Origin of the sequence: Methylobacterium sp. J-068 (genome assembly GCF_022829445.1) — a bacterium.
Lineage (GTDB): Bacteria > Pseudomonadota > Alphaproteobacteria > Rhizobiales > Beijerinckiaceae > Methylobacterium.
On the sequence record NZ_JAKSXY010000083.1, the window covers coordinates 114197 to 229539 of the forward strand.

Genomic DNA, 115343 nt, shown 5'->3' on the forward strand with positions numbered 1-115343 from the left:
CGCATGCCCCTTTCAGGCGAACGCGATGGCTCTCAAGGACACGCTCCTGCGCATCTTCACCTGGTGGAACGGGCAGACCATGTCGCTCGCCCTCTACACCGCGCGGCGCGGGCAGCTCGTCGGTACGGACGATCTCGGCAACGTCTATTACCGGGCGCAGGGACCGCTGATCGACCGCTCGGTCGGCAGCGAGCGGCGCTGGGTGGTCTACAAGGGCTACGCCGACGCCTCGAAGGTGCCGCCCGGCTGGCGCGCCTGGCTCTGCCACAACGGCGACGTGCCTCCGAGCGAGGGCACCTACGCGCCGCGGGCGTGGCAGAAGCCTCACGTCGAGAACCTGACCGGGACCAGCGGCGCCTACCGGCCGCGGGGGTCTCAGCTCAATGTCGGCCAGCGGCCGGCCGCGACGGGCGACTACGTGCCCTGGAGCCCGGGCAACTGAGCCCGGATAGCGGGGGCCAGCGGCCCTTTTTCCACCAATCTTCTCCGGTCTAATCCGATCCTCGCGCCGCCGCTTCCCCCCGGGAGCGCATTGGAGAGGGGTTCGCCCGTGAGCCGCAGCACAGCAGGATCGTCCCGCCCCGTGGTCAAGCGCCTCCTTCTCGCCGTGATCGCGACCGGCCTGCTCGCCCTTCCGGCTTCCGCCGACAAGATCAAGAACCCCACCGCCGTCTTCTCCGGCCTCGACAAGATCACCGGGCGCATCGTCTCCTTCGAGGTGGCGGTGGACGAGACGGTGCAGTTCGGCGCGCTGCAATTGACGCCCCGCGTCTGCTACAGCCGGCCGCCGACCGAGAGTCCGAAGACCACCGGCTTCCTCGAAGTCGACGAGGTCACCCTCGACAACAAGTACCGCCGCATCTTCACGGGTTGGATGTTCGCCGCGAGCCCCGGCCTGCACGCGATCGAGCATCCGATCTACGACGTCTGGCTGGTCGATTGTAAGGGCGGCAGCGACGTGATCGCCGAGGCGCGCGAGCAGGAGGACATGCCCGCCATGGCCTCCAAGCCCGAGAAGGCGCGCCGGCCCAAGGGCAACGCGGACGCCACGCGGACCGCCCAGCAGGTCAACCCGAACGGGCAGGTGGATGTCGAGGCGCCACGCGGCGTCCCCGTCCAGCCGAAGCAGAAACCCTCGCGAAAGTTCTTCCCGTCCAACGAGGGCCCGGCTCCGGCACCACCGCCGCAACAGCCGCAATCACTCTTCGACGCCCTGTTTCGCTGACGGTTGGGCCGGAGTTTCAGGTTACGCCGAGGGCCGCGAGCACGTCGCGCCCGGACAGGGAGCCGTCACCCGGCCAGACAGCCCAGTTTGCCGGCAAGGCGATCGCCTCGGCGAGCCGGCGCTTGTAGATGTGTCTCGGAACCTCCTCGGCACCGAACTGGCTCAGATGATCGGTGACGAATTGGGTGTCGGCGAGGCGATAGCCGCCGGCGCGCAGCCGCGCGACGAGGTGGACGAGCGCCACCTTCGAGGCATCCCGCGCGGTGTGGAACATGCTCTCGCCGAAGAACGCGGCCCCGAGGGAGACGCCGTAGAGGCCCCCCACGCGCTGGCCCTCCGAGAAGACTTCGACCGTGTGCGCGTGACCGGCGTCGAACAGGGCGCCGTAGAGGTCATGGATGCGCCGGTTGATCCAGGTCCGCTCCGCATTGGCGCGCGGTGCCGCGCAGCCGGCGATCACGGCATCGAAATCCTGGTCGATGCGAACCTCGAACACGTCGGACCGGACGGTGCGGGCCAAGCGCTTCGACACGTGGAACCCGTCGAGAGGCAGAACGCCGCGCGCGCGCGGCTCGACCCAGTAGATCGCGGGATCGTCGGCATCTTCCGCCATCGGGAAGATCCCGGCCGCATACGCCTTCAGCAGAATCTCGGGCGTGATCTCAACGCGGTCGCCATCATACATGGCGGGATTTTGATGCGGGGCGCGGCGGAAGGCCAGGGCGCACCGGCCGCAAACCGGTTTTCGGACACGAAAAAGGGCGGGGCCCATCGGCCCCGCCCGCGATCCGTCGCCTGAGCGCGGCGATCAGTAGTTCGGGCCACCCGCCGTCGTGCCAAGGTTCGGCACGGTGCGATTCGGCTGCTCGGCGTTTCCGCCCTTGGCGGAATCCTCGAAGATCGCCTCACGGTTCGAGCCGAAGGGCGCCTCCGTCACGGTGCCGGTGACGTCCATGTCGACGAAACCATCGGCATTGCGGTAGGCGCCGTAGACCGACGGGTTGTCGATGGGGCCGCGCGTGGTGCTGCCCGCCTGGGGAACGAAGCGCTCGGGTTGACCGACATTGCCCGACGGCGACTGGGCGAGGGCAGCGGTGGCCATGAGGGAGGCCGCGGCGAGGGTGAGGCTAAAGATGCGCATCGTAGGTCGAACGTCCATTGTTTAGGAAAATCCAGTCGCTTGGCGGGACGCTCGCCGCCGGGCAGGTGATGCCCGGGTCGTCCCCGCCTGACCGGCGTGGGATGAGAAGTCCTGCCGGAGCAACACGTTCCACCAGTTCGTTCGCCGGCAACGGTCAGCCCGCGGGGCGTGGCAGAGAAAGAGGATATTTTTCCTTGCCGAACGGCTCAATTTGCATTGAAACAGATCTTTCACGCACGAAAATGCCGAGAAATCCAGACCAAAAGAACTCATAAGGCTCATTTTGCAAGAAAGTAGCGCGCAACACGATTGTGCGCAATCGCACACCGATGGTCGCTGGGTAAGGGGCCTCCTGAAATAATAAGAAGCCGGCCCCTCGCGGGGCCGGCTTCGTAATCTCATCGGGTCCTGCGTCGATGACCGGTCAGCGGGCCGGACCGCCCGAGGTCCCACCTGTGTTCGGGACCGGGCGGTTGGTCTCGTTCGCGTTTCCGCCCTTGGCGGAATCCACCGCACCCACGCCCGGGCTCATGCCGTTCTCGCCGGCAGGCGCGACGGCGGTGCCGCCCGTGGGGGCCATGTCTCGGGTCGACGGCTTGTTGATCGGGCCGTTGCTGGTGCTCCCGGCCTGCGGGACGCTCCGCTCGGGCTGGCTCACATTGCCGGACGGCGACTGAGCGAGGGCAGGGGTGGCGAGCAGCAGGCTCGTGAGGAGGCAGGTAGTCAGGCGCACGGTCGATCGTTCTCCGGTATCGGGCGCCGCCTCATCCGGACCGTGAGGCGCAAGCCGCAGAAGACGAGCGGAAACGAGCGTCGGGCGCACTCGTTCCCGTCACGCTCGCGACGGCGGATCCGGGCGCGACATCCTACGCGTCGGCGAGCCCACCTTCGGCCAGGAACTTCTCCAGCCAGTGGATGTCGTAGGCACCGTTCAGGACATCGGCGTTCCGCACCAGGGCCCGGAACAGCGGCAGGGTCGTGTCCACGCCGTCGACCACGAACTCGTCGAGCGCCCGGCGCAGCCGCATCAGGCACTCGTTGCGAGTGCGCCCGTGCACGATCAGCTTGCCGATCAGCGAATCGTAGTGCGGCGGGATGCGGTAGCCCTGGAACGCCGCCGAATCGACCCGGACACCGAGCCCGCCCGGCGGATGGAAGTAGGTGATCAGGCCGGGGGAGGGCCGGAAGGTCGCCGGGTGCTCGGCGTTGATCCGGCACTCGATGGCATGGCCCTCGACGCGGATCTCGTCCTGGGTCACGGAGAGGGGCAGGCCGGCCGCAACCCGGATCTGCTCGTTCACGAGGTCGATCCCGGTGATCATCTCGGTGACCGGGTGCTCGACCTGGATGCGGGTGTTCATCTCGATGAAGTAGAACCGCCCGTCCTCGTAAAGGAACTCCACCGTGCCGGCGCCGAGATACTGAAGTTCCTGCATCGCGCGGGCGCAGATGCCGCCGATCTCGGCGCGCATCTCGGCGTTCAGCACGGGCGAGCCGCCTTCCTCCCAGACCTTCTGGTGCCGGCGCTGGAGCGAGCAGTCGCGCTCGGCGAGGTGAACCGCGTTGCCGCGCCCGTCACCGAGAACCTGAACTTCGATGTGGCGCGGCTTCTCCAGATACTTCTCCAGATAGACTGCGTCGTCGCCGAAGGCGGCCTTGGCCTCGGTGCGGGCCATGCCCAGCGCCTGCTCCAGGTCCGCCTCGGTGCGGGCCACCTTCATGCCGCGACCGCCGCCCCCGGAGGCGGCCTTCACCAGCACGGGATAGCCGATCTCGGCCGCGATCCGCTTGGCCTCTTCCGGATCCTCGACGCCGCCCTCCGAACCGGGCACGCAGGGGATGCCGAGGCGCTTGGCCGTGCGCTTGGCCTCGATCTTGTCGCCCATGATGCGGATGTGCTCCGCCTTGGGGCCGATGAAGCCGATATTGTGGTGGGCGAGCACCTCGGCGAAGCGGGCGTTCTCGGACAGGAAGCCATAGCCCGGATGCACGGCATCCGCGCCCGTGATCTCGCAGGCCGCGATGATCGAGGGAATGTTGAGGTAGCTGTCCCGGGCGGAGGGCGGGCCGATGCAGACGCTCTCGTCGGCGAGGCGCACGTGCATGGCATCGGCGTCGGCGGTGGAGTGGACCGCCACCGTGGCGATCCCGAGTTCCTTGGCCGCGCGCAGGATGCGCAGGGCGATCTCGCCCCGGTTGGCGATCAGGATCTTGTCAAACATCGGCGCGGCCCCGCTCACTCGATGACGAGGAGGGGTTCGCCGAACTCGACGGGCTGGCCGTCCTCGACGAAGACGGCGGTGACGGTGCCGGCGCGCGGCGCCACGATCTCGTTGAAGGTCTTCATCGCCTCGATGAGGAGGAGCTTCTCACCAACCTGGACCGTGGAGCCCACATCGACGAACAGCTTGGCGTCCGGCGAGGGACGGCGATAGGCGGTGCCGACCATCGGCGAGGGCACCGCGCCGGGATGACCCGCGCCGGCCTTGCCGCGCTCGACCGACCCGCCGGGCCCCGAGACGGGGGCAGGGGTCGGCGCGGCGACGGCGGCCATCGCGGGGGCGGGGGCCGCCACCTGCACCTGGACCGTCTCGACGCGGCGGGCGACGCGGATGCGCAGATCCCCCTTCTCGACCTCGATCTCGCTGAGATCGGTTTCGTTGATGAGCTTGGCGAGCTCGCGCACGAGCTCGGGATCGAAGGGGTCGTTCTTGGACATCGGCTCCTTGGGCATCGGCTCGGTCGTCTTCAGGGTCGGTCGCAGGTTGCGGTCGCGTGGTTTCAGGGTGTCGGCGGCCGGGCGGACGTGGCGCGGCCTACCGGGTCATGGGGCGGAGGCGGTCAGCAGGTGGCGTGGCCGCACTGACGCACGTCGGTGATGATCTTGCGGATCGGCTCGGCGCCGACGGCGCCGGGGATCACCTCGTCGCCGATGATGAAGGCGGGCGTGCCCGAGAGGCCGAGCTTGTCGCCGAGGCCCACATTCTCCGAGAGGGCCGCCTTCACCTCGGGGCCCTGCGCGTCCTTCGTCAGGCGGGCCACGTCGAGCCCCATCTCCTTGCCGACGGCCAGGGCGCGCTCGCCGTTCACCCGGCCCTTCGATTCGAGGAGCTTGGTGTGGAACTCGAAGAGCTTGTCGCCCTTCAACTGCTGCTTGGCCGCCAGGGCGACCTTGCTGGCCTCGAGCGATTCGGCGCCGAGCACGGGGAAGTCCTTGAGGACGACGCGCAGCTTCGGATCACCCTTGATCAGCGCCTGGATGTCGGCGAGCGCCTTGCGGCAGTAGCCGCAATTGTAATCGAAGAATTCGACCATCGTGACGTCGCCGCTCGGATTGCCGACGACCACGCCGTGGGGCGAGTTGACCAGGGCCTCGCGGGCCTCCTTCAGGGCCGCCGACTGGGCGAGCTTCTGGGTCTCCTGCTGCCGGCGCTCGCCCTCGGCGATCGCCTCCTGCAGGACGTCGGGGTTCTTGACGAGGTAATCCTTGATGATGCCCTCGATCGCCTGGCGCTGCGCATCCGTGAAGGCGGCGGCGGCCGGAGCGGTCTGGCTCGGTGTGACCTGGCTCGGCGTGGTCTGGGCATGCGCGGCCCCCAGGGTGCCGGCGAGGATCGTTGCGCAGATCAGGGAACGGAAGAGGGGCATACGTCCTCGCGGGGCGGGACCGGTCAAGCGTAGGCCGGCCATCGGGGAGTCGTCTTTCACAGATCGCGGTTCGCACATCGCGATCGGCAGGGCGTGCGAATAGCCGCCGGGTTAGGCGTTTTCGCGGCGGCCGGTCAATTGCCGATTCGCGGTTTGGCCTCGAACACGGGCTGCGGCTATGACGAAGCGGATGACCCAGTCCCCGATCCTGACCGTGAATCAATCCTCCCGGCGGGCGGCGCGCGTCGCCCCCTTCCTCGCCATGGACGTGATGTCGGCCGCCGCCGCCCGCGAAGCGCGCGGCGAGGGAGTCGTCCACATGGAAGTGGGGCAACCCTCCGCGCCGGCGCCCCGGGCGGTGATCGCGGCCGCGCAATCCGCGCTGGCGAGCGGCGCGCTGCCCTACACCCAGGCGCTCGGCCTGCCGTCCTTGCGCGAGCGCATCGCGCGCCATTATGCCGAGACCTATGGCGTCTCGGTATCCCCGAGCCGGATCGTCGTGACCACGGGCTCGTCGGCGGGATTCGTCCTCGCCTTCCTCGCCCTGTTCGATGCCGGCGCCCGCATCGCGGTTCCGCAGCCGGGCTACCCGGCCTATCGCAGCCTCCTCAACGCCCTCGACCTCATCCCGGCGCCGCTCACGTTGCGCGATGCCGACCGATTCGCGCCGACCGGCGCGGCCCTGCGGGCACTGCACGCGCGAGCGGCTTTGTCCGGCCTCCTGGTGATGAGCCCGGCCAACCCGTCCGGCACGGTGATCGAGCCCGAGCGCCTCGCCGATCTCTGCGCCACGGCCCGCGAGCTCGGACTGCGCTTCATCTCCGACGAGATCTATCATGGGCTCGCCTACGGCATGCCGACCGACACGGCCTTGCGCTACGACGACGAGGCGATCGTCATCAATTCGTTCTCGAAGACCTGGTGCATGACCGGCTGGCGCATCGGCTGGATGGTGGTGCCGGACTGGCTCGCCCGGCCGGTGGAGCGCCTGGCCCAGAACCTCTACATCTCGGCGCCCTACCTCTCGCAGGTGGCGGCACTGGCGGCCTTCGATGCGGTGGAGGAGGTCGAGGCGGTGCGCGCCGGCTACGCGGCGAACCGCGCCCTGCTCCTCGATGCCTTCCCGGGCCTCGGCCTCGGACGCACGCACCCGGCGGACGGCGCCTTCTATCTCTATGCCGACGTCTCGAACCTGACCGACGACGCCAGCGCCTTCTGCCGGCGCATGCTCGACGAGGCCGGCGTCGCGGCGACGCCGGGCCTCGATTTCGACGCGGTGGATGGCGGCCACCACGTGCGCTTCTCCTTCGCCGGATCGCAGGCCGACTGCGTCGACGCGGTGCGCCGCCTGAAGGGTTGGCTTCGCTGAGCCGGATCGTCCGAAACGAGAACGGGGCGGACCCTTGAGATCCGCCCCGCCGCCTTGCATCGAATGAACCGGTCGATCACTCGCCGGTGAGGGCCGCCTTGGTGCGCGACCACCAGCCCGCGCGCTTCGGACGGTCCGGGTCGGCGGGCGTGAGCACCACCGCAACCGGCTCCGGCGTAGGCACCGCAGCGGGGGCGGGCTCGGCCGCCGGGGTCGCTTCGGCGGAAGCCGCCTCCGGCGCGGGCGCGACCGGCAGATCCTCGGACACGGCGGCGGGCGCCTCGACCGACGAAGCGTCGGGGTGATTGTCCTGCGCGACCGGCGCATCGGTGTGGGACGAGGCCGCGGCGACCGCGTCCGCGCTCACCGGCTCCTCGCCGCCGAGGAAAGCGGACGGCGCATCCGCCGCCCCCTCGTCGCCCGAGACGGAACCGACCGACTCCACATCGGCGTCCCGGCCCTCGTCGCCCTGGTTGCCGGCCTCGCCGTCGCGGGAACGTCCCTCGCGGTCGCGGCCACGACCGCCCCGGCGGCCGCGACGACGGCGGCGCCCGCTGCCGTCATCCTCGCCTGCGGTGGGCGCCTCGACCGTCGAGACGGCCTCGTCGCCCTCGGCCTGGGCGGCGACCTCGTCGGTCTCCTCGCCCTCACCGTCATCCTCGCCGTCGGACTGGGAGGTTTCACCGGACGATTCGCCGGTCTCGTGGCGTCCGCCCCGGCGGCGGCGGCGGCGGCGGCGACCGCCACGGCCCTCACCGCCCTCGGACGACTTCTCGCGCGCTTCCTCAGACGCCTCGGTCTCGGTCTCCTCGGCCTCGGCCTCGGCGACCTCCTCCTCGATCTCCGGATCGAAATCCTCCTCGGGGGCCAGCGCCGAGCTGATCGCAACGGCGCGCACGCCCGTCACCGGCCCCTCGGCGCGGGATGCCGGCTCGCCCCGTTCGAGCTGGAACGCGGAGGTGGCCGCCAGGCGCTCGTCGGCCGCGATGGTGACGGAGACGGCGAAGCGCACCTCCAGCTCACGCAGGTGGGCGCGCTTCTGGTTGAGGATGTAGAGCGCCACCTCGGTGCGCGTGCGCAGGACGAGGTTGTGGCTGACGCTCTTGAGGAGCGATTCCTCGATGGCGCGCAGGATCTGCAACGCCACCGACGCGGTCGCCCGGACGTAGCCCGAGCCGCCGCAATGCACGCAGGGGAGGGAGGAGCTCTCCAGCATGCCGGTGCGGATGCGCTGGCGGCTCATCTCCAGCAGGCCGAAGGGCGAGATGCGGCCGACCTGGATGCGGGCGCGGTCGTTCTTCAAGCACTCGTTGAGTTTCTTCTCGACGGCGCGGTTGTTGCGCTTCTCCTCCATGTCGATGAAGTCGATCACGACGAGGCCGGCGAGATCGCGCAGGCGCAGCTGGCGCGCGACCTCCTCGGCCGCCTCCAGGTTGGTGCGCAACGCCGTGTCCTCGATGTCGTGCTCGCGGGTCGAGCGGCCCGAGTTCACGTCGATGGAGACCAGCGCCTCCGTCGGGTTGATGACGAGGTAGCCGCCGGATTTCAGCGTGACGTGCGTGGAGAACATCGCGTCGAGCTGCTGCTCCACCCCGTAGCGGGCGAAGATCGGCGTCGAATCGCGGTAGGGCTGCACGACCTTGGACTGGCCCGGCATCAGCATGCGCATGAAGTCGCGCGCCTCGCGATAGGCCTCGTCGCCCGCCACGAGGATGTCGTCGATGTCCTTGTTGTAGAGGTCGCGGATGGCGCGCTTGATGAGCGAGCCTTCCTCGTAGACCAGCGCCGGAGCGGAGGAGGACAGCGTCAGTTCGCGCACGCTCTCCCACAGGCGCATCAGGTACTCGAAGTCGCGCTTGATCTCGGGCTTGGTCCGCGAGGCGCCCGCCGTGCGCAGGATGACGCCCATGCCGTCCGGCACCTCCAGGTCCTGCGCGACTTCCTTGAGACGCTTGCGATCGGCCGCGCTGGTGATCTTGCGGGAGATGCCGCCGCCACGACCGGTATTGGGCATCAGCACGGAATAGCGTCCGGCCAGCGAGAGGTAGGTGGTGAGGGCCGCGCCCTTGGTGCCGCGCTCTTCCTTGACGACCTGCACCAGGATGATCTGGCGGCGCTTGATCACCTCCTGGATCTTGTAGTGCCGGCGATAGGTGCGCGGCCGCTCGGGGATCTCGGCCAGCGCATCGCCGCCGACCTGGGCGATCTTCTGCCGACGCTCACCGTCCTCGCCCTCGGATTCTTCGTCGTCCTCGTCCTCATCGTCGTCGGAATCGTCGTCGTCCTCGGACTCGTCGTCCGAATCCTCGTCGTCCTCGTCCGAATCGTCGTCCTCGTCGGACTCGTCCTCGGATGCGGGCTCCGCGACGGCGCTCTCGCCCATCGGGGCGGCTTCGAGCGCGAGCTCGGCGGCCGGCGCGACCGGCGCCTCGGCGGTGGCTCCCTCGATGGCCAAGGGCTCGCCGGCCTCGACATCCGACGCGGGCGCCTCGTCGGCACCCCCATCGGTCGCCCGGCCCTCGGCGGCATGCGCCTCGGAATCCTGCGTTTCGGCGGTGTCACCCCCGTCCAGGGTGGCCTGCGGCAGGTCGGCCGAGGCGTCGCCGCCCGGAACGATCGCCTGCGAGGACGCGTCGAGGCCGCCTTCCAGGAGCGCGTCCGAGGCGCCGATGGCCGGCTCGTTCTCGGGCACCGAGGTGGCGAGATCGGAGACGTCTTCGCTGCTCACGCTCTCGGAGGTGCGCGCCGTCTTGGCCGCGTTGCCGTCACGGCGGCCGCGCGAGCGGCGGCGGGGCTTGCGCTCCTCGCGCTCGCGATGCTCCTCCGCCTCGCGGGCCTCGTCCTCGAGCAAGGCCTGACGGTCGGCCAGCGGGATCTGGTAATAGTCGGGGTGGATCTCGCTGAAGGCGAGGAATCCGTGGCGGTTGCCGCCGTACTCGATGAAGGCGGCCTGGAGCGACGGCTCCACCCGCGTCACCTTGGCGAGATAGATGTTCCCGCGAAGCTGGCGCCGGTTGGCCGCTTCGAAGTCGAATTCCTCAACCCGGGATCCGTGAACCGTGACGACCCGGGTCTCCTCCGGGTGCATCGCGTCGATGAGCATCTTGTTGTTGTTGGCCATGACGAACTTTCGACATGGCGGTCGACGTCGTTCTCCTCGAACCGCGCGGTCCCGATGGTGCGCCTCCCGGTCCCGATAGGTCGGTCCGGAGGGTCAGCACGCGTAACGACCCGGCGAGTGGGGTCGCGGAAGCTGTGGGGAAGGGATTGCCGTCAACCGCCGTTGGGCGCCGGATCTCGGCGCGCGTGGGGTTGATCCTGGCCAGGGTCGACGAGAAGGCGGCGCCACGCGAAACGCGCAGGCGTTGAACACGAGCAACGGCAACCGATGCTGTGTGTCCGCTCATTCTCTCCCTGACCTCGCGAAGACTGTGTGGGCTCGACCGAAGGCAAGCCGTGCATTCCAAAGAAACGGTGCGGCGGCCGAAAACGGCCGTCGAATGAACCGACTCCCACCCGGCTTTGAAGCGCCGCATTGTCTGACGCGGGGAACCGACTGCGAAGGCGATCCTGCCGGAAGCCGGACCGCGCCCGCGGGCCGCGGAGCAAACCGCACGACACCGGGAAGGGGACCTTACCATTACAGAGCGTCGCGACGTTTTGGCAAGGTCCTTAATTCCGCCACGCAACGGGGGGGACGCGGTGTCGCCGGGTCCGGCCGGCCGAGGGCCTGTCGCCGCCAGGCCACAAGGTCCGGCGAAGTGGGTGCCGCCACTTGAGGAACGGTTAACCATCCCGTCCGTATCCCTTAGAGGCAGCGCTCACCGAAGCGGGTTCGTGGGCCTGAGCCCCAGGGAAGGGAAGCCGGACCGATGCCGAGACGCTCGCCCCTGCCGCGCTCCCTCGCGCTCATCGTCTGCGGCATCTTGGTCTCCGGCGCCTTGCTCCCGGCGGGAGGTTTGCCGGCCGCGGCCCAGGACGGCGACAAGGCGCGGAGCGTGAATCAGGCCGCCGTCGCCATCGCGGCCGATCTCTCGACCTCCGGCCCCACCACGAAGCTGACGCTCACGCTCTCCAAGGCCATCGAGGCCAGGGCCTTCGTGATGGAGCGGCCCGACCGGGCCGTGATCGACCTCGCCGAGGTGAACTTCCAGCTGGGCGCCGAGACGGGGCGCAAGCGCGACGGACTGGTCTCCTCCTTCCGCTACGGCCTGTTCGCGCCGGGCCGCTCGCGCATCGTGGTCGACCTCGCCCAGCCCGCCAGCGTCGGCCGGATCGAGACCGTGACCCGTCCGCGCGACGGCGCCGTGCTGCTGAGCATCGAGTTCCAGCGCACGGACCGCGAGGGGTTCCGCCGCGCGGCCGTGGCCAGCGATCCGGCCCCGGCCCAGCGCAAGATCGTGGCCGCCCCGGAGGCGACCGACAGCCGTCCCCTGATCATGGTCGATGCGGGCCATGGCGGCACCGATCCGGGCGCCATCGCGGCCACCGGCGTGTTCGAGAAGGACATCGTCTTCGGTTTCGCGCAGTCCCTGGTGTCCCGGCTGGAGGCCGGGGGCCGTTACCGGGTGCGCATGACCCGGGACCGCGACGTCTTCGTGCCGCTCTCCGAGCGCGTCCGCATCGCGCGGGAGGCCAAGGCCGACCTGTTCGTCTCGATCCACGCCGATTCGATCTCGTCGGCTCCGCAGGTGCGCGGCGCCACGATCTACACGGGCTCCGAGAAGGCGACCGACGCCGAATCGGCCAAGCTCGCGGAGCGCGAGAACCGGGCCGACGCGGCGGCCGGCACCGAATCGAACGAGGGGCCGGGACACGTCGCCGACATCCTCCAGGAACTCACCCTGCGTGAGACGCGCACCTTCTCCTCCGGCTTCGCCAAGGGCCTGATGGCGCATCTCGGCCCCGTGATGGAGATGAGCGCCAAGCCGCACCGCGAGGCCGGCTTCATGGTGCTGCGCTCGCCGGACGTGCCGTCCGTGCTCGTGGAGCTCGGCTACCTGTCGAGCAAGCGCGACCTCGACCTGCTCCAGTCGGAAGGCTGGCGGGCGGAGGTCACCGGCGGCATGGCCAAGGCGATCGACGCCTTCTTCGGCAACCGGACCTCCCTGACGCGTCCGCAACCGCCGCGCCGCTCGGCGGCAATCGCCCCAGTTTCACCATAGAATGGTTGTGAAACCGGGGCTCACAGCGCCCCGGCCCGTTCGACGTCGATGAAGTCTCGGCGGGAATCGTCGCGGGGCTCACGAGCGAACGCCGCCACATCAGGGGCTCGCCCGCAAAACGCGCGGCGACGCCCGCGCATTCCGAAAGTCTCTTGCTTTTCGGAATGCGACACGGTCCGAGAGGGCACTTGCCGGTGTGGCACGTGTGTTCGCGGCCGGCCGGCGGCGGTGGATCATCGACGGACGGGACCCGGATGCGCTTCATCCTTCGTTTCTTCGGCTTCCTGTTCAGCATCGGCGCGATGATGTTCGTGCTGGGCGCGGCGGGCGCGGCGTTCTTCTACTGGAAGTTCAGCCAGGACCTGCCGGACCACGCCGCGCTCGCCAATTACGAGCCGCCGGTGATGAGCCGCGTGCATGCGGCCGACGGCTCGCTGCTCGCCGAATATGCCAGCGAACGCCGCCTCTATCTGCCGATCCAGGCCATGCCGAAGATCGTGGTCGCGGCCTTCCTCTCGGCCGAGGACAAGAACTTCTACAAGCATGGCGGCGTCGACCCCGAGGGGCTGGTCCGCGCCGCGCTGACGAACTTCAAGAGCGGCAAGAAGCAGGGCGCCTCCACGATCACCCAGCAGGTCGCCAAGAACTTCCTGCTCTCTCCGGAGCAGACCTTCGAGCGCAAAGCCAAGGAGGCGCTGATCGCCTTCCGGATCGAGGCCGCCTATTCGAAGGACAAGATCCTCGAACTCTACCTCAACGAGATCTTCCTCGGCACCATCGTGCCCGGCCGCAACCTGCACGGGGTCGCGGCGGCCGCGCTCGACTATTTCGGCAAGTCCGTCCACGAGCTGACGATCAACGAGGCGGCCTACCTCGCCGCCCTGCCGAAGGGCCCGAACAACTACCACCCCTATCGCCAGACCCAGAAGGCGCTCGACCGGCGCAACGAGATCATCGGCCTGATGGCCCAGAACGGGTACATCACGAAGGAGGAGGCCGAGGCCGCCCGCAAGATGCCGCTCGGCGTGAACCCGCGCGTCGCCTTCGCCAACGCCGCCAACGCCAACTACTTCACCGAGGAAGTGCGCCGCGAGATCGCCGAGCGCTACGGCGAGAAGAAGCTCTACGAGGGCGGTCTCTCCGTGCGCGCCACCCTCGACCCGAAGATGCAGGCCTGGGCGCGCAAGGCGCTGGTGGACGGTCTGATCCGGTACGACCAGTCGCATGGCTGGCGCGGGGCGCAGGCCAAGGTCGACCTCGTCGGTCGCGACTGGGGGCTCGCGGTGGCGGAGGTCTCCGGCCTCGGCGACGTGGCACCCTGGCGCCTCGCGGTGGTGCTGAGCACCACGGGCGGCGCCGCGCAGATCGGCCTTCAGCCCCGCCGCGAGGCTTCCGGGCACGTCGCCAAGGACCGGGAGACCGGCACCATCGGCGCCGACGGCACGCGCTGGACCGGGCGCTCGCCCGCCGCCGCGCTCAACCCCGGCGACGTGGTCTATGTGGAGGCCATCGACGGTGGGCGCGGCCAGTACCGCCTCCGCCAGCGCCCGGAAATCTCCGGCGCCATCGTGGCGATGGACCCCTATACGGGCCGCGTCCACGCGATGGTGGGCGGCTTCTCCTACGACGAGAGCCAGTTCAACCGCGCCACCCAGGCGATGCGCCAGCCGGGCTCCTCGTTCAAGCCGATCGTCTACTCGGCGGCGCTGGACAACGGCTACACCCCGTCCTCCATCGTGCAGGATTCGCCGATCACCATCGAGGCGGGGCCGGGCCAGGAAGCATGGTCGCCCTCGAACTACGACGGCAAGTCGGGCGGGCCGCATACGCTGCGCTACGGCATCGAGCATTCGAAGAACCTGATGACGGTCCGGCTCGCCAAGGACGTGGGCATGCCGCTGATCGCCGAATACGCCCGCCGCTTCGGCGTCTACGACGACATGCTGCCCGTGCTGCCGATGTCGCTCGGCGCCGGCGAGACCACGGTCATGCGCATGGTCACGGCCTATTCGATGCTCGCCAATGGCGGCCGGCGCATCCGGCCGACCCTGATCGACCGCATCCAGGACCGGGTCGGCGAGACCATCTACAAGCACGACAACCGCAAGTGCCTCGGCTGCGATGCCGAGAAGTGGTCGGGCCAGGACGAACCGAAGCTGGTGGACGATTCCGAGCAGGTGCTCGACCCGCTCACCGCCTACCAGATGGTCTCGATCATGGAGGGCGTGGTCCAGCGCGGCACCGCCACCATCCTGAAGCAGATCGGCAAGCCGCTCGCCGGCAAGACCGGCACGACGAACGACGCCAAGGACGCGTGGTTCGTGGGCTTCTCGCCGGATCTCGCGGTGGGTGTCTATCTCGGCTTCGACAAGCCGCGCTCCCTAGGCGACCGGGCCACCGGCGGCGGTCTCGCCGCGCCCATCGCCCTCGACTTCCTGAAGCAGGCGTTGAAGGACAAGCCGCCCACCCCGTTCCGCGTGCCGCCCGGCATCAAGCTGATCCGCGTCTCGGCCTCCACGGGCATGCGGGCCGGCTCGGGCGACGGCCCCGGCACGATCCTCGAGGCGTTCAAGCCCGGCACCGCACCGCCGGACGCCTATGTCGCGGCGCCCGCCCAGAGCGGCCCCCCCGCCGCCGTGCCGCCCGACGCGGACCGTGCCGCCCAGGCCGGCGGCCTCTACTGAGGCGACACGAACAGCCGGCCGGGACGGATCACGTCCCGGCCGGACGCTCACGCGCGACGGCGTCTCGCGGTTCCGGACAGCCCTTGCCATCGGCCGCGAGGGCACGCGAGGCCGCCTCCAAGCTCAATTGTCCGTCGGCGACGAGATGCGCGAAGCCATGAACGATCGCCCAGGCGCGCAGCGTGTCCGCCCCGATTACATCGGGATCGACCGGGCCGCCCGTCGACGTGGCCCGACCAGCCGCGATCCGGTCCAGAGTCATCAGCGCATCGGTCGCGGCCGCGGCCAGGTCGGGGAAGTCGGCCTTGCAGAGGGTGCTGCCAAACATCAGCAGAAAGCACGGGCGTTCCACGACCGCGAAGGCGAGGTAGGCCGCGCCCAGTGCGGTCAGCTCGTTGCCGGCCGCCACGAGGCGCGCACGAAGGCGATGAAACCCCTCCGCCGCGACACCGGCCAACAGGGCCTCACGGCTGGAAAAGTGCCGGTACGGCGCATTGTGCGACACCCCGGCCACGCGGGCGACCTCGCGCAGGCTCACCGCGCCGACCCCCTCCCGACGCAGGATCTCGAGTGCGCCATCCAGGAGTGCGCGGCGAAGGTCGCCATGGTGGTAGGCCGTCCGATCGGATGTTGACACTGCCCACACATCCTTTCATGGTGCTGGCGTCAACATAGCGGGCCCGGCGAGGCGAGTCATGACCCTGGAACCTCTCCTCGTCACTGGCCCGGTCATTCAGGCCCACGCCCTCGCGGCGATCCTCGGTCTCGGGCTCGGAGCGCTTCAATTCGCGTTGCCGAAGGGCACCCGGGCACATCGCGGACTCGGCCGGGTCTGGGTCGGCCTCCTGGCCTTCGTCGCCCTGTCCTCCTTCGGCATCCACGCATCGCGGCAGGTCGGACCCTTCAGTTGGATTCACGGCCTGTCGCTCGTCACCCTCGGCGCGCTCGCCGCCGGGATCGCTTTGGCTCGCGCAGGCCGGATCGAGGCCCATCGCTGGACCATGATCGGGTTGTTCATCGGCGGACTCGTGATCACCGGGCTGTTCACGCTGGTACCGGGCCGGGTGATGCACCGGGTGCTGTTCACCGGCTAGAACGCCGCGCGCAGGCCTCCGAACACGCTGCGCCCGACGCCGGGATAGAAGGCCACCGGGCCTCCGACGATCGCGGCGGCGTTCGTCACCACCGCGATGTCGGAGACGTAGCGGGTGTCCATGAGGTTGCGGGCGTCGACGAAGAGCGAGACGCCGTTGCGGAAGTCGATGCCGGCCTCGACGTTGAACAGCGCGTAGCCCGGCACCTTCAGGGTGTTGGCGTGGTCCGCGAAGGCGCCCCGCGGCACCCAGTCGACGGACGGGCTGAGGCGGAATCCGTCGCGGTTTCGATAGGTCAGCACCGTCCGCAGCACGTCCGTCGGGATGCCGGCGATCCGGTTGTCGGTGAAGACCGGGTCGCTGACGAAGCGGAAGTCGTTGTGGGTCCAGACCTGCGAGACGCCGACCCCGTCGCCCGGGCCCAGGAGGTCCCGCGCCAGATCGAGCGAGACCGCCGCCTCGACGCCCTGGTGGCGGGTCCGTGGCGCGTTGAAGGTTGCGGCCGGGATGTTGAGGCCCGGATTGATCGAGAAGTTGATCAGCTCGTCGCGAATCTCCGAGCGATAGAGCGTCAGGTCCCACGAGAGCCGGTCGATGCGGCCGCGCGTACCGGCCTCGTAGGTCAGCGCGCGCTGCGACCGCAGCGGCACGAAGGTGGTGTTGAGCGCGTTCGTCTGCACGAGGTCCGAGAAGTCCGGCACATCGCGCGAGCGGGTGATGTCGCCGAAGACCTGGATCTCGGGCAGGGGCTGCCAGAGCAGACCGAGCTTCGGGTTGATACCCTCGTAGGTCTCGTTGGCGAAGGACGGGAACTGGTTCGCGCCCGAGAAGCCTCCCTTGTTGCTGTAGGTGCGGTTCGACGAGAACGCCTTGGCGCCGGCCATGAGTGCGACATCCGGCAGGAACCAGAAGCGGTTCTCGCCATAGGCCTCGTAGTTGGACGCGCTCTGGACCGCGCGCAGGGTCTGGGCGCCGCGCTGGCCGGCGACATTGACGAACTGGAGCGCCGAGTTCTGACCGGCGAAGGCCCGCAGGCCGAGGATCGTCTCGTTGCGATACCCGGCGATGTCGAAGCTGCCCGACCAGTGGGGTGCGATCCCGTAGGTCCAGCCGTCCTGGTCGATGACCTGGAAGATCGGGTGGTACAGCGATTTGTGGATCGCCCAGGTGTCGATATCGAGCTTGCCGACATCGAGGGCGAACGAGGTGCGGTTGGCTACCCGTTCGGTCTCGACCTTGCGCGACTGGTTGCCCGAGATCGCGGTGGGATTGGCCAGGGTCGGATTGTTCAGGGCGTTGTAGAGGCTCAGCGTGCCGGGCAGCTTCTGGTCGGTCAGATAGAGGCCCACGTAGAACCGCGTCTCGACGCCGGGCGCGAGCCGGTAGCCGAGATTGGCGTTGAGGTTCTGCGTCCGCTGGGTCTCATGGTCCCGGTAGCCGTCCGAATTCGTGATCGTGCCGTTGATCAGGACGTCGGCCGGGCCGGAGATACGCGAGACCTGGAAGTTCTCCCGGATGGTGTTGAACGATCCGCCGTCGATCCGCAGGATGTTGGGCGCGAACGCGGTGTGGGCCGTGGGCGTGACGAAGTTGATCGCGCCGCCGAGCGTCGTCGCCCCGAAGGTCAGCGCGTTGCCGCCCTTGTAGACCTCGATCGAACGCTGGGCGAGCGGATCGATCTGGTAGAAGTCGCCGCTGCCATCGGCGAGATTCAGCGGAATGCCGTCCTGCAACAGTTCGAGCCCACGCAGGTGGAACCCGCGCGAGATGCCCGAGCCGCGCACCGAGAGGCGCAACTCCTGCCCGTACCGCTCCTGCACGTAGACGCCCGGCACCTCCTTGAGGGTGTCCCGCAGCGTGTTCGCGTAGCGGTCCTGGAACGAACTGGCATCGACGAAGGCCACCGAGCCGACCGTGGCGTTCACGGCCGCGCGCTGCGCCGATACGCTCGGAACGGTGAGCGAACCGGACGCCACCCCCTCGACGCTGAGTTCGGAGAGCGTGGCGGCGGCAACCTCCTGCGCCAGGGCGCGCTGGAGGGGAGACTGGCAGAGGACGAGGATCGAGACGCCGGCCAGGAGGCGTGCGGTGGAGAACGGGCGACGGACGCGCGGGAAATGGGACATCGGGAAGGCTCCGGATCACGGGCCCGCGCTTCGCGGCGACGCGAAGGGGCCGACGTCATCCCGGTGAGAGAACGACGATGGACGCTCGAACGGACGCGCGGCGCTGCGTTGCCGAAAGTCGGGGGCGATCTGACCGGATACGGAGCCGGGCATCCCCCCGCATCGCGTGGAGGGACCGCCCCGCGACGATAACCGGAATCAGTGGTCGTGATGACCCTGCGCCGCCGGACCGGGCATGGCCCCAGCCGGCTTCATCGCGCCGATGGGCGCGACGCTGAAGCTCACCGGCACGGAGCCCGCGCGCTCGAAGGTGAGGGTGCCCTGGATCACGTCACCGGCCTTCGGCGCGCCCGAGAGATCCTCGAACATCAGGTGAAGGCCGCCGGGCTTGAGTTCCACGGTCTCGCCCGGCTTGATGACGAGCCCTCCCTCCACGGCCGCCATCCGCATCACGCCGCCGTCCATGCTCATGGAGTGGATCGCGCTGCGCGCCGCGAGGGGGATCGACGCGCCGGTGAGGCGGTCCGGTTGCGTGCCGGTGTTGGTGACACGGACATAGCCGCCCGCGACCTTGGCGCCGCCGGGCGTCGCGCGCATCCAGGGCGTGTCGATGGTCAGGTCGCCGGCCTTGACGCCGGACGCAGCCGCCGGCGCAGTCTTGGCCGCGGCCGCCACGACCCGGACGCCCGGGGCCGGCGATTTCAAGGCGTGTGCATCCTGGCCCGCCGCCGGGATCTCGCTCCAGCGATACTGGCCCTTGTCGCAATCCTGCTCGATCGGGAAGTAGATCGTGCTGCCGGGCGCGAACGCGTCGGTGACGCGGGCGAGGAAGGTGAACTCGTCCACCTGATCGTCGGGCAGGCTGCCGCCGGTCCAGGTGATGGTCTTCACGCCCTCCCGGATGTCACCGTGGAAGTACGGATAGGCGCGCGCATAGGCCCCCTTCTCCGTGCTCACCGTCCAGCCGGGCTTCGGCATCGGCTTGGCGCCGACGATGCCCTCGGGAATCGTGACGCTGACGCGATTCGTCGGCTGGCCATTGCAGCCATGGGTGATCTGCACGACGCCGCGATAGCTGGCGTTCGGGCTCGCCTCCTTGCGCTCGAGGGTGGCGTGCGCGAAGGCGGCGGTGCTGGAAAGGGCGAGGATGAGGCCGGCGACGCGCTCGGCCCGGACAATTCGGTTCATGGGTCAGGGTCCGTGTCTGAAGGGATCGAGGGAGGGCGATCGGTTCAGACGGTGGGGGGACCCCGCGGATGGGCGATCGTTCCGGGCGGACCCCGGGCCGAGACAGGGGATTGGGTGCGCCAATCCACGACGTTCACCACCCCACGAGGCCACGAGACGGGCTGCGTCACACCTTCGGGGAGAAGCGCGCCGAGCGCGGACGGAACGGTGCAGCAGGCGGCGGGCCCGTGATGCGCGGCGGCCGGGTCGCCCGGATCGGCCGATGCGCCGTCGATCTGCCCGAGGCAGAGCACGCCATGATCGAGGACCGATGGCAGGGGCGCCAGCCCGCCGAGCACGGCGTGCAGAATGAACGCGTAGAGCGCGATCACCGCCGTGACCGCGCGCAGGGGAGCCGTTCGTGCGCGGCCTGCTCGGGTCGCCCGTGACATCATCGCCGATCCGCATAGCCCATCGGCCGCGCCTCCGCCATGCCGATCGCCCGGCATCACACGGTGCTGTGGCACACGGGCCGCAGTCGAGGGGATGTGACAGGGGAAGACGGGGATAAGACACGCCGCGCCACAATGTGGCCGGGTGACCATGAGTTCTTAACCCTACCCCGACACGTTCGCGGCGCGGGGCGTTCGAGATCCCGGCGTGGCGCGTTGGGACGACGGGCGTCACATGTCGCTTCGTAAATCAGATCAGAGTTCACGTCCGATGCTGAAACAGGCTTTCCACACCCGCTCGCTCGGTTTCGCGCTGCTCGCATCGGCGACCGTCCTCGGTTCGTCCGCGATGGCGCGCGAGGCCGGCGGCTTCGCGCAGGCCGAGTGGGCGCAGGACTACGCGTCGCCCGCCACCATGCAGGTGCAGCGCTCCTCGACGCCGATCCTGTCGCCGCAGACCGTGGCGGCCACCGAGCAGATGATCGAGCGCTACCGGGACATCGTGAACCGCGGTGGCTGGAAGCCGGTCTCGGGCGCCGACCGCCTGCGCGTCGGCGCCAAGGGTCCGGCGGTGGCCGCCCTGCGCCAGCGCCTGATCATCACGGGCGACCTCGACCCGGCCTCCGGCGGTTCGGGCGTTTACGATTCCTACGTCGCGGCCGGCGTGAAGCGCTTCCAGGCCCGGCACGGCCTGAGCCAGACCGGCGCCATGAGCCTGACGACGCAGCAGGCCATGAACGTGCCGGCCGACGTCCGCCTGCACCAGCTCGAGATCAACGTGGTGCGCCTGCGCTCCTACGCCGGCAACCTCGGCAACCGCTTCGTCATCACCAACATCCCCGCCGCCCTGGTTCAGACGGTGGAGAACGGTCAGGTCGTGACCCTGCACGCCGCCGGCGTCGGCAAGATCGACCGGCAATCGCCGATCATGAACACCAAGGCGACGCAGATCAATTTCAACCCCTTCTGGACGGTCCCGGCTTCCATTGTGAAGAAGGACCTGATCCCCAAGATGCAGAAGGACCCGACCTACCTCACCGAGAACAAGATCCGCATCTTCTCGGGCGAGACCGAGATCTCCCCGGCCTCGGTGAACTGGAACTCGGACGAGGGCACGCGCTACCGCTACCGCCAGGATTCGGGCGCCGACTTCAACTCGATGGGCATCGTGCGCATCAACATTCCGAATCCCTACGGCGTGTTCATGCACGATACGAACACCAAGGGCGTGTTCGGCGACGACTTCCGCTTCATCTCTTCCGGCTGCGTCCGCGTGCAGAACGTGCGCGAGTACATCACCTGGCTCCTGAAGGACACGCCCGGCTGGGGCCGCGATCAGGTGGAGCAGGCCATCGAGAGCGGCAAGCGCGTCGACGCCACCCTGGCGAGCCCGGTGCCGGTCTACTGGACCTACATCACTGCCTGGTCGACCCCGGACGGCTCGGTGCAATTCCGTGACGATATCTACAAGCGCGACGGCGTGAACGTGCCCTCGACCCTCTCGGCCCCGACTCCGGTCGCCAGCGCCGAGCAGGTCCAGAGCTTCGAGCCGGGCGACGAGGAGAACTGAGACCGCCTTCCGCTTGATCGAAGCGGAAGACGGTCTCACTCAGCCCGCGCGACGCTTGTGCGAAGCTCAAACTCGCCCTCTCGGAGGGATCAAACGGGTTTGATCTGAGACTTAGGTCTTCGGCAAACCGCTCGGCATTCAGGCCCGCGCTTCCCGGCGCGGGCCTTTTGCGTGGTGGATGCGACGCCACGACACGGGTTGCTTCGTGATCGACGCCACGCCGCGGGCTCTGTGCTGAATTTTTTTGACGACACGCAAAAAAATGCCTGCGCTTGGCCTTGGAACCGGCCGCGTGTAGTAATCCAGCCTTCGAACGCCCGCCCGCTTAACGCCAGCGGATTACGGGTGCGTCCGCCCGTTCAACAATCGAGGCCATCCATGAGCGCCGGTACCGCTGCCGACAAGCACTTCTCCAACTCGTTCTTCGCGGCTCCCCTCACGGAGGCGGATCCGGAGATCGCCCAGGCGGTGGCCCAGGAACTCGGCCGCCAGCAGCATGAGATCGAGCTGATCGCCTCCGAGAACATCGTCTCCCGCGCCGTGCTGGAAGCGCAGGGTTCGGTGCTGACCAACAAGTACGCCGAGGGCTATCCGGGCCGGCGCTACTATGGCGGTTGCCAGTTCGTGGACATCGCCGAGAACCTCGCCATCGAGCGCGCCAAGCGCCTGTTCGATTGCGGCTTCGCCAACGTACAGCCGAATTCCGGCTCCCAGGCGAACCAGGGCGTGTTCATGGCCCTCATGCAGCCGGGCGACACCTTCCTCGGCCTCGATCTCGCCGCCGGCGGCCACCTCACCCACGGCGCCCCCCCGAACGTCTCGGGCAAGTGGTTCAAGCCCGTCTCCTACACCGTGCGCCGCGACGACCAGCGCATCGACATGGAGCAGGTCGAGCGTCTCGCCCACGAGCACAAGCCCAAGGTGATCATCGCGGGCGGCTCGGGCTATCCGCGTCACTGGGACTTCGCCAAGTTCCGTGAGATCGCCGATGCCGTCGGCGCCTACTTCTTCGTCGACATGGCCCACTTCGCCGGCCTCGTCGCCGCAGGCGTCCACCCGTCGCCGTTCCCGCACGCGCACGTCGCCACCACCACGACCCACAAGACCCTGCGCGGCCCGCGCGGCGGCATGATCCTCACGAACGACGAGGCGCTGGCCAAGAAGTTCAACTCGGCGATCTTCCCCGGCCTCCAGGGTGGCCCGCTCATGCACGTCATCGCCGGCAAGGCGGTGGCCTTCGGCGAGGCCCTGAAGCCCGAGTTCAAGATCTACGCCCGTCAGGTCATCGAGAACGCCAAGGCGCTGGCCGACACCCTGATCTCGGGCGGCTACGACATCACATCCGGCGGGACCGACAACCACCTCATGCTGGTCGACCTTCAGAAGAAGGGCCTCACGGGCAAGGCGGCGGAAGCCGCGCTCAGCCGCGCCGACATCACCTGCAACAAGAACGGCGTGCCCTTCGACACCCAGAAGCCCACGATCACCTCGGGCATCCGTCTCGGCACCCCGGCCGGCACCTCGCGCGGCTTCGGCGTCGCGGAGTTCAAGCAGATCGGCGGCTTCATCGTCGAGGTGCTCGACGGCCTCGTGGCCAAGGGCGAGGGCGGTGATTCCGAGGTCGAGGCCAGCGTGAAGAGCCGCGTGCACGCACTCACCGACCGGTTCCCCATCTACGGCTGAGGCGCGACGCGCCGCTCGCGGCGCCTCGCGAGGCGCTTGAACGAGCGCCCCTCACCATGCCATGCAGCGGCCGCGGACCCTCGGGTCCGCGGCCGTTCGCTTTTGTCCGGATCCGCATCTCCCGCGGATCTCCGTCCCTCGCAGGTGTCCGTCCGATGCGGTGTCCCTATTGCGGCGGTCCCGACACGCAGGTGAAGGATTCGCGCCCCAGCGACGACGCGGCGGCAATCCGGCGGCGACGCGTCTGCCCGGATTGCGGCGGCCGCTTCACCACCTTCGAGCGGGTGCAGCTGCGCGAACTCACCGTGCTCAAGCGCTCGGGCAAGCGCGTGCCCTTCGACCGGGACAAGCTGCAGCGCTCCATCGACGTCGCCCTGCGCAAGCGCCCAGTCGAACCGGACCGGATCGAGCGGCTGGTCAGCGGCATCACGCGCCAGCTCGAGAGCGGCGGCGAGGCCGAGATCGGGAGCGAGGCCATCGGCGAGCTGGTGATGGAGGGTCTGAAGGGACTCGACGACGTCGCCTACGTGCGCTTCGCCTCGGTCTATAAGAATTTCCGCGAGGCCAGCGACTTCAAGGCGCTGCTCGGTACCCTCGTCGATCCGATCGACCCGGCCCTCGCCGCGTCGGCCCCGGCCGAGGAGGGGCCGGCCGCCAAGGTGACGGCCCTGCGACCGAAGCGGCAGCCCCGGTCCTCCTCATGAGCGGGGCCGACAGCCGGTTCATGGGCCTGGCCCTCGCGCTGGGGCACCGCAACCTGGGGCGGACCTGGCCGAACCCGTCCGTCGGCGCCGTGGTGGTGGCGGGCGAGGCGGGCGCCGAACGGATCGTCGGGCAGGGCGTCACGGCGCCGGGCGGCCGGCCGCACGCGGAACCCCTGGCCCTGGCGATGGCCGGAGCGGCGTCGCACGGCGCCACGCTTCATGTCAGCCTGGAACCCTGCTCGCATCACGGCCGGACGCCGCCCTGCACGGATGCGATCATCGCGTCCGGTGTGACGCGCGTCGTCACCGCGCTGGAGGACCCCGATCCGCGCGTGGCCGGGCGCGGACACCGCCTCCTGCGGGAAGCCGGCATCGCGGTGACCACGGGCGTCCTGGGGGCCGAAGCGGCCCGCGACCATCGCGGGCACGTCACCCGCGTGACGAAAGGGCGGCCGAGCCTGCACCTCAAGCTCGCGCAGACCCGGGACGGTTTCGCCGGAGCGCCCGCGGAGCGCCTGCGCATCACCGGACCGATCGCGGACGGCGCCGTGCATCTCTGGCGCGCCCATGCCGACGCGATCCTCGTCGGGATCGGCACCGCGCGCGCGGACGACCCCGCCTTGACCGTGCGCCTGCCCGGCCTGACGGACCGATCGCCCCTGCGGGTCGTGCTCGATTCCTCGCTGCGCATCCTGCCCTCGACCTATCTGGTGCGCAGTGCCCGGGACATCCCGACCCTCGTCGTCACCACGCGACGGGCGCCGGTCCACGCCAAGCGGATGCTCGCGTCCTTCGGGGTCGAGGTGATCGGCGTCGATTCCGATCGCGCCGGCCGGATCGACCTGTCCGCGGCACTGCGGGCCCTGGCCGAGCGCGGGATCACGCGGGTGTGCTGCGAGGGCGGCCCGCATCTCGCCGACGCGCTCGCGGCCGCGGATCTGGTCGACGTCTTCACCCTGATCACCGGCCCGAACGCGCTGAACGGCGCCGGTGGACTGCCTGCGATCGGCCCCGCCCTTGCGGATCGGCTCGCGAACGGCGACCTGAAGCCGATCGAGACCCATCATCTCGGTCCGGACCAGGCGGTCACCTACGAGCGGAGCGTTTGAGATGTTCACCGGTCTCGTCAGCGATGTCGGAGAGGTGGTGTCCGTCACGGGCGACGACCGCCTGCGCCGGATCCGCATCCGCTCGCACTACGATCCCGCCTCGATCGCACTCGGGGCTTCCATCGCCTGCTCGGGTCCCTGCCTCACGGTGGTGGCGGTGGAGCCGACCGAGGACGGCTGCGTCTTCGCGATCGACGCCGCCGCCGAGACCCTGGCGCGCACCCATGTGGGCGCGTGGCGCGAGGGCCGGCGCCTGAACCTCGAACGCTCCCTCAGGATCGGCGACGAACTCGGCGGCCATCTCGTCAGCGGACACGTGGACGGGCTCGCCGAACTCGTGGCGCGGGAGGCCGTCACGGGCGGCGCGAGCGACCCGCAATGGGCCCCCTCGGACCGCTTCACCCTGCGCGCACCGGCCCATCTCGCCCGCTTCATCGCCGAGAAGGGTTCGGTCTGCCTCGACGGCACCTCCCTGACCGTCAACACCGTCGACGACGACCTGTTCTCGGTGCTCCTGATCCCGCACACGCTCGCGGTGACCACCTGGGGGGAGCGGCGGGTGGGCGACGTCCTCAACCTCGAGATCGACCTGATCGCCCGCTACGCCGCGCGTCTCTCCGAACGCCCCGCCTGAAGAGCCCGGGACCGTCTCCGCTCGATCGAAGCGGAGACGGTCCCGGATGAGGCGCGTTGCGTCCGCTTTCCCGCGCCCTGGTTTCCAGTCCGAATCCGGGCTCCGAATTCCGGCGCCACGGAGACGTGGCGCCGGCCGGTCCGTCATCGGACGAGCCGCTTGCGCGAAGCGCCCTCGATCGCGACTTCCGCCCTCCGTGCGCGAACCGCCATCTCGAGGCGCCCGATCGGTTATCGACGAGTCCGATTGGATGGCGGGCGGACGCGCCGTCCCGAAAGGCCCACCATCTTCGAAAAATGCCCACCCCGTAAGGTGGCCTAGCTTTACGGCAGAATGTCCTTTAATCGAGATATGACATTTGACGGCGATCGAGCGTCTAGGAAACTAAAATGCCGGATATCTCGCAAACACTCATGGAAGATATATCGCCGCGCACTTCGCCGCAGGATCGCGATGCTCCGATTGTGTCGGTTATTATTTCGGTTTCGTCGGAAAAATTGCACTTGGCAGGTTGCCTTCGCTCAGTCGAAGCGCACATTCCGGCAGATTTGGCGTACGAGGTCATCGTCGTTCTCAACGGAGTGTCCGGGGAATATGAGCAACTGATCCGGCCATCGGCGCACAACGCTCGCTTTGTCAGATCTGAAATTCCTCTAGGCTTCGCCGGCGGCCTCAACCGTGGCCGTGCTGAAGCAACCGGTGAATTTCTCATCGTCCTTCGCGATGACAGTGAAGTTACGGATGGATGGCTCGAGCCGCTGATACGTTGCGCACGGACGCATCCCAACGCCGGCGCCGTGATGAGCAAAATCCTCTTCCCCGACGGCGAACTCCAATACGCGGGCTCATTCCTCTTCAGCGATGGAGAGCGACTGCCGCCGTGGGGGGAGGGGCCCGCTCCATCCGCGGCCGATCTCCAGCAGGTGATGGAGATCGATTGCTGCGCGTCGAGCTCCCTGCTGGTACCCGTCTCCGCGTGGGACGCGGTCGGGGGCTTCGACGAGGCCCTGTATCTCGCGTCCTATGTCGACACGGATTTCTCGATCGCCCTGCAACAACAGGGCTACCAGCTGATGTGCGAGCCCGCCTCCGTCGTTCACCGTCGTCGGAGTTCGAGCACGGCCCGGTACGACAAGATCTTCGACGAGCGGAAAAACAAACGGCACTTCGACGCGAAATGGACGTCCGCCCTGTCGACCTACAGCGATCGGCGCGACGGCTCGGCGTCGGAATCGCTCGAGCGTGCAAAGGAGCGCTCTCGCCGGCATGCAGAGACCGCCAAGCCTCGACCGGCCGCAATGGCCGTGCCGGCTTTCGATGCCCAGGCCCAGGCGCAGCGGATCGCACTGGGCACCATCGATTCCCTGACCGAGTTTGCGGCGTTCGTCGCGAAACGTCAGGGTTCCGAGAAAAAATCCATTCCGATCTACACCTTGGGCACGCCGCTGTTCTTCGGGACAGAGGGAAACGGACATCCGTATTCGGCATCGGACTCCTTGTACGAGCCCGAAACCTGGGGGGCTTGGATCAGAGGTCGCCTCACGCTTTTTCTTCCCTTGGCGATGCGAACGCGCGATGCGGCGCCGCTGCTGCTGAAACTCGACTTCAGGGCCAATCACTTCCTGTGCGCGGAACGCCTGAGTTCGAGCTTCGTGGTGCGCGTCAACGGCGGCCGGGCCTACGAGCATCGTGAAACCCGAACCGGCATCCAGTCCTACACCGCGACGATCGATCCCAGTCTCAGCGATACCCTCGTCGTCACCATCGATGTCGACGATCCGCTGGCTCCGGCCGACGCGGGAATGGGTGAGGATCTCAGGCCGATCGGAATGGCTTTGTATGATCTGACGGTCAGACCGGCCTCGCAGGATTGAAAGCGACGGCCTCACGAGGTCGTCACGGCGGGATCGGACGAGGTTGGGCCGGACGATCCGATCCAGCCGGAAACGCCGCTCGATCCCATCGCAAATTCAGGACTCGCGGCGGGACGGATCGACGGCTGATGGGTCGGCGAAGGCGCGAAGCCGGTAAATCCAGGGGCCGCGCTTGTCGCAGCGGCGCCTTCGGTCTATCGCTCCGGCCTGCGATCAAGGGACATGCCCTGCCGGTCGACCCGTGCGCACCGGTCGACGTCGCCTCGTCAGGCCCAACGGCCGAAGCGGGTCGGCGGCCTGCCCCACGCCGATCGCACCCGTGAAGGCCCCCGATGGTATCGATCGCACATATCAGCCGCCCTGCTCCCGCCAACGTCAAGGGCGCCCGCATCCTCGTGGTCGAGGCGCGCTACTACGAAGACCTCGCCGACGAGCTTCTTGCCGGTGCGCGCGGCACCCTGGCGACGGCCGAGGCCGAGACCGTCGTGGTGACCGTGCCGGGCGCGCTGGAAATTCCCGCCGCGATCGCGATCCTGGTCGAGGCCGCGACCCGGGCGGGTCAGCCCTACGACGCGGTGGTGGCGCTCGGCTGCGTCATTCGCGGCGAGACGGGGCATTACGACATCGTCGCCGGCGAGAGCGCGCGCGCCCTGATGGATCTGTCCGTCACCCTGCGCCTTCCGCTCGGCAACGGAATCCTGACGGTCGAGACCGAGGCGCAGGCCCAGGCCCGCGCGCGCGTCGCCGAAATGAACAAGGGCGGCGGTGCCGCCGAGGCCGCGCTCGCGGTGCTGGCGCTCAAGCGCGCCGCATCGGCGATGCCGGTCGGAGAGGATTGATCGAAATGGCCAGCAACGCTGAGGTGAAGAGCTCCGAGCGGAGCGGCGCGCGCCTCGCCGTGGTCCAGGCGCTCTACGACATGGAAATCTCGGGCAAGGGCGTGATCGAGGCCCTGGCCGAGTTCGAATCCTTCTGGATCGGCCGGGAGGTCGACGGGATCGCGCATCCGCAGGCCGAGATCGCGTTCTTCCGCGACCTGCTGCGGGGCGTCGTGGACGAGCAGCGGGCCATCGATCCGCAGCTCGACGGCGCCCTCGCATCGGGCTGGCCGCTGAAGCGCATCGAGACGGTGCTGCGCGCGATCCTGCGGGCGGGCGCCTACGAGCTGATGTACCGGCGCGACGTGCCGGCCCGGGTCGCGATCACGGAATATGTCGATGTCGCCCACAGCTTCTACGACGGCGACGAGCCGGGCCTGATCAACGGCGTCCTCGACAAGGTCGCGCGCGAGGTGCGTGGCAACGAATTCGCCGGCCTGCCGGCCTCCGGCCGAGGCTGATCCGCGTGGCCCGGCCGGACGAGGACGGGCTGATCGCGCGCTACTTCGCGCCGCTCGCCGGCCCCGGCGCGGACGGGCTTCGCGACGACGCCGCGACCCTGACGCCGACGCCCGGCCACGACCTCGTCCTGACCGCCGATGCCATCGTGGCCGGCGTGCATTACTTTCCCGACGACCCGCCGGCATCGATCGCCCGGAAAGCGCTCGGCGTGAACGTCTCGGATCTGGCCGCCAAGGGCGCGGACCCGCGCGGTTATCTGCTCACGCTGGCCCTGCCCGATGACTGGACCGAGGACTGGCTCGCCGCCTTCACGGCGGGCCTGCGCGAAGGGCTGGCGGCGTTCGGCGGCCATCTCCTCGGCGGAGACACCGTACGGGCGGCCGGGCCGGCGGTGATCGGCGTCACAGCGATCGGCGAGGTGCCGCACGGCACCATGCTTCGGCGGATGGGAGCGCGGATCGGCGACCGTCTCTGCGTCAGCGGCACCATCGGCGATGCGGCCCTCGGCCTCATCCTGCGCGGAGCGTCTCCACCGGCCTGGGCCGGCAGGGTCGATGCCGCGGACCGCGCCGCCCTGATCGACCGCTACTGGCATCCGCGCCCGCGCATCGCCCTGGCCGCCATCCTGCGCCGCCACGCCCGGGCCGCGATGGACATCTCGGACGGGCTCGCCGGGGATCTGGCCAAGATGCTGAAGGGGGAGGGCCGCTCGGCGGAGATCGACCTCGCCGCGCTGCCCCTGTCCGAAGCCGCCGCCCGCGTGCTGGCGGCGGCGCCCGAGACGATCATGCCCATTGTCTCCGGCGGCGACGATTACGAGATCCTCTGCGCGGTCGCGCCGGAACGCCTCGACGCGCTCCGGATCGAGGCCGACGCGGCCGGCTGCCCGCTCACCTGCATCGGCATCGTCACGACCGGCGAGACCAGGCCGACCTTTCGCGAGGCCTCGGGCCGGACGCTCGGCATCGGCACCGGTTCGTTCAGCCATTTCTAGAGTCCCGACGGCGACGCGCCGGGGTGTTTCGCCACGTGTCCTGTCCGCGAACGATCCAGGGCCGCCCCTCGTCGAAGGCCCTGGATTGAAGCGTGATGCGGCTCGGGCTGGCCCGGCGGTCAGCTATGCGCCAGCACCGCCAGGAGCAGCAGGGCGATGATGTTGGTGATCTTGATCGCCGGGTTCACGGCCGGGCCGGCGGTGTCCTTGTAGGGATCGCCGACGGTGTCGCCGGTCACCGCCGCCTTGTGCGCGTCGGAACCCTTGCCGCCGTGATGCCCGTCCTCGATGTATTTCTTGGCGTTGTCCCAGGCACCGCCGCCCGAGGTCATCGAGATCGCGACGTAGAGCCCGGTGAGGATGACGCCGAGGAGGGAAGCGCCGACGGTGGCGAAGGCCTGGCTCTTGCCCGCGATGGCCTGGATCACGAAGAACAGCACGATCGGCGACAGCACCGGCAGGAGCGAGGGCAGGATCATCTCCTTGATCGCCGCGCGGGTGAGCATGTCGACGGCCCGGCCGTAATCCGGCCGGTCGGTGCCGGCCATGATGCCGGGCTTCTCGCGGAACTGCCGGCGGACCTCCTCCACGACGGCGCCGGCCGCGCGCCCGACCGCCGTCATCGCCATGCCGCCGAACAGAAAGGGGATCAGGCCGCCGAGCAGCAGGCCGACCACCACGTAGGGGTTGGAGAGCGAAAAATCGACGCTCACGCCCTGGAAGAAGCGGTACTGCGTCGGGCTCGCATTGGCGATGAAGTAGTTCAGATCTGAGGTGTAGGCGGCGAAGAGCACGAGGGCGCCGAGGCCGGCCGAGCCGATGGCGTAGCCCTTCGTGACCGCCTTCGTGGTGTTGCCGACCGCGTCGAGGGCGTCGGTGGACTTGCGCACGTCCGGCGGCAATCCCGCCATCTCGGCGATGCCGCCCGCATTGTCGGTGACGGGACCGAAGGCGTCCAGCGCGACGATGAAGCCGGCCAGCGCCAGCATGGCGGTGACCGCGATGGCGATGCCGAACAGGCCCGCCAGCGCATAGGTGCTGATGATGCCCGCCACGATCACCAGGGCGGGCAGTGCTGTGGATTCCAGCGAGACCGCGAGCCCCTGGATCACGTTCGTGCCGTGGCCGGTCACGGAGGCGTCGGCGATGGACTTCACCGGCCGGAAGTTGGTGCCGGTATAGTACTCGGTGATGACGACGATGAGGGCCGTGATGACGAGGCCGATCACCGCGCAGCCGAGCAGGCCACCGGAGGTGAAGCTGACGCCCGCATTGGTGGTGAAGCGCGTGTCGAAGCCGCCGAACAGCGCGAAGTTGACGAGGGCGATGGCCCCGATCGAGAGGACACCGGCCGTGACGAGGCCCTTGTAGAGCGCCCCCATGATCGACTGGTTGGCGCCGAGCCGCACCGCGTAGGTGCCGGCGATCGAGGTGAGGATGCAGGACGAGCCGATGGCCAGCGGGTAGAGCAGCATGGCTTCGAGCACGTTGCGCCCGGCCACGTCGGTCTGGCCGGAGAAGAAGATCGCGGCGAGCACCATGGTGGCGACCACGGTCACCGCGTAGGTCTCGAACAGGTCGGCCGCCATGCCGGCGCAGTCACCGACATTGTCGCCGACATTGTCCGCGATGGTGGCGGGATTGCGCGGATCATCCTCAGGAATGCCCGCCTCGACCTTGCCGACGAGATCGCCGCCGACATCCGCTCCCTTGGTGAAGATGCCGCCGCCGAGGCGCGCGAAGATCGAGATCAGCGAGGCGCCGAAGCCGAGCGCCACGAGCGCGTCGATGACGTCGCGGCTGGCCGGGGCCAACCCGGCGATGCGGGTGAGATAGCCGTAATAGAGCGCCACGCCGAGGAGCGCTAGGCCGGCCACGAACATGCCGGTGACGGCACCCGACTTGAAGGCCACGTCGAGGCCGGCGCCGAGGGAGGTCGAGGCGGCCTGGGCGGTGCGGACGTTGGCGCGCACCGAGACGTTCATTCCGATGAAGCCGGCGGCACCCGAGAGCACCGCACCGATGAGGAAGCCGATGCCGACCTTGAGACCGAGGAAATAGGCGAGCGCCACGAACAGCACGAGCCCGACGATCGCGATGGTGGCGTATTGGCGCCGCAGATAGGCCTGCGCACCCTCCGCGATGGCACCGGCAATTTCCTGCATGCGCTGGGTGCCGGCGTCCCGCCTCATGACGTCGTTGATCGTGACGATGCCGTAGGCAACGGCGCAGAGCCCGCCCAGGATGATAAGCAACAATGCTGTCATGCGACCGTCCTTGATGTGATGATGGCCCGGTGGGCTCACGGCGCGTTCTTGGACTTGTTGGCCGTAGCGGCTGGTCTCGCGATGATCGGATGGATCGTGCGGCGGGTTCCGGAGCGCCGGTCCCGCCCGTGTTGGCATGGTCTCCCAGGGCGTGCCCGCTCTGAGTGCCAAACTTCGCGGTAGCTTGCAAATGATGCTTAGGTTTTTCATCCGCAAATATTTGTGCAATGCAGCACGAGACTGTCGAGGCAATCCTTCGAGTCTGCGGACGGGCTAGCGATTCGCGCACGGAAGCTGGTTCAGGAGACCGGAAGAGCCGCGCCTGTGTTTCGGACCAATCCGGTCGAGAGGGATCGGTGCGTCTAGAAGATCGCGATGAATATTGATGGAGACCGATCCGGACACCCGTGCCGGTGCCTTCCGATCAGCAGATCAGGATTTTTGTCATGCGCCCATCGCTCCCCGTCCTCACCGCGCATCGCGGAAAATATGTATTAAAATGCACCTTCGCGCATGCGCGCGGCACGTTCGGCATCGCTCTCGGCGATGGGGCCGCCCGGGGATGTCACGCGACACGAATCACGCCGCGACGAGGGCGAAGCCTCGCGGTCTGGTACAGCGTGCCGACGATGGGGGTGTCCGGTCCGGCCTCATCGAGGCACGGAGCGGGCCGGCTCCCTGGATCGGAGACAGGCCCGCCGATCGGGTGCCGTCCTGCCGCGTGCGCGCCCGCACAAGCTTGCCGGGCCGGGGCGCCGGGACGTCTGGCCCTCCCTTCGCGAAGACCCAGATGTCGGCGTGACGGCGCCACTCTCCGAGCGGCTTCCATCCGTTTGTCCTTGAAACAACGCGAGTCCCCACATGCCTTCCCTATCAGACCCTATTCGCATCGGCGCGATCGACGCCAAGAACCGCGTCTTCATGGCTCCGCTGACCCGTGGCCGCGCCACCCGCGAGCACGTGCCGACGCCGATCATGGTGGAGTATTATCGCCAGCGCGCGAGCGCCGGCCTCATCCTCACGGAGGCTACCGGCATCTCCCGGGAGGGTCTCGGCTGGCCCTTCGCGCCGGGCATCTGGTCCGATGAGCAGGTCGAGGCCTGGAAGCCGATCGTGCAGGCCGTGCACGATGCAGGCGGCAGGATAGTCTGCCAGCTCTGGCACATGGGCCGCATCGTCCATCCGGATTTCCTCGGCGGCCAGCCGCCGGTCTCGGCCTCGGCCACCACGGCGCCGGACGCCGCGCACACCTACGAGGGCAAGAAGCCCTACGCGGAAGCCCGCCCGCTCTCGATCGACGAGATGCCCCGGCTCCGGGCCGATTACGAGCGCGCCGCCCGCAACGCCATTCGGGCCGGGTTCGACGGCGTGCAGATCCACGCGGCGAACGGCTACCTCATCGACCAATTCCTGCGCGACGGCTCGAACCTCCGCACCGACGCGTATGGCGGCTCCGTCGAGAACCGCATCCGCCTGCTCACCGAGGTGACCCAGACGGTGGCCGACGCCGTCGGCAAGGATCGGACCGGGGTACGCCTCTCGCCGAACGGCGCGATCCAGGGCGTCGACGATTCGAATCCCGACGCCCTGTTCGGCGCCGCAGCGGCGGCGCTCTCGAAGATCGGCATCGCCTTCCTCGAATTGCGCGAGCCCGGCCCGAACGGAACCTTCGGGACCGCGAACCATGCGCCGGTCGCGCCGACGATGAAGACGGCCTTCGACGGCCCGCTGATCCTCAATTCGGATTACGATGGTGCCAGCGCCCAGAAGGCCCTCGACGCCGGGTACGCCGAAGCGATCGCGTTCGGACGCCCCTTCATCGCGAACCCGGACCTGCCGCAGCGCCTCGTCGATCATGCGCCTCTGAACAAGGACGAGCAGAAGACCTGGTATAGCCAGGGACCGGAAGGCTACATCGACTATCCGACCCGCGATACGGCCAAGGCTGCCTGATCGGCGACGGGCGCCGCCGGGTCCGTAGATCGAGCGAACATGCAGGGCCGCTATTGTATACTTTTGTACAATAGCGGCCACTTTTCTGCCTATGCGCATCGCGCCGATCGAGTGTTCTTTCACGATTACGCGCGTCGCCGCTATCGCCAGCGCAGGAGACGCCTTATGTGTGCCATCCGACGAGGATAGCTGCGTTTGCCTTCGACCACCTCCTGCTCAATCGCACCGACCGGATGGACCGAGGACGAGCGGTTGGCGGAGCTGCGTGGTCTCAACCTCGAGAGGCGGGCGCAGGATACCAGCTACGACGATCTCACGCGTATCGCGGCCCTCGTCTGCGGTGCGCCCATCGCCCTGGTCAGTCTCGTCGAGGCGGATCGGCAATGGTTCAAGGCCCGCGTCGGGTTCGACAGGCCGGAAACGCCGCGCAGCATGTCGATCTGCGCGCATGCGATCGAGGCCGGTGCGCTCCTCGTCATTCCCGACCTGACGCAGGACCCGCGCACGCGCGACAATCCGCTGGTCACGGGTGAACACCGATTGCGCTTCTATGCCGGCGCCGTCATCCGGACAGCGGCGGGGGTGCCGCTCGGCACGCTCTGCGTCCTGGACCACGCGGCGCGGGCGGACGGCCTCACGCCGATCCAGGTCGAGACGCTGGAAGCCCTGGCACGGCAGGTCTCGACGCTGATCGAACTGACCCGCACGCGCAACGAGGTCGATGTCCGGGAGGCGGAGCTGGAAGCGAGCGAGCGCCGCTTCCGGGTGATGACCGGTGCCATGCCGCAGATGGTCTGGACCACGCTGCCCGACGGCTATCACGATTTCTACAACGACCGCTGGTACGCGTTCACGGGCGTGCCCTACGGCTCGACGGATGGCGAGGGCTGGAACGGCATGTTCCATCCCGAGGACCAGGAGCGGGCCTGGACGCGTTGGCGGCACAGCCTCGCGACCGGCGAGCCCTACGAGGTGGAATACCGCCTGCGCCACCATTCCGGCGCCTATCGCTGGACGCTCGGGCGGGCGATGCCGCTCTATGATTCCGAGGGCCGGATCGAGCGCTGGTTCGGCACCTGCACCGACATCGAGGATCTCAAGCAGGCGGAAGCCGAGGCTCGCAAGCTCGCCGCCATCGTGGAGCAGTCGAAGGACTTCATCGGCATGGCCGATCGGCAAGGCTTCGTCCAGCACGTCAACGAGGCCGGGCGCCGCCTCGTCGGGTTACCCGACGTCACGGCGGTCTCCGGCACCCACGTGACGGACTACTTCATGCCGGAGAGTCAGGCCGTGGTGACGGGGACGGTGTTGCCGGCCGTGGAGCGGCTGGGCTGGTGGGAGGGCGAACTCGCCTTTCGCCACTTCGAGACGGGGGAAGGGATCGCGGTCCTCTACAACATCTTTCCCGTGCGCGACGACGACGGCACGTTCGTGGGCTACGCCACCGTGACCCGCGACCTGCGCGAGCGCAAGCGGGCCGAGGAGGCGCGCGACCTGCTCATCAAGGAGCTGTCGCATCGCATCAAGAACATCTTCGCGGTGGTCGGGGGGATCGCCGGGCTCTCGGCGCGCACCGACCCTGCGGCTCGCCCGTTCGTATCGGCGTTCCGCGAGCGGCTCGGCGCCCTGGCTCAGGCCCACGAATACGTGCGCCCGCACTCGCCGGCCAGCGCCCCGGCCGTGAAGGGCCAGACGCTGTTCGGCCTGATGCGGCTGATCATGGCGGCCTACGCGCAGGACGGGCGCGAGCGGATCACCATCACGGGCGACGATGTCGCGGTGGGCGAGCGCACCGCGACGGCGCTCGCCCTGATCATGCACGAGCAGGCCACCAATGCGGTGAAATACGGCGGCCTCTCGACGGAGGCCGGCAGCGTGCGGCTCACCGGAGCGCGGGACGGCGATGCCTACACCCTGACCTGGGCAGAGAGCGGTGGCCCGACGGTGACCGGGCCGCCGACGCGGCAGGGCTTCGGAACGGTGCTGGCTCAGCGCAGCGTGGTGGGCCAGCTCGACGGGACGCTGGAGCAGGATTGGGCGCCGGGCGGCCTCGTGATGCGGCTCGTGGTGCCCGTCGGCAATCTCGGCTCTTGACGCCGCGCCGCTACGGCCTCGTCGTCTTCGACTTCGACGGGACGCTCGCCGACAGCTTCCCCTGGTTCACGTCCGTCATCAACGATGTCGCCGACCGCTATGGCTTCCGCCGCATCGCGCCTCACGAGAGCGAGCGCCTGCGGGGCCTGGATGCGCGCGCGATCGTTCACCATCTCGGTATCCCGGCCTGGAAGCTGCCCTTCATCACCCGGCACATGCACCGCCTCGCGACGCGGGACATCGCCACCATCCCGCTCTTCGCCGGCATGCCGGAGGTGCTGGCGACCCTTCATCGGGAGGGCTCGGCGCTCGGGATCGTGAGTTCGAACCTCGAAGCGAACATCCGGCAGGCCCTGGGACCGGGCAAAGCTGAGGCCGTTCGCCATTATGCCTGCGGGGCATCGTTGTTCGGCAAGGCCAGGCGCCTCGGCGCGCTGATCCGCGCCGCCGGCCACGCACCGGCGGAGACGCTCTATGTCGGCGACGAGATCCGCGATCATGTGGCCGCCACCGAGGTCGGATGTGATTTCGGTGCCGTGAACTGGGGTTACACCACCGGGCATGCACTGGCCGCGCGCGGACCCGCGCACCTGTTCACGCATCCCGCCGCGATCCTCGCGGCCACGACCGGCGTGTCGGCAGTGCCACAGACGGCAGGAAAACCCGGCATGGAGGAGGAGAACGGATTGTTTGACGTTCGCCATCCGCGCAGGATTAATCATTGACTCGCTGCGCGCTGGGTCGGGGTCTTCGGCATGAATGAAACGCTACGACCGCGAACGACAGCCTCGATCGCGTCGCACGACCGGGAGTTTCGGGGCCGTCGATCCTTGCGCGGCGCGCGCCCGCATCCGCTGGTCGCCAGCCTCGCGGGCGGCCTGCAGGCGACCTACGCGACGCAGCCCGAGGATGAGGTCACGGATCTCTTCGCCGGTCTGATCGCGCGCCTCGATCGTGGAGAGGAGGCGCGGTAGCGCCGTCAGACCAAATCTGGTTGCTCCCTTCGGGATAGCGGATCCGGGCTTGGCTCCGGCGCCGCGCGGGCTGAGCGAGACCGTTTCCGCTTCGATCAAGGGTAGACAGGCTCAGAGCGGGCGTCGGCGGCCCCGCCGGCTCCGGGCCACGGCCTTCGTCAGGACGCGCGAGAGCTGCTCCACCGAGTAGGGTTTGTGCAGCAGTTCGAAGCCATGGCTTCCTTCCTCGGCCAGCACGTGGCTGTAGCCGCTGGCGAGCACCACCGGCAGGTCGGGCCGGCGCCTGCCGATCTCCTTTGCGAGTTCGATCCCGTTCATGCCCGGCATGACCACGTCCGAGAACACCACTTCGAAGCGGTAGGGAATTTTCTCGATCTGGCGCAGGGCATCCGCCGCGTTGGTGGCCCAGACCGTGTGATAGCCGAGTTCCGCCAGAGTCTGCGTGGCGAAGCCGCCGACCTCGGGATTGTCCTCCACCACGAGCACGCAGGTGCCGTGCCCTTCCGTCAGCGGCTCGGACTCGTCGATCGGATCCGTGGCCGGAACCGCGTCGGCGACGCGCGGCAGGTAGAGGGTGAAGGTGGCCCCCTGGCCCGGCGGGCTCTGCACCACGATCTCGCCGCCCGATTGCTTGGCGAAGCCGAAGACCTGGCTGAGGCCGAGGCCCGTGCCCTGGCCGACACCCTTGGTGGTGTAGAAGGGCTCGAAGATCCGGTGGAGTTCGGCCGGCGCGATGCCGGCGCCGGTATCCGTGAGGGCCACGGCCACGAAGGCGCCGCCGGGAATGCCGAGCGGCGGGATGCCTTCGACGGACAGGACACGGATCGTCAGACGGCCCTGGCCCTCCATCGCGTCGCGGGCATTGACCGCCATGTTCACCAGGGCGGTGTCGAACTGGCTCGGATCGGCATGCGCGAAGCAGGGCTCGTCCGGGACCTCGACCACGATCTCGATCCGGGCCCCCGTCAGGGTCGCGACCATCTCGCTGATCGCTGCGACGCCGGTGCCGACATTGAAGATCTCGGGCTTGAGCGCCTGACGCCGCGCGAAGGCGAGGAGCTGGCCCGTGAGCTTGGCCGCGCGGCCGACGGTGTCCGAGATCGCATCGACGTAACGCCTGCGACGCTCCTCCGGCAGGCCGGGCCGCTTCAGGAGGTCGGTGGAGGATTTGATGACGGTGAGAAGGTTGTTGAAATCGTGGGCGACGCCGCCGGTGAGCTGGCCCACCGCTTCCATCTTCTGCGCCTGACGCAGGGCCTCCTGGGCCTGGTCGAGGGCGGCCTCCCGCGCCTTGTCCTCGGTGATGTCGCGGCCGCTGCAATAGGCCCGACCACCCTCGGGCACCGCCGTCCAGGACAGCCACCGATAGAGGCCGTCTCGGGTCCGGTATCGGTTCTCGAAGCGGAAGACCGGCCTGTTCTCGGCCAGCGCGGCGATCGCCTCGCGGCTTCGCGCCACGTCGTCCGGATGAATCAGATCGAGGACGGGGCGCCCCGCGATCTCGGATTCCGGCCAGCCGAGAATGATCTCCCAGGCCGGGTTCAGGCGCTCGAAGTAGCCGTCCGGATGAAATACGCCAAGCAGGTCCGGGCTCACCTGCCAGGTCAGGCCGCGCTCGTGCGCCCGCAGGATCACCTGACGCTCGAGATCGGCGTTGAGGAAGCGCAGCTCCGCCTCGTTCCGGCGAAGGGCGATCTCGGCGAGCGCCCGATCCGTGACGTCGACGCCCTCGACGAAGATGCCCGTGACGGTGCCATTGTCGCAGAAGATCGGCTGATAGACGAAGTCGAGATAGAGCTCGGTTTCCGGCCCGTTCGGCTCCGCCTGGAGGGTGAGGCGCGAGGCCGTGGCGGTGAAGGCCTCGCCGGTCCGGTACACGGTGTCGAGGAGGTCGAGGTAGCCCTGGGCGACCGCGTCCGGCAGGGCTTCGGCCACGGTGCGACCCAGCACCGGCCGATTGCCGACGAGGCGCAGGTAAGCCGGGTTGGCGAGTTCGAAGCGGTGCTCGGGTCCGCGCAGAACCGCCATGAAGCTCGGGGCCTGGGCGAAGAGCTGTTCGAGGCGGCGACGCTCGGCACTGGCCTCACGCTCGGCCTGGAGCCGTCCCGTGGTCTCGGCACAGGCGCAGAACATGCCGGCGACCCGGCCGCTCTCGTCGCGTACCGGCGTGTAGCCGAACGAGAAGAACGTTTCCTCCGGATAGCCGTTGCGGTGCATGATGAAGGCGATGCCGTCCATATGCGTCGCCTCGCCCGCATAGGCGCGAGAGAGGATCGGCTCCACCTGATCCCAGATGTCGTGCCAGAGGTCGCGGAACGAGCCGCCCAAAGCGGCGGGATGGCGAGCGCCGCACATCGCCGCGTAGCCGTCGTTGTAGAGGGTGACGTAGTCGGGTCCCCAGACGATCAACATCGGCTGCTGCGAGCCGAGCATGACGCCCACCAGCGTCTTCAGCGCCTGCGGCCAGGTCGCCGGCAGGCCGAGCGGGGAGGTGGACCAATCGTGGACGCGCAGGAGCGCGCCGGTCTCTCCCCCTTCGATCAGGAACGCTTCGCGGAACGGCATCGGCGAGCATCCTGCACGTGGCGCGTCCGAGCGCCAGCGCCCCGGTCACGCGGTAACGTCGATCCCATGATGCGGGTCCTCGGAACGCCCGTCCCGCACCGCGCCAAAGCTTACAGACCGCGATTGGCGCCGGGGACCACGCTCGCGCCCGAACCGCTGCCGAAGGGCTCGTACTTGGTCAGGCCACGGAAGAGCTGGCTGAGGAAGGCGCGATCGGCGCCGCTGGTCGGGGTGGTGCGCTCGATGAAATCGAACACCTTGCCGTCCTGAAGGCCGTACAAGGCGACGCGCTCCACCTTGAACGCTGAGGTGAAGTAGACGGCCGTGACCTTCTGGTCCTCGACCTGCTCACCGAGGAACAGGACGGTGCGGCGCGTGTTCTGGCTGATGTAATACCAGGACTTGTTGCCGACGGTGGACACCGTGGAGGGCGTGCCCAGGATCTGAAGCACCTGCTCGGCGCTCATGCCGGGCTTCACCGTGGCGAGCGCCGCCTGATCGATCTGGTAGCCGTGACGAATATCCTCGCCGATGCATCCGGAGACGCCGGCTCCGATCACGCCGAGGACGGCGAGGCGAGCGAGCGACGAAACGAAACGGCGCGACATCGGCCACCCTTAGCTTACCGTGAGGAACTGAATGCGTGTGCGGCCTCGCTCCAGATCCCGTCGCCGGGGCGACGAAGATTCCCGATGGAGGTTGCACCTTGACCGTTCGCTGCCGTAACGCGGGGTTATGGTTTTGACAAGGCAAGCCCAGCCACACCCGGCGGCCGTCCGCGGGCGGGCCATCCTCTCGCGGCGGGGAGGCGTCGCATGATCGGACATCTCGTGGAGCGCCTGCGCTCCTGGGGGCGGCCGAGCCCACGCGCGCGCCTGATCGAGGCGCTGCACCTGCGGATCAACGAGGCGGCCCGTCAGCCGGATCTCTACACCGGTCTCGGGGTGCCCGACACGCTGGAGGGGCGCTTCGAATGCCTGATCCTGCACGTCATCCTGGTGCTGCGGCGACTCAACCGCCTGCCGGAGCCGGCGGCGGACGTCGCACAGGACCTCGTGAATTCGGTGTTCCTGCAGCTCGATTCGTCGTTGCGCGAGTCCGGCATCGGTGATTTCGGCGTTCCCAAGCGCATGAAGAAGCTCGGCGCCGCCTTCTATGGTCGGGCCGCGGGCTATGACGCGGCCCTCGATGCCGGCGATACGGTTGCGTTGCGGGCGGCGCTGGCCCGCAACGTCCTCGGACTGGATTCGCCCGAGCCCGCACACGATCTCGCGCGCTACGTCGAAGCCGCCGCGATGGCCCTGGCTCGATCCGACCTCGACGGTCTGATCGGCGCGGGCCCGCCATTCCCCTCTCCCAGCTCCTTCGCCGCTCCGCGCGCGGAGCGAGGCGCTTCTCCGGCACGGACCGCACCATGACACGGCACGAAGAGACCGGCCCGCTCTCGCGGATCGTCAGCGTCGATCGCCTCCGGCGCAGCGACGGAAACCTCACCGTGACGGCGAGCCCCGAGGAATGCGCGGCTCTGGCGCGGGCCTTCGCGGTTCCGGGCATCCGCGACCTCGTCGGCACGTTCGAGACCAGCGGGCCGCCCTCGGCCTTCCGGGTGCGGGGCAGCGTGAAGGCCCTCGTGACCCAGGTCTGCACCGTGAGCCTCGACCCGTTCGAGGGGCCGGTCTCGGAGCCCGTCGACCTCCTGTTCACGGATACGGACCCGCTCGCGGGCACGGATGCCGAGGATGCGGACGTCCCGGACCCGATCGTGAATGGCAGGATCGATTTCGGTACCATCACGGCCGAATTCCTGGCGCTGGGGCTCGATCCTTATCCGCGCAAGCCCGGCATCACCTTCGAGCCGCATTTGGAGGACACCGACGAGCCGCCGCTCGCGGCCCTGAGCGCCCTGAAGCCCGCCAAAGACTGATCCGGTCTCCGCTTCGATCCGGCGGATACCGGATCGCAAGCCCGCGCGGCGTGGGCGCGAAGGCCAAATCCGCCATCCCGAAGGGATCGAAGGGAATCGGCCTGAGGCCGGCCGAACGCCGCCGCCGCGAAGGCGTTCGCGGAAAAGCTCAGATTTCGTTTGCCCGGCGGGCACCAATCGTTATTTTCCGCCGCGCCGGGCGCAATCGCGCTGCGCCGGGCTCGGGGCGAGCGGTCCGTCGCGGCCCCGCCCATCTTCGCCCTTCCACGGAAGGGCCGTTCCCATCCGTGATCAGAGGCCATCGGCCACCCGATATGTCCCAGAGAGTGTGCATCTCGCTCGACGCCATGGGCGGCGACCACGGCCCCACGACCGTGGTGCCGGGCGCCGCCATCGCCCGCGAGCGCCATCCCGAGATGACGTTCCTGATGTTCGGGGACGAGGCGATCCTCGCGCCGCTGGTGGCGGCCGAGCCGCGCCTGAAGGGCGCGGTGGAGATCCGGCACACCACGGTGTCGATCGCCATGGACGACAAGCCGAGCCAGGCCGTGCGCTCCGGCCGGGGCAAGTCCTCGATGTGGCGCGCCATCCAGGCGGTGAAGGACGGCGAGGCCGACGCCGCCGTCTCGGCCGGCAATACCGGCGCCCTGATGGCGATGTCGAAGATCTGCCTCAAGACCCTCGCGGGCATCGAGCGACCGGCCATCGCCTGCCTCTGGCCGACCGTGCGCGGCGAGAGCGTGGTGCTCGATGTCGGCGCCACCATCGGCACCGATGCCGAGCACCTCGTCGAGATGGCGGTGATGGGCTCGGCCATGGCGCGGATCGTGTTCGACCTCGACCGTCCGACGGTGGGTCTTCTGAACGTGGGCACCGAGGAGATGAAGGGCAACGAGGCGGTGAAGGAAGCCGCCCGCTACCTGCGCGAGACCGACCTGCCGAACCTCACCTATCACGGCTTCGTCGAGGGCAACGACCTCGGGAAGGGTACGGTCGACGTCGTCGTCACGGAAGGGTTCACCGGCAACATCGCCCTGAAGACGGCGGAAGGCACGGCCAAGCAGATCGGCAGCTACCTGCGGAGCGCCATGAGCCGGACCCTCTCGGCCAAGATCGGCTACCTCTTCGCGCGTCAGGCCTTCAAGGCTTTGCGCGAGAAGATGAACCCGAGCCGCGCCAATGGCGGCGTGTTCCTCGGGCTCGAGGGCATCGTCATCAAGAGCCACGGTTCGGAGGATGCGCACGGCTTCGCCGCCGCCGTCGACCTGGCCCACGACATGGCCCGGCACGACCTGATGCGCACCATCCGCGACATGCTCGACCTGACACCGGCGGCGGTTTCGTCGTGAACAGAAGGACGGCGCCATGACGGTTCGCCCCGAGTCGCCTCTCTCCGGAACGCCGCCACTCCATAAACCCGTCCTGCGCTCCGTCGTGGTCGGCTGTGGCTCCGCCCTGCCGGCCCGGTGCGTCACGAACGAGGAACTCAGCCGCACCGTCGAGACCTCCGACGCGTGGATCGTGCAGCGCACCGGCATCCGCCAGCGCTACCTCGCGGACGCCTCGGAGACGACCTCCGTCCTCGGCGCCCGCGCGGCGCGGGCCGCCCTCGACGACGCGGGCCTGAGCGCCGACGACATCGATCTGATCATCTGCGCCACCTCGACCCCGGACCACACCTTTCCCTCGACCGCCACCGAGATTCAGGCCGCGCTCGGCCTGCGTGGCGGCTTCGCCTTCGACGTCCAGGCCGTCTGTGCCGGCTTCGTCTACGCGGTGACCACCGCCGACAAGTTCCTGAGCACGGGCAGCGCCAGGCGCGCGCTGGTCATCGGCGCCGAGACCTTTTCGCGAATCCTCGATTGGGAGGACCGCACCACCTGCGTGCTGTTCGGCGACGGGGCCGGCGCCATCGTGCTGGAGGCCCGCGAGGGAGAGGGCACCAGCGCCGATCGCGGCGTGCTGACCGCGAGCCTGCGCTCCGACGGCAGCCACCGCGACAAACTCTACGTCGATGGCGGGCCGGGCTCGACCGGAACCACCGGACACCTGCGCATGACCGGCAAGGAGGTGTTCCGCTTCGCGGTCGGCTCAGTGACCGACGTGATCGACGACGCCTTCCGGGCCTCCGGCATGACGGCCGAGGACCTCGCCTGGTTCGTGCCTCACCAGGCCAACCGCCGGATCATCGAGGCGTCCGCCGACAAGCTCGGCATCGCCCGCGAGAAGGTCGTGCTCACCGTGGACAGGCACGGCAACACCTCGGCGGCCTCGATCCCGCTCGCCCTCGACGTCGCCCGCAAGGACGGGCGCATCCGGGACGGCGACCTCGTGATGATCGAGGCGATCGGCGGTGGATTCACCTGGGGCGCCGCACTCATCCGTTGGTAGGCGTGGGTGATCCTATCGGTAATGCCTAAGCAGTGTTGACCCCGGCCTGAACGCCGATTAGCGTGCGCAATCATAGAGATACTAAGAAAACTCGAATCGCCTTGGGGAATGTCGCATGACGGGAAAGACGGTCACACGCGCCGATTTGAGCGAGGCCGTCTACCAGCAGGTCGGCCTCTCGCGGACCGAGTCTTCCGCCCTCGTCGAGACCGTGCTGTCCGAGATCTGCACCTGCCTCGCGAGCGGTGAGACCGTGAAGCTGTCCTCCTTCGGATCGTTCGTGGTGCGCAGCAAGGGCCGCCGCGTCGGCCGCAATCCGAAGACCGGCGTCGAGGTGGCCATCGAGCCGCGGCAGGTCATGGTGTTCAAGCCCTCGAACGTGCTGAAGGCGCGGATCAACGGCCTGAACGGCGCGACCGAACACGACGACGATTGAGGGCCGCGATGTCCCTCGCCGCTCGGGAAGTTGGACCGGCGCTCGATGGCCCCGCCGGGGAGCCGCGCATGCGCGACACGTCTGAGAAAAGCGCCGGGGCGTTCCGAACCATCAAGGAAGCCGCCGACGAACTCGACGTGCCCCAGCACGTCCTGCGGTTCTGGGAGACGCGGTTCGCTCAGATCCGTCCGGTCAAGCGGGCCGGGGGCCGGCGCTACTACCGGCCGGACGATGTCGACCTCCTGAAGGGCATCAAGCGCCTGCTGCACGGGCAGGGTTACACGATCAAGGGCGCGCAGCGCGTGCTGCGTGAGCGGGGCCTGCGCTTCGTGCAATCCGTCGGGCGTGGAGAGGCGGAGGCCGCCGCGCCCACGCTTCAGGAGACCGAGAGCGGTCTCGAAGGCGGCCCGCATCAGGACGAGGGCCTCGCGGCACACGACCGGGCGGCGCTGGAGGAGGCGTTGCGGGATCTGCTGGAATGCCGCGCGGCGATCACCCGCTTGCGCCTGCCGCCCGAGTCCTGATCACCGACCGATCCGCGCCCGCAGGGCCCCACTGCCCGGATCGGGTCGAGCGCGGCGTTCGCCCACTCGACGGCCGCGCTCGCCATCCCCACATCCGGTGAACACGGGTCACCTCCGCCGCGTCCCGCGCGGAGCGCCCGTCGTCATCGGAGTTCGTCCCGCATGCTGCTCGTCCGTTCCGCCATTCTCCTCAGCGCCGGCCTCCTCCTGGCGGGGCCGGCCCTGGCCCAGACAACGGTCACGCGCAGCGAGAGCGCCACCTCCGGCAAGAGCGTGCGCCTCGCCATCGTGCCGAACCTGAAGAAGGATTGCTCCACCGGCCCGATGCCGGAAATCCGGGTCAGCGGCGCGCCGAAGAACGGCTCGCTGATCACCAAGGTCGGCAAGATCAAGACGCCGGCCAAGTATCGCTGCCCCGGCAAGGAGGCGGCCGTGCAGGCGGTGTTCTACCAGAGCAAGGACGGCTTCACCGGCAGTGACGAGGTGACGGTCGACGTCAAGGATTCGGACGGCAACGTCCAGACCCAGAACATCAAGATCACGGTCGGTTCGGCCAAGACCGATGCGGCGCCGAAGAAGGACGGCACCGACCTGTAAGACTGTCTTCCGCTTAATCGAAGCGAAAGACGGTCTCGCTCAGCCCGCGCGGCCCCTGAGCGAAACCCGGATCCGCGACCCGAAGGGATCGACCGGATTCGGTCTGAAACGCGGCGCGGAGCCTCGGCGCAGCCGCCGGGGCTCTCGCTCCCGAACCCGAATGACAGGCCCGGGCAACAGCCCGGCATGGTGCACTGTGGCACGCATCACACGCCCGAATTTCGTCGTCATCGCGCTGCGACAAAACTGGGCCTGTCAGTTGCATCCAAGGCAAGACAGGATGAAGCTGTCGCTGTCGTGAGGGGATCGGAAAGCCTATGCCGTCGACGAACGACCTGTTCCAGAGTTTCGCCCGTGGCTACGAGGCGCGTCGCGATACGGAGATGAGCCTCTCCGAATTTCTCGAGGCCTGCCGCGACGAACCGCTGATGTATGCCTCCGCGGCCGAGCGCATCCTCGAGGCGATCGGCAAGCCGGAATTCGTTGACACCGCCAAGGACGCACGTCTCGGGCGCGTGTTCATGAACCGGACCATCCGGATCTACCCCGCCTTCGCCGAGTTCTACGGCATGGAAGAGACGATCGAGCGCATCGTCTCGTTCTTCCGCCACGCGGCGCAAGGGTTGGAGGAGCGCAAGCAGATCCTCTACCTGCTCGGACCCGTCGGCGGCGGCAAGTCGTCCCTGGCCGAGCGGCTGAAGGCGCTGATGGAGACGCATCCCATCTACGTGCTGAAGGCCGGCAACGAGGTCTCGCCGGTCTTCGAGAGCCCGCTCGGGCTGTTCGATCCCGAGACGATGGGCGCCGAAATCCAGGAGCGCTATGGCATCCCGAGGCGTCGCCTCACCGGCCTGATGAGTCCCTGGGCCCTGAAGCGCCTCGACGAATTCAACGGCGACATCTCGAAGTTCAAGGTGATCAAGGTCCGTCCGTCGCGCCTGCGCCAGATCGGCATCGCCAAGACCGAGCCCGGCGACGAGAACAACCAGGACATCTCCAGCCTCGTCGGCAAAGTCGACATCCGGCGCCTGGAGACTTTGTCCCAGGCGGACCCGGACGCCTACTCCTATTCGGGGGGCCTCAACCGGGCGAACCAGGGCATTCTCGAATTCGTCGAGATGTTCAAGGCGCCGATCAAGATGCTGCATCCCCTGCTCACCGCGACGCAGGAAGGCAATTACGTCGGCACCGAGAATATCGGCGCGATCCCGTTCACGGGGGTGATCCTGGCCCACTCGAACGAATCCGAGTGGCAGACCTTCAAGACCAACAAGAACAACGAAGCCTTCATCGACCGTATCTACGTCATCAAGGTGCCGTACTGCCTCCGGGTCACCGAGGAGCAGCGCATCTACGAGAAGCTGGTCTCGGGCTCCGAGCTGTCCCATGCCGCCTGCGCCCCCGGCACCCTGGAGATGCTGGCCCGCTTCTCGGTGCTCTCGCGCCTGCGCGAGCACGCCAACTCGAACGCCTTCTCCAAGATGCGCGTCTATGATGGCGAGTCCCTCCGCGAGGTCGACCCCCGCGCCCGCTCGATGCAGGAATACAAGGACACCGCCGGCGTCGACGAGGGCATGGACGGGATCTCGACCCGCTTCGCCTTCAAGGTGATGGCGGCGACCTTCAACCACGACACGACGGAGGTCTCGGCCGATCCCGTCCACCTCATGTACGTGCTGGAGCAGGCCCTGCGGCGCGAGCAGCTCCCGCCGGAGACCGAGAAGCGCTACCTGGAATTCATCAAGACCGAGTTGGCGCCGCGCTACGCGGAGTTCATCGGGCACGAGATCCAGAAGGCCTATCTCGAATCCTACCACGATTACGGCCAGAACCTGTTCGACCGTTACATCGACTATGCGGATGCCTGGATCGAGGATCAGGACTTCAAGGATTCGGAGACGGGCCAGCTCCTGAACCGCGAATTGCTGAACCAGGAACTGACCAAGATCGAGAAGCCGGCCGGCATCGCCAATCCGAAGGATTTCCGGAACGAGGTGGTGAAGTTCGCGCTCCGGTCCCGCGCGCAGCACGGTGGCCGCAATCCATCCTGGACATCCTACGAGAAGTTGCGGGAGGTGATCGAGCGGCGGATGTTCTCTCAGGTGGAGGAATTGCTGCCGGTGATCTCCTTCGGCTCGAAGAAGGACGGCGAGACCGAGAAGAAGCATGGCGAGTTCGTCGACCGGATGGTGGCGCGCGGCTACACCGAGCGGCAGGTCCGCCGGCTGGTCGAGTGGTACATGCGGGTGAAGCAGGCGGGGTAGGGCGTCGCGCGGGCCCTGTCCCACGGGTGAAGGGGCGGCGTACCGGAAACGGTGGCCGCCCCGGCTGGTCGATCCCACATTGGTTCCGAGGGCGAAGGCACAGAGTCCGGATGCACATCGTCGACCGCCGACTGAATCCCGGGGGCAAGAGCCTCGCCAACCGCCAGCGCTTCCTGCGCCGCGTGAAGGACGTGGCCCAGCGCGCCGTGCGGGAATCCGCGCGCGAGAAGGACATCAAGGATCTCGGCAAGGACGGCCGGGTCTCGGTGCCCGTCGACGGCGTGCGCGAGCCGCGTTTCGCGCGCCAGCCGGGCACGGGCCTGCACGACCACATCTTGCCGGGCAACAAGACCTACGTGGAGGGCGACCGCATCGAGCGCCCACCCTCCGGCGGCGGCGGCAAGGGCTCGGGCGAGGGCGGCGAGGGCTCGGAGAACAGCGAGGACGCCTTCCGCTTCGTGCTCACCCGCGACGAGTTCCTCGAACTGTTTCTGGAAGACCTCGAACTGCCCGATCTCGCCAAGCGCCGCCTCTCCGTGGTGGAGACGGAAGGACTGCGCCGGGCCGGCTACACGGTCTCGGGCTCGCCGGCCAACCTCGCGCTGACCCGGACGCTGCGCAACTCGATGTCCCGCCGCATCGCGCTCAAGCGGCCGAAACCCGACGAGATCGCCGCGCTCGAAGCACGGATCGCCGAGACGCCGTCGAGCGACCCCGATCTGCCGGACCTGCTCCTCGCGCTCTCGGGCCTGCGGGAGCGCGCGAAACGCATCCCTTACGTCGACCCCCTCGACCTGCGCTACCGGCGCTTCGAGACCTACCCACGCCCGGTGGCGCAGGCGGTGATGTTCTGCCTCATGGACGTCTCGGGCTCGATGACCGAGCATATGAAGGATCTTGCCAAGCGCTTCTACATCCTGCTGCACATCTTCCTGACCCGGCGCTACCGGCACGTGGAGATCGTCTTCATCCGGCACACCGACAAGGCGACGGAGGTGGACGAGGAGACGTTCTTCGGTTCGCGCGAGACCGGCGGTACCCTGGTGTCCTCGGCACTCGTCGAGATGAAGCGCGTCATCGCCGAGCGCTACGACCCGAACGACTGGAACATCTACGCGGCCCAGGCCTCGGACGGCGACAACGTCTCGAGCGACGGCCCGACCTCCACCGAGCTTCTGCGCGCCCACATCCTGCCGGCCTGCCAGCACTTCGCCTATCTGGAGGTCGGCGACGAGAACGGTCCGCGCGCCGGCTTCGTGGAGCATCGCACCACCCTGTGGCGGACCTACGAGGCCCTGGCGAAGACGGGCGCGCCCATCGCCATGCGCAAGGTCAACCATCGGCGCGACATCTACCCGGTGTTCCGCGAGTTGTTCGGGCGCAAGGATGCGCGGGCGGAAGCCGAGGCGTGAGGCAGACGACCCGCCCTCGTCCCCCGAGGGGCGAGGACGGTGTCACGGACCGCTTGGACGGAAGGACGATCAATGGTCGGCAGCATCATCCGCCCGACGCCCCAGCGGATTTCCGGCGGGCCGTCGCCGCTCTTCACCGGGAACGACTGGGACTTCGACACGATCAAGCGCATCCACGATGCCTGCGAGGCCATCGCGGGGCCGGAACTCGGCCTGTCCTGGTATCCGAACCAGATCGAGATCATCACCGCCGAGCAAATGCTCGACGCCTACGCCTCGATCGGCATGCCACTGTTCTACAAGCACTGGTCGTTCGGCAAGCACTTCGCCCAGCACGAGGCCGGCTACCGGCGCGGCATGATGGGGCTCGCCTACGAGATCGTCATCAATTCGGACCCGTGCATCTCCTACATCATGGAGGAGAACACGGCGACGATGCAGACCCTGGTGATCGCCCACGCCGCCTTCGGCCACAATCACTTCTTCAAGAACAACTATCTGTTCAAGCAATGGACCGACGCCGAGGGCATCCTCGACTATCTCGACTTCGCCAAGGGCTTCATCACGCGCTGCGAGGAGCGCTACGGCCACGCCGCCGTGGAGGCGGTGCTGGACGCGGCCCACGCACTGATGAGCCAGGGCGTCCACCGCTACCCCCGCAAGAAGCGGCCGGACCTGGCCTCGGAGCAGCGGCGCGAGCGTGAGCGCGCCGAGCACGGCGAGCAGATCTACAACGACCTCTGGCGGACGCTGCCGCAGAAGGTGGCCGCCGGCCGGCCGGACGCGGCCATCGAGCGGCGGAAGGCCCTGCTCGAACTCCCGCAGGAGAACATCCTCTATTTCCTGGAGAAGGCCGCCCCCCGCCTGCGGCCCTGGCAGCGCGAGATCCTGCGCATCGTCCGCCTCGTGGCGCAGTACTTCTATCCGCAGCGCCAGACCAAGGTGATGAACGAGGGCTGCGCCACCTACTGCCACTACCGGATCATGAATTCGCTGTCCGAGAAGGGGCTGATCGGCGAGGCGGCCTACCTCGAATTCCTGCAATCGCACACCAACGTGGTTCGCCAGCCGAACTACAACGAGCGCGGCTATAACGGCCACAACCCTTATGCCATCGGGTTCGCCATGATGCAGGACATCGCCCGCATCGTGGAACAGCCGACGGCGGAGGACCGGCAGTGGTTCCCCGAGATCGCCGGCACCGGCGACGCGATGGCGACCCTGCGGGACATCTGGGCCAATTATCGCGACGAGAGCTTCATCGCGCAGTTCCTGTCACCGAAGCTGATGCGCGACATGCGCCTGTTCCACGTGGTCGACGACCCGGACGAACCGGAACTGCGGGTCGAGGCCATCCACGACGAGCGCGGCTATCGCAAGATGCGCCGCTCCTTCGCCCGCCAGTACGACGTCGCCTGGCTCGATCCGGACATCGAGGTGGTGGACGTGGATCTCGAGGGCGACCGGCGCCTCATCGTGCATCACCGCGCCCTCAACCGCATCACCCTGCAGAAGGACGATGCGAAGCGCGTGCTGCAGCACCTCGCCGATCTCTGGGGTTACGACGCGGTGCTGAAGGAGGTCGATCCGGCCACGGGCACCGTGCTGGCGGAGCACCATGCCAGCGCGCGGTCAATCTTCTTTTGAAACCCATCGCCCGAAAGCCGGATTGGCGCCGTGCCGATCCGGCGCTAGCCTGAGGCCATGACGAACGACGACCTGCGCGAATCGCGCGCCGCCCTCATCCTTCTGGCCGTCGCGGTCGGGTCCGTGCTGATCTTCGGCGCGGTCACGATCCTGATCCAGCTCTGACGCACAGAGGTCCCGCGATCCGGGGGAGCCTGCGTGTCAGTGCGTCCAGGGCGCGGTGCGGTTGAACTTGAAATTGTCGGAGTAGGACAGACCCTTGCGCAGGATCGGCTTCTGCGGCTCCTCGACCCGGTAGGACAGACCCGCCCGCGTCGCGTAGGCGATGGCCTCGTCCTTGGTGGCGAACTCGAGGTGAACCTGCTGCAACATGTCGGAGGATCCGGTCCAGCCCATCAGCGGATCGGTCTCACGCGGCGCGGTCTGATCGAATTCCAGCACCCAGGCCTTGGCGCGCGCGGTCCCGGACTGGGTGGGATCCTTGGCGGGCTGGTAGATGCGGGCGCTCGACATCGGGTCGTCCAACTCCAGGGAGCCTTCGGGTGCAGAAGATGGTCGGGGCGATAGGATTCGAACCTACGACCCTCTGGTCCCAAACCAGATGCGCTACCAGACTGCGCTACACCCCGACACGCTTGCGCGTAGAGGGGACGTACGGTTTTGGCGCCCGAATGGCAACCGGCGCCGCGCCGGCTCGCGGCACAAATTCCCGCAATCGGTTCGCACCAGACGCTCGTCCGTTCCGGGCTCGCCATGTCCTGCCGGCCGCCGATCTATCATCGTGGCCGGCCCGCATGAGCGGCGAGACGCGACGGCGGCCTTGCCGACGACCGGCCGCGACCCTAAACGCCATCTGTCCCGGAAATTCGCATTCCCCCGGCCGTGGCGTTGATATCCACGGCGACCAGGGAGCAAAGCCGGTTCGAAAGGATGCCCCATCCTCGAGGCGCGGCAGGACGGCCGCCGGGCTCGGGGAGCATTCCGGTCATTCGGGTGATGACGGGGCACGCGACGGGCGATCTCGCCGATCAGGCGACGAAGGTGATGCCGATCTTGCGTCCGCGGCGCCAGATCACCTTGCAGCGCCGTGGTTTGGCGTAGGCGGTCATCGACAGCGTGAACGCGTCCGGCACCGTCGCGGAGGCCTCCACCTCGATCTGCGCGCCGGTCTCGGACTGGTCCCAGACCAGGCAATCGATCTCGGCGGCGCTTGCACCGGATACGAGCGTCCCGATCCGGAAAGCGTCCGTCCGCCGGGCACCCCGACGATTCTCGTCCACGACATCTCTCCTCGGCCCATCCACAGGTGCAGTTGACAGGCACGACGTTAAAGTTTTCCCGCCTCGTTCGACGAAAGCCGGACGTTTCCTGGCTCCTGAAAGCTGATCGGTACGGGGCGCAGGGCGGGGAACGGACCGGATCATCGCAGATCAGGGTCGGGCGGCAGCCCGGAATAGTGATGTCCTAGACGCGCAGGTCGACCACGCGGTGTTGCGCAGGGGTTTCATCCGACATCCTCCCGGCCACCGTAGCGGGCGGCGGATCGAGATCGACGGTCACGGTTTGCGGCGTGGTTTCGTGACGGCGTGCCGCCTCGTTTCACGCGCCGTGCAGGATTTGGGTGGCGCGAATCACGCCGACCTGATTCAGCGAGACGGTCACCGCATGGCGCGCGAATCCTCCGGATTCGGGTCGGCCGGACCCGCACATTGTCCCTCAGGCCAGGATGTCGAGCACCCTGCGCTCGGACTCGAAGGTGGATTTCAGGATGGCCGTGTTCATCCCGATACTCGCCTTGTCCTGAAGGAGTTGCACGGCGGTGGCCGAGAGATCGACCTGCGTGGCGCCCGGCAGGCTGGTGCCGATCGTCGCGATGCCTTCGGCCGCCGTCGTGTATCGTTGCGTCGCAGCCAAAAGGCCGCTCGTACTCGCCGTGATCGCGCTGATCATCCCGTCACCTCATCTCGTCGCCCGAGGCAAGCACGCCACCCCTGAAGCGAGTCTTGTGCGTTTACGCAGCATTCGAGCGAACGGCCGTCGGACGCCCGCACGGCCGAGCTTGACCCCGAGCGGCCGGGGCACCACGTCGGCCCTCGTCACGGCACGATCCGACGAGCCTTCAGGGCTCGCCCCTTCGCCGCGCGTCCCACGGAGATAGCGATGATCGATCTGTATTACTGGCCGACGCCGAACGGCCACAAAGTCACGATGTTCCTCGAGGAGGCCGGGCTCGCCTACACGATCAAGCCCGTGAACATCGGCAAGGGCGATCAGTTCAAACCCGACTTCCTGACGCTCGCCCCGAACAACCGCATGCCGGCGATCGTCGACCACGCCCCGGCCGGCGGCGGCGCGCCGGTCTCCCTGTTCGAATCGGGCGCCATCCTGCTCTACCTCGCCGAGAAGACCGGACGCTTCATCGCCACGGACATCGCCGGCCGCGCCGAGGTCCTGCAATGGCTGTTCTGGCAGATGGGCGGCCTCGGGCCGATGCTCGGGCAGAACCACCACTTCACTCAGTACGCCCCCGAGAAGGTGCCCTACGCCATCGACCGGTACGTCAAGGAGACGAACCGGCTCTACGGCGTCCTCGATCGGCGGCTCGCCGACCGGCCCTACGTCGCCGGCGCGGCGTACTCGATCGCCGACATGGCGTCCTATCCGTGGATCGTCCCTTACGAGAAGCAGGGCCAGAGGCTGGAAGATTTCCCGAACCTCAAGCGCTGGTTCGAGGACATCGCCGAGCGCCCCGCGACGAAGGCGGCCTATGCCCGTGCGCCGGAGATCAACCCGGATTTCGGCAAGACCATGAGCGAGGACGCCAAGAAGGTGATGTTCGGGCAGACCGCCGCGACGCGCGGCTGAGCGGCCTCAGCGCGTCAGCGTCTCGAGCGGGACGGGGGCGGCGTGCGGGCGCGTCGCCAGCATGCCGTCGATGAGGGCCAGCACCTCGGCCCGGCCGCAATTGGCGGCCGGCTCGAAGGGCGTCCAGGTCTGGGTGAAGTCGAGTTGGGCGAAGACGTCGCGGTAGCGCCGCAACTCGTTGGTGGTCAGCGGCACGCCCCGCACGAAGGCCTTGTGCGCCGAGATGGTTCGGGCACGGCGAAAATCCTCCGGGTCGAGCTCGAACTTCAGGGCGTCGCCGCAGAACACGATCTTCCGCGCGCGGTCGAACAGGATCGCATGACCGTCGAAATGGCCCGCCGTCCGGTGCAGTTCGAGGCCGGGGAGGGGCTCCAGGAAATCGTCGTAGGGCCACGAGACTTGAAGCGCCGCGCTCCAGGCGAAGTCCGCCGCCGGCAGGCAGAGTTCCGGATCGAATCGGTCCTGCAACTGCACGAGCGCGCCATAGGCGTGCGGATGGGAAGCCGACAGGACCCGCATCCCCCCGAGCGCGGCGATGTGCTGGAGCGCGGCCTCGCTGAAGACCGGGCAGGCTTCGAAGCCCATGTTCCCCGCGGGCGTCTGGATCAGGTAGGCGCTCGGGCCGATGCCCGAGACGGGATCGTTCCAGAAGCGCCAGACGCCGGGCTCCAATTCCTCCCAGTGACAGGGGAAGCGGTCTTGCGCCTCGCGCTCGCTCCAGAACCGCCAACCCGCCTGCGGCACCACGTGGCGCGCGTCCAGACACATGGGGCAGGCGGCCGGCGTCTCGAAATGGCGCTGCCAGAAGCCGCAATTGTCACAGGTATAGGCGGGCAGGTCGAGGGCGCCGGCGAAGGGCAGATATCCGGGAGACACTGAGCGTTGCTCGCGTTGGCGGCGCTGGCCGCGGGTAGCCTCGGGCTGAAGCGTGCGCATATAGGCGCGCGGCGAACAGCGGCCATACGGGTCCGCGCCTGAACGCATCCGGAGGATCATGCCCGTCACGTCATCGTCGATCCCGAGCCTCGCCTTCGACCTGACCCGCCTGATCACCCGCCTGCGGCACGCGAGCCCGAGCGGGATCGATCGTGTCGATCTCGCCTATGCCCGCCATGTCCTGGGCCAGGACGGCGCCCGGTTCGGCCTCGTCTCCACCGCCTTCGGCCCCCGGGTGCTCGACAGGGCGGAGGCGGCCCGGATCGTCGAGGCGGTGGCGGCCGGCTGGGTCGAGGATCTCGGTGCCTTGCAGGACCCGGTCTACCGACGCCTCGCGGCCGCCCTCGGGTCCGGCGCGGTCGACGCCGCGTCGTCCTCGGCCCCGCGCCGCAACGGCATGGCGGCCCGGCGGCGGATCCAGGCGCAGACCGCGGCGGCGGTTCTCGCCGCGCACGGACCCGAAATCCTGCCGCCCGGCACGGTCTACCAGCACACGTCCCACCTGCGCCTCGACAGGCCCGAGCGCTTCGACTGGCTCTACGACCGGCGCGACATCCGCCCCGTCTTCTTCGTCCACGACCTCATCCCCATCGATTACCCGGAATACGGACGACCGGGAGAGGCGCACCGGCACCGGGTCCGCATGGAGACCATCGCGCGCCACGCCGCGCACGTCCTGGTCAATTCCAGCGATGTCGGCACGCGCTTCCTGCGCCACTGCGCCTCGCGCGGCTTTACCCCGAGGCCCGTCACGGTGGCGCTGCTCGGCGTGGAGCCCGTCTTCGGTGGCGCGGGACCGTCCTTCAGCCCGACCCGGCCGACCTTCGTGGCCTGCGGCACCATCGAGCCGCGCAAGAACCATCTGGCGCTGCTCCATCTCTGGCGCGATCTCGCCGAGCGGCACGGCCCCGCGACGCCACGCCTCGTCGTCGTCGGGCGGCGCGGATGGGAGGCGGAGAACATCATCGACATGCTGGAGCGCTGTCCCGCCGTCGCGGCGCACGTGACAGAGGTCGGCGGCCTGTCCAGCCACGGCCTCGCGGCGCTGCTGCGGTCCGGCACGGCCCTGCTGATGCCCTCCTTCGCCGAAGGTTACGGCCTGCCGGTGGTGGAGGCGGCCGCCTGCGGCCTGCCCGTCATCGCCTCCGACCTCGCGGTCCACCGGGAGATCGGGCGGGACTTCGCCCATTTCCTCGATCCTCTCGACGGGCCGGGCTGGCGCCGGACGGTGGAGGACCTCTCGGTGCCGGACTCCGCCCTGCGGCATCGACTCGCCGAGCGATCGGCCGTCGCGCTCCTGCCGAACTGGACGGATCACTTCGCCACAGTCGACGAGGTCCTGGCACGGGTCGTTTGCGATCGTGACACCTGACGAATAAGAACAGGCGTCAGCGACCGGTCGGGATCAGGATCGGTTCGCGGGATCGGTTTCGAGCGAGGATTGAGCGGATGAAGGTTGTCGACCTGGACCGGGATGCGATCAAGGCCGGCCTGGCCGACCGCTCGATGCTGGTGATCGACGTGCGGGAGCCGCATGAATTCGCGCAGGGGCACATTCCCGGCGCCGTCACGCATCCGCTCTCGACCTTCGACACGGGCGCCATCGCCGAACTCGTGGCGCGGGACGGCCGCCGGCCCGTCTTCTCCTGCATGTCGGGCGTCCGCTCGGTCCACGCACTTGCGGCGGCACAGAACGCCGGCCTGCCGATCGAGGAGCATTACGCCGGAGGCTTCAAGGATTGGGCCTCGTCCGGCGAGCCCGTCGACGTCTGATGTCGTAAAAGTCCCGACGTTCCAAAGATCATGTGTGGCAGCGCACGACATGTCACGCGCCGGACGTCTAGCTGGCGCATCGTAGGGAACAACCATATGCGCATGCGCTCGATCTTACGTCTTCTCCCGGCCATCGGCCTGCTGGCTGGGACCTTCGCCGGACCGGCCGCGGCGCAGGCCCCCGGCGGTCCGCCGCCGAAGGTGACGACCGCCAAGCCGGTGGTCCGCGAGATCGTCGAGACCGACACCTACACCGGCCGCTTCGACCCGGTGGACATCGTCGATGTCCGTGCCCGCGTCACCGGCTACCTGGAGAAGCTCAACTTCACGGATGGCGCCACGGTGAAGAAGGGCGACCTGCTCTTCGTCATCGACCGCCGTCCCTACAAGGCCGCCCTCGACCAGGCCCAGGCGGCCCTGGTCTCGGCCAAGGCCCGCCTGAACTTCTCGCAGACCGACCTCGACCGCGCCCAGACCCTGAGCAAGTCGGGCAACATCTCCGAACAGGTCACCGACCAGCGCCGGCAGGCCTCGCAGACCGCGCAGGCCGATGTCGACAGCGCCGACGCGCAGCTGCGCCAAGCTCAGCTGAACTACGACTTCACCGAGGTGAAGGCGCCGATCTCCGGCCGCATCAGCCGACGCCTCGTCACGGAGGGCAACATCGTCATCACGGACCAGACCCTGCTGACGACGATCGTCTCCCTCGACCCGATCTATTTCGGCTTCACCGTCGATGAGCGCTCGTTCCTGAAGTACCAGGGCAGCCTCGGCATCGGCATGGGCGAGACTCAGAAGGGCAAGGGCGTGCCGATCCGGATCGCGCTCACCGGCGAGGCCAAGCCGACCCGCAAGGGCACGCTCGACTTCGTCGACAACCGCGTCGACAACGCCACCGGCACGGTGCTGCTGCGCGCCACGGTGGAGAACCCGGACGGCTTCATCAAGCCGGGCCTGTTCGGCGTGGTCTCGCTCCCCGCCACCAAGCCCTACCAGGGCATCCTGCTGCCCGACGAGGCGGTCTCGGCCAACCAGGACAAGCGCATCGTCTACGTCGTCGCCGACGACGGCACCGTCGCCCTGCGCGAGGTCAAGCTCGGACCGAAGGTCGACGGCTACAGGGTGATCCGCGAAGGCCTCAAGGGCGACGAGAACGTCGTGGTCAACGGCGTCAGCCGCGTGCGCCCCGGCGCCAAGGTGACGGCCGAAGCCTCGACCCTGCCGCCCAGCAAGACCTGAGCCGGCCCAGCCCCGACAGACGCCCCGGCCGATCGCGGCCGGGGAGCGGCCACCAGACCGCGGACGAAGAAACGGTGCCGCCTCGGAGCCGCGCGAGCGGGCCGATGGGGGCGAGAGGTTCAAGCGATGCGTTTTGCCCACTTCTTCGTCGATCGGCCGATCTTCGCATCGGTCACCTCGATCATCTTCCTGATCCTCGGCTACGTCGCCTACCTGGCCCTTCCGGTGGCGCAGTACCCCGAGATCGTGCCGCCGACGGTGACGGTGCGCGCGAGCTTCCCCGGCGCCAACGCCGAGACGGTGGCGGCGACGATCGCGACGCCCATCGAGCAGGAGGTCAACGGCGTCGACAACATGCTCTACATGACGTCGCTGTCGACCAACGACGGCAACATGCTGCTGACGGTGACCTTCAAGGTCGGCACCAACCTCGATATCGCGAACGTTCTCGTCCAGAACCGGCTCTCTGTCGCGCAGCCGCGCCTTCCTCCGGACGTGCGCAACCTCGGCGTCACCGTGCGCAAGGCCTCTCCGGACCTGATGCTGGTGGTGCACCTGCTCTCGCCTAACAAAACCTACGACCAGAACTACCTCGCCAACTACATCTACCTGAACGTCCGTGACGAGCTGCTGCGCCTCGACGGCGTCGGCGACATCACGATCTTCGGCGGCAACGAGTATGCCGAGCGCGTCTGGCTCGACCCCAACAAGCTCGCCGCCTACGGCCTGACCACCTCCGACGTCATCACGGCCCTGTCCGAGCAGAACGTGCAGGTCGCGGCCGGCGCGCTGAATTCGCCGCCCGCCGCCACGGGGCAGGCCTTCCAGCTCATCGTGCAATCGCAGGGCCGCTTCCAGAGCCCCGAGGAATTCGCCGACGTCATCGTCAAGGCGTCCGACGGCCGGCTCGTGCGCGTGAAGGACATCGCCCGCGTCGAGATGGGGCAGAAGGACTACACGACGAACTCCTTCCTCAACGACACGCCCGCCATCGGCATCGGCGCCTTCCAGCGTCCGGGCACCAACGCCCTCGATGCCGCCGCCTCGGTGCGGAAGGTGATGGACACCCTCAAGAAGAACTTCCCGCCGGATATCGAGTACCGGATCGCCTACAACCCGACGGAGTTCATCGAGGAATCGATCCAGGAGGTCTACAAGACGCTCTTCGAGGCCGTCGGCCTCGTCGTCATCGTGGTGCTGGTGTTCCTCCAGAGCTGGCGCACGGCCCTGATCCCGGTGATCGCGATCCCGGTCTCGCTGGTCGGCACCTTCGCCGCCATGTCGGCCTTCGGCTTCTCGCTCAACAACCTGACCCTGTTCGGGCTCGTGCTCGCCATCGGCATCGTGGTCGACGACGCCATCGTGGTGGTGGAGAACGTCGAGCGCAACATGGCCGAGGGGCTCTCGCCGGGCGATGCCGCGCACAAGACCATGGACGAGGTCGGCGGCGCCGTAGTCGCCATCGCGCTCGTGCTCTCGGCGGTGTTCATTCCCACCGCCTTCATCCCCGGCATCACCGGGCAGTTCTACAAGCAGTTCGCGCTCACCATCGCGGCCTCGACCATCATCTCGATGTTCAATTCGCTGACGCTGTCGCCTGCGCTCTGCAAGCTTCTCCTGAAGCCCCATCACGAGCACGCCAAGCCGAAATTCTTCCTCTTCCGCTTCGTCGCCTGGCTCGCGGACCTGTTCAACAAGGGCTTCGACTGGCTCTCCCACGCGTATTCGCGGGCGATTTACGGGCTGACGACCTACACGATCGGCCTGATCGCCGTCATGCTGGTCTATGCCGGCATCATCGCGGCGACCCTCCACCTCGCCCGGACGACGCCCACGGGCTTCATTCCCGACCAGGACCAGGGCTATCTCATCGGCGTGGTGCAGCTGCCCTCGGGCGCTTCGCTCGACCGCACCACCGAGGTGGTGAACCGGGCGGCGGCCGCCGCGCGCAAGATCGACGGCGTCACCAACACCGTCATCATCGCGGGCTTCGACGGCGCGACCTTCACCAACACGACGAATTCGGGCGTGATGTTCATCACCCTGTCGGGCGCCAAGGAGCGGGCGGCGCACGGCCGCTCCGCCGCCGTGATCACCGGCGACGTCATCAAGGCCACCTCCGACATCCAGGAGGCGCGCGTCATCGTGATTCCGCCGCCGCCGGTGCGTGGTCTCGGCCAGGGCGGCGGCTTCAAGATGCAGATCGAGAGCCGGCAGAGTTCGGCCATCGGCCCGCTGCTCGCGGCGGTCGGCGAGGTGCTGGGCAAGGCCAACCAGAGCAACGACGTGCAGCGGGTGTTCACCACCTTCGGCAACGACACGCCGCAGCTCTACCTCGACATCGACCGGACGGTGGCGCGGATGCTCAACGTCCCGCTCTCCAACGTCTTCTCGACCGTGCAGACGGCTCTGGGCGGCGCCTACGTCAACGACTTCAACACCCTGGGCCGCATCTACCAGGTCCGCGTGCAGGGCGACGCGCCGTTTCGCGTGTCCAAGCAGGACATCGAGCAGTTGAAGGTCCGCTCCTCCACCGGCGCCCTGGTGCCGATGGGAACGCTGGCCACGATCCGGGAGATCACCGGTCCGCAGATCGTCCAGCGCTTCAACCTGTACTACTCCGTCCCCGTTCAGGGTACGGCGAAGCCCGGCATCTCCACGGGTCAGGCGCTGGACGCCATGGAGGCCATCGCCAAGGACGCGCTGCCGGACGGCTACGCCTACGACTGGACCGAGATCGCGTTCCAGCAGAAGGCGGCGGGCAACACCGCGATCTACGTGTTCGCGCTCGGCGTGCTGCTCGTCTTCCTCGTGCTCGCCGCGCAGTACGAATCCTGGGCGCTGCCGCTGGCGATCCTCCTCGTGGTGCCGACCGGTGTGCTCGCCGCCCTGTTCGGCGTGCAGCTCCGGGGGCAGGACAACAACATCCTGACCCAGATCGGCCTGATCGTGCTCATCGGTCTGGCGGCCAAGAACGCCATCCTGATCGTGGAATTCGCGCACCAGTTGGAGGAAACCGAACGGAAGGGCCCCGTCGCCGCCGCGGTCGAAGCCTGCCGCCTGCGCCTGCGCCCGATCCTCATGACGGCCTTCGCCTTCATCCTCGGCACCGTGCCGCTCGTGATCGCCACCGGCCCCGGCGCCGAGATGCGTCAGGCGCTGGGCACCGCCGTCTGCTTCGGCATGATCGGCGCGACCCTGTTCGGCCTGTTCCTGACGCCGGTCTTCTACGTGGTGATCCGGAATTTCCTGATCTGGCTCGCCAGGAAGCGCGGCAAGGACCCGCACAACACCACGCCGGACAAGCACGATCCGCACGCGGAGCCCGCCCGCGCCTGACGACCCCAAAGCCCGGACGCGGAGACCGCGCCCGGGCTTCACGTTTCAAGGGTTGCGCCCCGCAAGCCGGAAAGCCAAAGCCCTCTCAGACACAAACAGACCCTTCTCCCCTGGGGACGACCCGGTCCGGTTCGGACCGATCTGGTTTCGTGCAGTCCGATCCCCTCTGAGCCGGCAAAGCCTACGGGAGACTTCCGGGACGGTTTTGCCATTAGACATCGAGCCCTGGGCGCTACCGAGAGTTCAATCGGGACCGAAGGTCATGGTCGTTGAGCTCCCTCGACACCGTACTTCCGGGCGCGCAGATCGAACGCTTCCAAACCACCCTCCATGATACGGGTCACGGCCTCGCGCACCCTTGGGGTCTCGATGGCGCCATCGACTTCGACGCGAACGTGCGTGGTGCCCGCAGGAAGGCGATCCTCGGCAACAGTCGCGACCATCGAGACGACCTTGTCCGCATCCCCATTGACGACGAGGTTGGCGTTGTGGGTCGAGAAGATGATCTGGCGCGAACTTTTAGATGACCGCAGACGCTCGACGATCCTCATGATGACCCGATTGTCGAGATCGTCTTCCGGCTGATCGACAATTAACGTCCCTGCTTCTTGCCGGAGGAGAAGTTCGAGAAGGGCAGATGCCTGGCCACCGACGTGTCCGACAATCTTCGCCCGCACGCCCATGGCGGCATCGCCTGTACCGAGGAGGAGCTCCCGGCGGTGCGACGGGCTTTGCAGCGCGCAGGAGGCCCGTGGGCTGGCGCCGGCTCCCACTACCAGGTGAAGACCCGGCGCCAGTTCGATCCGGACGGTTGGACCGCCTACAGCGAGCGTAACCTCACCGCCGCACGCAAGGTGGTCGGCCCCAACGTGATTGCCGCGTCCGGCGATCTGAAGGTCGCGGCCAAGGCGTTGCATGGCCGCCTTCGAGATCGAGTGATCGCGGCCGCAGCGTAGCCTTCCAATGTCAGGGCCAAGTCAGTTCCGATGATACAGTTGTCGTACAATTTAATAGTCAATTAATTTTGATTATACTTATTTTATCAAAGTTATTATTTAAATAATAATAGATGGATGCATCGCGATCATTCATAAGATCGTTGCCAACCAAAGCAACATCAAGGGATTGCAAAATGCCGACGCAGATCACCGCCGAGCTTTTCGCCGACATCGCTGAGGCCTCCGACGTGACGCACCGGATCGATCAAGGCATTCAGCGGATGACGATGTGCGGGACGCACCGAGACCTCGGCCCGTGGACGGCCATACAGGACGGCGATCACTTCTGGATCGCCAGCGAGGCCGGTTCAGTCGACGTGGCGCGCTTCCTCTTGGACGAAGCGGATTTCCTCGATGACGACGTCGACAATCGAAACGAGCCGGATTTCATCACCGAGGAGGAAGACAAAAACCCGCCCGGCGCCGATGGGTTTGTGCGTCCCTGACGCCATCCACTACAAAACGCCAACCACAAGCAAACTACAAAGCGGCTTACAAGTGCCCGCTTAAGCCATTGACTGGATTATGAAAAATGGAATGGCGGAGACGGAGGGATTCGAACCCTCGATACCCCTTTCGGGGTATGCTCATTTAGCAAACGAGTGCCTTCAGCCGCTCGGCCACGTCTCCGCAGGCCGTCGATCTAGAATTTCGCGTTTGGCAGGTCAAGCTACGTTTCGCGGCGGAGGGCAAAATGTGCGCGTGGTGTGCGCCGGGCCGGATGGATGCGCTCTCATGCGTCCGCGAGACGCTTGCGTTGCACCTTGCCATTCGGCGTCCGGGGCAGGGCGTCGAGGAAGCGGACCGCGCGTGGACATTTGTAGGCGGCGAGGCGATCGTGGCACCAGGCGATCAGGGACGCTTCGTCCACGGACGCATCCTGGCGCCTGACGACGAAGGCCGCGATAACGGTGAGGTCGGGGCGCACCGCGAGTTCGGTCACGCCGACCTCGGCCACGTCCGGGTGTCCGATGAGCACGCTCTCCACCTCGTTCGGCGACACCCGGTACCCGAGCGCGTTCATCAGATCATCGTTCCGGCCATGAAAGGTGAGGTAGCCCTCGGCGTCGAGGCTCGCGAGATCCCCACCCGCGAACCAGTCGCCGCGCATCACCGCCGCCTCTTCCTCCGGGCGGTTCCAGTACCCCAGCATCAGGCCCGGCTCGGAGCGATGCACCGCGAGCAATCCGACCTCTCCGAGGGGAAGCGGTTCAGGCACGCCCTCGACCGGAAGGATCGCAACCCGCCGGCCGGGCTGGGGCTTGCCGGGAGAGCCGGCCCGCACCGGAATGGTCGGGCCGCTCGACACGAAGGTCGAGATCTCGCTCATCCCGAGCGCCTCGTAGAGCGGCTTGCCGGTGGCCTGGCGCCAGGCGTCCAGCAATTCCGGGGCGAGCGCCTCGCCCGCCGTCACCCCGTGGCGCAGGGCCCCGAGATCATGGGCAGCGAGATCGGAATATTTCAGGATCTGGCGATAGAGGCTCGGGACGGCGGCGAACAACGTCGCGCGGTGCCGGGCGATCAGGGCCGGCCACACCGACGCATCGCGCGGGCCGTCGTAGAGCACGGCCGTCGCGCCGCAGGCCCAGGGATCGGTCAGGCCGACGCCGAGGGTATAGGTCCAGTTCATCGTCCCGGCATGCAGCATCACATCGCTCTCGGAGAGTCCGAGCCAGTGGGCGTGCATCGGGCGTCGTCCGCGAATGGCGCGATGGGCGTGCAGCACGCCCTTCGGACGGTTCGTGGTGCCGGACGTGTAGATCAACGTGGCCGGGTCGTCGGCTCCAGTATCGGCATAATCCGCCACCGGCGGACCCGCCTTCATCGCGGCGACATCGGAGGGTCCGAGCAGCCGGCACGACCCGAGGCTTGCCCGATCGACCGTATGACCCTCACCGACCACCACGGCCGAAACGCCCGCATTCTCCATGAGGAACGCGGCCTCGGACGGGGTGAGTTGCGGCGAGGACGGCAGAGCGATCAGGCCGGCGGCGAGAATGCCGAAATAAACGAGGGCATAATCCGCCTCGTTTCCCATGCGGATCATCACCCGGGCGCCCGGCGCGAGCCCGAGGCGCTCGAGGCCCGCAGCGATGCCCCGCGCCGCTCGATCGGCCTCACGGAACGTCAGGGTGCGTGTCGCCTCGCCCGGGCCCGCCATGACGAGCGCGATCTTGTCCGGTCGCAGCCTGGCGTTCTCGGCGAGGCAGTAACGGGCGCCGTTGAAGCGATCCGATGGGAGATCGAGGTCATGCGCTTGGGACAAGGTGAGGGGCTCCGCGGTTGCTCCTCCCTACGGATGCGCGAACCCGACCGTCACACAAGAGTGCCGCCGACGAAGATCGGCCTCAGCCGACGATTTCCGCGGCGGTGGCGAGCATCTCTTTCATCGCCTCGGCCGAGGCCTGATAGGCTGGCGTTCCGACGTCCCAATTGCCGGCCTTGATCGCCTCGATCATCCGGGCAGCCTCCGCGAGCGCCCGCGTTTCCGCCGCGGCGAACCGGCCGAATGCCGGATGCGTGGCCGGCGCCGTTCCGGTGAGACGGGTGCTCAAACTGTCACCCGCCCGGCCGGAGAGTGTCGCGATGGCGTCGTCGGGCTGGGCCAGTCCGACGAGGACGCGGGCGAGCTTACGCTTCCAGGCGCCGACATCGGCGGGGAGCCGAACGAGCGCGTAGAGCGGCTTTTGATGTGCGCCGGCATCGAGCACGGCTTGGCCCTTCGCCTCGGCCCGAACGAGGCGGCCGGTGATCTTCTCGATCTCCTCGTGGGTCTTGGCGGCCTTGCCGGCGATGCTCTGCACACTCGTCGAGATTTCGCCCGTGGCGGCGCGCTGCTGGCCCAGCATCTGCGAGATGGCTTGGTTCAGGTCGCTCGCATGGGCGATGCGTTCATTGGTGTCTTCGATCCGCCGCTCCAAATGATCGACGATAGAACGGCCCGATGTGACGGCGGTCCGACTCTGAGAGACCGCATTGGAGATGGTGTCCATCTCGGTGGTCAAGGTGCTGAGCAGTCCGCGGATCTCGCCGGTCGATTTCGCGGTCTGCGCCGACAAGGCCTTGACCTCCGCGGCCACCACCGCGAAGCCGCGCCCGGCCTCGCCGGCACGGGCCGCTTCGATCGTTGCATTCAGCGCCAGGAGGTTCGTCTGGGCCGAAATCGCCGCGATGGCCGTGGCCATCGCCTCGATCTGCGCGATGGCGCGCTCCAGAACCACGACCCGCTCCGCGATCTGCCCGGTGCGGGTGTCGATCTCCTGCATGGATGCGCGCGCCTGCTGCGCGTCGCCGATGCAGGTCTGCATGGCGGCCAGCGCATCCTGGGCCACGGTGACGACCGTGTCGGAAGTCTGCGCGACTTCCGCGACCGAGGCGGCCATCTCTTCCGTGGCGCCCGCGATGGTCTGGGTCGCGCGCGCGACTTCCGCGACGTCGTAGGTCATCCAACCGGTGTTGGTCGCCGCCTCGGATGCTTCGCGAGCCAGAGCCGCCGCATTGCCGAGACTGCGCAGGAGCCCGACTTCGTGCCCGGCATGCAGCCCTTCCAGCGCCGCGCGAAGCGCACCGTCCGGCAGATCACCCGTCTTCAGATCCTGATTCGTCATCAGGGCCTCGACCGCTCGCAACAACCGCGCCTCGTCCACCGAGGGGCTTTGATCCGGCGCGACCGCGATCGACGGCTGCTTCTTGTCGGATCGGGCGAACGGAAGTCCGAGCATGGATTATGGTCCCAACCTATGTTCGGTCGGACCTTACATGCCCAAGATTAATGCACCCTTATCGCCCCAGAAATGCTGAAAACGTAGGCCTTCCACGGATTCCCGGCGAGGAAAGGCGGGATGCGGCCAACCGCGGCCGATGTCTCCATCGACATCCCCCGCCTGCAGGAACACGCAAAGACCCACCGACTTCTGGATGCTTCAGCCCCACGCGGGCAAAGTTACATTTGGATACAAAAATACGGCGATTTCTTATTATAAACTTTGATTCAAATGCACGGCAATATCATATCCTGAGCATTGGATGCGGCGAAAACCAAAGATCAATGCCATACTGCATTTTTTGAAAATCTGTATTCGTTGCCAACTCTGCAAAATAAAAACAAAGGCACACATGGATGCCGGATGTCTTCATCGACGCCGACTCCGATGCCGAAGGGTGGCCGCGACCGTCCGTCCGGCACCGGTACGACGGGAAACCTTCGAGCCTGCCCGTGGATACGATAGCGGTCAGGCCGAGTGCGACAGAGGCATTTCCCGAGGCCCGATCATGTCGGCCTTGCGCTCGAGCAGGGTCGGCGGAGGCACGGGCGCCTCGATCGTGCAGACGACGCCCGCGACCGCGAACAGGAGTTGCACCTCGCCGTCGAGTTCGCGCGCGAGACTGCGCTCGATCAGGCGAGAGCCGAACCCGGTTCGGGTCGGCGGAGTGACCGGCGGCCCCCCATCCTCGCTCCACCGCAGCATCAGGCGCGTCTCCGGCTTGCGATCCACCGTCCAGGTGATGGTGACCGTACCGCCCTCCCGGGACAACGCTCCGTACTTGACCGCGTTGGTGCCGAGTTCGTGAAGCGCCATGGCGATGGACAGGGCGAGGCGCGGCGACAGGCGCAACGCGGGGCCCGAGACGCGGAAGCGGGAGTGCTGGCCGTCCACCGTGTCGAGGGGGGCGATGGCGTCGGCCACGACATTGCCGAGTTCGGCGCCGTCCCAGCTCTCGCGGGTGAGCACGTTGTGGACCCGCGCCAAAGCCAGCAGGCGCGCCTCGAAGGCGCCCCGGGCCGCCGAGGCTTCGGGCCCGTCGAGACGGCGCAACGACTGTCCGGCGATGGATTGGACCGTCGCCAGCGTGTTCTTCACCCGGTGATTCAATTCATGAATGAGCAGCTGCTGATGCTCGGCCGCCCGCTTGGCATCGGTGATGTCGACGTTGCATCCGGTATAGCCGAGGAAGTTTCCGGTATCGTCGGTTCGCGGCACACCCTCGCAGCGCAGCCAGCGCACGATCCCGTCGCGGTCGATCACGCGGACATCGGCCTGGAAGGGCATGCGGGATTCGAAGGCCGTCTGGAACAGCGTTGCGAAGGTTTCGACATCGTCCGGAAAGATGATCCGGCGCCAATCCTCGTCCGTCAGCACCGCCGCGGTGTCGACGCCGAACATGTGGTCGAAATGCATGTTGGCGAAGCTGATCCGGGATGTCTCGTCCGTCATCCAGATCAGCGCGGGCGCGGAATCCGCCATGTGCCGGAACCGGGCTTCGCTCTCCCGAAGGGCGCTCAGGCCGCGCTCGGTCTCGGCGAGGGCGCGGTCGCGCTCGTCGCTGCGCGTTCGCAGCCGCAGCGACGCATCGGCGAGAACATCGCCCAGCCGGCGGATCTCGTGGATCGGCGAGGTGATGCGCGGGATGACCTCGCCGCGCGCCAGGGCCGGCCCTGTCGCCGCCAACCGCCGCAGGGGTCGGGAGACGCGTGACCAGAGGTGCACGGCGAGGATGGACGACGTCGCCAGGACGAGGAAGCCGAACCCGCAGAAGGCCCAGATCCAGTTGCGCAGGCGCGCGTCGACCAGGGCCTGCGGGATGATCGCGGTGGCCGTCCAGCCCGTCAGACGGGAGCGAGCCTCGACCGCCGTGATCGGCTTCATGTGACGGTCCTTGCCCTCCCACACGCCGGGCGTCGCGGTCTGGCGCTGGCGCAGGGTCGCGAGGCGATGCGTGCCGACGACGGATTCCAGCAGCGGGACCCTGGCGAGCACGACGCCCTCGCGGTCGGACAGCCCCGTGGTCCAGCCCTGGACGGCTTCGCGGGAGACGAGTTCCTCAAGGCGGCGGATCGGCACGGTGAAGCTGAGAATGTGGCTCACGCCGCCCTCGTTCACCACCGGTACCGCCACGGCGTAGGTCGCGTTCTCGGGCTGCATGCCCTTGATGAAGCCCGAGACCGTCGCGCGCTGCGTTCCGGTCGCGAGATCGCGGTCCTGCGGCAAGGTGCTCTGCGGCAGGGGGGCGCCGCGCGGCACGGCGGTGTTGACGACCTGCTGACCGTCGAGCCTGCGCAGCAGGATATCGAGGCCGACGGCATCGCGCACGAGGCGGGCCTGGGCATCGAAATTGTCGAACTCGTTGTCCTTCAGGCGCGGCGAGGTCGCCAGGGTCTGGAGCACCGAGACGAGGCCGGCCGTATCGCGATCGACCGAGAGCGCGATCCCGCGCACGGTCTCGCGCGCATCCTGCTCGAACCGGGCGCGCTCCGTGGCGGCGTAGCGCACCAGAAGGATGGCCGTGAAGATCAGACCCGGCCCGATCAGCGCGACCACGAGGGCGACGAGGTAGACCTGCGTCGAGAGTCCGCGCTGACGGATGCGGGCGAGGGCGCGCACCAGCGGCGCGTGCCGCCACCACCAGCGCCAGCCATCCGTCTCGCTCGCGGGGTCGTTCCGGCGGCTGTCGCTCATGACCGATCGATATGGCCGAGGTCGCGCTCCGGCGCGAGGCGGTCGCGCACGCGTTGCTTCAGGATCTTCACGTCGGGAAATCCGCCATCCACGGTGCGATCCCAGATCGTGTCCGGCCCGCACAGGATGACGAACACGCCGCCGTGACCAGGGATCAGGGCGACTTCTCCGAGGTCGTCCCGGAACGTCGAGAGGAGTTCCTGCGCCATCCATGCCGCCCGGAGCAGCCACTGACACTGCGTGCAGTAGGTGATGGAAACCCGCGGCTTCCCGGGTGACAGGCGGGCATCGTCGTCCATAGGCCGGTAAAGCGACCGATCCATCGGGGGTTGTCAACCATGCGGTGCGAGGGTTCACGACGGGCGGCGTTCGATGAAGAGGCCAAGCTTTTCCCGACGGCACCTTATCCCGGGGTCGCGAATTGCCTATCTGTCGCAGCGCGGCGCCACCGCGCCGACGCCGCGCGCCGATCGGTCGTTCCCGGGAGTCTCCTCATGCGTTCAAGTGCCGCCATCGCCGGACCCGTGTCCGGACGGGCTTGGTTCGCCAGGGCGAGGAGCGTTGCCGCCGTGCTGGCTCTCGCCGTGGGCCTCGGCGGTTGCGGCGCGATCAACCGGGTTCCGACCCTGGAAGAGCGCGCGAAATCGTCCTGGAGCGAGGTTCAGAACCAGTATCAGCGCCGCGCCGACCTGATTCCGAATCTCGTCGAGACGGTGAAGGGCTACGCCCAGCAGGAGAAGGATGTCCTCATCGGGGTGACCGAGGCGCGGGCGAAGGCCAGCAGCGTCAAGGTCGACGCCTCCACGGTCAGCGATCCCCAGAAGTTCAAGGCGTTTCAGGACGCCCAGAATCAGCTCTCCGGCGCCCTCGGCCGGCTGCTGGTCACCGTGGAGCGCTACCCGGATATCAAGTCCAACCAGAACTTCCTCGCCCTGCAATCGCAGTTGGAGGGAACGGAGAACCGGATCGCCGTCGCACGCCGCGATTACATCGGCGCGGTGCAGGAATATAACACCGAGGTTCGCACCATCCCGGGCCGTTGGATCGCGGCCTGGTTCTATCCCGAGGCCAAGCCGATGGAGACCTTCACGGCGACCCCGAATTCCGAGCGGCCGCCGAACGTCAAGTTCTAGGGCTCCGTGCGGATCTCCGAAGTGTCGCTCCCGTCGATCCGCGCCAGGCGTGCGGCCTCGCTCGGCATCCTGACCGCGTTTCTCCTCGTAGCCGCATCCTGGTGCCTTCGGGCCGAGGCTGCCGAGCGGAGCTTTCCGCCACTCACCGGGCGCGTCGTCGACGCGGCCGGCATCCTCAAGCCCGACGACCGAGCAACCCTCGAGGCGAAACTAAAGGCCTACGAGGAGAAGACCTCCGATCAGGTCGTCGTGGCGACCGTGCCGAGCCTGCAGGACCGGACGGTCGAGGATTACGCCAACCGCCTATTCCGGGCGTGGAAGATCGGGCAGGCCAAGACCAACAACGGGGCTCTGTTGCTCGTCGCTCCGCACGAGCGGAAGGTTCGGATCGAGGTCGGCTACGGACTGGAAGGCGCCCTGACCGACGCCTTGTCGAAGACCATCATCACGACGGCGATCGCTCCGCGCTTCAAGACCGGCGACTACGCGGGCGGGATCAACGCCGGCATCGACGCGATGCTGTCGATCCTGGCCGGCGATGCCGAGGAATGGCAGCGCAAGGGGAAGATCCGCGCCGACGAGGCCGATCCCGGGCAAGTCATCGTCTTCGTCATCCTGTTCCTCGTCATTCTGATCGTCGTCTACCGGATGAATCGGAACCGGCGCGGCGGCGGTTTCGTGATCCTGCCGGGTCCCTCGTCCGGCGGCTGGAGCGGCGGCGTGTCCGGCGGGTTCGACGGCGGCGGGGGCTCGGGTGGGGGATTCTCGGGTGGCGGCGGATCTTCGGGCGGAGGAGGGGCGTCGGGTGACTGGTAACGGGACCGACCTTCTGAGCCGCGGATCGTGCGACCGCATCGCCGAAGCCATCCGGTCCGCCGAGGCCGAGACCTCCGGCGAGATCGTGGTGCTCGTGGCGGCGCGGGCCGGCTTCTACCGATCGGCCCCCTTGCTGGCCGCACTCGCCTGCGGGCTGATCGTGCCCTGGCCGCTCATCCTGCTGACGCCCTGGAGCGCAGCCTCGATCGCGCTCGCGCAGGTGGCCCTGGTCCTGCTGGTCCTGCTCGCCGGTGCGCCTCACCGCGCGCGCCTCGCCCTGGTCCCGCGCAGCGTCCGGCGTGCCCGTGCGCACGAGGCCGCCTTACGGGAATTCAGCGCACGCGGTCTGGCGCGGACCGAGGGGCGCACCGGCGTGCTCATCTATCTGTCCGTCGCGGAGGGGCATGCTGAGATCGTCGCCGATCGCGGCGTGGCGTCCCGGGTTCCCGCGCAGACCTGGAGCCGAACCATCGAGGGACTGCTCGGGGGCCTGCGGCGAGGCGAGATGGAGGCCGGCTTGGTTTCGGCGGTCCGGGAGGTCGGTGCCATTCTGGCGCGTGAACTGCCTCCCGAGGCGGTGCCGGCCGATGCCCTGCCGAACCGGGTGATCCTCGTCGGGTGACGGGATCGCCGCGCGATCAGCGGTAACAAAGTAGAAATTTGTTATTCAAAGGCCGTGGCCTCGCCCCGGCCGGCCCCTGGCTCTTCCGAAAAATTCTTGCCAAAAGGACGCTTGACGATCTGCCATCAAGGACAGGTCGCTGGAGCGAGACGTCATGAGCGCGATAACGAGGCACGGGCCCTGGGCCCTGGTGGGAGCGTTGGGAGCCGCAGCGCTCGCCATCGTCGCGACGACGCGCGGCGAAACCGTGAACGCCCTCTGGATCGTGGTCGCGGCGGTCTGCATCTACCTGATCGCCTACCGGTACTACTCGCTCTTCATTTCCGAAAAGGTCATGCGGCTCGACGACCGGCGCCCGACGCCGGCCCATGTCCACAATGATGGCCTCGACTACGTCCCGACCAACCGCAACGTCCTGTTCGGCCACCACTTCGCCGCCATCGCGGGCGCCGGTCCCCTGGTCGGCCCCGTGCTCGCCGCGCAGATGGGCTACCTGCCGGGCCTGCTCTGGATCCTGGCCGGCGTTGTGCTGGCGGGCGCGGTGCAGGACTTCATGGTCCTCTTCATTTCGATGCGCCGTGACGGCCGCTCGCTCGGCGAGCTGATCCGTTCCGAACTCGGGACCATTCCGGGCGTGATCGCACTGTTCGGCACCTTCATGATCATGGTGATCCTGCTCGCGGTGCTCGCGATGATCGTCGTGAAGGCCCTGGCCGAGAGCCCGTGGGGCACCTTCACCGTCGCGGCGACGATCCCGATCGCGATGCTGATGGGCCTCTATGCCCGCTACATCCGTCCGGGCAAGGTCGGCGAGGTCTCCATCATCGGCTTCGTGCTGCTGATGCTGGCCATCGTCTACGGCGGCAACGTCGCGGCCGACCCGTACTGGGGTCCGTTCTTCACCTTCACCGGCACGCAGCTGTGCTGGCTTCTGATCGGCTACGGCTTCGTCGCCTCCATCCTGCCGGTCTGGCTCCTGCTCGCCCCGCGCGACTATCTCTCGACCTTCCTCAAGATCGGCACGATCGTCGGCCTCGCGCTCGGCATCGCCTACGTCGCCCCGCACATGCGGATGCCGGCCGTGACCAAGTTCGTCGACGGCAGCGGTCCGGTCTGGGCCGGGTCTCTGTTCCCGTTCCTGTTCATCACCATCGCCTGCGGCGCGGTCTCGGGTTTCCACGCCCTGATCTCCTCGGGCACCAGCCCCAAGCTGATCGACCGTGAGTCGGACGCCCGCTTCATCGGCTACGGCGGCATGCTCATGGAGAGCTTCGTGGCCGTGATGGCGCTGGTCTCCGCCAGCGTGATCGAGCCGGGCATCTACTTCACCATGAACTCGCCGGCCGGCCTCGTGGGCACCACGCCCGAGAGCGCCGCCGCCGCGGTGACCAAGCTCGACCCGGCCTTCACGATCACGGCGGCCGAGATCGCCCAGACCGCCGTGGATGTCGGCGAGCACTCGATCATCTCACGCGCCGGCGGCGCGCCGACCCTCGCGGTGGGCATGGCGCACATCATCTCCTCGGCCATCGGCGGCAAGGCGATGATGGCGTTCTGGTACCACTTCGCCATCCTGTTCGAGGCCCTGTTCATCCTGACCGCCGTCGATGCGGGAACCCGAGCCGGGCGCTTCATGCTGCAGGACCTGCTCGGGTTGGTCTCGCCGACGTTCAAGGACACGACGGCCTGGGCGCCCAGCATCCTTGCCACCGCCCTGTGCGTCGGCGCCTGGGGCTACTTCCTCTACCAGGGCGTCACCGATCCGCTGGGCGGCATCTACACCCTCTGGCCGCTGTTCGGCATCTCCAACCAGATGCTGGCCGCCGTCGCCCTGACGCTCGCCACGGTGGTGATCTTCAAGATGAAGCGTGAGCGCTACGCCTTCGTCACGATCATCCCGACCGTGTGGCTGTGCATCTGCACGCTCACCGCCGGCTGGCAGAAGATCTTCTCGGCGGATCCGAAGATCGGCTTCCTCTCGCATGCCGACCGGTTCTCGGCCGCGATCGCCGAGAACAAGGTGCTCGCGCCGGCCAAGAACATGGCCGACATGCACAAGATCGTCTTCAACGACCGGATCGACGCGGCGCTGGCGGTGATGTTCGTCGGCCTCGTCCTGGCCATCGCCACCTTCGGCGTCATGGCCTGCCTCAAGGCCTACCGGGCCGATCGCTGGACCGCCCTCGAGAGCGGCGGCCCGGCCGTGGTTCCGGCGGAGTAAGCACCATGGCGCTGTCGTCGGCGGAATTGCGCGATCGTCTGAAGACTTTCTCGAAATGCGTCTGCGACGGCGCCCGCCTCATGGTGGGGCAGGGCGACTACGAGGTCTACGCCGCCCATATCCGCAAGACCCACGCGGATCAGGAGCCGATGAGCGAGCGGGAGTTCTTCCGGAACCGGGAGAACGCACGTTTCGGCGTCGGCAACCGCAGCGGGTTCCGCTGCTGCTGATCGCGTGACCGTCGTGTTTGGCGCTTCCTGATCGGGGCGCCGTGCCCCTGTGTCGCGCAGGGCTCGCGCGATGCGGCATTCATCCGGAAACAAAACACCTGCATGCAGTATCCATGCGGCGCGGCGCCACGGCTGCGTCGCTCGCTCGCCCGTGCGACCGTGGTCGCGGCGGTCGATCACGGAGACGGCATGGGCCTCGTCCAGTACGCGCTGAAATTCCGCATCACGATCTACGTGCTCGCCGTGCTGATGATGCTCGGCGGAGCGGCGGCGGTCGTGGTCGCGCCGAAGGACGTGCTGCCGACCGTCGACATCCCGGTCGTGGTGGTGGTCTGGACCTATAATGGCCTGTCGACCTCCGAGATGGAGCGTCGCATCACCACCTACGCCGAGTTCTCGCTCTCCAACAACGTCAACAACATCGCCCGGATGGAATCGACCACCCTCCAGGGCACGGCGATCCAGAAGATCTACTTCGACGGCTCGGTGAGCATCGATCTGGCCATCGCCCAGGTCGTCTCGGCCATGAACTCGATCCGGTCGAACATGCCGCCCGGCGTGCAGCCGCCCATCGTCCTGCGCTTCTCGGCCTCCTCGGTGCCGGTGATCCAGCTCGCGCTCTCCTCCGACCGCGAGAGCCTGACGAAGGTCTTCGACTACGCCCAGTACCGCATCCGCCAGCGCCTGACCCAGGTTCCGGGCTCGACGCTGCCCTCGCCCTTCGGCGGCACGCCGCGCCAGATCATGGTCGATCTCGACCTGCACGCCCTCCAGGCCCTCGGCCTCACCGCGCTCGACGTGACCAATGCCGTCACCGCGCAGAACCTCACCGTGCCCTCGGGCCTCGCCAAGATCGGCGAGCAGCAATACCCCGTGCAGCTCAACGCCTCGCCGGAGGCCATCGACGCGCTCAATCAGATCCCCATCAAGGTGGTGGGCGGCCAGCCGATCCTGGTGCGCGACGTGGCCTATGTCCGCGACGGCGGGCCGCCGCAGGTCAACATCGTGCGGGCCGACGGCCTGCACTCGGTGCTGATGCGCATCTTCAAGAACGGCACCGCCTCGACGCTCGACGTGGTGAACAACGTCAAGAAGGCGCTGCCGGACATCCAGGCCGCCGCCCCCGAGGGCATGAGCCTCAAGCCGCTGTTCGACCAGTCGGTCTTCGTCTCGGCGGCGATCGAGGGCGTGATCCACGAGGCTGTCATCGCGGCGGCCCTCACGGGCCTCACCATCCTGCTGTTCCTCGGCTCGTGGCGCTCCACCATCGTGGTGCTGGTCTCGATCCCGCTCTCGATCCTGACCTCCCTGGCGATCCTGGCGGCCCTGGGCGAGACCATCAACGTGATGACGCTCGGCGGGCTGGCGCTGGCGGTCGGCATCCTCGTCGACGACGCCACCGTGGCGATCGAGAACACCTACCGGCTGTTCGAGGAAGGCGAGCCGTTTCGCAAATCCGTGGTGGAGGGGGCCGCCGGCATCGCCAAGCCGGCGCTGATCTCGACGCTCTCGATCTGCGCGGCCTTCGTCTCCGTCTTCGCGCTGACCGACACGCCGAAATACCTGTTCACCCCCCAGGCGCTCGCGGTGGTGTTCGCGATGCTGACCTCCTACGTCCTCTCGCGCACCCTGGTGCCGGTGCTGATCGACGTGCTGGTCGCACGCGAATACGAGGCCAAGCACCACGACTCCGAGCACGGGGCGGGCGCCGCGCCGCGCCGTGGCCGGCTGGCCCGGGCCTTCGGCTGGATCGGCGGGCCGGTGTTCCGCCTCGCGGGGCGGTTCCGCCACGGCTTCGAGGCCCGGTTCACGCGCTTCCACCGGAGCTATCTCGGGCTCCTGCACGTCGTCATCGGCCACCGCGTGGCGACGCTGGGCCTCGTGGCGGCGGTGTTCGCGACCACGGCCGGCCTCTTCCTGTATGTGGGCCAGGACTACTTCCCGCAGGTGGCCTCGAGCCAGATGACCCTGCACCTGCGCACCCGGCCGGGCATGCGCATCGAGACCGCCGAACAGGTCTTCGCGCAGGTCGAGAACGTGGTCCGCGAAGTCGTGCCCGAAGGTGAGATCGATCAGATCCTCGACAATATCGGCCTGCCATCGAACAACTACAATTTCGCGTTCTCGGACGGTTCGTTCGTCGCCTACAACGACGGCCAGATGCTCATCAACCTGAAGGAAGGCCACGGCTCGGTGGCCGACTACACCAAGCGCCTGCGCGAGGTTCTGCGCGAGCGCTTCCCCGACGTGGTCTTCTACTTCCAGCCCTCCGACATCATCACCCAGATCCTCAACTTCGGCACCGTCGCGCAGATCGACATCCAGGTCTCGGGCCGCAACACCGCGAAGGATCTGGAGGTCGCGCAGAACATCGTCCGCCGCCTCAAGGCGACGCGGGGCGCCGTCGACGTGCACCTGCACCAGATCGTCGGCACGCCGCAATTCTTCGTGGACGTGGACCGGCGCCTCGCCTCCGAGCTCGGCCTGACGCAGCAGCAGATCGCGCAAGGGCTGAACGTCTCGCTCTCGGGCTCCTTCCAGGTGACGCCCAACTTCTGGACCGACCCGAAGACCGGCATCCCCTACCAGCTCTGGGTGCAGACGCCGGAATACCGCAACGATTCGCTCACCGCGCTCCAGAACACGCCGCTCCTCGTCAACGGGAACTCCGACGCGCCGGGCGTGCTCACCCTGCTCTCCAGCGTCTCGACCATGCGCCGCGAGGGGTCTCAGACGGTGATCAACCACGTCAACACGCAACCGACCTTCAACATCTACGCGGCGGTGCAGGACAGCGACCTCGGCTCGGTGGCGAGGGAAATCCGGCAGATCGTCGCCGACGAACAGAAGGCCCTGCCGGCGCCCGACAAGATCACGGTGCGCGGCCAGATCGAGAACATGGACTCGGCGTTCTTCCGGCTCCAGGCCGGCCTCGCCATCGCCCTGGTCGCGGTCTACCTGCTGATGGCGGTGAACTTCCAGAGCTGGGGCGACCCCTTCGTGGTGCTGGCCGCGCTGCCGCTGGCCTTCTGCGGCATCGTCGCGAGCCTGTTCATCACCGGCACGACCTTCTCGATTCCCTCGCTGTTCGGCGCCATCATGTCGGTGGGCATCGCATCCGCCAACTCGATCCTGCTCGTGACCTTCGCCAAGGAACACCGCGAGGCGACGGGCTGCGGCGCCGTCGAGGCGGCCCTGCTCGCGGGCGAGACCCGGCTGCGACCCGTGCTGATGACCGCGAGCGCGATGTTCCTCGGCCTGATCCCCATGGCCCTGGGAACGGGCGAGGGGGGCGAGCAGAACGCGGCGCTGGCCCGCGCCGTGATGGGCGGCATCGCGGTGGGCACGCCCGCCACGCTGCTGTTCGTGCCGTTCCTCTACACCCTGCTGCGGCGGGGCGACGTCAAGCCGCTGGAGGATTACGCGTGAGCCGGGACCGGGACTTGGGCGTTGTCACGACGACGGGGCTTCGGCCAGCGCTGGAATTTCGGCCGAGGATGGGACAGCCGTGACACACCCCGTGCGTGATCCCTCCGACATTCCGCCGCCGCCCGGCAAGGCGCCGTTCCTGCTGGCGGCGCTCGCGGCCATCGGCCTGCTGGCCTGGGGCGGCTACGGCCAGATGGAGCGGCGCGCCGCCGCCGCCGAGACGCAGCGCAAGGTCAACGGCTTCGTGCCGAAGCTGCGAACCGCCGCGGCCGAGCGCGCGGACAAGCCGATCGAGATCACCCTGCCGGGTCAGACCGACGCCTTCGCCAAGGCCGCGCTCTATGCCCGCGCCACCGGCTACATCGCCGAGCGCCGGGTCGATATCGGCAGCCGCGTGCACCAGGGCGACATCCTGATGCGCATCGCGGCCCCCGACCTCGACCAGCAGCTCGCGCAGGCCGAGGCCCAGACCGGGCAGCTCGAGGCGGCGCTGCTGCAGGCCAGATCCATGGTCGATCAGGCCAAGGCCAACGTGAACCTCGCCAACGTCACCAACAACCGTACCTCGACACTGGCCGGTCAGGGCTGGGCCTCGAAGCAGAATGCCGACAATTCCCAGGCCAGCGTGCTGAGCCAGGCCGCGACCCTCGCCTCGGCCGAAGCCGGCGTGAAGGTCGCGCAGGCCAACATCAAGGCGCAGGCCGCCACCGTCGAGCGCCTGCGGGCGCTCACCGGGTTCAAGGACATCATCGCGCCCTTCGACGGAGTGATCACCCAGCGCGGCGTCGATGTGGGCGATCTCGTCCATGCGGACGGAACCGGCACGGCCCTGCTCTCGATGGACCGGGACGACATCCTGCGCGTCTCCGTCAACGTGCCGCAGAACGTCGCCGCCGGGGTCAGGCCGGGCGTCGATGCCGCGATCCAGGTGCCGCAGATGGCCGGCCGGGTGTTCACCGGCAAGGTCGAGCGCAGCTCGGTGGCCCTGCTGACCTCCTCGCGCACCCTGACCACGCAGGTGGACGTGCCGAACAGGGACGGCGCCCTGCGCGCCGGGCTCTACGTCTACGTGACGCTGAAGGTGCCGCGCACCGAGGTGAACGTGAAGGTGCCGGCCGAGAGCCTCGTCTTCAACCAGCGCGGCACCCAGGTGGCTCTGGCCCGCGACGACGGCACCGTGCAGTGGCGCAACGTGAAGATCCGCCGAGATCTCGGCACCACGATCGAGGTCGGCGAGGGGCTGGAGGGCGGCGAAGAGATTGTCCTCAGCCCGCCGGCCGACCTGCGCGACGGCCAGACGATCGAGCGCCAGCCGCCGCCGGCCGAGGGAAAGCCGCTGAAGTCGGCCGCCCGCTGATCGGCGCGCGCGGTTGCGCCCGGCGGGCGCACCGTGGACAAGGCGGTCCCGGCGTCGCGCCTGCGACCCGCAACGGACCCCTGCATGTCGGCCCAGACCCACGCCGAGCCCGATGCGGCCGCGCGCTTCGCCTCGATCGCCGCCGCCATCACCTGCGTGGCGGTGGTGGGGATCGGCCTCAGCCTGACGATCCCGCTGCTCTCCATCGAGATGGAGCGCATGGGCGCGTCGAGCACGCTGGTCGGCATCAACACCGCCGTGGCGGGTCTCGCCGCCGTCGTGACGGTGCCCTTCGTGCCCCGTCTCGCGGGCCGGATCGGGGTGGTGCGCCTGCTCGTCCTCGCCATCCTCCTCGGCGCGGCCTGCCTCGTGGCCTTCAAGCTCCTTCAGGGCATGGTCGCGTGGTTCGTGCTCCGCTTCGTGTTCTCCGCGAGCCTCGGCGCGCTGTTCGTGCTCTCGGAATTCTGGATCAACGCGGCGGCGCCGCCCGCCCGGCGCGGTCTCGTGATGGGCATCTACGCCACGGTGCTGGCCATCGGCTTCGCCGTTGGGCCGACGCTGCTCGCGGTTCTGGGCACGCGCGGGTTCGGGCCCTACCTCGCGGGCGCCGGCCTCTTCCTCGTCGGCCTCGTGCCGCTGCTGCTGGCGCGCGGCCTGTCGCCGGTGATCGGGCAGGGCGGGGAACGCTCCTTTGCCGCCTATCTCCGGCTGGCCCCGGCCGCGACCCTGGCCGCCCTCGTCTACGGCGCCGTCGAGACCGGGGGCTTCGCGATCCTGCCGCTCTACGGCCTGCGCCTCGGCTATGACGCGGAGACGGCGGCCGGCCTCGTCAGCGCCCTGGCGCTGGGCAACGTGATGTTCCAGATCCCATTCGGCTGGCTCGCCGACCGGATGGACCGCCGCCTCGTCCTGCTCATGGCGGCTCTCGGGGGGGCCCTCGGTTCGAGCCTGATTCCCCTGGCCTCCGCCTCGTTCCCGGCGCTCGTCGTGCTGCTGTTCCTCTGGGGCGGCATCGCCGGCACGCTCTACACCGTGGGCCTCGCCCATCTGGGCGCCACGATCCGGGGACCGGACCTCGCGGGCGCCAACGCGGCCTTCGTGGTGCTCTACAATGTCGGGCTGATGCTGGGGCCGCCGATCATCGGCGGCGGCATGGACCTCGTGCCGCCGCAGGGCTTCGCCTACAGCCTCTGCCTGCTGTTCCTCGCCTATGCGGGGGTGGTGGCCCTGCGCCTCGCGCAGCGGCCGGGGGCGTGAGACGCCTTGACGAATCCCGGCCGATGGGGCAATCACGCGCCGGTATTCAGCCGGCCATCGCCGGCCCTTTTGCGTTTCGCTGATGCGGAATGCCGCGATCACAGGAGCGCCGCGTCCATGGCCAAGGCCGTCACCGTTAAAGTCAAGCTGATCTCGACCGCCGACACGGGCTACTTCTACGTCACGAAGAAGAACTCCCGCACGCAGACCGAGAAGCTGTCGATGAAGAAGTACGACCCCGTCGTGCGCAAGCACGTCGACTTCAAGGAAACCAAGATCAAGTAAGCCTTACGGCGTCGTCCGACGCCGCATCGGCCTTCAGGCCGCTTCTCCGGAAGGAGGAGCGGCTTTTTTCATGCTTGGCTCGTCCGGTGGCCCGCGCCGGGGGGCGGGGTGGTTGATGCGCCGACGGGTTCGGGCGATGAGGACCGCGACCCGCCCTCGCTCAGGATCTCCCATGGCCGACGCTGCCCCGGACCACACCTACGACGTCGACCTGTTCGTGATCGGCGGCGGCTCCGGCGGCGTGCGCGCGGCGCGGATCGCCGCCGGCCACGGCGCCCGGGTGCAGCTCGCCGAGGAATACCGGGTCGGCGGCACCTGCGTGATCCGGGGCTGCGTTCCCAAGAAGCTGATGGTCTATGCCGGCCGCTTCGCCGACGAGTTCGAGGATGCCGCCGGCTTCGGCTGGAGCGTGTCCGAGCCGCGTTTCGACTGGCGCGTCCTGAAGACCCGGCGCGACGCCGAGGTGGCCCGCCTGGAGGGCATCTACGACGCCAATCTCGGCCGGGCCGGCGTCACCGTGGTGCCCGAGCGCGCCGTGATCGAGGACGCGCACACCGTGCGGCTCGTCGGCTCCGGCCGGCGGGTGACCGCGCGCGTCATCCTCGTCGCGGTGGGTGCCCATCCGGTCAAGGAGCCGGCGATCCCCGGCGCGGACCTCGCCATCACCTCGAACGAGGTGTTCGACCTCGACGCGCTGCCGGAGCGCATCCTGGTCGTCGGCGGCGGCTACATCGCGGTGGAGTTCGCCGGGGTGTTCGCCCATCTCGGCTCGCGGACCACGCTGCTGCACCGGGGCGACAAGCTCCTGCGCGGCTTCGACGAGGAGATGCGCGACGCCCTCGGCGCGGCCTACGCGGCGCGCATGGACCTGCGCCTGAACCGGACGGTGGAGCGCCTCGACCGCGTCGCGGGCGGCATCCTGGCGACCCTCGACGACGGCTCGACCCTGGAGGTCGACCAGGTGCTAACCGCCACCGGCCGGCGCCCGAACATCGCCGGGCTCGGCCTGGACACGGTCGGGATCGAGCCGGACGCGCGCGGCGCGATCCCCGTGGATGCCTTCTCGCAGACGACGGTGTCCTCGATCTACGCGGTGGGCGACGTCACCGACCGCGCGGCCCTCACCCCGATCGCGATCCGGGAGGGCCACGCCTTCGCCGACACGGTGTTCGGGAACAAGCCCTGGTGCGTCGATCACGGCCTCATCCCCACCGCCGTGTTCTCGACGCCCGAGATCGGGGTCGTGGGTCACAACGAGGACGTGGCGCGCAAACTCTACGGTGCCGTCGACGTCTACCGGTCGAGCTTCCGCCCGATGAAGGCCACCCTGTCGGGCCGCGAGGAGCGCGTGCTGATGAAGGTGGTCGTCGATTGCGCCAGCGACCGGGTCGTGGGCGTCCACGTCCTCGGGCACGATGCCGGCGAGATCATCCAGGCGGTGGGCATCGCCGTCACCATGGGCGCCACGAAGGCGGATTTCGACCGCACCATCGCGGTCCACCCCACGGCCGGCGAGGAACTCGTCACCATGCGCAGCCCCGTGGTCACGAAGCACCCCGTCGGCGTCGGGTAGCGGTCGGCACCCGCGCCGTTTGAAAGGGGTGGGCAGGATTGCGGAGATTTCTGTTCAAGCGTCCCGCCGGCCGGCTACATTGCCTCGCATGACGACAGACCCTCGCTTCTCGCTGGCGTCCACCGGGCCCGTCATTCTGTTCGATGCCGAATGCGTCCTGTGCTCCGCCAACGCCCGATTCGTTCTGGAAAAAGACCGCCGGGGGGTGTTTCACCTCGCATCCATGCAAGGTGACGTCGGACAGGCTCTCTACCGCGAGCACGGCATGGATCCGGAGGATCCGGTCAGCCTGCTCGTGCTCGAGGGCGATCGGGTGCGTCGAGACAGCGATGCGGTTCTGAGCATCTACGAGAGGCTCGGATTTCCCTGGAATCTCCTTCGGGCTTTCCGGATCGTCCCCGCCGGGCTGCGCGACCCCGTCTATCGCTTCGTTGCGCGGAACCGCTATCGCCTGTTCGGCCGACGGGACACCTGCTGGGTCGCACCCGAACGATTCCGGGAGCGCATCCTGTGAGCGGTCGGCGAGCGGCGCCGATGCCCCTTCTTGGTGAGGCACCGGTCGATGAAAGTCCTGATCCTCGGTGGGTATGGGGTCTTCGGCGGCCGGCTCGTCGAGCTTCTCCGCGACATCTACGGTCTTGAACTCATCGTCTGCGGTCGAAGCCTGGAACGCGCGCAGGCCTTCTGCGCATCCCATCGCGGCGCGACGCGTGTCGAACCCCTCCGCCTCGACCGGGCGAACGTCCTGGAGGCGCTTCGCACCGTTAAGCCGGATCTCGTGGTGGACGCCTCGGGCCCCTTCCAGGATTACGGTGCCGACCCATACCACGTGATCGCGTGCTGCCTTACGGCCGGCGTCGATTACCTGGACTTCGCGGACGGTGCCGATTTCGTCTTCGGCGTATCGGCGTTCGACGCACGAGCGAAGGCGGCCGGAATCGTCGTTCTGTCCGGCGTCAGCAGCTTTCCCGTGCTGACCGCCGCCGTTCTGCGCAGGATGGCGGCGACGATGGACATTCATGCCGTCGAGGGCGGCATCGCGCCCTCGCCCTATGCCGGGATCGGGCTCAACGTCATGCGCGCGGTGTTGGGATATGCCGGTGGGCCGGTGACGCTGCTGCGCGGCGGCCGGCCGTTCCGGGGACGGGGCCTGACGGAAAGCCGCCGCTTCACGGTCGCGGTGCCAGGTCGTATGCCCTTGCGGAACCTGCGCTTCTCCCTGGTCGACGTGCCGGATCTCCAAGTGATCCCGCCCGAGCACCCCGCGATGACCGACATCTGGATGGGGGCCGGCCCGGTGCCCGAATTCCTGCACCGGGCGCTCAACCTCCTGGCGAGGACAAGGGCCCGCTTCGGACTGCCAGCCCTCACGCCATTCTCGAAGCTGTTCTACGCGGTGCTGAATCGCATGCGGTTCGGCGAGCATCGCGGCGGCATGTTCGTGTCCGCCCGGGGACGCTCCGAGGGGCGGAACGTCGTTCGCAGCTGGCACCTGCTGGCCGAAGGAGACGACGGCCCCCTCATCCCGTCGATGGCGATCGAGGCGCTGATCCGAAAGATGCTGCGCGGCGAGCGGCCGGCGCCGGGAGCCCGGTCGGCGGTCCGCGCTCTGGAACTCGCCGATTACGAGGCCCTGTTCGAAGGCCGCGCGATCGTCTCCGGGTTTCGGGAGGACGATGGCGGTGGCCCGATCTACCGCGCGGTTCTCGGATCGGCACTCGACGGGCTCCCGAGTCCCGTCCGCGACCTGCACGAGGGGGCCGGCATGCGGCGCTGGACGGGATCGGCGACCGTGCGTCGGGGAACCGGACTCCTCGCACGCCTCGTTTGCGCCGTCGTCGGGTTTCCGGAAACGGCCCAGGGCGCCGCGGCGACGATCACGTTCACGCCGGAGCAGGGCGCCGAGCGATGGACACGAACCATTGGCGGGAAGACGTTCACATCGCTGCAATCCGTCGGAACGGGGCGGGACCGACATCTGCTCGTCGAGCGGTTCGGCATCGCGCGCTTCTCCCTCGCCCTGGTCCGGGACGGGGAGCGGCTTCTGTTCGTCCCTCGGCGCTGGTCGATCGGGACGGTTCCCATGCCGGGACGTTTGCTGCCGGTGGGGGAGACCTTCGAGAGCGCGGTCGATGGGCAGTTCGCCTTCGACGTCACGATCCGGGCGCCCCTCGTCGGACTGATCGTCGCCTATCGCGGGACGTTGAGGCCCGAAACCGACCCCCGCCGGATCAGCCCGGCGGCCACTTGAAGTCGTCGGCCCGGCCCGGCTGGGGCAGGGGGGCCGCGCCGCGCACCAGGGCGCGTTCCACCGTGCCGGTGGGGTCGGGATCGCGGGGGCGCCCGCTGATCAGCGTGCCGCCCGGGGTCACCTCGGCGCGCCCGAGGGGCACCACCGGGCCGGCGAGGGGTTTGACCGGCAGCGCGGGAATGCCCGGCGGCTCGGGCAGGCTCGGGAGCATCGCGGTGATCTGGCGGTCGATCGCGCCCGCGTCGTCGAGCTTGGCCGGATCGCCCTGCGGGCCCGGCTGCGGCGCGGTGGCGACCGGGGTAACGGGTGGCGCCGCCACCCCGGTCCCCATCATCCGCTTCAATTCGACATCGGCGAAATGCGCCATCTTGCGCGCGCCGGCCTTGGTGAAATGCACGCCGTCCGCCGTGCGCAGCTTCGCCTCCTGGCCCTCGAGGTCGGGTCCCGTGGCGGCGTAGCGGTTGCGGTCGTCGACGAAGCCCGGCCAGATGTCCACGTAGGTCTGGCCCGCCCGGGCGACGCGCTCGCGATAGATCTCGTTGATCGCCGCGATGTCCTTGGTCAGGGTATCGCTGCGCATCGGCGGCGCGCCGACCCAGATCAGCGGAATCTTCTGGTCGGTGAACACCTTGATCATGGCGTCGACCCGTTCGGCATAGAGCGCGCGCCAGCGGTCGCTCAGGGGCTCCAGGTTTCCGTCGTTCTCGCGGATCGGCTGGCGGTCGTTGGCGCCGAGCATCACCAGGGCATAGCTGGTCTTCGGGTTGGCCTTCAGGAACTCCTCGGCCGCCTTCGGCCAATCCACCACATCCTTGCGCACGAGGCCGCTATCGGGCTTCGAGCGATCGATCACGCCAATCTCGGCATTGTCCTCGAAGACGTTGGCGAGGCCGCTGCCGAGATGCCCCGCGAGCGTATCGCCGAAGACCGCGATCCGGGTCGTCGGCTCCACCTTCGGCACGGCGGCCTTCGGGGTCGCCACCACGGGTGCGGGACGCGGCCGACGCCGCGCGCCACGCCCGTCATCCCGGCTTCCGCGCGGGTCGTCCGCATAGGAGCGCGGGCGCGACGGCGCGGGGCGCGCGCTCGGTACCGGCGCGGGCTGGGCCTGCTGCGGCCGGTCCTCCCAGGGCCAGTAGAATTGCCGGGGCGCCTCCTGCGGCGGCGGCGCGTAGCGCCGGTTCGCCTGTCGGGCGCCGTAGCCGTCGTCGCGGTAATAGTCGCGCGCGCGCCGGCGGGGCGACTCGTAGTCGCCGCCTCGCGGCGCATCGTAGGAATCGCCCCACTGCGCCCGCGCCGGGGGCGTGCCGGCAAGGAGGAGGATGCCGGCCAGAAGACACCAGGCCGCGCGCGCTGCCGGCAAGGTCATGAAACGCCTCACGATTCTGATCGGCATGCCGATCGGTGCCCGATACCTTAGAGGAGGATGAGCCCAAGGTCTAAGGGCGGGCCCTCAGCCGTTCAAGGAGCGCCGGCGTGGCGTAGCCGTCCGCGGGAAGGCCCTCGGCGATCTGGTAGCGGCGCACCGCCTCGCGCAGCTTCGGCCCGGCACGACCGTCGGCCTCGCCCGCGTAGAGGCCTCGCTCGGCCAGTCCCGCCTGGAGGGCCTGGAGCCCGGCCTTGTCGAGGCGCGGAGCCTTGTCCGGCCAGGGGGCGGCGAGGGTGGGGGCTCCACCGAGACGGTCGGCGAGGTGGCCGACCGCGAGGGCGTAGGAATCCGAGGTGTTGTAGGCGCGGATCACCTCGAAGTTGTCGGTGATGAGGAAGACCGGGCCGCCGAGCCCGCCCGGCAGGAACAGGCTGGCGACGCCGGCCTCCGGCAACGCCTTGCCGTCGGTGCGGCGCACGCCGCGCCGGGCGAACGCCGAGAGGTTTTCGCGGTAACGCGCGAGGTCGAAGCCGGCGGGCAGCACGACCTCGTAGCCCCAGGACAGGGCCGGGTTCCACCCGAGCGCCTTGAGATAGCTCGCGATGGAGCCCAGGGCGTCGGGCTCCGAGTTCCAGATGTCGCGATGGCCGTCGCCGTCGAAATCGACCGCGTGGGCAAGGAAGCTCGAGGGCAGGAACTGCACCTGTCCCATGGCGCCGGCCCAGGAGCCGGTCATCCGGGCGGGCGTGATGTCGCCGCGCTCCAGGATCGTCAGCGCGGCGAGGAGTTCGTCGCGAAACAGGGTGCCGCGAAAGCGGGCCTCCGCCAGGGTCGCCAGCGCCCGGACGGTCGGCACGCTGCCGGCGCTGGCGCCGAAATCGGACTCCACGCCCCAGAACGCCAGCACGACCCAGCGGGGAACGCCGTAGCGCGCCTCGATGGCCGAGAGGGTCGCGGCGAGCCGCGCGGCCTTCGCCTGGCCCAGGGCGATCCTACGCGTGGAGACCGCGCCCACGAGGTAGTCCCAGACCGGGCGCGCGAATTCACCTTGCTTGCGCGTCCGGGCCAGGACGTCGGGGTCCGGCCCCGTCACGCCCGCGAAGGCCGCCTCGAAGGTCCTTGGCGCGATTCCCCGCGCCTCGGCATCCGGCCTCAGGGTTTCGAGGAAGGCCGCGAAACGCGCCTTCGCCTCGGGCGCGGTGACCGCCTGGGGCGCCGGACCGGCCGCCAGGGCCGGCGCGCCGAGGCCGATCCAGCCGGCGGCGAAGAGGCCTGCCCAGGGCCTCACGTGCGGTTTCGCCGGGTCAGGGCCTCCTCCCAGGCGAAGGCCTGGGCGACGATGCCGTCGAGATCGTCGTTCTTCGGGGTCCAGCCCAGATCGCGGATGCGCTGCGCCTCGGCGATGATCTGGGCCGGATCGCCCGCCCGGCGCGGCGACAGCCGCACCTCGAAGTCGCGCCCCGAGACGCGCTTGACCACCTCGATGACTTCGAGGACCGAGTAGCCCCGGCCGTAGCCGCAATTCAGGGTCAGGCTCTCGCCCCCCGCGCGCAGATGGTTCAGGGCGACGCGATGGGCTTCGGCGAGGTCCGAGACCTGGATGTAGTCGCGCAGGCACGAGCCGTCGCGGGTCGGATAATCGGTGCCGAACACCTCCAGATGCGTCCGCTGGCCCAGCGCCGCCTGCGTGGCCACCTTGATCAGGTGCGTGGCGTTGGGGGTCGACTGGCCGGTGCGCCCGCGCGGGTCGGCCCCCGCGACGTTGAAGTAGCGCAGGATCACGTAGGAGAAGCCGTGCGCCGCGGCAGCGTCGGCGATCATCCACTCGCTCATCAGCTTGGAGCGGCCGTAGGGATTGATCGGCGCCGGAAGCAGGTTCTCGGGCACCGGCACGGTCTCGGGTTCGCCGTAGACCGCCGCCGTCGACGAGAAGATGACGTGCTTGACTCCGCAGCGGACCGCCGTCTCGATCAGCGCACGGGTCTTCACCGTGTTGGCGAGGTAGTAATGCAGCGGGTCGGCGACCGAATCCGGCACCACGATCCGGGCCGCGAAATGCGCGATGGCGTCGATGCGGTGCTGAAGGATCACTTCCGTGACGAGGGACTGATCGGCCACGTCGCCGATCACCAGCTTGACCTCGGGCGGGAGCGCCCAGTCGAAACCTGTGGACAGGTCGTCGATCACGACCACTTCGTCATGGCCGGCATCCAGAAGGGCCAGAACCATGTGGCTGCCGATATAACCGGCCCCGCCCGTCACCAGAACCGCCATGACATCCACTCCCCGACCGTGTCGTCGCCGATATATCGGAAAACCAGCTTCTCCGTTATGGCCGAGAGGTCGCTGGCGCTGCGTCCGCCTTTAGCGGAGGTTGCATTGAGGCATCGTCAATCCGTTTCGGGTTCTTCTCGCTTTTCCTCGCTACCGGGTCCCGCTCGATGAAACCAATTCGCAAGGCCGTCCTGCCCGTCGCCGGCCTGGGCACGCGCTTCCTCCCGGCCACCAAGGCCGTGCCGAAGGAGATGCTCACCGTCGTGGACCGGCCAGTGGTGCAGCACGTCGTCGACGAGGCGCGCGAGGCGGGGATCGAGCACTTCATCTTCGTCACCGGGCGCGGCAAGGCGGTGATCGAGGACCATTTCGACGTGGCGTTCGAACTCGACCGGATGCTCCAGGAGCGCGGCAAGACGGCGGCCTACGAGGAGCTGAAGCGCGACCTGCCGGCGGCGGGCCAGACCAGCTTCACCCGCCAGCAGGCGCCCCTCGGTCTCGGGCACGCGGTCTGGTGCGCGCGCGAGATCGTCGGCGACGAGCCCTTCGCGGTGCTCCTGCCCGACATGCTGAGCCGGGGCTGCATGCAGCAGATGCTGTCGGCCTACGAGCGGCACGGCGGCAACGTCATCGCCGTCGAGGAGGTGAAGCCCGAGGAGACCCACCAGTACGGAATCGTGAGCGTCGGCCAGACCTTCGGCCAGACCTTCGAGATCAACGGCATGGTGGAGAAGCCCAAGCAGGGCACCGCGCCCTCCAACTTCATCATCTCGGGTCGCTACATCCTCCAGCCCGAGATCTTCGACATCCTGTCCGCCCAGGAGACCGGGGCCGGCGGCGAGATCCAGCTCACCGACGCGATGATCAAGCTCGCCAAGGACCAGAACTTCTTCGGCATGCACTACCAGGGCCGGACCTACGACACCGGCTCCAAGCTCGGCTTCCTCACCGCGAACATCGCCTACGCCCTGCAGCGCAAGGACCTCGCCGATGCCCTGAAGGCCGAGATCGCGCAGCTTCTCGCCGATCACTGAGAGGAAGCCCGCGATCCCGCCGGGCGGCGCCGATCCGGATGCGCCGAACGCGCGGGTGGCATGCCGTGAGGAGCGCGAAAGCCGCGACCGCGCCCTTGTGCTTTGTGCATCGCACGCTACATTGTGCATTGCGGGACCGCGATGGCGTCGCGGTTCGGCAGCCCTTCTTGGGCGTTTCCTCCCTAGACTTCGGGCCGCTCCCTCACCGGGGCGGCCTTTTTTTCTTGAGTCGTCCTCCGGCATCCGGTCGATGGCGTCCGTGCGCGCATCCTGTCGGCGCCCAGGCGCTGCCCGGGGGCGTTCGCGTTCGCGGCACATCCCGGTCGCCTTGGGCGAGACCGAGATCCAGAGCCGCCACGGCATCAGGCAATTCGTCTTTAGGAGGTGTTGCGGATCGCTCGACCTGACATCGGGTCAGGGAGCACAGGGCGGGCCGGGCATCGCCGCGGCACGCACGCGAGCCGGTCGCGCGCTCTGCGACGGCCGGTTCGCGGGAGGAGAGGCGCGGTGGGGCCGCGCCGGTGGGTCGCTCAGTTCAGGTAGGTGCGGATCCAGTTCGGGGACAGCACTTCGCCGTCCTCGGTGATGATCCAGGGTTGCTTGGCCGGGTCCGCGAGGGCACCGGCGGCGGCCTCGATGGCCTCGCGCAGGGTGCGGTAGCGGGCGGGCTGGGCCAGCAGCGCCGGGACCGGAGCGGTCCGCCAGATCGTCAGATCGGCCGGGCGTTCCAGGGCTTGGGTTTCCATGTCTCTCTTTCCTTCAATCGTGAGGGTCGTTCCCCGCGATGCCGGATGTCCGGTCCTCATGTCCGTACGACAACGAACCTGAACATTTGCTGCGGGGCGTGTATCCGGGTGAATGGAAGCATCTCTAAGGCAACTTTGCGGTCGTTTCAGGCACGTCTGAAATCTTCACTCGTGCCTGAAGCGTCGCCCCCTCATACAAAGCGCACCCTTCTTCAAGAGCGCGCGGAATATGGCTGCTTTTGGACGCCCTCTCGGTCTGATTTGTCGTCAAGGCTTACAATCACGGCCCGATGTTTATCTTTGGCCGCCACGGATCTCGGTGTGCTGTCGCACCCATGCCCGTCGCGGTACGAACCCAGTTGATGGGCATTGCGTCACCGAGCCGTTAACGCGAATGCAGTGCGACACGGATTTCCGAGTATGGTGAAGGGGATGCCACATGCGCGATGAGTTCCAGCCCGGCCGGCCGCCGGACCGTGTTCTGCGATGGGCGGCCGGAGCGGCGCTGGTGCTGCTCGCTCTCTATGTGGCACAACCCTACGTCACCGGTTTCCTCTACGCCGCACGGACCCCGCGCGCGGTCACGGCCCGGGGCGACCTCGCCCCCGCCGAGCAGGCGACGATCGCGCTCTTTGCCCGCGCCAGTCCCTCGGTGGTCCACGTCTTCGCGCAGGGCGCCGCTCAAGGGCGGGCCCTGATGGGCGTGGACGGGGAGGGCGCGGAGCAGGGCGGCGCGCAGACCGGCACCGGGTTCGTCTGGGACACGGCCGGGCACATCGTCACGAACAACCACGTGGTCGCGGCGGCCACGCAGAGCGGCGGCTCCATCGCGGTGCGCCTGTCCTCGGGCGAGGTCGTGGCGGCCAGCCTCGTCGGTGCGGCCCCGAGCTACGATCTCGCGGTGATCCGCCTCGGACGCACGGGCTCGGCGCCCCAGCCCCTCGCGATCGGGACCTCGGCCGATCTCAAGGTCGGGCAATCGACCTACGCCATCGGCAATCCCTTCGGCCTCGACCACACGCTGACCACCGGTGTGATCAGCGCGCTTCAGCGCCGCCTGCCGACGAGCGAGGGCCGGGAACTCTCGGGCGTGATCCAGACCGACGCGGCGATCAACCCGGGCAATTCCGGCGGCCCGCTCCTCGATTCCGCCGGGCGCCTGATCGGGGTGAACACCGCGATCTACTCGCCTTCCGGCACCAGCGCGGGCATCGGCTTCGCGATCCCGGTCGACGTGGTGAACCGGGTCGTGCCGGAGCTCATCCGCAACGGCCGGACCCGCAATCCGGGCATCGGCATCATCGCCGGGCAGGAGGCGACCGCCGCCCGCCTCGGCATCGACGGCGTCGTGGTCCTGCGCGTCCTGCGCGGTTCGCCCGCCGCGAGCGCCGGCCTGCGAGGCGTCGATCCGCAGACCGGCGACATCGGCGACATCATCGTCGGCGCCGGGGACCGTCCGGTGCATCGGCTGGCCGACCTGACCGCCGCGATGGAGACGGCGGGTCTCGGCGCCAGCCTCGACCTCGTGGTCGAGCGCGACGGCCGCACGCGCCGGGTTCGGCTCACGACAACGGACGTGGCCGAGTCACGGCTCTGAGGGGGAAGGCCCCGAGGGGCGGGGACGACCCGGACGGGCTCCGAACCTCGGGCCCCGTCAGGCCCGCTGCCGTTTGCGCAGGACGGCCACGTCCAGGTTCCCGATGAATTCCGGGATGATGTCGACCACGTCGAGGTGCCTCGACCAGACGCGGCGCGTGTAATCCACGGTCTGCACCGTGTGACGGTAGTAGGTGGGATCGGAGATCTTGCCGTCGAGCGCGGGATCGACGAGGCGATCGTCGAAGCCGTTGCTGGTCCAGTAGCGCCAGAAATCCGGCGCGCGGAAGACCGACGACCAGGCGACGGAACTCGAACCTCCGAAGGTGATCAGCGCGACCCCGTCGGGCTTCAGGATGCGGGCGATCTCGTCGAGCCACGCCGCCTGCACCTCCGCCGTGAGGTGCGTCATCACCGAGATGCCGAAGATTCCCTGGACGCTCGCATCCTCGTAGGGGGCCGGCGGCATGAGCGGCGTCGTGACGAACCGACCCAACAGGTTCTCCCGGCACCACGAGATGTTCTCGTCGTCGATATCCGTGCCGCACACCGTCGCCCGGCGCCATTGCTGGATGAAGTGGCGGGTCACACGTCCGTGTCCGCAGCCCCAATCCAGGATCGAGACGTCGTCGCGGTCCGCCACGCCGTAGCGGTTGAACAGGGTCTCGATGGCCTTGAAGGCGCAGTGGCCGGTGAAGGTCACGCTCTGGTCGTTCGACCAGGTCTGGACGCGGGTGAGCTGGTCGGCGTCGCGGGGCAGGCCGATTCCCGCCCCGAGATTCGTCGGTACGAAGATCCGCCGTCCCAGGACGTCCCCGACCTGCCGGCCGTCCAACGCCAGCGGATTGCCGTTGTCGTATTCGAATGCGAAAGCGAACGGGTCGGAATCCGGCGCGCATGCGGGCAGGTCGATGGTGACGGTGAAGGCGGAGAGATGCGCGTTCGGCCAGTACCAGAAGTGGTTGCCGAAGGAGAGCGAGGGCAGGGGATACTGAACCTCGTAGGCCACGCCGGGGCCAAAGACGACCCGCAGCGCCCCGGGGTCGCCCGCCGGCGGCAGGTGCTCGCCGGTGATGGTGAGGCGGGCGCCGTCGAAGCGGATCCAGGGCGCGGCCTGGAAGGGCAGGGGATGAACGGCGAGCACCTCACCCGCCGTGAGCCCGAACCCGTTGACGATCGGTTCGCGCGGACCGACCGTGAGACGGGCCAGCAGATCCCGCTCGGACGAACCCCGGATCTCGACGGTGGTGTCCTCGGAAATCCGCTCCGGAGGCAGCTGGCAGGCGAAGGTCGCCGCGCCGTCCGTGGTGGTGACGGGCACCGTCGCCCAGTGCCGCCCGTTGCAGGCGAGCGTGACGCGGGACGCGATCTTCTTGCCGGTGAACCGTCCCGTCAGCATGTGATTCGGACCGAGACCGACTTCGAGATCGTTCGCTTCCAGGAGCGAGAGTGCCGGCGGGATCGCAGCTTTTGCCACCATGGGTCCGATGTGTCCTTCGAGGGGCTTCAGAGGTGCGTGAGGGCGATCCGAGCGGCAGGCCGGGATCGGCGCGAGCGAGCAACCGTCAGATGAGGCCGCCCCGCCGGAAGCAGTCTTCGGCGGCCGGGAATTCGCCGAGGCCGTGATGCGCCATCCCGAGGTGATACCAGGCCGGCGCGTGCGTCGGCGCGACCTCCACGGCGGCCTGGAGGTGCGGTCGGGCCTCCGACGGTCGGCCTCGCTCCATCAGCCATTCGCCCAATTGGAAATGGAGGCGGGCATTGGCGGGCTGGAGCGCCAGGGCCTGCCCGAGACGCAGGATGGCCTCGTCCGGCCGGAGCAGGGCCCAGAGGGCATAGGCCGCCAGGGTCAGCAGGAGCCTGTCCGGGGGCCGGTCGGCGCCCTCGCAGAGCGCCAGGGCACCCGCGCTGTCTCCGGTGCGCAGCCTCGCCTCGGCGAGGTTGTGGAGGAAGTGGCCCTCCGGATCGAGGGCGTTCGCCGCCTCGGCCGCCAAGAGCGCCTCGGCCCATTGGCCCTCCTTCAGGGCCTGCCGGGTCTTGCGGTTGTACTTGCGGCCGGGGTGAAGCCCCTCGGATTCGAGGTAGATCTGCCGCCAGCCACGGATACTCCAATCGACGAGCGCGTCGGGCGGATAGAACAGGGCGCGCTCCGCGACCTGGAGGATGACGAGGTCCGGGGCGATGTCCTCGACGAGATCGACCGGGAGCGCGTTCGACGGCGCCACGTAGGTGGTCTCGGCGAAGGTCCGCGAGAGGAACGGCGCCAGGAACGTCGTGAAGGAATCCCGCACCACCAGCGCACGGCCGCGTCCCGTCCGGCAGACGTGGCGCTGAAAGGCGCATTCGCGATCGTCGAAGGTCTCGATCACGCTCTCGATGTCGTGTCCCACGATCTCGGGCTGCTGCATCGTCCCCTTGCGTTCCGGCCTCATGTGGACGCCGAGATCCCCGAAGGTGGACTTGTCGCGGTACCAGGTGGTCTCCGGTCCGAGCGGCCTGAGGCCCATATGCGCCGGCGCGGCGGCGATCAGCGCCCGATATACCCGGTAGGCCGCGAAGGTGGTCCAGTGCGTGTCGACGTCGTAGTAGAGTGGCACCGCCCCCTTGGCCCCTCGGAGCAGCGTCACGGCGTCGACCGCGCCGATGCCGTCGGCGCGCAGCGCGGCGGTGAGGCGCTCGGCCGCCGTCGGCAGATCCTGCACCACTCCGGCCGGCAGCAGCTCGCCGTGGATGCTCGCCTTCTCGGGCGCCACCACGACCACGAAGCCGATGCCGCGCGCCGCGAGCCGCTCGTGACGGGTGCGGATGATGCTGTGGAGCGGGGGCAGCATCGTCCGCGACCAATCCGTGAGGTCGGCCCCGGATTGCAGCGGCTGGGCGTCCTCGTAGCGCTCCAGGAAAAGCCAGCCTTGCCGGCCTTCGAGGAGGGACAGGTTCGATCCGGCGAGCATCAGGCATCCTCCAGCCCCAGGATCCGTCGGGGCGTTCCCGTTCACGGTGCGGTGCGCACTCCGACGAAGTGGCCTGCGGTTCGCTGCGGGGGATCGGGTGAAAACGAGGGTCTAGAGGTGTTGTCCCGATGCGGTCGGGTCGCCGTCCCGCGCGATGGCCTCGACCGCCGCCACGAGTTCGCCGACCGTCTCGACATTGGCCGCCACGCTCTCGGGAATCCTGATGCCGAAGGCGTTCTGCAGGCGGATCATCAGGATGGTGTGCGAGAGCGAATCCCAGCCATCCACGTCGTCCGCGACGGCACTGTCGCCGAGAATCTCCGGGGATACGTTGAAGGTCTCCGCGATGACGCTGCGGACGGCCCGGCGCATGTCGTTCATGAAATCAGCCTCGAGACGGTTGGTGTTCGGTTCGGTAGCGGGCCAGGTTTTCCGACCGGCTGATCTTCCCGCTGCTCGTCTTCCTGAGCCAGCCGGGTCCGACGAGGTGGACGCTGCGCACCGTGAGTTCGAGGCGATCGAAGATCAGGCGCTTGATCGCGCGTCTCAGTTCCCGCTCTTCGTCGGCCCCGAGACGGCTCTCGGCCAGAACCACCACGTCCTCGCTTCCCACGGCGTCGTTCACGACCCCGACCGCCACGGCGCGCCCGGGGATGACACCCGTGATTCCCGAAACGATCTCCTCGATATCGTGGGCGAAGTAGTTGCGCCCATGGACGATGATCATGTCCTTGATCCGGCCGCTGATGAACAGCTCGCCATCGTCGAGGAATCCGATGTCGCCGGTCCGGTACCAGCCGTCCACGAAGGCTCGTCCGGTGGCGGCGGCATCGCGATGGTATCCGGCGAAGACCACGGGGCCGCGCACGGCGATCTCACCGATGGGAAGGCCCGGGGCCGCGACCTCGTCCGACCGGCCGGCTCCCTGCAGGGCGCTCGGAAGGACGCGGACCTCGACGCCCGCGATCGGCGTCCCGTTCGACACGAGGGCGCGGGCCTCCGGATGGTCCGCCGAGACCGCCAGGGCGCGGGCGCGGGTTGCGAGCGCCTCGGCCGCGTACCAACGGACCGGGTCGTGGCGGGAAGGGTCCGATTGCGACACCGCGAAGCCGGTCTCGGCCATCGCGTAGCAGGCTGTCAGTTGCTCGGGGCGGATGCCGAACCCCGCGAAGGCGCGGGCGAAATTCGCGAGGCTCGCGGCCTTGACGGGCTCCGAGCAGCTGACGAAGGCCCGGACGCCGTCGAGGCGATAGGATTGAGCTTCTTCTTCTCCGTGCGGAACGGTGTTCACAAGGTGCTGGAAGGCGAAGTTCGGCAACCAGCAATGGGTGCCCCCGAAGCGCTCGATGACCTCGAACAGGCTGGCGGGACGGCCGACCCATTCGAACGCATCCATCGACACCACGGTGGCGCCGACCGTCAGGGGGATCAGGAAGGCCGTGAACAGGCCCATGTCGTGATAATACGGCAGCCAGCTGACGACCGTGCTGTCGGGGCCGAGATCGATGCTCGGCGCATAGGCCGTCGCCTGGGCCTCGATCTGCCCGAAGGTCAGCGCGACGCCCTTCTTGAGGCCCGTCGTCCCCGACGAGTGCTGGAGCAGGGCCGTATCCGCTGGGCTCGAGGAGGCCATGGCCGGCGGCGGCTCTCCCTCGGCGAGGTCGTCGATCCGCAGGACGCGCGTCGGGAGCCCGGCGCACAGCGCCTCGAGTTCGCCCGCGATCTCCGGATAGGTGACGACGAGGGCGGGACGGATCCGCGCCACGAGCTCGGCATGCGAGGCCCAGTAATGCGCCGGGTCCTGCTTCGGCGTCGGGAACGCCATGAAGGAGGGAATCCAGCCGGCCATCATGGCGCCGAGATAAGCCGGGAGCTGAAGGGGATGGTGCCGCAGGAACAGGAGCACGACATTCGACCCGTCCTCCGCTCTCCCAGCGGCGGCCGACGAACCACCCAGGGCGCCAGCGATGCGCGACGCGACCTCCTGGACGTCGGCGAAGGTCATGACGAGGTAGCGATCGTGCTGGCAATGGACCAAGCAGGGCTTGTCCGGTGAGCGTTGCGCGTGCCGGGCCAGGTGTCCGATCAAGGTCATGCCGGTCTCGCTTCCGAAATCAGACCGTTGCATCGTCGCATCCTTCATCGATCGCCTTGCGTGGTGAGGAGGATGGAGGGGGGAACGGCATCGCGGGGCGTCAGCGGCGGCGGCGCAGGACGGCCATGTCCTGGTATCCGATCGCGTGCGGGATGACGCCGACGACATCGACGTGTTTCGACCAATGCTCGATCGTGTATTGCGTCGTCTGAACCGTCGTCCGATAGTAATCGTCGTCGCCGATCTTGCCGTCGAGCGCCGGATCGTGCTGCGCATCGTCGAAGCCGCGCGCGACCCAGTCGCGCCACCAGGGATCGGGGCGGAACACGGACGAGAACGCCGCCGCCGCGGCCCCCGCGAAGGTGATCAGCGCGATGCCGTCCGGCTTCAGGAGGCGCGCGATCTCGTCGAGCCAGGCCGCCTGGGCCTCTTCCGTCAGGTGCGTCATCACCGAGATGCCGAAGATCCCGTCGAAGCTGGCATCGGGCAGGTCCGTCGGCGGAAACAGCGGAACCGTCGTGAACCGGCCCCGGAGGTTCTCGCTGCACCAAGCCACGTTCTCGGCATCGATATCGGCGCCCGAGATTCGCGCCTCTCGCCATTGGCCGATGAAGTGACGGGTGACGCGGCCGTGGCCGCAGCCCCAATCGAGGATCTCGACGCCGGGCCCCGGCGTCACGCCGTAATGGGCGAACAGCGCCTCGATGGCCCTGAAGGTGCTGTAGCCCGTGAAGGTGACGCTCTGGTCGTTCGACCAGGTCTGGACCCGCGTCAGCTGCGTCGCGTCGCGCGGAAAGCAGACCGTCAGGGCGAGATCCGAGGGGATCGAGATGCGCTGGCCGATCCTGCGCAGGGGCGCCGGCACGTCCCCCAATCCCTTCTCTTCGCCCGGATAGCGGAACTCGAACCGGAAGGGATCGCAGCCCGGCCGGCTGCCGGCGAGATCGATCGTCAGCACGAAATTCGAGAGGTCCGCGTTCGGCCAGTACCAGAAGTGATTGGCGAATTCCGGCGACCGCAACCCGTGATCGAACGTGTAGCGCACGCCCTCATCGAACTGCACCGACAGGAGATCGGGATTGCCGGCAGGCGGAAGATGCGCCCCCGATACGGTGAGGATGGCGCCGTCGAACTGCATCCAGGGAACCGAGAACAGCGGCCGATCGCAAACCTTGTGCACACTGAGGGCGTCGAGGCCGCCCAGGTTGCGCTTGGGCAGGTTCGTCACCGTCAGGCCGCCGAGCATTCGCCCCGCGTCCCGAACCTCCACCCGGACCTGCGTTGGCGCGGCCACGGGCGGCAGATCGCAGGTGAACGAGGCGCCACTGGCGCCTGCGTGAACGGCGACGGTCGCCAGGACCTGCCCATCGCACGCCACGGCCACGCGCTCCGGATGCGGGACTCCGGGAAGGAAGTCGCCGCGCAGACCGCACGGGGGAGAGAAACTGAGCGTCAGCGGATTCGCGACGGTCTCGCCGGGAGCTTGGGCAGCAGACAAATGAGCCATCGGCCTTCCATCTCGGTTTGAATGGGGCGGCCCTCACGTCCAGGACGGCCGCGCAATCCCGTCTTGTAAGGCGAGCCATTCGGTATTGAAGGTTGCTTTATTCGCTCTTTGATCGCTCAAAGAAAGCTTGCCGCTGCGCAACGACCTGAGAACGTCGACATGCATAGGGTCATGTGACTCCCAATGCAACTCGAAAGGTGTAGCGACGCAAACCGTATTTTGTTTCGTGCTCACGGTTCGTCCACCGCCCCGCGATTCTCTGGCGATGTTCTAACCGTAGCTGCATATTTCACCTAGACCGAGGTCGAAAAGGCGGATAACCCGGTTCCGACGTCGAACCGGAGTTCATGATGCAAGCGGATTGGACCTGCCTCGGAACCGAAACGATGAGCGACAGACCGTCGATCGATGAGAACAAGCGGGCCGGCAATACTTTCAGCGCCGCGGACAAGAACAAAGGTCGATCCGGATCGGCGGTGGATCTCGCGAGTATTCTCTCGACGGACCTGAACGATGCTTTCGCGGAAGGCCGGCGCAACTTTCTCGAACACGGCTTCGGAGGCTGTCGGGACATCCTCGACTGCTTCGATCGTGCGGTCGCCATCCGCCGGCTCGGAGACGTCGCCCTGGATGCCGACCCGATCGACATCTATTTTTCCGATCGAAGCTTCGCCCGTATCAGCCCGAATTTACTCTTCGACGAGCAATGGTATCTCGATACCTACGAAGACGTTCGATATGCGGTCGCGAACGGCAGCATCTATTCCGGCTTCGTGCACTTCGTCATCAATGGCGTGCACGAGGGACGCTGTCCGAATCCGACCCTCGATGTCGAATTCGTGCAAATGGACGAGCCATCCGAACCATCCCAAGTGGATTTCGACGTCGAGGCCTACGTCCAGACCTATCGGATCGTACAGCGTTTCCTGGAATGCTTTCCACTGCTCGACGCGGTGACCTTCTATAACCTGTATGGCCGTCGTCTCGGGCACACGATTTGGGGCGACCACGACGAGCACCGGAAGATTTCTCACGACCTGATTTCGCACGAATTCGATCACGATTATTATTCGTCGCAATACTTGGGCAAGAAAGTCAGCCGCTCGACGGCCCTGCGGCACTACAAGACCCTCGGCATCCGCGAAGGCCACAACCCCAATCCGAAATTCGACGAACTCTGGTATCGGACATTCTATACAGACATCAACCAAGCCGTCACGGCGGGCAAGATCGAGTCCGGCTTCCACCACTATCTGACGAGCGGCCGGCAGGAAGGCCGCAGGCAGGCGCATGATCTGAAATACGCGCTCGAAGCGCGCCTCGCCGGCGTGACGGAGCCGAGGCTCGTGCAACGCGCCGAGGAGATCGCTCAGCGCATGCAATCCTTGCCGCACCGGATCGTCGCGCAGGGCGAGCCGCGCATCTGGTTCTGCCTGCCGATGCTGAACCCGGACATGAGCTTCGGTGGCTACAAGGCCGTGTTCGAGCTGATCAAGGCCACGGCCCGCGCGGGCCGTGCCATCGGCATCTTCATCACCGAGGACGCGACCGACGAACTCAGCTACTTCGCCTATCGTGAGCGCGACCGGGAACTCGTCTCCGTGATCCAGGCGGCGGCTTACGTGAACCGCGTTCGGGGCAAGTACATCCCGATCAGCCCCAACGATATCTTCGTCGTCTACTCGGTCTGGGACGCCTACATCGTTCAGCCGCTCCTGAAGGTGACGAGAGCCAAGCGGTTTCTCCTGCTGGCCCAGGAGTTCGAGCCGATCTTCTACGAGTGCGGAGCGACCCGCGCGCTGACGCAGGATGCCTACCAGTTCCCGCACGTCCCGCTCTACAACAGCCGCTTTCTGCAGACCTACTTCGCCAAGCACGCGGTCGGCCCGTTCGGCGAGCGGAACGCGCCGCGCGAAGGGAGCGACTACTTCGTCTTCGAGCATGTTCCGACGCGCCTGTCGGTCGAGGCGCGAGAGGCGGATACCGGGACGCGGACGCTGGCGTTCTACGCGCGCCCCGAGATGCACGCGGCCCGCAACCTGTTCGAGCTCGGATACCTCGCGTTGCGAAAGCTCTGCAACGAAGGGGTCTTCGACCATCGCTGGCGCTTCGTCGGGCTGGGTGGGTTGCAGGAGGATCACGTCCTGCCGCTGGGCGAAAAGCACCAGATCGACATGGTGCAGAAGATGCCCTTGGACGAATATGCGCGCTTCATGAACAGCATCGACATCGGCCTGAGCCTGATGTGGGCGCCGCATCCGAGCGTCGTCCCGTTCGAATTCGCGGCCACCGGCGCGGTCGTGGTCACCAATACCTACGAGAATCGCTCGGCGGAGGAACTCGAGGCGATCTGCCGGAACATCGTTCCCTGCCCGCCGACGCTCGCCGGAATCGAGGCCGCCCTCAGGAGGGCCGTCGCACGGGCCGAGGATCGGGAGACGCGGCAGCGTCAACGGCTCATCGGTCCGGACCGAACCTGGAAGGAGACCTTCGCGGGCGACGTCCTCGATCCGATCTTCGCCTCGTTGCAAGCATGATGCGAACGGGGCGACGCCGCCGCGCGGCCGTCGTCCCGGCCTGATCGGGCGCTTGGCCTGATCGGGCGTTTGGCCTAATCCGGCGCCCGGGCCGACTTCGCCGCGAGGTCGAAGCGCATGGACGCCTCTTGCCCGTCGGGGCGGCGCTCCAGCAGCAACAGGTTCTCGGGCGCGAACGCGTCGTCCAAGTTGCCCCACTCGTTCCGGAGCCCGATATTCACGCGCCCGGCCTCGTCGACCATCACGCCCCGAACCTCGGCCTTGACGCCCGACCAGTCGAACCGCGCCCTGTCGGACGAGCGGATGATCTCGACCGCATCGCCGATTCGGAACAGGTTGGCCCGGGACACGACATGCGCACTGAGCGGCCGGCTTCTGGTCGTTTCCATCACGTGTCCTCTTGGGCGGGTCCTCTCGAGCGAAGCGCATGCTCCGCCCCTGATCCGCTGACCTGAACTTCGGCTGCGCGCAGACACTCGATCTCGGACCGTGCCTGTCCGGAGACGCGCCCCGGTCCTTAGCACAATTCCATTGCGCGCAATGCAGCAGGACTGCGCAGTCCTCATCCTAGCGCCGAATTCCTACCAGATCGTTCAAGCGCGCGGTCGAGACTCGAGCGCGGCACCGCATGATCGCGGTCGCGCGGGCGGCCGTCCCCCGCCACCCCGAAAACTGTCGCCGATTGAGCACAGGAGGACGGGGATGCGACCCCGATCCGGCCATGTCCCCGCCCACGAGCCACGGAGCTCCGTCATTGTCATCGCGCCGTCACGGGGAAGCATTTCAGGTCTGGGATCACGGCGGGATCGACCCTTCGACGGCGCCACCGTCGACCGATCCGAGACGCCTCCGATCGAAGACGCTTCCCAGGATCCGCACCGATGCCGCAGACGATCCCCTCGGGCACCCAATCGAGCACGTCCACGGTCGCGACGGCGGACACCTACACCCTGGAAGCCGGCGCCACCCGGACCCAGACCGCCGGCACCGCCTTGCAGGCGACGGTCCCGTCCGGCTCGACCACGATCGATATCGAGGGGACCCTGAACGACACGGCGTCGGGCGCGCGCGCCATTCGCGCGGCTCTGGCGAACGGCCAGATCCTCGTCGGCGCGAACGGCTCGGTGCGCGCCCTCGACGGCGACGCGGTTCAGCAGCAAGCCTTCACGGGCGCGAACGCCGCCGTCACCAGCACGGTGAACCTGACCAATCTCGGCCAGATCATCTCCGACACGTCGGTCACGGCGATCACCTCCACGGGCGCGACCCCGCCGAGCGCGGCCTACGCGCTCAACTACAACGCGGCGGTCGGAGCCACGAATGCGCCCGCCAGCGACGTGACCAGCGGCGGCGTCATCACCAACGGCTCGACGACCAACACGACGGCCCTGATCCAGAGCAACAGCGGCGATGCGATTCGTCTCGGGGCCCATCAGACGCTCAACAATTACGGCGTCATCCGGGGCGCCGGCCCCGTCAACGATGCGGCGACGAACAACACCTTCAGCAACACGTCGACGACGCAGCGCTACGACATCTCCCGCGGCGTGCGCATCAACGCCGCGAGCTCGACCAACGACACCATCAACAATTACGGCCTGATCGACGGTGCCCAGCACGGCGTCGACGTCGGCAACACCGCCGCGACGAACATCGTCGTCAACAACCTCGCGGGCGGCCAGATCATCGGGCGCAACGGGTCCGGCGTCGGCGCCGACACGACCGGGACCGATGCGGGCACCGTTCAGGTGACGAATGCGGGTCTGATCCGGGGTGCCTACGCGCCCACCTTCGACCGCGCCGGGCTGGCGACCACCGATGGCGACGGGGACGGCGTCGACATCGACGGAGGCGCCACGATCGTCAATCTCGCGGGCGGGACCATCGAGGGAACGGGGGCGGGCGGCTACGACAGCAACGGGCGCCTCAACAACAGCGAGGGCATCTCCATCGGTGGCGGCACCGTCACCAACAGCGGCACGATCCGGGGCGCCACCTACGGCATCGTCGTCAACAACGACTCGAATGCCGACGGCAGCCGCAGCGGCGTGACCGCGACGCGGATCACCAACGCCTCGACGGGGACGATCACGGGCCAGAACGGCTACGCCATCCGCCTCGAGAACAAGACGGGCACCGCCGCCGACAACGACACCCTCGTCAATGCCGGCACGATCACCGGCACCGGAACGATTCCGTCCGGCACGGTCCTGCGCCAGGACGGCCTCGCCGATCCCGGCACGGTCGGCACGCTGGACGGCGTGACCTACACGGCCGCCAATGCCGGCTCCGCCCGGTTCATCCGGGGCGACGGCTCCGCGATCCAGACCGGCGAGGGCAATGACACGGTCTCGAATTACGGGACGATCACCGGCAACACGGGACGCGCCCTCAATCTGGAGGGCGGGAACGACACGCTGAACCTCTATACCGGCTCCTCGGTGGCCGGGCGCATCGACGGCGGTGCCGGCACGGACACGCTCAACCTGCGCCTCGACGACCGGACGGGCGCCGATGCGGGGCTCGGCCCCAACAGCGGCGTGACGGCGGGCAGCCTCGCCAACGTCGTCAACGTCGAGGCGCTGTCGGTGCAGGGCGGGACCTGGACCGTGCAGGATTCCCAGGCCTACACCTCCGGCATCACGGTCGCGGCGAGTGCCGGCCTCACGGTGGGCACGGGCGGCGCGCTGAGCGGCAACGTGGCCAATACCGGCACGCTGACCTTCGCGCGCACCGGTGATCTGGCGGAGACGGGGACGGTCTCGGGTCAGGGGCGGCTGGTGCAGGCCGGAAGCGGGAACCTCACGCTGTCCGGCGCCAACACCTATTCGGGCGGCACCACGATCCAGGCCGGCAGTACGCTGACGCTCGGCGGCGCGGCCACCTACGATGGCACCGGCGCCTTGCAATCCGCCGCCGCCGGCACGGGCCAGATCGGCTTTTCCAGTTCGGGCGGGGCGACCGGTCGGCTCGTCCTGCCGCTCACCGCCCAGCCGACGAACGGCACATTCTCGAACACGCTGGCGAATTTCGGCGCCGGCAACGAGATCGCGATCGCCGGCCTGACCAACGCCACGGTCAGCTTCAACAGCACGAATTCCAGCATCACCGTGACGGGCGCGCGCACGGGCGCCTCCGTGAGCCAGACCTTCAAACTCACCGACCCGCGGGCGACGGGCTTCACGACGCGCGACGACGGGAACGGCGGCACGGTGGTCCTGGTCTGCTTCACCACGGGCACCGGCATCCGCATCGTGCGGGACGGGATCGCGCAGGACGTGGCCGTCGAGAACCTGATCGTGGGCGACCGGGCGGTGACGGCGACGGGGCATGAACGCCCGATCCGCTGGATCGGCCACCGGGATCTCGTCGGGCGGGATATCGACGGGCGCAGTCGCCTTCTGCCGCCTGACCAGCAGCCGATCCGCATTCGCACCGGCGCCTTCGGCCCTGACGCCAAAGGCCTTGCGCGCCCCGTGCGCGACCTGCGCCTCTCTCCCGGCCATCCCGTTCTGGTGGGTCACGGTCACGGTCACGCGGGCGGCGTGCTCGTGCCGGCGATGTGCCTCGTCAACGGCACCACGATCACCCGGGAATCGGTGACGCGGGTCACCTACTGGCACGTCGAACTCGACGCCCACGACATCCTGCTGGCCGAGGGCCTCGCGGCCGAGAGCTACTTGGACTGGGGCGACCGCCCGTTCTTCGACGAAGCCTCCGACCACGCCCTGCACAACCCGGACTTCGTGGTGCCGGGGCTGGCCGCCCGGTGCCGCCCGGTGGCCTTGGACGGCCCGCTGGTGGAGGCCGAGCGGGCGCGGCTCTCGGCGGTGTTCGCCGGCGAACTCGCCGCCCACTGCGCCTGGGGCGAGGCCTCCGACCTCAGCGCGTGGGCCTGACGCCGGCTTGGGCGGGTACCCATACTTCGGCGGGTCCTACGGACCCTCGCCGGACCTCCGATGCTCCTCCGCCCCCCCGTGCCTCGAATCCGGCCGTGACAGGCTCCTCGTTCTGGCGGCCTTCTCACGCGCGAGGGCTCGCAGCGCCTTCGCGTAGAGTTCGCAGGACGAGCCAGGCACGAAGAAGCCGCTGCCCTGCCGCTCCTCGATGCGCTCGGCCAGGGCGGCCAGACCCGTGGGAGAATGGTCGGGCAGATCCGGAACATAGGGCTTGGGTGGCTTGTACGGGTTGCGATGTCTCGGCACGGCTTGCCCTCTCTGATCCTGCCCGGCGGTGCCGCGCATCCGGCGATCGGCTCGCGGGGCGCGATCCCCAGAAAGGATATAACGCGCTCCGGACGCTTATCGATAGGTGAACATTACAACCGATAAGAAGCGAGAGCGGCGGCTCCCACGCCGATCCGACCGATCCGTGCGTCGTCGGAACCCCGGAGGCACGTTTGGGCTTCGCTCGGGTGCCACGTGGCTGAGCGAGACCGTTTCCGCCTCGATCGAGCGGAGGCAGGATCACTGGATCGGTATTCGCACCGCATCCGGGCCGCCGGCTGCCGTTGCCTTCCCGTCGAAAATTTGATCTGATTTCGAGGGGACGCCTGCCGGAATACTATATCATGAGCGAAAAACTCGGTAACACACCATTCGATCACGTCGAGTTGATTTCCAACATCATCTCTTCTTACGCGTCTAACAATATCCTGCTGATGGACGACTTGACGACCTTGATCGTCGGCCTGCACGCCGTCGTCGGCGGCCTCCTCGTCCGTCGCATGGCCAGCCTTCCCACCACGAAGGCTGTCAGGCCGAGCGCGGCTCAGGTCAGGAAGTCCATCACACCGGACGGCCTCATCAGCTTCGAGGACGGCGCGTGCTACAAGATCCTGCGTCGGCACCTGACGGCCCGAGGCCTCACACCCGAGACCTACCGGGCGAAGTACGGCCTGTCCGACGATTATCCCATGACCGCTCCGAGCTACTCGGCACGACGCTCGGAGCTTGCCCGCACCTTCGAGCCTTGGCGGCACTGCCAGCGCTCGCCGACGTCGACGGCCTCGTCCGCGCAGGGCGAGCGGGAGGCGTCCCCGAAGCCTGAACACGAGATTCCGCCCAGGCGCCGAGGCCGGCCCCGCAAGCTCGTCACGGTGGAATGAGCCAGACGGGTAGCCGGCGCGTCCGCCGTTCATGCCTTCGAAAGCGCGCGGAACGGCAACGCCGATGTCGTCGGTGCGGCTCGGCATTTCTGGCATACCAGAGATGCGCGCGCGTCGGTGGTGTCTCGGCGGGACTCGGATAGACAGGAGGAACGCTTTCCTCCCTAAGCGATCCTTCCCCGCCCGGCGCAAGCCGCGGCGGGTTTTTGTTTCGATCCGGCCTGCTTGTCGCTCGGCCGTCATGCGAAGGCTTTCCGACTGGCATACCACGTGCCAGGGTGAAGCGTTCCTTCCCAGGAACAATGACGCACACCTTCACCCGCCCGGTTTCGACCGTGGCGGGTTTTTCTGTCTCGTCGCGGCGTTAAACATCGATCCGTTGACGGCCGCGCTCGAGCGAATCAGACGAGGGCGAGACGCGGCGTGTGCGCGCCAGACGAAAAACCCCGGCCGCCTGGGCGGGCGACCGGGAATTCGCGGCGGTGGCGGCTCGGCTCGCGAACCTAGAGTCGGGCGGTCTCGCGCCGGTTGAAGCCCAGCGCGCACAGGGTCGCCACGGCGCCGGAGAGCAGGTAGACGCCGACCCAGGACAGGCCGAAGCGGCTCGACACGCTGAGCGCCACCAGGGGCGCGAAACCCGCGCCGACCAGCCAGGCCAGATCCGAGGTCAGGGCCGCGCCGGTGTAGCGGTAGCGCGAACCGAGATTGGCGGTCACCGCCCCCGAGGTCTGGCCGTAGGACAGACCCAGCAGCGCGAAGCCGCCCAGCACGTAGATCGTCTGTCCCAGCTCGCTGTCACCGAACACGATCGGGGCGATGATGCTGGCGATCGCGAACAGCAGAATCAGGGCGGCCGCCACGCCCACCTGCGTGCGCCGGCCGATTCGGTCGGCCATCAGGCCGGAGATCACGATGGTTCCGGCGGCGAGGAACGCACCGGCGCATTGTACCAGCAGGAACTCGCCCGCGCTGCGGCTCGTGAAGAGGTGGATCCAGCTAATGGGGAAGATCGTCACGAGGTGGAAGAGGGCGAAGCTCGCCAGGGGCACGATGGCGCCGATGAGGACGAAGCGGCCGTGCGAGCGCAGCACCTCGAGGACCGGGGTCGGCTCGAGTTCGTCCATCTCCAGCATGCGCGAGAACTCCTCGGTGGCCACGAGGCGCAGGCGCGCGAACAGGGCGACCACGTTGATCGCGAAGGCCACGAAGAACGGGTAGCGCCAGCCCCAGTCGAGGAAGTCCTCGGTGGAGAGGTTGGCGAGGAAGAACGCGAACAGGGCGCTCGCCAGCATGAAGCCGACCGGCGCGCCGAGCTGCGGGATCATCGCGTACCAGCCGCGCTGCTTCTCCGGCGCGTTCAGCGCGAGCAGGGAGGCCAGGCCGTCCCAGGCCCCGCCGAGCGCGATGCCCTGGCCGATGCGGAAGGCGGCGAGCAGCCAGATCGAGACGGCGCCGAGATGCTGGTAGTTCGGCAGGAAGCTGATCGCCATGGTCGAGCCGCCGAGCAGGAACAGCGCGATCGTCAGCTTGACGCCGCGACCGTGCCGGCGGTCGATCTCCATGAACAGCACCGAGCCGATCGGGCGCGCGATGAAGGCCAAGGCAAAGATCGCGAAGGCGTAGAGCGTCCCCGTGAGCGGATCCGCGAAGGGGAAGAACACACCGGGGAAGATCAGCACCGAGGCGATGCCGTAGACGAAAAAGTCGAAATATTCGGCGGCGCGGCCGATGACGACGCCGATGGCGATCTCGCCCGGCGCGACCTTGTGGTCGCTGGAGATCTGATGCGCGTCGCGCTCCAGCGACGTCGAGGATGGCACTGCGTATTCTGCGCTCATCGAGGAAACCGTGCTCGCTTCATCCGTTCGGGGCCGAATCAGGCGCGGCGTGTCCCGCACCATGCCCTTAGATCCAGGGGAACGTTTATGCTGCGCATTTCGTCTGCGGCAAAGCGCAGCGTGAACCGCCCCATGCGGACCACCTAACAGATCCGCCGACGTCTAGCCTATAGGGGAAGGACACCTGTAACGCCTCGCCGGCCCGTCCGGCTATGATCGCAGCGCTGATCAGACGCGACGCATTTCACTTGTCAATTTGATGCGATGCAGCGCAGTGAGACGCGGCGCTTCCCACCCCGAGCGATCGGGGCCTGACGGGAGGCTGCTCCACCGAGATTGCGCCAGACGAGTCCATGCCCGTCAAAATTTTCCGTACGCTCGTGCTCCTCCCGTTGTTCGGCCTGCTCTCGGGCTGCAACATGGTCCTGATGCAGCCCTCCGGCGACATCGCCGTCCGGCAGCGCGACCTGATCCTGGCCTCCACCGGGCTGATGCTGCTCATCATCATCCCGGTCATCGCCTTCACGCTGCTCTTCGCCTGGCGCTACCGGGTCTCCAACAAGGACGCCGCGTACGATCCCGACTGGCACCACTCGACGCAGCTCGAGGTGCTGATCTGGTCGGCGCCGCTGGTGATCGTCATCGCGCTCGGCGCGCTGACCTGGATCAGCACCCACACCCTCGACCCCTACCGCCCCCTGAGCCGCCTCGACGCCGAGCGTCCGCTGCCGCCGGGCGTGAAGCCGCTGAATGTCGAGGTCGTCGCACTCGATTGGAAGTGGCTGTTCTTCTACCCAGATCAGGGCATCGCCACCGTCAACGAGCTCGCGGCCCCCGTCGACGTGCCGATCTCGTTCAAGATCACCTCCGCCACTGTGATGAATTCGTTCTTCGTTCCCGCGCTCGCCGGGCAGATCTACGCCATGGCGGGCATGGAGACGAATCTGCACGCCGTCATCAACAAAGCCGGCACCTACGAGGGGCTTTCGGCCAATTACAGCGGCTCCGGCTTCTCGCGGATGAACTTCAAGTTCCACGGCCTCGACCAGGCCGGGTTCGACCAGTGGGTCGCCAAGGTGAAGGCCGAGGGCAAGCCGCTCGGCCGGCAATCCTATCTCGAGCTGGAGAAGCCGAGCGAGCGCGAGCCCGTGCGCTACTTCTCCTCGGTGGAGGACGGCCTCTACACGTCGGTGCTCAACATGTGCGCGGTTCCGGGCAAGATGTGCATGAACGAGATGATGCACATCGACGCCATGGGCGGGGCCGGCAAGGAGAGCCACGGCAACCGCCAGCGGCTCGAATACGACAACCGCTACGCCGAGGAGGGCGTGGAGGCCCCCGCCGCCACGGTGGGCGGCTCGGGCCGTGAATCGCGCAGCCCCGAGCAGCCGGAAGGCATGAAGCCGAAATCGAACGCGCCCGAGGTCAAGCCGCACGCGGCGCCGGAGCATTCGGGACACGACCATTCGGGCCACCAGGGCCACGGTACCCCGGCCAATGACGGGACGGACTCGAAGGGGTCCGACTCCATCGCGCCGGGCCAACTCAATCGATAACGCGGACGCTTCGCCCGCGACCCCATTCGGCACTCCTCTCACGAGACAGTCCCATGTTCTCCAATCCGGATCTCCAGAAGCTCCTGTTCGGGCGCCTGACGCTCGACGCCGTGCCGCTTCATGAGCCGATCCTCCTCATCACCTTCGCGATGGTCGGTCTCGGCGGCGTCGCGGTGCTCGGCGCGCTCACCTATTTCCGCCTCTGGGGCACCCTCTGGCGCGACTGGTTCACCTCTGTCGATCACAAGAAGATCGGCATCATGTACATCGTGCTGGCGCTCGTCATGCTGCTGCGGGGTTTCGCCGACGCGCTGATGATGCGCGCCCAGCAGGCCATGGCCTTCGGCGACGTCGAGGGCTACCTGCCGCCGCACCACTACGACCAGATCTTCACCGCCCACGGCGTGATCATGATCTTCTTCGTGGCGATGCCGCTGGTCACGGGCCTGATGAACTTCGTCGTGCCGCTCCAGATCGGCGCCCGCGACGTGGCCTTCCCGTTCCTGAACAACTTCAGCTTCTGGATGACGGTGGCGGGCGCCGTGACCGTCATGGCCTCGCTGTTCGTGGGCGAGTTCGCCCGCACCGGCTGGCTCGCCTATCCGCCGCTCTCGGGGCCGGCCATGAGCCCCGGGGTCGGGGTCGATTACTACATCTGGGCGCTGCAGATCGCCGGCATCGGCACGCTGTTGTCGGGCATCAACCTCATCGCCACCATCGTGAAGATGCGGGCGCCCGGCATGAGCATGATGAAGATGCCGGTCTTCACCTGGACCTCGCTCTGCACCAACATCCTCATCGTCGCCGCCTTCCCCATCCTCACGGCCGTTCTCGCGCTGCTGTCGCTCGACCGTTACGTCGGCACGCACTTCTTCTCGAACGACCTCGGCGGCAACCCGATGATGTACGTGAACCTCATCTGGATCTGGGGTCACCCGGAGGTCTACATCCTCATCCTGCCGGCCTTCGGCGTGTTCTCCGAGATCGTCTCGACCTTCTCCAGCAAGCGCCTCTTCGGCTACGCCTCGATGGTCTACGCCACGGTCGTGATCACGATCCTGTCCTACCTCGTGTGGCTGCACCACTTCTTCACGATGGGCTCGGGCGCCAGCGTGAACTCGTTCTTCGGCATCACCACGATGATCATCTCGATCCCCACGGGTGCCAAGATCTTCAACTGGCTGTTCACCATGTACAAGGGCCGCATCCGCTTCGAGGTGCCGATGCTCTGGACGGTCGGCTTCATGGTGACCTTCACCGTCGGCGGCATGACCGGCGTGCTGCTCGCCGTGCCGCCCGCCGACTTCGTGCTGCACAACTCGCTCTTCCTGATCGCCCACTTCCACAACGTGATCATCGGCGGCGTGCTGTTCGGCATGCTGGCGGGCATCACCTACTGGTTCCCCAAGGCCTTCGGTTTCCGGCTCGACGATTTCTGGGGCAAGATGTCGTTCTGGTTCTGGCTCACCGGATTCTGGTTCGCCTTCATGCCGCTCTACGTGCTCGGCCTGATGGGCGTGACCCGCCGCGTCCAGCACTTCGACGATCCCTCGCTGCAGATCTGGTTCGTGATCGCGGCCTTCGGCGCCTTCCTGATCCTGCTCGGCATCGCCTCGTTCGCGATCACCCTGGTGGTCAGCTTCCTCCGGCGCGAGGAATTGCGGGACACGACCGGCGATCCGTGGGGCGGCCGCACCCTGGAATGGGCGACCTCCTCGCCGCCGCCGGACTACAACTTCGCCTTCACGCCGGTGATCCACGACCACGACGCGTGGTGGGACATGAAGAAGCGCGGCTATGCCCGTCCGCTCCAGGGCTTCAAGCCGATCCACATGCCGAAGAACACCGCCACGGGCCTGATCCTCGGCGCCTTAAGCATCGTCTTCGCCTTCGCGATGATCTGGTACATCTGGTGGCTCGCCGCCTTCAGCTTCCTCGCCATCGCGGTGGTCACCATCGGCCACACCTTCAACTACAACCGCGACTTCTACATCCCGGCCGACGAGGTCGTGCGGACGGAAGGTCGGCGGACTGCCCTGCTGGCGGAGCGCGTCTGAGACCATGGCCTCCCACTCCTCCACAGCCATGAACCTGTCGACCGGCGCAGAGCCGGTCGACCCCACGGCCTTCTACGACGCCACCGGCGAGCATCACCCGGAAGGGAGCACGATGCTCGGCTTCTGGCTCTACCTGATGAGCGACTGCCTCATCTTCGCGGCCCTGTTCGCCACCTACGCGGTGGTGGGGCGCAACTACGCGGCCGGCCCGTCCCCGAAGGATCTGTTCGACCTGCCGCTGGTGGCGCTGAACACCTCGATGCTGCTGTTCTCCTCCATCACCTACGGCTTCGCGATGCTGGAGATGGAGCGGGGCTACCTCGCCCGCTGCCAGCTCTGGCTCGCGGTCACGGGCCTGTTCGGCATCGCCTTCGTGGGCCTCGAACTCTACGAGTTCCATCACCTCATCCACGAGGGCGCGACGCCCCAGCGCAGCGCCTTCCTGTCCGCGTTCTTCACGCTCGTGGGCACGCACGGCCTGCACGTCAGCCTCGGCATCGTCTGGCTGGTGATCCTGATGGTGCAGGTGCACCGGCGCGGGCTGGTGGCGGAGAACAAGCGCCGGCTGCTCTGCCTCAGCATGTTCTGGCACTTCCTCGACGTGGTCTGGATCGGCGTGTTCACCTTCGTGTACCTGATGGGAGTCCTGCAATGAGCGCCGCGTCGAACGCGAGGCAGCCGCACGGCCACGGCGCGCATCCCCACGATGCGGCGCATGGCGACCACGGCGGGAGCCACGGCTCGTTCAAGGGCTACATGACGGGCTTCGTCCTGTCGGTGATCCTGACCGCGATCCCCTTCATCCTGGTCATGGGCGACGTGCTGGGGAACGACCGCCTGACCGGCCTCGTGATCATGGGCTTCGCGGTGGTGCAGATCGTGGTCCACATGATCTACTTCCTGCACATGAACACGAAATCCGAGGGCGGCTGGACCATCCTGGCGCTGATCTTCACCCTGACGCTCGTGATCATCACCCTCACGGGCTCGCTCTGGGTGATGTACCACCTCAACACCAACATGATGCCGATGCACATGAACATGCGCTGATGCGCAGGGGCGATCCGGCCCGGAGCCGCTCCGGCGCGGGCCTGTTCGCCCTCTGCGCCGCCGGACTGGTGCTCGTGGCCATCCTGGCGGCGCTGGGCACCTGGCAGGTTCAGCGCCGGACCTGGAAGCACGCGCTCGTCGCGCGGGTCGAGGCCCGCATCCACGCCGAGCCGGTCGAGGCGCCCGGACCGGCGGAGGCGGGCGGCCTGACGCCGGAGGCCGACGCCTATCGGCGCGTGCGGGCGACGGGGCGGTTCCGCCACGACCGTGAGACCCTGGTCCAGGCCGTGACCGACCTCGGCCCCGGCTTCTGGGTGATGACGCCCCTGGAGCGTCCGGACGGCACCACGATCCTGGTCAATCGCGGCTTCGTGCCGACCGGCGGGCGCGATCCCGCGACGCGCCCGCAAACCGCGAATGCCGGGCCCGTCACCGTGACGGGCCTCCTGCGTTTCAGCGAACCCAGCGGTGGATTCCTGCGCGCGAACGATCCGGGGGCCGGGCGCTGGTACTCGCGCGATGTCGCCGCCATCGCGGCCGCCCGCGGCCTCGGCCGGACAGCCTCCGTCTTCATCGACGCCGATGCGACGCCGAATCCCGGTGGCTGGCCGGTGGGCGGCCTCACGATCGTGTCCTTTCCGGACAATCACCTCGTCTACGCGATCACCTGGTACGCGCTCGCCCTGATGGTCGCGGGCGCGCTCGCCTATACGCTCGCGGATGCCCGCCGCACGGCCCGGAGATCGACGCCGTCGCCGGCGAGGCCGGACGTGCGGCGGTGACATCGCTCGCACCGCGCGGGCCGAGCGAGACTGTCTCCGCTTCGATCGCGCGGACGACGGTCTCACCGCGCCGAAAGGCCCTCGATCCAGGCGCCGGCCCGCGTGACATCCGCCTGGGTCAGGCCGTGCCCGGCGGGCAGGGTCTCATGCGTGACCCGCGCGTTCGCGGACCGGAGGCGCTCTGCCAAGCTCTGGACATTGGTGGCCGGAACGATCGGATCGGCGGCGCCCGAGAGCATCAGCACCGGGCGCCCCGCGAGGTCGACCGATGGCGTCCGCGCCAAGGGCAGCATCGGGCGCAGCAGCGCGGCCCCGGCCAGGGCGTCGGGACGCAGCAGCAGGAGGGCCGCGGCGATGTTGGCGCCATTCGAGAAGCCGACCGCGACGGGGGCCGCGAGGCCGTAGGCCACCCGCGCGGCGGCGATGAAATCGGCGAGATCGGAGGCGCGACGCCGCAGGTCGTCTTCGTCGAAGACGCCTTCGGCAAGGCGCCGGAAGAAGCGCGGCATGCCGTTCTCCAGAACCGGCCCACGCGCGGAGAGCAACGCGGCGCCGGGGGCCAGCGTCCGGCCGAGAGGAATCAGGTCGGTCTCGTCGCCCCCGGTGCCGTGCAGAAGCAACAGCGGCGGCAACCCGGCCTGCGTGGCGGGCACGAAGCGATGGACGAAGCCGAGGCCCGTCCCGTTCGCGGCATCGGTGATGTGAGCATCCATCATGGCAACCTCGCGGATATCGGGGGTGAGCGCCCGCCCGCAGGGGGCGGGCGCGGATGTCAGGCGAGTTCCGGTAGCCGATCCTCGATCCGGGCGCGGTGCGGCTCGAGAAAGGCGGGCAGCTTGAGCGCGCGGCCCAGATTTTCCGCCGTCTCGTCCACGGCGAAGCCCGGCCCGTCGGTGGCGATCTCGAACAGAACGCCGCCCGGCTCGCGGAAGTAGACGGAGCGGAAGTATTGGCGGTCGCGCTGCTCGGTGACGGCGAGCCCGTGCGGACCCGTCAGCCGCTCCACCATCGCGGCCTGCGCCGCGTCGTCCGCCGCCCGGAACGCGATGTGATGCACCGACCCGGCGCCCTGCCGACCGCGCGGGAACTCGCCCACCGCCCGCAGGGTCACGAACCCGCCGGCCTCGGCGCCGCCGGCATAGCGGGTCGCGAGGTCCTCGCGCCCGGCCTCGTGGAAACCGAACACGTCCGTCAGGATCGCCGCCGTCGGACCCGCCTCGCGCAGGAGCAGCGTGACGCCGTGGAAGCCGCGAATCGCGTGCTCCGCCGGAACCGTACCGTCGGTCCAGGCCGGATCGCTCTGCGTCTCGGCGGCGGCGACGCCCACGAGGGCCAGCATCATGCCGTCCGGGTCGCGGAAGCGCAGCACCGGCTCACCGAAGACCGGCGTCGGGGCGTCGTGGGTCACGCCCGTCTCGACGAAGCGATGGGTCCACCAGCCGATGGAGGCGCGCGGCACCCGGAACGCCGTCTCCTGGGTCTCGCCGATGCCGACCCGGCCCGGCGCCGCGTGGGCGACGGGAAAGAAGGTCAGGATCGTGCCGGGATTTCCGGCCGCGTCGCCGTAATAGAGATGGTGGGTGCCAGGATCGTCGAAATTCACGGTCCGCTTCACGAGCCGGAGACCGAGGATCCGCGTGTAGAAATCGCGGTTGCGGGCGGCCGCGCCGGAGAAGGCCGTGACGTGGTGGAGACCGTTCCGGGCGGTGCCGTCCTGTGAAGGCATGCGAGACATGGGTTTGGCTCCTGTCGGGCGGCGGGTCGGCTCGACCGTGCCGCGATGACCGGAAGATGCCCCTTGTCCGGCCTCGATAAAATGGAAACGATGGAAACACATCGTTTCGGATATCGACCCATGAAGCTTCCGGATTTCGAGGCCTGGGCCGTCTTCGCCAAGGTGGTGGAGACCGGCTCCTTCGGTCGGGCCGCCCTCGAACTCGGCGTGGGCAAGGGCACCGTGTCGAAGGCCGTCACCCGGCTCGAAGCGCGCATCGGCGCGCGGCTGTTCAACCGGACCTCGCGCAAGCTCGCCCTGACCGAGGCGGGCTTTACGGCGCGGGATGCCGCCGCGCGCATCCTCGCGGAAGGGGAGGCGGCCGAGGCCGTGGCGCAGGATTGCGCCGCGACGCCGCGCGGCAAACTGCGGCTGGCGGCTCCGATGTCCTTCGGTCTCCTGCACGTCGCGCCGCGGCTGCCGGACTTCCTGGCGGCGCATCCCGGCCTCAGCCTCGACCTGCATCTCAGCGACGAGGTCGTCGACCTCGTGGGTGGCGGCTTCGATGTCGGGCTGCGCATCGCCGCGCTGCCGGATTCCTCGCTGCGCGCCCGCCGGCTCTGCACGGTCCACCGCTCCCTGGTGGCGACGCCGGCCTATCTCGACCGGCATGGCAGGCCGGGCCACCCGCACGATCTCGCGGCGCATGCCTGCCTCGGCTACGCCTACCTGCCGACGCCCAACCGCTGGCGCTTCCTCGGGCCGGACGGCAGCGAGGCCCAGGTCGTCCCGTCAGGCCCACTGCGCGCCAACAATGCCGATGCCCTGGCGCCGGCCCTGCGCGCGGGCCTCGGCCTCGCAGTGCAGCCCGATTTCACGGTGTGGGAGGATCTGCGCGCGGGCCGCCTGGTCCGGGTCCTGCCGGACTGGTCGCCCCCGCCCATCGACCTCCATCTCGTGACGCCCCCGGGCGAACCCCGACCGGCCCGCGTCACGGCGCTGATCGCCTTCCTGGCTGAAACCCTGACGGCGGCGCCCTGGGCGCGGCCGAACCCTTAAGTGTCTCTCACAAAACTCCCGCTGCGCTGCCGTGCCCAGAGTGAGGACCGACGGTGGTCGGGCGTTTTGTGAGGCACTCTAAGCCTCCGCGATTTCCAATCGCAGACCGCGCCCCCGCAGCACCTTGTCGATTCGCGTCCGCATCTCGGCGCAGAGCCGGTTGACGCGCATGTGCAGCGTGTCGCCCTGCGGCGTTCCGGTCACCCAGAGCCGATAGCGCAGGCCCTCGTCGCGCAACTGCGCGAGCAGGCGCTCGGAAGCG

Annotated in this window: 95 protein-coding genes, 2 tRNA genes and 1 pseudogene (1 of these 98 cut by a window edge); 58 read left to right on the forward strand and 40 right to left on the reverse strand. The window is 68.2% G+C overall.

What is annotated here, in order from left to right; translation table 11 throughout:
- Positions 1–25 precede the first annotated feature (25 nt).
- Together MKK54_RS13115 and MKK54_RS13120 are read left to right on the forward strand one after the other, a co-directional pair.
- Positions 26–442, forward strand: a complete 417-nt coding sequence (locus tag MKK54_RS13115) for an NADH:ubiquinone oxidoreductase subunit NDUFA12 (protein ID WP_244011404.1) — start codon at positions 26–28, stop codon at positions 440–442.
- 141 nt (positions 443–583) lie between these two features.
- Positions 584–1225: a DUF2155 domain-containing protein gene (locus MKK54_RS13120; protein WP_244011405.1), complete on the forward strand. Its 642-nt coding sequence runs from the start codon at positions 584–586 to the stop codon at positions 1223–1225.
- A 16-nt stretch (positions 1226–1241) separates the two neighbouring features.
- Here MKK54_RS13120 and aat read toward each other — a convergent pair whose 3' ends face one another.
- The 6 genes from aat to MKK54_RS13150 form a co-directional block, all read right to left on the reverse strand.
- The gene (gene aat / locus MKK54_RS13125; RefSeq protein WP_244011406.1) at positions 1242–1910 is read right to left on the reverse strand and encodes a leucyl/phenylalanyl-tRNA--protein transferase; all 669 of its coding nucleotides are present in this window, start codon (positions 1908–1910) and stop codon (positions 1242–1244) included.
- 123 nt (positions 1911–2033) lie between these two features.
- Positions 2034–2366 (reverse strand): hypothetical protein, encoded by a 333-nt coding sequence (locus MKK54_RS13130; RefSeq protein ID WP_244011407.1) that lies wholly within the window; start codon positions 2364–2366, stop codon positions 2034–2036.
- A gap of 424 nt (positions 2367–2790) precedes the next feature.
- Positions 2791–3099, reverse strand: coding sequence for a hypothetical protein (locus tag MKK54_RS13135; RefSeq protein ID WP_244011408.1), 309 nt, complete (start codon positions 3097–3099; stop codon positions 2791–2793).
- A gap of 133 nt (positions 3100–3232) precedes the next feature.
- A complete protein-coding gene (gene accC / locus MKK54_RS13140) occupies positions 3233–4588 on the reverse strand; it encodes an acetyl-CoA carboxylase biotin carboxylase subunit (protein ID WP_244011409.1) in 1356 nt (451 codons plus the stop codon).
- 14 nt (positions 4589–4602) lie between these two features.
- Entirely contained in the window at positions 4603–5085 is a 483-nt protein-coding gene (gene accB / locus MKK54_RS13145) for an acetyl-CoA carboxylase biotin carboxyl carrier protein (protein ID WP_244011410.1), read from the reverse strand.
- 122 nt (positions 5086–5207) lie between these two features.
- The gene (locus MKK54_RS13150; protein ID WP_244011411.1) at positions 5208–6014 is read right to left on the reverse strand and encodes a DsbA family protein; all 807 of its coding nucleotides are present in this window, start codon (positions 6012–6014) and stop codon (positions 5208–5210) included.
- 190 nt (positions 6015–6204) lie between these two features.
- Between MKK54_RS13150 and MKK54_RS13155 the strand changes: the two genes are divergently transcribed.
- The gene (locus MKK54_RS13155) at positions 6205–7383 is read left to right on the forward strand and encodes a pyridoxal phosphate-dependent aminotransferase (RefSeq protein WP_244011412.1); all 1179 of its coding nucleotides are present in this window, start codon (positions 6205–6207) and stop codon (positions 7381–7383) included.
- 76 nt (positions 7384–7459) lie between these two features.
- On the opposite strand, the gene MKK54_RS13160 is transcribed toward MKK54_RS13155, so the two are convergent.
- Positions 7460–10504 (reverse strand): ribonuclease E/G, encoded by a 3045-nt coding sequence (locus MKK54_RS13160; RefSeq protein ID WP_244011413.1) that lies wholly within the window; start codon positions 10502–10504, stop codon positions 7460–7462.
- A 751-nt stretch (positions 10505–11255) separates the two neighbouring features.
- Between MKK54_RS13160 and MKK54_RS13165 the strand changes: the two genes are divergently transcribed.
- Both MKK54_RS13165 and MKK54_RS13170 read left to right on the forward strand, forming a co-directional pair.
- A complete protein-coding gene (locus tag MKK54_RS13165) occupies positions 11256–12548 on the forward strand; it encodes an N-acetylmuramoyl-L-alanine amidase (protein ID WP_244011414.1) in 1293 nt (430 codons plus the stop codon).
- 254 nt (positions 12549–12802) lie between these two features.
- Entirely contained in the window at positions 12803–15232 is a 2430-nt protein-coding gene (locus MKK54_RS13170) for a penicillin-binding protein 1A (protein WP_244011415.1), read from the forward strand.
- 28 nt (positions 15233–15260) lie between these two features.
- On the opposite strand, the gene MKK54_RS13175 is transcribed toward MKK54_RS13170, so the two are convergent.
- The gene (locus MKK54_RS13175; RefSeq protein ID WP_244011416.1) at positions 15261–15869 is read right to left on the reverse strand and encodes a TetR/AcrR family transcriptional regulator; all 609 of its coding nucleotides are present in this window, start codon (positions 15867–15869) and stop codon (positions 15261–15263) included.
- Between the two features lie 58 nt (positions 15870–15927).
- On the opposite strand from MKK54_RS13175, the gene MKK54_RS13180 reads away from it, so the two are divergent.
- The gene (locus tag MKK54_RS13180; protein WP_244011417.1) at positions 15928–16326 is read left to right on the forward strand and encodes a DUF2306 domain-containing protein; all 399 of its coding nucleotides are present in this window, start codon (positions 15928–15930) and stop codon (positions 16324–16326) included.
- On the opposite strand, the gene MKK54_RS13185 is transcribed toward MKK54_RS13180, so the two are convergent.
- The 3 genes from MKK54_RS13185 to MKK54_RS13195 form a co-directional block, all read right to left on the reverse strand.
- Positions 16323–18452, reverse strand: coding sequence for a TonB-dependent receptor family protein (locus MKK54_RS13185; protein ID WP_244011418.1), 2130 nt, complete (start codon positions 18450–18452; stop codon positions 16323–16325). The genes MKK54_RS13180 and MKK54_RS13185 overlap by 4 nt on opposite strands.
- A gap of 198 nt (positions 18453–18650) precedes the next feature.
- Positions 18651–19640 carry a DUF1775 domain-containing protein gene (locus MKK54_RS13190; RefSeq protein WP_244011419.1) on the reverse strand — a complete coding sequence of 330 codons (990 nt, stop codon included), beginning with the start codon at positions 19638–19640 and terminating at the stop codon, positions 18651–18653.
- A gap of 44 nt (positions 19641–19684) precedes the next feature.
- Positions 19685–20074, reverse strand: coding sequence for a hypothetical protein (locus MKK54_RS13195; protein WP_244011420.1), 390 nt, complete (start codon positions 20072–20074; stop codon positions 19685–19687).
- 268 nt (positions 20075–20342) lie between these two features.
- Between MKK54_RS13195 and MKK54_RS13200 the strand changes: the two genes are divergently transcribed.
- From MKK54_RS13200 to thiL, 9 genes are all read left to right on the forward strand, one after another.
- Positions 20343–21641 (forward strand): murein L,D-transpeptidase, encoded by a 1299-nt coding sequence (locus MKK54_RS13200; RefSeq protein ID WP_244011421.1) that lies wholly within the window; start codon positions 20343–20345, stop codon positions 21639–21641.
- 378 nt (positions 21642–22019) lie between these two features.
- Positions 22020–23324 (forward strand): serine hydroxymethyltransferase, encoded by a 1305-nt coding sequence (gene glyA, locus MKK54_RS13205; protein WP_244011422.1) that lies wholly within the window; start codon positions 22020–22022, stop codon positions 23322–23324.
- A gap of 155 nt (positions 23325–23479) precedes the next feature.
- On the forward strand, positions 23480–24028 hold the full coding sequence (nrdR, locus tag MKK54_RS13210; RefSeq protein WP_244011423.1) for a transcriptional regulator NrdR: 549 nt from the start codon (positions 23480–23482) through the stop codon (positions 24026–24028).
- Positions 24025–25137: a bifunctional diaminohydroxyphosphoribosylaminopyrimidine deaminase/5-amino-6-(5-phosphoribosylamino)uracil reductase RibD gene (gene ribD, locus MKK54_RS13215; RefSeq protein WP_244011424.1), complete on the forward strand. Its 1113-nt coding sequence runs from the start codon at positions 24025–24027 to the stop codon at positions 25135–25137. Before nrdR ends, ribD begins: the two co-directional genes overlap by 4 nt.
- A 1-nt stretch (position 25138) precedes the next feature.
- Positions 25139–25771 (forward strand): riboflavin synthase, encoded by a 633-nt coding sequence (locus MKK54_RS13220; protein ID WP_244011425.1) that lies wholly within the window; start codon positions 25139–25141, stop codon positions 25769–25771.
- Between the two features lie 389 nt (positions 25772–26160).
- Positions 26161–27645, forward strand: coding sequence for a glycosyltransferase family 2 protein (locus tag MKK54_RS13225; protein ID WP_244011426.1), 1485 nt, complete (start codon positions 26161–26163; stop codon positions 27643–27645).
- 332 nt (positions 27646–27977) lie between these two features.
- Entirely contained in the window at positions 27978–28484 is a 507-nt protein-coding gene (ribH, locus tag MKK54_RS13230; protein ID WP_244011427.1) for a 6,7-dimethyl-8-ribityllumazine synthase, read from the forward strand.
- Positions 28485–28489: 5 nt separating this feature from the next.
- A complete protein-coding gene (gene nusB, locus MKK54_RS13235; protein ID WP_244011428.1) occupies positions 28490–28984 on the forward strand; it encodes a transcription antitermination factor NusB in 495 nt (164 codons plus the stop codon).
- A 5-nt stretch (positions 28985–28989) separates the two neighbouring features.
- Positions 28990–29979, forward strand: a complete 990-nt coding sequence (thiL, locus tag MKK54_RS13240) for a thiamine-phosphate kinase (RefSeq protein ID WP_244011429.1) — start codon at positions 28990–28992, stop codon at positions 29977–29979.
- 119 nt (positions 29980–30098) lie between these two features.
- Here thiL and MKK54_RS13245 read toward each other — a convergent pair whose 3' ends face one another.
- On the reverse strand, positions 30099–32246 hold the full coding sequence (locus tag MKK54_RS13245) for a sodium-translocating pyrophosphatase (protein WP_244011430.1): 2148 nt from the start codon (positions 32244–32246) through the stop codon (positions 30099–30101).
- Between the two features lie 861 nt (positions 32247–33107).
- Between MKK54_RS13245 and MKK54_RS13250 the strand changes: the two genes are divergently transcribed.
- The 4 genes from MKK54_RS13250 to MKK54_RS13265 all read left to right on the forward strand — a co-directional run bounded on the left by MKK54_RS13250 (position 33108) and on the right by MKK54_RS13265 (position 37267).
- A complete protein-coding gene (locus MKK54_RS13250) occupies positions 33108–34199 on the forward strand; it encodes an alkene reductase (protein WP_244011431.1) in 1092 nt (363 codons plus the stop codon).
- Positions 34200–34451: 252 nt separating this feature from the next.
- The gene (locus tag MKK54_RS13255; RefSeq protein ID WP_244011432.1) at positions 34452–36293 is read left to right on the forward strand and encodes a PAS domain S-box protein; all 1842 of its coding nucleotides are present in this window, start codon (positions 34452–34454) and stop codon (positions 36291–36293) included.
- The gene (locus MKK54_RS13260; protein WP_244011433.1) at positions 36290–37018 is read left to right on the forward strand and encodes an HAD hydrolase-like protein; all 729 of its coding nucleotides are present in this window, start codon (positions 36290–36292) and stop codon (positions 37016–37018) included. Before MKK54_RS13255 ends, MKK54_RS13260 begins: the two co-directional genes overlap by 4 nt.
- Before the next feature lie 105 nt (positions 37019–37123).
- On the forward strand, positions 37124–37267 hold the full coding sequence (locus tag MKK54_RS13265; RefSeq protein ID WP_244011434.1) for a hypothetical protein: 144 nt from the start codon (positions 37124–37126) through the stop codon (positions 37265–37267).
- A gap of 111 nt (positions 37268–37378) precedes the next feature.
- Here MKK54_RS13265 and MKK54_RS13270 read toward each other — a convergent pair whose 3' ends face one another.
- Together MKK54_RS13270 and MKK54_RS13275 are read right to left on the reverse strand one after the other, a co-directional pair.
- Entirely contained in the window at positions 37379–39832 is a 2454-nt protein-coding gene (locus MKK54_RS13270) for a PAS domain-containing protein (RefSeq protein WP_244011435.1), read from the reverse strand.
- A 110-nt stretch (positions 39833–39942) separates the two neighbouring features.
- The gene (locus tag MKK54_RS13275; protein WP_244011436.1) at positions 39943–40440 is read right to left on the reverse strand and encodes an outer membrane protein assembly factor BamE; all 498 of its coding nucleotides are present in this window, start codon (positions 40438–40440) and stop codon (positions 39943–39945) included.
- A 207-nt stretch (positions 40441–40647) separates the two neighbouring features.
- Here MKK54_RS13275 and MKK54_RS13280 point away from each other — a divergent pair, with 207 nt between their 5' ends.
- The 10 genes from MKK54_RS13280 to MKK54_RS13325 all read left to right on the forward strand — a co-directional run bounded on the left by MKK54_RS13280 (position 40648) and on the right by MKK54_RS13325 (position 51027).
- The gene (locus MKK54_RS13280; protein WP_244011437.1) at positions 40648–41250 is read left to right on the forward strand and encodes a ubiquinol-cytochrome C chaperone family protein; all 603 of its coding nucleotides are present in this window, start codon (positions 40648–40650) and stop codon (positions 41248–41250) included.
- Entirely contained in the window at positions 41247–41756 is a 510-nt protein-coding gene (locus tag MKK54_RS13285; protein ID WP_244011438.1) for a YceD family protein, read from the forward strand. Before MKK54_RS13280 ends, MKK54_RS13285 begins: the two co-directional genes overlap by 4 nt.
- Positions 41757–42070: 314 nt before the next feature.
- Entirely contained in the window at positions 42071–43105 is a 1035-nt protein-coding gene (gene plsX / locus MKK54_RS13290) for a phosphate acyltransferase PlsX (RefSeq protein ID WP_244011439.1), read from the forward strand.
- 16 nt (positions 43106–43121) lie between these two features.
- The gene (locus MKK54_RS13295; RefSeq protein ID WP_244011440.1) at positions 43122–44147 is read left to right on the forward strand and encodes a beta-ketoacyl-ACP synthase III; all 1026 of its coding nucleotides are present in this window, start codon (positions 43122–43124) and stop codon (positions 44145–44147) included.
- Between the two features lie 115 nt (positions 44148–44262).
- Positions 44263–44583 carry an integration host factor subunit alpha gene (locus tag MKK54_RS13300; protein WP_244011441.1) on the forward strand — a complete coding sequence of 107 codons (321 nt, stop codon included), beginning with the start codon at positions 44263–44265 and terminating at the stop codon, positions 44581–44583.
- A gap of 68 nt (positions 44584–44651) precedes the next feature.
- A complete protein-coding gene (locus MKK54_RS13305; protein WP_244011442.1) occupies positions 44652–45107 on the forward strand; it encodes a MerR family transcriptional regulator in 456 nt (151 codons plus the stop codon).
- A 162-nt stretch (positions 45108–45269) separates the two neighbouring features.
- Complete coding sequence (locus MKK54_RS13310; RefSeq protein WP_244011443.1) at positions 45270–45704, forward strand: 4-aminobutyrate aminotransferase; 435 nt, start codon at positions 45270–45272, stop codon at positions 45702–45704.
- Between the two features lie 317 nt (positions 45705–46021).
- Positions 46022–47968, forward strand: a complete 1947-nt coding sequence (locus MKK54_RS13315) for a PrkA family serine protein kinase (protein ID WP_244011444.1) — start codon at positions 46022–46024, stop codon at positions 47966–47968.
- A gap of 110 nt (positions 47969–48078) precedes the next feature.
- The gene (locus MKK54_RS13320) at positions 48079–49380 is read left to right on the forward strand and encodes a YeaH/YhbH family protein (RefSeq protein WP_244011445.1); all 1302 of its coding nucleotides are present in this window, start codon (positions 48079–48081) and stop codon (positions 49378–49380) included.
- Between the two features lie 72 nt (positions 49381–49452).
- On the forward strand, positions 49453–51027 hold the full coding sequence (locus MKK54_RS13325; RefSeq protein ID WP_244011446.1) for a SpoVR family protein: 1575 nt from the start codon (positions 49453–49455) through the stop codon (positions 51025–51027).
- Between the two features lie 201 nt (positions 51028–51228).
- Here MKK54_RS13325 and MKK54_RS13330 read toward each other — a convergent pair whose 3' ends face one another.
- The 4 genes from MKK54_RS13330 to MKK54_RS13345 all read right to left on the reverse strand — a co-directional run bounded on the left by MKK54_RS13330 (position 51229) and on the right by MKK54_RS13345 (position 52977).
- Positions 51229–51540, reverse strand: a complete 312-nt coding sequence (locus MKK54_RS13330) for an ETC complex I subunit (RefSeq protein ID WP_244011447.1) — start codon at positions 51538–51540, stop codon at positions 51229–51231.
- Between the two features lie 39 nt (positions 51541–51579).
- Positions 51580–51656, reverse strand: a tRNA-Pro gene (locus MKK54_RS13335).
- Positions 51657–52055: 399 nt separating this feature from the next.
- Positions 52056–52307: a pilus assembly protein PilZ gene (locus MKK54_RS13340; RefSeq protein WP_244011448.1), complete on the reverse strand. Its 252-nt coding sequence runs from the start codon at positions 52305–52307 to the stop codon at positions 52056–52058.
- A gap of 436 nt (positions 52308–52743) precedes the next feature.
- Positions 52744–52977 (reverse strand): hypothetical protein, encoded by a 234-nt coding sequence (locus MKK54_RS13345; RefSeq protein ID WP_244011449.1) that lies wholly within the window; start codon positions 52975–52977, stop codon positions 52744–52746.
- Positions 52978–53187: 210 nt separating this feature from the next.
- Here MKK54_RS13345 and MKK54_RS13350 point away from each other — a divergent pair, with 210 nt between their 5' ends.
- Positions 53188–53892, forward strand: coding sequence for a glutathione binding-like protein (locus tag MKK54_RS13350; protein WP_244011450.1), 705 nt, complete (start codon positions 53188–53190; stop codon positions 53890–53892).
- A 6-nt stretch (positions 53893–53898) separates the two neighbouring features.
- On the opposite strand, the gene MKK54_RS13355 is transcribed toward MKK54_RS13350, so the two are convergent.
- Positions 53899–54768 (reverse strand): MBL fold metallo-hydrolase, encoded by an 870-nt coding sequence (locus MKK54_RS13355; RefSeq protein WP_244011451.1) that lies wholly within the window; start codon positions 54766–54768, stop codon positions 53899–53901.
- Positions 54769–54886: 118 nt separating this feature from the next.
- Here MKK54_RS13355 and MKK54_RS13360 point away from each other — a divergent pair, with 118 nt between their 5' ends.
- The 4 genes from MKK54_RS13360 to MKK54_RS13375 all read left to right on the forward strand — a co-directional run bounded on the left by MKK54_RS13360 (position 54887) and on the right by MKK54_RS13375 (position 61179).
- Positions 54887–56200, forward strand: a complete 1314-nt coding sequence (locus tag MKK54_RS13360; protein ID WP_244011452.1) for a glycosyltransferase family 4 protein — start codon at positions 54887–54889, stop codon at positions 56198–56200.
- Positions 56201–56277: 77 nt separating this feature from the next.
- Entirely contained in the window at positions 56278–56601 is a 324-nt protein-coding gene (locus MKK54_RS13365; RefSeq protein WP_244011453.1) for a rhodanese-like domain-containing protein, read from the forward strand.
- A 102-nt stretch (positions 56602–56703) separates the two neighbouring features.
- A complete protein-coding gene (locus tag MKK54_RS13370) occupies positions 56704–57840 on the forward strand; it encodes an efflux RND transporter periplasmic adaptor subunit (RefSeq protein WP_244011454.1) in 1137 nt (378 codons plus the stop codon).
- 126 nt (positions 57841–57966) lie between these two features.
- Positions 57967–61179: an efflux RND transporter permease subunit gene (locus MKK54_RS13375; RefSeq protein WP_244011455.1), complete on the forward strand. Its 3213-nt coding sequence runs from the start codon at positions 57967–57969 to the stop codon at positions 61177–61179.
- 260 nt (positions 61180–61439) lie between these two features.
- Here the strand turns inward: MKK54_RS13375 and MKK54_RS24750 are convergent.
- Positions 61440–61829, reverse strand: a pseudogene (locus MKK54_RS24750) (AAA family ATPase); the annotation flags it as partial.
- Between the two features lie 482 nt (positions 61830–62311).
- On the opposite strand from MKK54_RS24750, the gene MKK54_RS13385 reads away from it, so the two are divergent.
- On the forward strand, positions 62312–62623 hold the full coding sequence (locus MKK54_RS13385) for a hypothetical protein (protein ID WP_244011457.1): 312 nt from the start codon (positions 62312–62314) through the stop codon (positions 62621–62623).
- Between the two features lie 92 nt (positions 62624–62715).
- Here MKK54_RS13385 and MKK54_RS13390 read toward each other — a convergent pair.
- The 5 genes from MKK54_RS13390 to MKK54_RS13410 all read right to left on the reverse strand — a co-directional run bounded on the left by MKK54_RS13390 (position 62716) and on the right by MKK54_RS13410 (position 68934).
- A tRNA-Ser gene (locus MKK54_RS13390) sits at positions 62716–62807 on the reverse strand.
- Positions 62808–62910: 103 nt separating this feature from the next.
- Positions 62911–64443 (reverse strand): class I adenylate-forming enzyme family protein, encoded by a 1533-nt coding sequence (locus MKK54_RS13395; protein ID WP_244011458.1) that lies wholly within the window; start codon positions 64441–64443, stop codon positions 62911–62913.
- 82 nt (positions 64444–64525) lie between these two features.
- Positions 64526–65824: a methyl-accepting chemotaxis protein gene (locus tag MKK54_RS13400; RefSeq protein ID WP_244011459.1), complete on the reverse strand. Its 1299-nt coding sequence runs from the start codon at positions 65822–65824 to the stop codon at positions 64526–64528.
- A gap of 585 nt (positions 65825–66409) precedes the next feature.
- Positions 66410–68635, reverse strand: a complete 2226-nt coding sequence (locus MKK54_RS13405) for a sensor histidine kinase (RefSeq protein WP_244011460.1) — start codon at positions 68633–68635, stop codon at positions 66410–66412.
- A complete protein-coding gene (locus MKK54_RS13410) occupies positions 68632–68934 on the reverse strand; it encodes a SelT/SelW/SelH family protein (protein ID WP_244011461.1) in 303 nt (100 codons plus the stop codon). Before MKK54_RS13410 ends, MKK54_RS13405 begins: the two co-directional genes overlap by 4 nt.
- 195 nt (positions 68935–69129) lie before the next feature.
- Here MKK54_RS13410 and MKK54_RS13415 point away from each other — a divergent pair, with 195 nt between their 5' ends.
- From MKK54_RS13415 to MKK54_RS13470, 12 genes are all read left to right on the forward strand, one after another.
- Positions 69130–69768 (forward strand): LemA family protein, encoded by a 639-nt coding sequence (locus tag MKK54_RS13415; RefSeq protein ID WP_409564177.1) that lies wholly within the window; start codon positions 69130–69132, stop codon positions 69766–69768.
- Positions 69769–69789: 21 nt separating this feature from the next.
- Positions 69790–70584 carry a TPM domain-containing protein gene (locus tag MKK54_RS13420; RefSeq protein WP_409564178.1) on the forward strand — a complete coding sequence of 265 codons (795 nt, stop codon included), beginning with the start codon at positions 69790–69792 and terminating at the stop codon, positions 70582–70584.
- On the forward strand, positions 70574–71206 hold the full coding sequence (locus MKK54_RS13425; RefSeq protein WP_244011463.1) for a TPM domain-containing protein: 633 nt from the start codon (positions 70574–70576) through the stop codon (positions 71204–71206). The genes MKK54_RS13420 and MKK54_RS13425 overlap by 11 nt, the downstream gene beginning before the upstream one ends.
- 154 nt (positions 71207–71360) lie before the next feature.
- Complete coding sequence (locus MKK54_RS13430) at positions 71361–73427, forward strand: carbon starvation CstA family protein (protein WP_244011464.1); 2067 nt, start codon at positions 71361–71363, stop codon at positions 73425–73427.
- 5 nt (positions 73428–73432) lie between these two features.
- Complete coding sequence (locus tag MKK54_RS13435; protein WP_244011465.1) at positions 73433–73657, forward strand: YbdD/YjiX family protein; 225 nt, start codon at positions 73433–73435, stop codon at positions 73655–73657.
- A 189-nt stretch (positions 73658–73846) separates the two neighbouring features.
- Positions 73847–77086 (forward strand): efflux RND transporter permease subunit, encoded by a 3240-nt coding sequence (locus tag MKK54_RS13440; RefSeq protein ID WP_244011466.1) that lies wholly within the window; start codon positions 73847–73849, stop codon positions 77084–77086.
- A gap of 79 nt (positions 77087–77165) precedes the next feature.
- On the forward strand, positions 77166–78443 hold the full coding sequence (locus MKK54_RS13445) for an efflux RND transporter periplasmic adaptor subunit (RefSeq protein WP_244011468.1): 1278 nt from the start codon (positions 77166–77168) through the stop codon (positions 78441–78443).
- An 84-nt stretch (positions 78444–78527) separates the two neighbouring features.
- Entirely contained in the window at positions 78528–79700 is a 1173-nt protein-coding gene (locus tag MKK54_RS13450; protein WP_244011470.1) for an MFS transporter, read from the forward strand.
- Between the two features lie 117 nt (positions 79701–79817).
- Entirely contained in the window at positions 79818–79985 is a 168-nt protein-coding gene (rpmG, locus tag MKK54_RS13455) for a 50S ribosomal protein L33 (RefSeq protein ID WP_018044575.1), read from the forward strand.
- Positions 79986–80157: 172 nt separating this feature from the next.
- Positions 80158–81558, forward strand: a complete 1401-nt coding sequence (gor, locus tag MKK54_RS13460) for a glutathione-disulfide reductase (protein WP_244011472.1) — start codon at positions 80158–80160, stop codon at positions 81556–81558.
- Positions 81559–81646: 88 nt separating this feature from the next.
- Entirely contained in the window at positions 81647–82072 is a 426-nt protein-coding gene (locus MKK54_RS13465; RefSeq protein WP_244011550.1) for a thiol-disulfide oxidoreductase DCC family protein, read from the forward strand.
- 48 nt (positions 82073–82120) lie between these two features.
- Positions 82121–83809, forward strand: a complete 1689-nt coding sequence (locus MKK54_RS13470) for an SDR family oxidoreductase (protein WP_244011474.1) — start codon at positions 82121–82123, stop codon at positions 83807–83809.
- Here the strand turns inward: MKK54_RS13470 and MKK54_RS13475 are convergent.
- The 3 genes from MKK54_RS13475 to galE form a co-directional block, all read right to left on the reverse strand.
- On the reverse strand, positions 83790–85178 hold the full coding sequence (locus MKK54_RS13475; RefSeq protein ID WP_244011476.1) for a DUF459 domain-containing protein: 1389 nt from the start codon (positions 85176–85178) through the stop codon (positions 83790–83792). The two genes, MKK54_RS13470 and MKK54_RS13475, sit on opposite strands and share 20 nt — an antisense overlap.
- A gap of 70 nt (positions 85179–85248) precedes the next feature.
- Positions 85249–86466 (reverse strand): lytic murein transglycosylase, encoded by a 1218-nt coding sequence (locus MKK54_RS13480; RefSeq protein ID WP_409564179.1) that lies wholly within the window; start codon positions 86464–86466, stop codon positions 85249–85251.
- Positions 86463–87452 (reverse strand): UDP-glucose 4-epimerase GalE, encoded by a 990-nt coding sequence (galE, locus tag MKK54_RS13485; protein WP_244011478.1) that lies wholly within the window; start codon positions 87450–87452, stop codon positions 86463–86465. The genes MKK54_RS13480 and galE overlap by 4 nt, the downstream gene beginning before the upstream one ends.
- A 167-nt stretch (positions 87453–87619) precedes the next feature.
- Here galE and galU point away from each other — a divergent pair, with 167 nt between their 5' ends.
- Positions 87620–88486, forward strand: coding sequence for a UTP--glucose-1-phosphate uridylyltransferase GalU (gene galU, locus MKK54_RS13490; protein ID WP_244011480.1), 867 nt, complete (start codon positions 87620–87622; stop codon positions 88484–88486).
- Positions 88487–89016: 530 nt separating this feature from the next.
- Here the strand turns inward: galU and MKK54_RS13495 are convergent.
- A complete protein-coding gene (locus tag MKK54_RS13495; protein ID WP_244011482.1) occupies positions 89017–89232 on the reverse strand; it encodes a hypothetical protein in 216 nt (71 codons plus the stop codon).
- 439 nt (positions 89233–89671) lie between these two features.
- Between MKK54_RS13495 and MKK54_RS13500 the strand changes: the two genes are divergently transcribed.
- The gene (locus tag MKK54_RS13500; protein ID WP_244011484.1) at positions 89672–90829 is read left to right on the forward strand and encodes a S1C family serine protease; all 1158 of its coding nucleotides are present in this window, start codon (positions 89672–89674) and stop codon (positions 90827–90829) included.
- A 57-nt stretch (positions 90830–90886) separates the two neighbouring features.
- Here MKK54_RS13500 and MKK54_RS13505 read toward each other — a convergent pair whose 3' ends face one another.
- The 5 genes from MKK54_RS13505 to MKK54_RS13525 all read right to left on the reverse strand — a co-directional run bounded on the left by MKK54_RS13505 (position 90887) and on the right by MKK54_RS13525 (position 97258).
- A complete protein-coding gene (locus MKK54_RS13505; protein ID WP_244011486.1) occupies positions 90887–92308 on the reverse strand; it encodes a class I SAM-dependent methyltransferase in 1422 nt (473 codons plus the stop codon).
- A gap of 85 nt (positions 92309–92393) precedes the next feature.
- The gene (locus MKK54_RS13510) at positions 92394–93779 is read right to left on the reverse strand and encodes an alginate O-acetyltransferase AlgX-related protein (RefSeq protein ID WP_244011488.1); all 1386 of its coding nucleotides are present in this window, start codon (positions 93777–93779) and stop codon (positions 92394–92396) included.
- 111 nt (positions 93780–93890) lie between these two features.
- Positions 93891–94160 (reverse strand): acyl carrier protein, encoded by a 270-nt coding sequence (locus MKK54_RS13515; RefSeq protein ID WP_244011490.1) that lies wholly within the window; start codon positions 94158–94160, stop codon positions 93891–93893.
- Between the two features lie 4 nt (positions 94161–94164).
- Positions 94165–95874, reverse strand: a complete 1710-nt coding sequence (locus tag MKK54_RS13520; protein WP_244011492.1) for an AMP-binding protein — start codon at positions 95872–95874, stop codon at positions 94165–94167.
- Positions 95875–95974: 100 nt separating this feature from the next.
- The gene (locus MKK54_RS13525) at positions 95975–97258 is read right to left on the reverse strand and encodes a class I SAM-dependent methyltransferase (protein ID WP_244011494.1); all 1284 of its coding nucleotides are present in this window, start codon (positions 97256–97258) and stop codon (positions 95975–95977) included.
- 509 nt (positions 97259–97767) lie between these two features.
- Between MKK54_RS13525 and MKK54_RS13530 the strand changes: the two genes are divergently transcribed.
- Positions 97768–99918: a hypothetical protein gene (locus tag MKK54_RS13530; RefSeq protein ID WP_244011496.1), complete on the forward strand. Its 2151-nt coding sequence runs from the start codon at positions 97768–97770 to the stop codon at positions 99916–99918.
- A 74-nt stretch (positions 99919–99992) separates the two neighbouring features.
- Here MKK54_RS13530 and MKK54_RS13535 read toward each other — a convergent pair whose 3' ends face one another.
- The gene (locus MKK54_RS13535) at positions 99993–100307 is read right to left on the reverse strand and encodes a hypothetical protein (protein WP_244011498.1); all 315 of its coding nucleotides are present in this window, start codon (positions 100305–100307) and stop codon (positions 99993–99995) included.
- A 492-nt stretch (positions 100308–100799) separates the two neighbouring features.
- Between MKK54_RS13535 and MKK54_RS13540 the strand changes: the two genes are divergently transcribed.
- Positions 100800–103817: a Hint domain-containing protein gene (locus MKK54_RS13540; protein WP_244011500.1), complete on the forward strand. Its 3018-nt coding sequence runs from the start codon at positions 100800–100802 to the stop codon at positions 103815–103817.
- A 36-nt stretch (positions 103818–103853) separates the two neighbouring features.
- On the opposite strand, the gene MKK54_RS13545 is transcribed toward MKK54_RS13540, so the two are convergent.
- Positions 103854–104123 carry a hypothetical protein gene (locus MKK54_RS13545; protein WP_244011502.1) on the reverse strand — a complete coding sequence of 90 codons (270 nt, stop codon included), beginning with the start codon at positions 104121–104123 and terminating at the stop codon, positions 103854–103856.
- Between the two features lie 365 nt (positions 104124–104488).
- Between MKK54_RS13545 and MKK54_RS13550 the strand changes: the two genes are divergently transcribed.
- Positions 104489–105025, forward strand: a complete 537-nt coding sequence (locus MKK54_RS13550) for a MucR family transcriptional regulator (RefSeq protein ID WP_244011504.1) — start codon at positions 104489–104491, stop codon at positions 105023–105025.
- Positions 105026–105528: 503 nt separating this feature from the next.
- Here MKK54_RS13550 and MKK54_RS13555 read toward each other — a convergent pair.
- Entirely contained in the window at positions 105529–106863 is a 1335-nt protein-coding gene (locus MKK54_RS13555) for an MFS transporter (protein ID WP_244011506.1), read from the reverse strand.
- A 353-nt stretch (positions 106864–107216) separates the two neighbouring features.
- On the opposite strand from MKK54_RS13555, the gene cyoA reads away from it, so the two are divergent.
- Genes cyoA through MKK54_RS13580 form a run of 5 tightly spaced genes read left to right on the forward strand, consistent with a single transcriptional unit; the run spans position 107217 to position 112308 of the window.
- Positions 107217–108419: a ubiquinol oxidase subunit II gene (gene cyoA / locus MKK54_RS13560; RefSeq protein ID WP_244011508.1), complete on the forward strand. Its 1203-nt coding sequence runs from the start codon at positions 107217–107219 to the stop codon at positions 108417–108419.
- A 53-nt stretch (positions 108420–108472) separates the two neighbouring features.
- Positions 108473–110476, forward strand: a complete 2004-nt coding sequence (cyoB, locus tag MKK54_RS13565; protein ID WP_244011510.1) for a cytochrome o ubiquinol oxidase subunit I — start codon at positions 108473–108475, stop codon at positions 110474–110476.
- A gap of 28 nt (positions 110477–110504) precedes the next feature.
- Positions 110505–111131, forward strand: a complete 627-nt coding sequence (gene cyoC, locus MKK54_RS13570) for a cytochrome o ubiquinol oxidase subunit III (protein ID WP_244011554.1) — start codon at positions 110505–110507, stop codon at positions 111129–111131.
- Positions 111128–111526: a cytochrome o ubiquinol oxidase subunit IV gene (gene cyoD, locus MKK54_RS13575; RefSeq protein ID WP_244011512.1), complete on the forward strand. Its 399-nt coding sequence runs from the start codon at positions 111128–111130 to the stop codon at positions 111524–111526. Before cyoC ends, cyoD begins: the two co-directional genes overlap by 4 nt.
- Entirely contained in the window at positions 111526–112308 is a 783-nt protein-coding gene (locus MKK54_RS13580; protein ID WP_244011514.1) for an SURF1 family protein, read from the forward strand. The genes cyoD and MKK54_RS13580 overlap by 1 nt, the downstream gene beginning before the upstream one ends.
- A 62-nt stretch (positions 112309–112370) precedes the next feature.
- Here MKK54_RS13580 and MKK54_RS13585 read toward each other — a convergent pair whose 3' ends face one another.
- Positions 112371–113024 carry an alpha/beta hydrolase gene (locus MKK54_RS13585; protein WP_244011516.1) on the reverse strand — a complete coding sequence of 218 codons (654 nt, stop codon included), beginning with the start codon at positions 113022–113024 and terminating at the stop codon, positions 112371–112373.
- 56 nt (positions 113025–113080) lie between these two features.
- Positions 113081–114043: a ring-cleaving dioxygenase gene (locus MKK54_RS13590; RefSeq protein ID WP_244011518.1), complete on the reverse strand. Its 963-nt coding sequence runs from the start codon at positions 114041–114043 to the stop codon at positions 113081–113083.
- A 120-nt stretch (positions 114044–114163) separates the two neighbouring features.
- Here MKK54_RS13590 and MKK54_RS13595 point away from each other — a divergent pair, with 120 nt between their 5' ends.
- A complete protein-coding gene (locus MKK54_RS13595) occupies positions 114164–115081 on the forward strand; it encodes a LysR family transcriptional regulator (protein ID WP_244011520.1) in 918 nt (305 codons plus the stop codon).
- Positions 115082–115159: 78 nt separating this feature from the next.
- On the opposite strand, the gene MKK54_RS13600 is transcribed toward MKK54_RS13595, so the two are convergent.
- Positions 115160–115343, reverse strand: partial view of a hypothetical protein gene (locus MKK54_RS13600; protein ID WP_244011523.1) — the 3' portion only. The gene runs 44 nt beyond the window's last position; 184 of the gene's 228 nt are visible here — the last part of the coding sequence; its start codon lies beyond the right edge, outside the window; it ends in the stop codon at positions 115160–115162.

Excerpts from the sequence above, each read along its gene's own strand:
- MKK54_RS13185 (WP_244011418.1), bottom strand. The coding sequence starts at position 18,452 with ATGTCCCATTTCCCGCGCGTCCGTCGCCCGTTCTCCACCGCACGCCTC.
- MKK54_RS13365 (WP_244011453.1), top strand. The coding sequence starts at position 56,278 with ATGAAGGTTGTCGACCTGGACCGGGATGCGATCAAGGCCGGCCTGGCC.
- MKK54_RS13550 (WP_244011504.1), top strand. The coding sequence starts at position 104,489 with ATGAGCGAAAAACTCGGTAACACACCATTCGATCACGTCGAGTTGATT.
- MKK54_RS13190 (WP_244011419.1), bottom strand. The coding sequence starts at position 19,640 with ATGAACCGAATTGTCCGGGCCGAGCGCGTCGCCGGCCTCATCCTCGCC.
- MKK54_RS13475 (WP_244011476.1), bottom strand. The coding sequence starts at position 85,178 with ATGACCTTGCCGGCAGCGCGCGCGGCCTGGTGTCTTCTGGCCGGCATC.
- cyoA (WP_244011508.1), top strand. The coding sequence starts at position 107,217 with ATGCCCGTCAAAATTTTCCGTACGCTCGTGCTCCTCCCGTTGTTCGGC.
- MKK54_RS13325 (WP_244011446.1), top strand. The coding sequence starts at position 49,453 with ATGGTCGGCAGCATCATCCGCCCGACGCCCCAGCGGATTTCCGGCGGG.
- MKK54_RS13165 (WP_244011414.1), top strand. The coding sequence starts at position 11,256 with ATGCCGAGACGCTCGCCCCTGCCGCGCTCCCTCGCGCTCATCGTCTGC.
- MKK54_RS13505 (WP_244011486.1), bottom strand. The coding sequence starts at position 92,308 with ATGGTGGCAAAAGCTGCGATCCCGCCGGCACTCTCGCTCCTGGAAGCG.
- MKK54_RS13310 (WP_244011443.1), top strand. The coding sequence starts at position 45,270 with ATGCTGCTCGTCCGTTCCGCCATTCTCCTCAGCGCCGGCCTCCTCCTG.
- MKK54_RS13415 (WP_409564177.1), top strand. The coding sequence starts at position 69,130 with ATGCGTTCAAGTGCCGCCATCGCCGGACCCGTGTCCGGACGGGCTTGG.
- MKK54_RS13155 (WP_244011412.1), top strand. The coding sequence starts at position 6,205 with ATGACCCAGTCCCCGATCCTGACCGTGAATCAATCCTCCCGGCGGGCG.
- MKK54_RS13500 (WP_244011484.1), top strand. The coding sequence starts at position 89,672 with ATGCGCGATGAGTTCCAGCCCGGCCGGCCGCCGGACCGTGTTCTGCGA.
- MKK54_RS13275 (WP_244011436.1), bottom strand. The coding sequence starts at position 40,440 with ATGTCGCGCCGTTTCGTTTCGTCGCTCGCTCGCCTCGCCGTCCTCGGC.
- MKK54_RS13450 (WP_244011470.1), top strand. The coding sequence starts at position 78,528 with ATGTCGGCCCAGACCCACGCCGAGCCCGATGCGGCCGCGCGCTTCGCC.
- cyoB (WP_244011510.1), top strand. The coding sequence starts at position 108,473 with ATGTTCTCCAATCCGGATCTCCAGAAGCTCCTGTTCGGGCGCCTGACG.
- MKK54_RS13555 (WP_244011506.1), bottom strand. The coding sequence starts at position 106,863 with ATGAGCGCAGAATACGCAGTGCCATCCTCGACGTCGCTGGAGCGCGAC.
- MKK54_RS13370 (WP_244011454.1), top strand. The coding sequence starts at position 56,704 with ATGCGCTCGATCTTACGTCTTCTCCCGGCCATCGGCCTGCTGGCTGGG.
- cyoC (WP_244011554.1), top strand. The coding sequence starts at position 110,505 with ATGAACCTGTCGACCGGCGCAGAGCCGGTCGACCCCACGGCCTTCTAC.
- MKK54_RS13285 (WP_244011438.1), top strand. The coding sequence starts at position 41,247 with ATGACACGGCACGAAGAGACCGGCCCGCTCTCGCGGATCGTCAGCGTC.
- MKK54_RS13540 (WP_244011500.1), top strand. The coding sequence starts at position 100,800 with ATGCCGCAGACGATCCCCTCGGGCACCCAATCGAGCACGTCCACGGTC.
- MKK54_RS13585 (WP_244011516.1), bottom strand. The coding sequence starts at position 113,024 with ATGATGGATGCTCACATCACCGATGCCGCGAACGGGACGGGCCTCGGC.
- MKK54_RS13195 (WP_244011420.1), bottom strand. The coding sequence starts at position 20,074 with ATGATGTCACGGGCGACCCGAGCAGGCCGCGCACGAACGGCTCCCCTG.
- MKK54_RS13295 (WP_244011440.1), top strand. The coding sequence starts at position 43,122 with ATGACGGTTCGCCCCGAGTCGCCTCTCTCCGGAACGCCGCCACTCCAT.
- MKK54_RS13115 (WP_244011404.1), top strand. The coding sequence starts at position 26 with ATGGCTCTCAAGGACACGCTCCTGCGCATCTTCACCTGGTGGAACGGG.
- aat (WP_244011406.1), bottom strand. The coding sequence starts at position 1,910 with ATGTATGATGGCGACCGCGTTGAGATCACGCCCGAGATTCTGCTGAAG.
- MKK54_RS13405 (WP_244011460.1), bottom strand. The coding sequence starts at position 68,635 with ATGAGCGACAGCCGCCGGAACGACCCCGCGAGCGAGACGGATGGCTGG.
- nrdR (WP_244011423.1), top strand. The coding sequence starts at position 23,480 with ATGCGGTGTCCCTATTGCGGCGGTCCCGACACGCAGGTGAAGGATTCG.
- MKK54_RS13245 (WP_244011430.1), bottom strand. The coding sequence starts at position 32,246 with ATGACAGCATTGTTGCTTATCATCCTGGGCGGGCTCTGCGCCGTTGCC.
- rpmG (WP_018044575.1), top strand. The coding sequence starts at position 79,818 with ATGGCCAAGGCCGTCACCGTTAAAGTCAAGCTGATCTCGACCGCCGAC.
- MKK54_RS13280 (WP_244011437.1), top strand. The coding sequence starts at position 40,648 with ATGATCGGACATCTCGTGGAGCGCCTGCGCTCCTGGGGGCGGCCGAGC.
- plsX (WP_244011439.1), top strand. The coding sequence starts at position 42,071 with ATGTCCCAGAGAGTGTGCATCTCGCTCGACGCCATGGGCGGCGACCAC.
- MKK54_RS13170 (WP_244011415.1), top strand. The coding sequence starts at position 12,803 with ATGCGCTTCATCCTTCGTTTCTTCGGCTTCCTGTTCAGCATCGGCGCG.
- gor (WP_244011472.1), top strand. The coding sequence starts at position 80,158 with ATGGCCGACGCTGCCCCGGACCACACCTACGACGTCGACCTGTTCGTG.
- galU (WP_244011480.1), top strand. The coding sequence starts at position 87,620 with ATGAAACCAATTCGCAAGGCCGTCCTGCCCGTCGCCGGCCTGGGCACG.
- MKK54_RS13515 (WP_244011490.1), bottom strand. The coding sequence starts at position 94,160 with ATGAACGACATGCGCCGGGCCGTCCGCAGCGTCATCGCGGAGACCTTC.
- galE (WP_244011478.1), bottom strand. The coding sequence starts at position 87,452 with ATGGCGGTTCTGGTGACGGGCGGGGCCGGTTATATCGGCAGCCACATG.
- MKK54_RS13150 (WP_244011411.1), bottom strand. The coding sequence starts at position 6,014 with ATGCCCCTCTTCCGTTCCCTGATCTGCGCAACGATCCTCGCCGGCACC.
- MKK54_RS13385 (WP_244011457.1), top strand. The coding sequence starts at position 62,312 with ATGCCGACGCAGATCACCGCCGAGCTTTTCGCCGACATCGCTGAGGCC.
- MKK54_RS13360 (WP_244011452.1), top strand. The coding sequence starts at position 54,887 with ATGCCCGTCACGTCATCGTCGATCCCGAGCCTCGCCTTCGACCTGACC.
- MKK54_RS13160 (WP_244011413.1), bottom strand. The coding sequence starts at position 10,504 with ATGGCCAACAACAACAAGATGCTCATCGACGCGATGCACCCGGAGGAG.
- MKK54_RS13590 (WP_244011518.1), bottom strand. The coding sequence starts at position 114,043 with ATGTCTCGCATGCCTTCACAGGACGGCACCGCCCGGAACGGTCTCCAC.
- MKK54_RS13530 (WP_244011496.1), top strand. The coding sequence starts at position 97,768 with ATGAGCGACAGACCGTCGATCGATGAGAACAAGCGGGCCGGCAATACT.
- glyA (WP_244011422.1), top strand. The coding sequence starts at position 22,020 with ATGAGCGCCGGTACCGCTGCCGACAAGCACTTCTCCAACTCGTTCTTC.
- accB (WP_244011410.1), bottom strand. The coding sequence starts at position 5,085 with ATGTCCAAGAACGACCCCTTCGATCCCGAGCTCGTGCGCGAGCTCGCC.
- nusB (WP_244011428.1), top strand. The coding sequence starts at position 28,490 with ATGGCCAGCAACGCTGAGGTGAAGAGCTCCGAGCGGAGCGGCGCGCGC.
- MKK54_RS13470 (WP_244011474.1), top strand. The coding sequence starts at position 82,121 with ATGAAAGTCCTGATCCTCGGTGGGTATGGGGTCTTCGGCGGCCGGCTC.
- MKK54_RS13465 (WP_244011550.1), top strand. The coding sequence starts at position 81,647 with ATGACGACAGACCCTCGCTTCTCGCTGGCGTCCACCGGGCCCGTCATT.
- ribH (WP_244011427.1), top strand. The coding sequence starts at position 27,978 with ATGGTATCGATCGCACATATCAGCCGCCCTGCTCCCGCCAACGTCAAG.
- MKK54_RS13535 (WP_244011498.1), bottom strand. The coding sequence starts at position 100,307 with ATGGAAACGACCAGAAGCCGGCCGCTCAGTGCGCATGTCGTGTCCCGG.
- MKK54_RS13200 (WP_244011421.1), top strand. The coding sequence starts at position 20,343 with ATGCTGAAACAGGCTTTCCACACCCGCTCGCTCGGTTTCGCGCTGCTC.
- MKK54_RS13430 (WP_244011464.1), top strand. The coding sequence starts at position 71,361 with ATGAGCGCGATAACGAGGCACGGGCCCTGGGCCCTGGTGGGAGCGTTG.
- MKK54_RS13510 (WP_244011488.1), bottom strand. The coding sequence starts at position 93,779 with ATGCTCGCCGGATCGAACCTGTCCCTCCTCGAAGGCCGGCAAGGCTGG.
- MKK54_RS13595 (WP_244011520.1), top strand. The coding sequence starts at position 114,164 with ATGAAGCTTCCGGATTTCGAGGCCTGGGCCGTCTTCGCCAAGGTGGTG.
- MKK54_RS13180 (WP_244011417.1), top strand. The coding sequence starts at position 15,928 with ATGACCCTGGAACCTCTCCTCGTCACTGGCCCGGTCATTCAGGCCCAC.
- MKK54_RS13130 (WP_244011407.1), bottom strand. The coding sequence starts at position 2,366 with ATGCGCATCTTTAGCCTCACCCTCGCCGCGGCCTCCCTCATGGCCACC.
- MKK54_RS13520 (WP_244011492.1), bottom strand. The coding sequence starts at position 95,874 with ATGACCTTGATCGGACACCTGGCCCGGCACGCGCAACGCTCACCGGAC.
- MKK54_RS13350 (WP_244011450.1), top strand. The coding sequence starts at position 53,188 with ATGATCGATCTGTATTACTGGCCGACGCCGAACGGCCACAAAGTCACG.
- cyoD (WP_244011512.1), top strand. The coding sequence starts at position 111,128 with ATGAGCGCCGCGTCGAACGCGAGGCAGCCGCACGGCCACGGCGCGCAT.
- MKK54_RS13495 (WP_244011482.1), bottom strand. The coding sequence starts at position 89,232 with ATGGAAACCCAAGCCCTGGAACGCCCGGCCGATCTGACGATCTGGCGG.
- ribD (WP_244011424.1), top strand. The coding sequence starts at position 24,025 with ATGAGCGGGGCCGACAGCCGGTTCATGGGCCTGGCCCTCGCGCTGGGG.
- MKK54_RS13225 (WP_244011426.1), top strand. The coding sequence starts at position 26,161 with ATGCCGGATATCTCGCAAACACTCATGGAAGATATATCGCCGCGCACT.
- MKK54_RS13435 (WP_244011465.1), top strand. The coding sequence starts at position 73,433 with ATGGCGCTGTCGTCGGCGGAATTGCGCGATCGTCTGAAGACTTTCTCG.
- MKK54_RS13410 (WP_244011461.1), bottom strand. The coding sequence starts at position 68,934 with ATGGACGACGATGCCCGCCTGTCACCCGGGAAGCCGCGGGTTTCCATC.
- MKK54_RS13580 (WP_244011514.1), top strand. The coding sequence starts at position 111,526 with ATGCGCAGGGGCGATCCGGCCCGGAGCCGCTCCGGCGCGGGCCTGTTC.
- MKK54_RS13375 (WP_244011455.1), top strand. The coding sequence starts at position 57,967 with ATGCGTTTTGCCCACTTCTTCGTCGATCGGCCGATCTTCGCATCGGTC.
- MKK54_RS13220 (WP_244011425.1), top strand. The coding sequence starts at position 25,139 with ATGTTCACCGGTCTCGTCAGCGATGTCGGAGAGGTGGTGTCCGTCACG.
- MKK54_RS13315 (WP_244011444.1), top strand. The coding sequence starts at position 46,022 with ATGCCGTCGACGAACGACCTGTTCCAGAGTTTCGCCCGTGGCTACGAG.
- MKK54_RS13330 (WP_244011447.1), bottom strand. The coding sequence starts at position 51,540 with ATGTCGAGCGCCCGCATCTACCAGCCCGCCAAGGATCCCACCCAGTCC.
- MKK54_RS13305 (WP_244011442.1), top strand. The coding sequence starts at position 44,652 with ATGCGCGACACGTCTGAGAAAAGCGCCGGGGCGTTCCGAACCATCAAG.
- MKK54_RS13440 (WP_244011466.1), top strand. The coding sequence starts at position 73,847 with ATGGGCCTCGTCCAGTACGCGCTGAAATTCCGCATCACGATCTACGTG.
- MKK54_RS13320 (WP_244011445.1), top strand. The coding sequence starts at position 48,079 with ATGCACATCGTCGACCGCCGACTGAATCCCGGGGGCAAGAGCCTCGCC.
- MKK54_RS13300 (WP_244011441.1), top strand. The coding sequence starts at position 44,263 with ATGACGGGAAAGACGGTCACACGCGCCGATTTGAGCGAGGCCGTCTAC.
- MKK54_RS13250 (WP_244011431.1), top strand. The coding sequence starts at position 33,108 with ATGCCTTCCCTATCAGACCCTATTCGCATCGGCGCGATCGACGCCAAG.
- MKK54_RS13345 (WP_244011449.1), bottom strand. The coding sequence starts at position 52,977 with ATGATCAGCGCGATCACGGCGAGTACGAGCGGCCTTTTGGCTGCGACG.
- accC (WP_244011409.1), bottom strand. The coding sequence starts at position 4,588 with ATGTTTGACAAGATCCTGATCGCCAACCGGGGCGAGATCGCCCTGCGC.
- MKK54_RS13270 (WP_244011435.1), bottom strand. The coding sequence starts at position 39,832 with ATGCCGTTCCGCGAAGCGTTCCTGATCGAAGGGGGAGAGACCGGCGCG.